At 68.4% G+C, this 105832-nt stretch carries 138 protein-coding genes and 4 tRNA genes (2 of these 142 running past the window's edge); 82 read left to right on the top strand and 60 right to left on the bottom strand.

Annotation, left to right across the window (positions count from 1 at the left end):
• Positions 1–242 carry the 3' end of a hypothetical protein gene (locus IEY12_RS04150; RefSeq protein ID WP_188879383.1) on the top strand. 289 nt of this gene lie to the left of the window's left edge, so the window shows 242 of its 531 coding nt (coding positions 290–531); its start codon lies beyond the left edge, outside the window; it ends in the stop codon at positions 240–242.
• On the opposite strand, the gene IEY12_RS04145 is transcribed toward IEY12_RS04150, so the two are convergent.
• Together IEY12_RS04145 and IEY12_RS04140 are read right to left on the bottom strand one after the other, a co-directional pair.
• Positions 226–891, bottom strand: coding sequence for an ArsR/SmtB family transcription factor (locus IEY12_RS04145; protein ID WP_188879379.1), 666 nt, complete (start codon positions 889–891; stop codon positions 226–228). The two genes, IEY12_RS04150 and IEY12_RS04145, sit on opposite strands and share 17 nt — an antisense overlap.
• Before the next feature lie 89 nt (positions 892–980).
• On the bottom strand, positions 981–1889 hold the full coding sequence (locus tag IEY12_RS04140) for a hypothetical protein (RefSeq protein WP_188879375.1): 909 nt from the start codon (positions 1887–1889) through the stop codon (positions 981–983).
• A gap of 149 nt (positions 1890–2038) precedes the next feature.
• On the opposite strand from IEY12_RS04140, the gene IEY12_RS04135 reads away from it, so the two are divergent.
• The 6 genes from IEY12_RS04135 to IEY12_RS04110 all read left to right on the top strand — a co-directional run bounded on the left by IEY12_RS04135 (position 2039) and on the right by IEY12_RS04110 (position 8045).
• A complete protein-coding gene (locus IEY12_RS04135) occupies positions 2039–2374 on the top strand; it encodes a DUF5802 family protein (protein ID WP_123075324.1) in 336 nt (111 codons plus the stop codon).
• A gap of 86 nt (positions 2375–2460) precedes the next feature.
• Positions 2461–3375, top strand: coding sequence for a Vms1/Ankzf1 family peptidyl-tRNA hydrolase (locus IEY12_RS04130; protein ID WP_188879371.1), 915 nt, complete (start codon positions 2461–2463; stop codon positions 3373–3375).
• 90 nt (positions 3376–3465) lie between these two features.
• The gene (locus IEY12_RS04125; protein ID WP_188879354.1) at positions 3466–4479 is read left to right on the top strand and encodes an N-acetyltransferase DgcN family protein; all 1014 of its coding nucleotides are present in this window, start codon (positions 3466–3468) and stop codon (positions 4477–4479) included.
• Positions 4476–5543 carry a dipeptide epimerase gene (locus IEY12_RS04120; RefSeq protein ID WP_188879353.1) on the top strand — a complete coding sequence of 356 codons (1068 nt, stop codon included), beginning with the start codon at positions 4476–4478 and terminating at the stop codon, positions 5541–5543. The genes IEY12_RS04125 and IEY12_RS04120 overlap by 4 nt, the downstream gene beginning before the upstream one ends.
• 66 nt (positions 5544–5609) lie before the next feature.
• Positions 5610–7541, top strand: a complete 1932-nt coding sequence (gene thrS, locus IEY12_RS04115; protein WP_188879351.1) for a threonine--tRNA ligase — start codon at positions 5610–5612, stop codon at positions 7539–7541.
• Positions 7542–7547: 6 nt separating this feature from the next.
• On the top strand, positions 7548–8045 hold the full coding sequence (locus tag IEY12_RS04110; protein ID WP_188879349.1) for an HPP family protein: 498 nt from the start codon (positions 7548–7550) through the stop codon (positions 8043–8045).
• A gap of 22 nt (positions 8046–8067) precedes the next feature.
• Here the strand turns inward: IEY12_RS04110 and IEY12_RS04105 are convergent, their stop codons facing one another.
• Together IEY12_RS04105 and IEY12_RS04100 are read right to left on the bottom strand one after the other, a co-directional pair.
• On the bottom strand, positions 8068–9147 hold the full coding sequence (locus tag IEY12_RS04105) for a DUF7972 family membrane protein (protein ID WP_188879347.1): 1080 nt from the start codon (positions 9145–9147) through the stop codon (positions 8068–8070).
• Between the two features lie 41 nt (positions 9148–9188).
• Positions 9189–10034: a PspA/IM30 family protein gene (locus IEY12_RS04100; RefSeq protein ID WP_188879344.1), complete on the bottom strand. Its 846-nt coding sequence runs from the start codon at positions 10032–10034 to the stop codon at positions 9189–9191.
• Between the two features lie 54 nt (positions 10035–10088).
• Between IEY12_RS04100 and IEY12_RS04095 the strand changes: the two genes are divergently transcribed.
• Complete coding sequence (locus IEY12_RS04095; protein WP_188879338.1) at positions 10089–10730, top strand: alpha/beta hydrolase; 642 nt, start codon at positions 10089–10091, stop codon at positions 10728–10730.
• Here the strand turns inward: IEY12_RS04095 and IEY12_RS04090 are convergent.
• A complete protein-coding gene (locus IEY12_RS04090; RefSeq protein ID WP_188880351.1) occupies positions 10720–11724 on the bottom strand; it encodes an alcohol dehydrogenase in 1005 nt (334 codons plus the stop codon). The two genes, IEY12_RS04095 and IEY12_RS04090, sit on opposite strands and share 11 nt — an antisense overlap.
• 176 nt (positions 11725–11900) lie before the next feature.
• Here IEY12_RS04090 and IEY12_RS04085 point away from each other — a divergent pair, with 176 nt between their 5' ends.
• The 5 genes from IEY12_RS04085 (at position 11901) to IEY12_RS04065 (ending at position 15666) form a co-directional block, all read left to right on the top strand.
• Positions 11901–13547 (top strand): CTP synthase, encoded by a 1647-nt coding sequence (locus IEY12_RS04085; RefSeq protein ID WP_188879336.1) that lies wholly within the window; start codon positions 11901–11903, stop codon positions 13545–13547.
• Positions 13547–14464, top strand: a complete 918-nt coding sequence (gene guaA / locus IEY12_RS04080) for a glutamine-hydrolyzing GMP synthase (RefSeq protein WP_188879328.1) — start codon at positions 13547–13549, stop codon at positions 14462–14464. The genes IEY12_RS04085 and guaA overlap by 1 nt, the downstream gene beginning before the upstream one ends.
• A gap of 225 nt (positions 14465–14689) precedes the next feature.
• A complete protein-coding gene (locus IEY12_RS04075; protein ID WP_188879326.1) occupies positions 14690–15004 on the top strand; it encodes a cupin domain-containing protein in 315 nt (104 codons plus the stop codon).
• A 102-nt stretch (positions 15005–15106) separates the two neighbouring features.
• Positions 15107–15433 (top strand): DUF7126 family protein, encoded by a 327-nt coding sequence (locus IEY12_RS04070; protein WP_188879320.1) that lies wholly within the window; start codon positions 15107–15109, stop codon positions 15431–15433.
• Complete coding sequence (locus IEY12_RS04065; RefSeq protein ID WP_188879303.1) at positions 15433–15666, top strand: hypothetical protein; 234 nt, start codon at positions 15433–15435, stop codon at positions 15664–15666. Before IEY12_RS04070 ends, IEY12_RS04065 begins: the two co-directional genes overlap by 1 nt.
• Here IEY12_RS04065 and IEY12_RS04060 read toward each other — a convergent pair.
• Genes IEY12_RS04060 through IEY12_RS04050 form a run of 3 tightly spaced genes read right to left on the bottom strand, consistent with a single transcriptional unit; the run spans position 15656 to position 17553 of the window.
• Positions 15656–15925 carry a hypothetical protein gene (locus IEY12_RS04060; RefSeq protein ID WP_229870905.1) on the bottom strand — a complete coding sequence of 90 codons (270 nt, stop codon included), beginning with the start codon at positions 15923–15925 and terminating at the stop codon, positions 15656–15658. The genes IEY12_RS04065 and IEY12_RS04060 overlap by 11 nt on opposite strands.
• Positions 15926–15955: 30 nt before the next feature.
• Entirely contained in the window at positions 15956–16735 is a 780-nt protein-coding gene (locus IEY12_RS04055; RefSeq protein ID WP_188879299.1) for a 5-formyltetrahydrofolate cyclo-ligase, read from the bottom strand.
• The gene (locus IEY12_RS04050) at positions 16732–17553 is read right to left on the bottom strand and encodes a MogA/MoaB family molybdenum cofactor biosynthesis protein (RefSeq protein ID WP_188879297.1); all 822 of its coding nucleotides are present in this window, start codon (positions 17551–17553) and stop codon (positions 16732–16734) included. The genes IEY12_RS04055 and IEY12_RS04050 overlap by 4 nt, the downstream gene beginning before the upstream one ends.
• Positions 17554–17642: 89 nt before the next feature.
• Here IEY12_RS04050 and IEY12_RS04045 point away from each other — a divergent pair, with 89 nt between their 5' ends.
• Entirely contained in the window at positions 17643–17897 is a 255-nt protein-coding gene (locus tag IEY12_RS04045; protein WP_188879295.1) for a DUF7977 family protein, read from the top strand.
• Here IEY12_RS04045 and IEY12_RS04040 read toward each other — a convergent pair.
• Complete coding sequence (locus IEY12_RS04040; RefSeq protein ID WP_188879293.1) at positions 17894–18553, bottom strand: SDR family NAD(P)-dependent oxidoreductase; 660 nt, start codon at positions 18551–18553, stop codon at positions 17894–17896. The two genes, IEY12_RS04045 and IEY12_RS04040, sit on opposite strands and share 4 nt — an antisense overlap.
• A gap of 215 nt (positions 18554–18768) precedes the next feature.
• Entirely contained in the window at positions 18769–19392 is a 624-nt protein-coding gene (locus IEY12_RS04035) for an isopentenyl-diphosphate Delta-isomerase (protein ID WP_188879291.1), read from the bottom strand.
• A gap of 100 nt (positions 19393–19492) precedes the next feature.
• Here IEY12_RS04035 and IEY12_RS04030 point away from each other — a divergent pair, with 100 nt between their 5' ends.
• A complete protein-coding gene (locus IEY12_RS04030; protein WP_188879289.1) occupies positions 19493–20563 on the top strand; it encodes an alcohol dehydrogenase catalytic domain-containing protein in 1071 nt (356 codons plus the stop codon).
• A 36-nt stretch (positions 20564–20599) separates the two neighbouring features.
• Entirely contained in the window at positions 20600–21409 is an 810-nt protein-coding gene (locus IEY12_RS04025; protein WP_188879285.1) for a hypothetical protein, read from the top strand.
• On the opposite strand, the gene IEY12_RS04020 is transcribed toward IEY12_RS04025, so the two are convergent.
• From IEY12_RS04020 to IEY12_RS04005, 4 genes are read right to left on the bottom strand one after another with little or no spacing between them, the layout of a single operon-like run.
• On the bottom strand, positions 21406–22371 hold the full coding sequence (locus tag IEY12_RS04020; protein ID WP_229870904.1) for an amino acid ABC transporter permease: 966 nt from the start codon (positions 22369–22371) through the stop codon (positions 21406–21408). The two genes, IEY12_RS04025 and IEY12_RS04020, sit on opposite strands and share 4 nt — an antisense overlap.
• Positions 22372–23133, bottom strand: coding sequence for an amino acid ABC transporter ATP-binding protein (locus IEY12_RS04015; RefSeq protein WP_188879283.1), 762 nt, complete (start codon positions 23131–23133; stop codon positions 22372–22374).
• Positions 23130–23816, bottom strand: a complete 687-nt coding sequence (locus IEY12_RS04010) for an amino acid ABC transporter permease (protein ID WP_123075372.1) — start codon at positions 23814–23816, stop codon at positions 23130–23132. Before IEY12_RS04010 ends, IEY12_RS04015 begins: the two co-directional genes overlap by 4 nt.
• Positions 23817–23820: 4 nt before the next feature.
• Positions 23821–24669, bottom strand: a complete 849-nt coding sequence (locus tag IEY12_RS04005) for a transporter substrate-binding domain-containing protein (protein WP_188879281.1) — start codon at positions 24667–24669, stop codon at positions 23821–23823.
• A 156-nt stretch (positions 24670–24825) separates the two neighbouring features.
• Between IEY12_RS04005 and IEY12_RS04000 the strand changes: the two genes are divergently transcribed.
• Positions 24826–27090: an NADP-dependent malic enzyme gene (locus IEY12_RS04000; protein ID WP_188879275.1), complete on the top strand. Its 2265-nt coding sequence runs from the start codon at positions 24826–24828 to the stop codon at positions 27088–27090.
• Positions 27087–27482, top strand: coding sequence for a VOC family protein (locus tag IEY12_RS03995; RefSeq protein ID WP_188879272.1), 396 nt, complete (start codon positions 27087–27089; stop codon positions 27480–27482). The genes IEY12_RS04000 and IEY12_RS03995 overlap by 4 nt, the downstream gene beginning before the upstream one ends.
• Before the next feature lie 6 nt (positions 27483–27488).
• Here IEY12_RS03995 and IEY12_RS03990 read toward each other — a convergent pair whose 3' ends face one another.
• Together IEY12_RS03990 and IEY12_RS03985 are read right to left on the bottom strand one after the other, a co-directional pair.
• Entirely contained in the window at positions 27489–28793 is a 1305-nt protein-coding gene (locus tag IEY12_RS03990; RefSeq protein ID WP_188879269.1) for a hypothetical protein, read from the bottom strand.
• Between the two features lie 83 nt (positions 28794–28876).
• On the bottom strand, positions 28877–29497 hold the full coding sequence (locus tag IEY12_RS03985) for a ribonuclease H family protein (protein WP_188879251.1): 621 nt from the start codon (positions 29495–29497) through the stop codon (positions 28877–28879).
• An 89-nt stretch (positions 29498–29586) separates the two neighbouring features.
• Here IEY12_RS03985 and IEY12_RS03980 point away from each other — a divergent pair, with 89 nt between their 5' ends.
• Positions 29587–30090 carry a CBS domain-containing protein gene (locus IEY12_RS03980; protein ID WP_188879233.1) on the top strand — a complete coding sequence of 168 codons (504 nt, stop codon included), beginning with the start codon at positions 29587–29589 and terminating at the stop codon, positions 30088–30090.
• 120 nt (positions 30091–30210) lie between these two features.
• On the top strand, positions 30211–31149 hold the full coding sequence (locus tag IEY12_RS03975) for a DMT family transporter (protein ID WP_188879217.1): 939 nt from the start codon (positions 30211–30213) through the stop codon (positions 31147–31149).
• A 15-nt stretch (positions 31150–31164) separates the two neighbouring features.
• Here the strand turns inward: IEY12_RS03975 and IEY12_RS03970 are convergent, their stop codons facing one another.
• Entirely contained in the window at positions 31165–31413 is a 249-nt protein-coding gene (locus IEY12_RS03970) for a DUF8028 family protein (RefSeq protein ID WP_229870902.1), read from the bottom strand.
• Between the two features lie 293 nt (positions 31414–31706).
• Between IEY12_RS03970 and IEY12_RS03965 the strand changes: the two genes are divergently transcribed.
• Positions 31707–32132 carry a hypothetical protein gene (locus IEY12_RS03965; RefSeq protein ID WP_188879215.1) on the top strand — a complete coding sequence of 142 codons (426 nt, stop codon included), beginning with the start codon at positions 31707–31709 and terminating at the stop codon, positions 32130–32132.
• Positions 32133–32177: 45 nt separating this feature from the next.
• Here the strand turns inward: IEY12_RS03965 and IEY12_RS03960 are convergent.
• Positions 32178–32330: transfer RNA gene (locus IEY12_RS03960), tRNA-Met, on the bottom strand.
• A 115-nt stretch (positions 32331–32445) separates the two neighbouring features.
• Between IEY12_RS03960 and IEY12_RS03955 the strand changes: the two genes are divergently transcribed.
• On the top strand, positions 32446–33399 hold the full coding sequence (locus IEY12_RS03955; RefSeq protein WP_188879213.1) for a DUF7115 domain-containing protein: 954 nt from the start codon (positions 32446–32448) through the stop codon (positions 33397–33399).
• On the opposite strand, the gene IEY12_RS15975 is transcribed toward IEY12_RS03955, so the two are convergent.
• On the bottom strand, positions 33383–33973 hold the full coding sequence (locus IEY12_RS15975) for a DUF5830 family protein (protein WP_425433158.1): 591 nt from the start codon (positions 33971–33973) through the stop codon (positions 33383–33385). The two genes, IEY12_RS03955 and IEY12_RS15975, sit on opposite strands and share 17 nt — an antisense overlap.
• Before the next feature lie 83 nt (positions 33974–34056).
• Between IEY12_RS15975 and IEY12_RS03945 the strand changes: the two genes are divergently transcribed.
• Positions 34057–34698, top strand: a complete 642-nt coding sequence (locus tag IEY12_RS03945) for a TVP38/TMEM64 family protein (protein ID WP_188879203.1) — start codon at positions 34057–34059, stop codon at positions 34696–34698.
• A gap of 12 nt (positions 34699–34710) precedes the next feature.
• Here IEY12_RS03945 and IEY12_RS03940 read toward each other — a convergent pair whose 3' ends face one another.
• The 3 genes from IEY12_RS03940 to IEY12_RS03930 all read right to left on the bottom strand — a co-directional run bounded on the left by IEY12_RS03940 (position 34711) and on the right by IEY12_RS03930 (position 39500).
• On the bottom strand, positions 34711–36006 hold the full coding sequence (locus tag IEY12_RS03940; RefSeq protein ID WP_188879201.1) for a PQQ-dependent sugar dehydrogenase: 1296 nt from the start codon (positions 36004–36006) through the stop codon (positions 34711–34713).
• Positions 36007–36048: 42 nt separating this feature from the next.
• A complete protein-coding gene (locus IEY12_RS15970; RefSeq protein WP_188879198.1) occupies positions 36049–36231 on the bottom strand; it encodes an HVO_2523 family zinc finger protein in 183 nt (60 codons plus the stop codon).
• Between the two features lie 86 nt (positions 36232–36317).
• Positions 36318–39500: an adenosylcobalamin-dependent ribonucleoside-diphosphate reductase gene (locus IEY12_RS03930; protein ID WP_188879194.1), complete on the bottom strand. Its 3183-nt coding sequence runs from the start codon at positions 39498–39500 to the stop codon at positions 36318–36320.
• Positions 39501–39857: 357 nt separating this feature from the next.
• Here IEY12_RS03930 and IEY12_RS03925 point away from each other — a divergent pair, with 357 nt between their 5' ends.
• The gene (locus IEY12_RS03925; protein ID WP_188879186.1) at positions 39858–40055 is read left to right on the top strand and encodes a DUF8029 family protein; all 198 of its coding nucleotides are present in this window, start codon (positions 39858–39860) and stop codon (positions 40053–40055) included.
• On the opposite strand, the gene trpG is transcribed toward IEY12_RS03925, so the two are convergent.
• From trpG to trpD, 4 genes are read right to left on the bottom strand one after another with little or no spacing between them, the layout of a single operon-like run.
• Entirely contained in the window at positions 40052–40633 is a 582-nt protein-coding gene (trpG, locus tag IEY12_RS03920; RefSeq protein WP_188879181.1) for an anthranilate synthase component II, read from the bottom strand. The two genes, IEY12_RS03925 and trpG, sit on opposite strands and share 4 nt — an antisense overlap.
• The gene (gene trpE / locus IEY12_RS03915; RefSeq protein ID WP_188879177.1) at positions 40630–42225 is read right to left on the bottom strand and encodes an anthranilate synthase component I; all 1596 of its coding nucleotides are present in this window, start codon (positions 42223–42225) and stop codon (positions 40630–40632) included. Before trpE ends, trpG begins: the two co-directional genes overlap by 4 nt.
• On the bottom strand, positions 42225–42896 hold the full coding sequence (locus tag IEY12_RS03910; protein WP_188879169.1) for a phosphoribosylanthranilate isomerase: 672 nt from the start codon (positions 42894–42896) through the stop codon (positions 42225–42227). The genes trpE and IEY12_RS03910 overlap by 1 nt, the downstream gene beginning before the upstream one ends.
• Positions 42893–43900: an anthranilate phosphoribosyltransferase gene (gene trpD, locus IEY12_RS03905; protein WP_188879167.1), complete on the bottom strand. Its 1008-nt coding sequence runs from the start codon at positions 43898–43900 to the stop codon at positions 42893–42895. The genes IEY12_RS03910 and trpD overlap by 4 nt, the downstream gene beginning before the upstream one ends.
• A 170-nt stretch (positions 43901–44070) precedes the next feature.
• Here trpD and IEY12_RS03900 point away from each other — a divergent pair.
• Positions 44071–44145, top strand: a tRNA-Val gene (locus tag IEY12_RS03900).
• 178 nt (positions 44146–44323) lie between these two features.
• On the opposite strand, the gene IEY12_RS15840 is transcribed toward IEY12_RS03900, so the two are convergent.
• A complete protein-coding gene (locus IEY12_RS15840; protein ID WP_268245997.1) occupies positions 44324–44428 on the bottom strand; it encodes a zinc ribbon domain-containing protein in 105 nt (34 codons plus the stop codon).
• Positions 44429–44564: 136 nt separating this feature from the next.
• On the opposite strand from IEY12_RS15840, the gene IEY12_RS03895 reads away from it, so the two are divergent.
• Positions 44565–45722 carry a CBS domain-containing protein gene (locus IEY12_RS03895; protein ID WP_188879155.1) on the top strand — a complete coding sequence of 386 codons (1158 nt, stop codon included), beginning with the start codon at positions 44565–44567 and terminating at the stop codon, positions 45720–45722.
• A gap of 48 nt (positions 45723–45770) precedes the next feature.
• On the opposite strand, the gene radB is transcribed toward IEY12_RS03895, so the two are convergent.
• Positions 45771–46469: a DNA repair and recombination protein RadB gene (gene radB / locus IEY12_RS03890; RefSeq protein WP_188879143.1), complete on the bottom strand. Its 699-nt coding sequence runs from the start codon at positions 46467–46469 to the stop codon at positions 45771–45773.
• A gap of 83 nt (positions 46470–46552) precedes the next feature.
• Between radB and IEY12_RS03885 the strand changes: the two genes are divergently transcribed.
• The gene (locus IEY12_RS03885; RefSeq protein ID WP_188879141.1) at positions 46553–47278 is read left to right on the top strand and encodes a hypothetical protein; all 726 of its coding nucleotides are present in this window, start codon (positions 46553–46555) and stop codon (positions 47276–47278) included.
• Here the strand turns inward: IEY12_RS03885 and larC are convergent, their stop codons facing one another.
• On the bottom strand, positions 47279–48649 hold the full coding sequence (larC, locus tag IEY12_RS03880; protein WP_188879134.1) for a nickel pincer cofactor biosynthesis protein LarC: 1371 nt from the start codon (positions 48647–48649) through the stop codon (positions 47279–47281).
• A 183-nt stretch (positions 48650–48832) separates the two neighbouring features.
• Here larC and IEY12_RS03875 point away from each other — a divergent pair, with 183 nt between their 5' ends.
• Entirely contained in the window at positions 48833–51058 is a 2226-nt protein-coding gene (locus tag IEY12_RS03875; RefSeq protein WP_188879128.1) for a CDC48 family AAA ATPase, read from the top strand.
• 132 nt (positions 51059–51190) lie between these two features.
• Here IEY12_RS03875 and IEY12_RS03870 read toward each other — a convergent pair whose 3' ends face one another.
• Positions 51191–51565, bottom strand: coding sequence for a 30S ribosomal protein S8e (locus IEY12_RS03870; protein ID WP_188879127.1), 375 nt, complete (start codon positions 51563–51565; stop codon positions 51191–51193).
• Positions 51566–51652: 87 nt separating this feature from the next.
• Between IEY12_RS03870 and IEY12_RS03865 the strand changes: the two genes are divergently transcribed.
• From IEY12_RS03865 to pyrF, 3 genes are read left to right on the top strand one after another with little or no spacing between them, the layout of a single operon-like run.
• Entirely contained in the window at positions 51653–52093 is a 441-nt protein-coding gene (locus IEY12_RS03865; RefSeq protein ID WP_188879121.1) for a DUF2240 family protein, read from the top strand.
• Complete coding sequence (locus IEY12_RS03860; RefSeq protein ID WP_188879118.1) at positions 52094–52492, top strand: DUF7993 family protein; 399 nt, start codon at positions 52094–52096, stop codon at positions 52490–52492. It abuts the gene before it with no gap.
• Positions 52493–52534: 42 nt separating this feature from the next.
• Positions 52535–53335, top strand: coding sequence for an orotidine-5'-phosphate decarboxylase (pyrF, locus tag IEY12_RS03855; RefSeq protein WP_188879116.1), 801 nt, complete (start codon positions 52535–52537; stop codon positions 53333–53335).
• On the opposite strand, the gene IEY12_RS03850 is transcribed toward pyrF, so the two are convergent.
• Positions 53332–53526 carry a hypothetical protein gene (locus IEY12_RS03850; protein ID WP_188879113.1) on the bottom strand — a complete coding sequence of 65 codons (195 nt, stop codon included), beginning with the start codon at positions 53524–53526 and terminating at the stop codon, positions 53332–53334. The two genes, pyrF and IEY12_RS03850, sit on opposite strands and share 4 nt — an antisense overlap.
• A 190-nt stretch (positions 53527–53716) precedes the next feature.
• Here IEY12_RS03850 and IEY12_RS03845 point away from each other — a divergent pair, with 190 nt between their 5' ends.
• A complete protein-coding gene (locus IEY12_RS03845; RefSeq protein ID WP_188879111.1) occupies positions 53717–55102 on the top strand; it encodes a GTPBP1 family GTP-binding protein in 1386 nt (461 codons plus the stop codon).
• Between the two features lie 3 nt (positions 55103–55105).
• On the opposite strand, the gene IEY12_RS03840 is transcribed toward IEY12_RS03845, so the two are convergent.
• The 4 genes from IEY12_RS03840 to IEY12_RS03825 form a co-directional block, all read right to left on the bottom strand.
• Positions 55106–55558, bottom strand: coding sequence for a double winged helix-containing putative transcriptional regulator (locus IEY12_RS03840; RefSeq protein ID WP_188879106.1), 453 nt, complete (start codon positions 55556–55558; stop codon positions 55106–55108).
• Positions 55555–56490 (bottom strand): methenyltetrahydromethanopterin cyclohydrolase, encoded by a 936-nt coding sequence (mch, locus tag IEY12_RS03835; RefSeq protein ID WP_188879104.1) that lies wholly within the window; start codon positions 56488–56490, stop codon positions 55555–55557. The genes IEY12_RS03840 and mch overlap by 4 nt, the downstream gene beginning before the upstream one ends.
• 124 nt (positions 56491–56614) lie before the next feature.
• Positions 56615–56929 carry an MTH1187 family thiamine-binding protein gene (locus tag IEY12_RS03830; RefSeq protein WP_188879100.1) on the bottom strand — a complete coding sequence of 105 codons (315 nt, stop codon included), beginning with the start codon at positions 56927–56929 and terminating at the stop codon, positions 56615–56617.
• A 152-nt stretch (positions 56930–57081) separates the two neighbouring features.
• Positions 57082–57152, bottom strand: a tRNA-Gly gene (locus IEY12_RS03825).
• A gap of 214 nt (positions 57153–57366) precedes the next feature.
• On the opposite strand from IEY12_RS03825, the gene IEY12_RS03820 reads away from it, so the two are divergent.
• The 32 genes from IEY12_RS03820 (at position 57367) to IEY12_RS03665 (ending at position 77232) form a co-directional block, all read left to right on the top strand.
• Positions 57367–58218 carry a putative RNA uridine N3 methyltransferase gene (locus IEY12_RS03820; protein ID WP_188879098.1) on the top strand — a complete coding sequence of 284 codons (852 nt, stop codon included), beginning with the start codon at positions 57367–57369 and terminating at the stop codon, positions 58216–58218.
• 4 nt (positions 58219–58222) lie between these two features.
• Positions 58223–59236 carry a 50S ribosomal protein L3 gene (locus tag IEY12_RS03815; RefSeq protein WP_188879096.1) on the top strand — a complete coding sequence of 338 codons (1014 nt, stop codon included), beginning with the start codon at positions 58223–58225 and terminating at the stop codon, positions 59234–59236.
• Positions 59237–59239: 3 nt separating this feature from the next.
• Positions 59240–59992 carry a 50S ribosomal protein L4 gene (gene rpl4p / locus IEY12_RS03810; RefSeq protein ID WP_188879094.1) on the top strand — a complete coding sequence of 251 codons (753 nt, stop codon included), beginning with the start codon at positions 59240–59242 and terminating at the stop codon, positions 59990–59992.
• Positions 59989–60240 carry a 50S ribosomal protein L23 gene (locus tag IEY12_RS03805; protein ID WP_123075444.1) on the top strand — a complete coding sequence of 84 codons (252 nt, stop codon included), beginning with the start codon at positions 59989–59991 and terminating at the stop codon, positions 60238–60240. Before rpl4p ends, IEY12_RS03805 begins: the two co-directional genes overlap by 4 nt.
• 2 nt (positions 60241–60242) lie before the next feature.
• Positions 60243–60962, top strand: coding sequence for a 50S ribosomal protein L2 (locus IEY12_RS03800; protein ID WP_123075446.1), 720 nt, complete (start codon positions 60243–60245; stop codon positions 60960–60962).
• A 3-nt stretch (positions 60963–60965) separates the two neighbouring features.
• Positions 60966–61388 carry a 30S ribosomal protein S19 gene (locus IEY12_RS03795; protein WP_123075448.1) on the top strand — a complete coding sequence of 141 codons (423 nt, stop codon included), beginning with the start codon at positions 60966–60968 and terminating at the stop codon, positions 61386–61388.
• A 3-nt stretch (positions 61389–61391) separates the two neighbouring features.
• On the top strand, positions 61392–61850 hold the full coding sequence (locus IEY12_RS03790; protein WP_123075450.1) for a 50S ribosomal protein L22: 459 nt from the start codon (positions 61392–61394) through the stop codon (positions 61848–61850).
• 1 nt (position 61851) lies between these two features.
• On the top strand, positions 61852–62835 hold the full coding sequence (locus tag IEY12_RS03785) for a 30S ribosomal protein S3 (protein ID WP_188879089.1): 984 nt from the start codon (positions 61852–61854) through the stop codon (positions 62833–62835).
• Positions 62835–63044: a 50S ribosomal protein L29 gene (rpmC, locus tag IEY12_RS03780; protein WP_123075454.1), complete on the top strand. Its 210-nt coding sequence runs from the start codon at positions 62835–62837 to the stop codon at positions 63042–63044. Before IEY12_RS03785 ends, rpmC begins: the two co-directional genes overlap by 1 nt.
• Positions 63045–63049: 5 nt before the next feature.
• Positions 63050–63412, top strand: coding sequence for a ribonuclease P protein component 1 (locus IEY12_RS03775; RefSeq protein WP_188879086.1), 363 nt, complete (start codon positions 63050–63052; stop codon positions 63410–63412).
• Positions 63403–63729, top strand: coding sequence for a 30S ribosomal protein S17 (locus tag IEY12_RS03770; protein WP_123075458.1), 327 nt, complete (start codon positions 63403–63405; stop codon positions 63727–63729). The genes IEY12_RS03775 and IEY12_RS03770 overlap by 10 nt, the downstream gene beginning before the upstream one ends.
• Entirely contained in the window at positions 63729–64127 is a 399-nt protein-coding gene (locus tag IEY12_RS03765; RefSeq protein WP_188879084.1) for a 50S ribosomal protein L14, read from the top strand. The genes IEY12_RS03770 and IEY12_RS03765 overlap by 1 nt, the downstream gene beginning before the upstream one ends.
• Before the next feature lies 1 nt (position 64128).
• Positions 64129–64485: a 50S ribosomal protein L24 gene (rplX, locus tag IEY12_RS03760; protein ID WP_188879071.1), complete on the top strand. Its 357-nt coding sequence runs from the start codon at positions 64129–64131 to the stop codon at positions 64483–64485.
• Entirely contained in the window at positions 64482–65192 is a 711-nt protein-coding gene (locus IEY12_RS03755; RefSeq protein WP_188879069.1) for a 30S ribosomal protein S4e, read from the top strand. The genes rplX and IEY12_RS03755 overlap by 4 nt, the downstream gene beginning before the upstream one ends.
• Positions 65189–65707, top strand: coding sequence for a 50S ribosomal protein L5 (locus IEY12_RS03750; RefSeq protein WP_188879066.1), 519 nt, complete (start codon positions 65189–65191; stop codon positions 65705–65707). The genes IEY12_RS03755 and IEY12_RS03750 overlap by 4 nt, the downstream gene beginning before the upstream one ends.
• Positions 65704–65862 carry a 30S ribosomal protein S14 gene (locus IEY12_RS03745; protein WP_123075468.1) on the top strand — a complete coding sequence of 53 codons (159 nt, stop codon included), beginning with the start codon at positions 65704–65706 and terminating at the stop codon, positions 65860–65862. The genes IEY12_RS03750 and IEY12_RS03745 overlap by 4 nt, the downstream gene beginning before the upstream one ends.
• Before the next feature lie 3 nt (positions 65863–65865).
• Complete coding sequence (locus tag IEY12_RS03740; protein ID WP_188879060.1) at positions 65866–66258, top strand: 30S ribosomal protein S8; 393 nt, start codon at positions 65866–65868, stop codon at positions 66256–66258.
• Positions 66259–66260: 2 nt separating this feature from the next.
• A complete protein-coding gene (locus tag IEY12_RS03735; RefSeq protein WP_188879053.1) occupies positions 66261–66797 on the top strand; it encodes a 50S ribosomal protein L6 in 537 nt (178 codons plus the stop codon).
• A 3-nt stretch (positions 66798–66800) separates the two neighbouring features.
• The gene (locus IEY12_RS03730) at positions 66801–67514 is read left to right on the top strand and encodes a 50S ribosomal protein L32e (protein WP_188879051.1); all 714 of its coding nucleotides are present in this window, start codon (positions 66801–66803) and stop codon (positions 67512–67514) included.
• Positions 67511–67960 (top strand): 50S ribosomal protein L19e, encoded by a 450-nt coding sequence (locus IEY12_RS03725; RefSeq protein ID WP_188879049.1) that lies wholly within the window; start codon positions 67511–67513, stop codon positions 67958–67960. Before IEY12_RS03730 ends, IEY12_RS03725 begins: the two co-directional genes overlap by 4 nt.
• On the top strand, positions 67960–68511 hold the full coding sequence (locus IEY12_RS03720; protein ID WP_188879045.1) for a 50S ribosomal protein L18: 552 nt from the start codon (positions 67960–67962) through the stop codon (positions 68509–68511). Before IEY12_RS03725 ends, IEY12_RS03720 begins: the two co-directional genes overlap by 1 nt.
• A gap of 3 nt (positions 68512–68514) precedes the next feature.
• Positions 68515–69153 (top strand): 30S ribosomal protein S5, encoded by a 639-nt coding sequence (locus IEY12_RS03715; RefSeq protein ID WP_188879043.1) that lies wholly within the window; start codon positions 68515–68517, stop codon positions 69151–69153.
• Positions 69153–69617 carry a 50S ribosomal protein L30 gene (gene rpmD, locus IEY12_RS03710; RefSeq protein WP_188879041.1) on the top strand — a complete coding sequence of 155 codons (465 nt, stop codon included), beginning with the start codon at positions 69153–69155 and terminating at the stop codon, positions 69615–69617. Before IEY12_RS03715 ends, rpmD begins: the two co-directional genes overlap by 1 nt.
• 2 nt (positions 69618–69619) lie before the next feature.
• Positions 69620–70111, top strand: coding sequence for an uL15m family ribosomal protein (locus IEY12_RS03705; protein WP_188879039.1), 492 nt, complete (start codon positions 69620–69622; stop codon positions 70109–70111).
• Positions 70112–70114: 3 nt separating this feature from the next.
• The gene (gene secY, locus IEY12_RS03700) at positions 70115–71569 is read left to right on the top strand and encodes a preprotein translocase subunit SecY (RefSeq protein ID WP_188879037.1); all 1455 of its coding nucleotides are present in this window, start codon (positions 70115–70117) and stop codon (positions 71567–71569) included.
• A gap of 123 nt (positions 71570–71692) precedes the next feature.
• Complete coding sequence (locus IEY12_RS03695) at positions 71693–72328, top strand: adenylate kinase (RefSeq protein WP_188879035.1); 636 nt, start codon at positions 71693–71695, stop codon at positions 72326–72328.
• A gap of 35 nt (positions 72329–72363) precedes the next feature.
• On the top strand, positions 72364–73275 hold the full coding sequence (locus IEY12_RS03690) for a DUF106 domain-containing protein (RefSeq protein WP_188879027.1): 912 nt from the start codon (positions 72364–72366) through the stop codon (positions 73273–73275).
• Between the two features lie 69 nt (positions 73276–73344).
• On the top strand, positions 73345–73923 hold the full coding sequence (gene cmk / locus IEY12_RS03685) for a (d)CMP kinase (protein WP_188879025.1): 579 nt from the start codon (positions 73345–73347) through the stop codon (positions 73921–73923).
• The gene (locus tag IEY12_RS03680) at positions 73923–74798 is read left to right on the top strand and encodes an RNA-guided pseudouridylation complex pseudouridine synthase subunit Cbf5 (protein ID WP_188879022.1); all 876 of its coding nucleotides are present in this window, start codon (positions 73923–73925) and stop codon (positions 74796–74798) included. Before cmk ends, IEY12_RS03680 begins: the two co-directional genes overlap by 1 nt.
• 86 nt (positions 74799–74884) lie before the next feature.
• Positions 74885–74957, top strand: a tRNA-Pro gene (locus IEY12_RS03675).
• A gap of 122 nt (positions 74958–75079) precedes the next feature.
• A complete protein-coding gene (locus tag IEY12_RS03670; protein WP_188879020.1) occupies positions 75080–75217 on the top strand; it encodes a hypothetical protein in 138 nt (45 codons plus the stop codon).
• The gene (locus tag IEY12_RS03665; RefSeq protein ID WP_188879018.1) at positions 75214–77232 is read left to right on the top strand and encodes a helix-turn-helix transcriptional regulator; all 2019 of its coding nucleotides are present in this window, start codon (positions 75214–75216) and stop codon (positions 77230–77232) included. Before IEY12_RS03670 ends, IEY12_RS03665 begins: the two co-directional genes overlap by 4 nt.
• A 356-nt stretch (positions 77233–77588) precedes the next feature.
• On the opposite strand, the gene IEY12_RS03660 is transcribed toward IEY12_RS03665, so the two are convergent.
• The 16 genes from IEY12_RS03660 to IEY12_RS03585 form a co-directional block, all read right to left on the bottom strand.
• Positions 77589–77987, bottom strand: a complete 399-nt coding sequence (locus tag IEY12_RS03660; RefSeq protein ID WP_188879016.1) for a helix-hairpin-helix domain-containing protein — start codon at positions 77985–77987, stop codon at positions 77589–77591.
• Positions 77988–78275, bottom strand: coding sequence for a hypothetical protein (locus IEY12_RS03655; RefSeq protein WP_188879014.1), 288 nt, complete (start codon positions 78273–78275; stop codon positions 77988–77990). It abuts the gene before it with no gap.
• Positions 78272–78595, bottom strand: a complete 324-nt coding sequence (locus IEY12_RS03650) for a hypothetical protein (RefSeq protein ID WP_188879011.1) — start codon at positions 78593–78595, stop codon at positions 78272–78274. Before IEY12_RS03650 ends, IEY12_RS03655 begins: the two co-directional genes overlap by 4 nt.
• Positions 78596–78785: 190 nt before the next feature.
• On the bottom strand, positions 78786–80138 hold the full coding sequence (locus IEY12_RS03645; protein ID WP_188879009.1) for a P-loop NTPase family protein: 1353 nt from the start codon (positions 80136–80138) through the stop codon (positions 78786–78788).
• Between the two features lie 2 nt (positions 80139–80140).
• Complete coding sequence (locus IEY12_RS03640; RefSeq protein WP_188879005.1) at positions 80141–80944, bottom strand: hypothetical protein; 804 nt, start codon at positions 80942–80944, stop codon at positions 80141–80143.
• Positions 80937–82643 carry a hypothetical protein gene (locus IEY12_RS03635; protein WP_188878999.1) on the bottom strand — a complete coding sequence of 569 codons (1707 nt, stop codon included), beginning with the start codon at positions 82641–82643 and terminating at the stop codon, positions 80937–80939. Before IEY12_RS03635 ends, IEY12_RS03640 begins: the two co-directional genes overlap by 8 nt.
• Positions 82644–82862: a hypothetical protein gene (locus tag IEY12_RS03630; protein WP_188878997.1), complete on the bottom strand. Its 219-nt coding sequence runs from the start codon at positions 82860–82862 to the stop codon at positions 82644–82646.
• Entirely contained in the window at positions 82859–85792 is a 2934-nt protein-coding gene (locus IEY12_RS03625; RefSeq protein ID WP_188878995.1) for a serine-rich family protein, read from the bottom strand. Before IEY12_RS03625 ends, IEY12_RS03630 begins: the two co-directional genes overlap by 4 nt.
• An 82-nt stretch (positions 85793–85874) precedes the next feature.
• Complete coding sequence (locus IEY12_RS03620; RefSeq protein ID WP_188878993.1) at positions 85875–86288, bottom strand: hypothetical protein; 414 nt, start codon at positions 86286–86288, stop codon at positions 85875–85877.
• Between the two features lie 55 nt (positions 86289–86343).
• Positions 86344–86634 (bottom strand): hypothetical protein, encoded by a 291-nt coding sequence (locus IEY12_RS03615; protein WP_188878988.1) that lies wholly within the window; start codon positions 86632–86634, stop codon positions 86344–86346.
• On the bottom strand, positions 86631–87152 hold the full coding sequence (locus IEY12_RS03610; protein ID WP_188878986.1) for a hypothetical protein: 522 nt from the start codon (positions 87150–87152) through the stop codon (positions 86631–86633). Before IEY12_RS03610 ends, IEY12_RS03615 begins: the two co-directional genes overlap by 4 nt.
• Positions 87145–87576, bottom strand: a complete 432-nt coding sequence (locus tag IEY12_RS03605) for a hypothetical protein (protein WP_188878978.1) — start codon at positions 87574–87576, stop codon at positions 87145–87147. The genes IEY12_RS03610 and IEY12_RS03605 overlap by 8 nt, the downstream gene beginning before the upstream one ends.
• A gap of 40 nt (positions 87577–87616) precedes the next feature.
• On the bottom strand, positions 87617–88057 hold the full coding sequence (locus tag IEY12_RS03600; protein ID WP_188878973.1) for a hypothetical protein: 441 nt from the start codon (positions 88055–88057) through the stop codon (positions 87617–87619).
• A gap of 6 nt (positions 88058–88063) precedes the next feature.
• Positions 88064–89503: a hypothetical protein gene (locus IEY12_RS03595; RefSeq protein WP_188878970.1), complete on the bottom strand. Its 1440-nt coding sequence runs from the start codon at positions 89501–89503 to the stop codon at positions 88064–88066.
• The gene (locus IEY12_RS03590; protein ID WP_188878965.1) at positions 89500–89757 is read right to left on the bottom strand and encodes a hypothetical protein; all 258 of its coding nucleotides are present in this window, start codon (positions 89755–89757) and stop codon (positions 89500–89502) included. The genes IEY12_RS03595 and IEY12_RS03590 overlap by 4 nt, the downstream gene beginning before the upstream one ends.
• A complete protein-coding gene (locus tag IEY12_RS03585) occupies positions 89750–90181 on the bottom strand; it encodes a hypothetical protein (protein WP_188878962.1) in 432 nt (143 codons plus the stop codon). Before IEY12_RS03585 ends, IEY12_RS03590 begins: the two co-directional genes overlap by 8 nt.
• Before the next feature lie 401 nt (positions 90182–90582).
• Here IEY12_RS03585 and IEY12_RS03580 point away from each other — a divergent pair, with 401 nt between their 5' ends.
• Entirely contained in the window at positions 90583–90858 is a 276-nt protein-coding gene (locus IEY12_RS03580) for a DUF8053 family protein (protein WP_188878958.1), read from the top strand.
• A gap of 8 nt (positions 90859–90866) precedes the next feature.
• Here the strand turns inward: IEY12_RS03580 and IEY12_RS03575 are convergent, their stop codons facing one another.
• The gene (locus IEY12_RS03575; RefSeq protein ID WP_188878954.1) at positions 90867–91490 is read right to left on the bottom strand and encodes a tyrosine-type recombinase/integrase; all 624 of its coding nucleotides are present in this window, start codon (positions 91488–91490) and stop codon (positions 90867–90869) included.
• 131 nt (positions 91491–91621) lie between these two features.
• On the opposite strand from IEY12_RS03575, the gene IEY12_RS03570 reads away from it, so the two are divergent.
• From IEY12_RS03570 to IEY12_RS03560, 3 genes are all read left to right on the top strand, one after another.
• Positions 91622–92623 carry a Cdc6/Cdc18 family protein gene (locus tag IEY12_RS03570; RefSeq protein WP_188878951.1) on the top strand — a complete coding sequence of 334 codons (1002 nt, stop codon included), beginning with the start codon at positions 91622–91624 and terminating at the stop codon, positions 92621–92623.
• A 53-nt stretch (positions 92624–92676) separates the two neighbouring features.
• Positions 92677–94266 carry a hypothetical protein gene (locus IEY12_RS03565; RefSeq protein ID WP_188878949.1) on the top strand — a complete coding sequence of 530 codons (1590 nt, stop codon included), beginning with the start codon at positions 92677–92679 and terminating at the stop codon, positions 94264–94266.
• Between the two features lie 152 nt (positions 94267–94418).
• The gene (locus IEY12_RS03560; protein WP_188878947.1) at positions 94419–94658 is read left to right on the top strand and encodes a hypothetical protein; all 240 of its coding nucleotides are present in this window, start codon (positions 94419–94421) and stop codon (positions 94656–94658) included.
• 5 nt (positions 94659–94663) lie between these two features.
• On the opposite strand, the gene IEY12_RS03555 is transcribed toward IEY12_RS03560, so the two are convergent.
• From IEY12_RS03555 to IEY12_RS03540, 5 genes are all read right to left on the bottom strand, one after another.
• Complete coding sequence (locus IEY12_RS03555) at positions 94664–94906, bottom strand: type II toxin-antitoxin system HicA family toxin (RefSeq protein WP_188876846.1); 243 nt, start codon at positions 94904–94906, stop codon at positions 94664–94666.
• The gene (locus tag IEY12_RS03550; RefSeq protein ID WP_188876847.1) at positions 94907–95170 is read right to left on the bottom strand and encodes a type II toxin-antitoxin system HicB family antitoxin; all 264 of its coding nucleotides are present in this window, start codon (positions 95168–95170) and stop codon (positions 94907–94909) included.
• An 83-nt stretch (positions 95171–95253) separates the two neighbouring features.
• Complete coding sequence (locus IEY12_RS15835) at positions 95254–95376, bottom strand: hypothetical protein (protein ID WP_268245996.1); 123 nt, start codon at positions 95374–95376, stop codon at positions 95254–95256.
• 222 nt (positions 95377–95598) lie between these two features.
• Positions 95599–96228: a hypothetical protein gene (locus tag IEY12_RS03545; protein ID WP_188878935.1), complete on the bottom strand. Its 630-nt coding sequence runs from the start codon at positions 96226–96228 to the stop codon at positions 95599–95601.
• Positions 96225–96482 carry a helix-turn-helix domain-containing protein gene (locus IEY12_RS03540; RefSeq protein WP_188878933.1) on the bottom strand — a complete coding sequence of 86 codons (258 nt, stop codon included), beginning with the start codon at positions 96480–96482 and terminating at the stop codon, positions 96225–96227. Before IEY12_RS03540 ends, IEY12_RS03545 begins: the two co-directional genes overlap by 4 nt.
• 332 nt (positions 96483–96814) lie before the next feature.
• Here IEY12_RS03540 and IEY12_RS03535 point away from each other — a divergent pair, with 332 nt between their 5' ends.
• Positions 96815–97090, top strand: a complete 276-nt coding sequence (locus IEY12_RS03535; RefSeq protein WP_188878931.1) for a hypothetical protein — start codon at positions 96815–96817, stop codon at positions 97088–97090.
• A gap of 2 nt (positions 97091–97092) precedes the next feature.
• Here the strand turns inward: IEY12_RS03535 and IEY12_RS03530 are convergent, their stop codons facing one another.
• Positions 97093–97356: a hypothetical protein gene (locus IEY12_RS03530; RefSeq protein WP_188878929.1), complete on the bottom strand. Its 264-nt coding sequence runs from the start codon at positions 97354–97356 to the stop codon at positions 97093–97095.
• Between the two features lie 99 nt (positions 97357–97455).
• On the opposite strand from IEY12_RS03530, the gene IEY12_RS03525 reads away from it, so the two are divergent.
• Genes IEY12_RS03525 through IEY12_RS15830 form a run of 4 tightly spaced genes read left to right on the top strand, consistent with a single transcriptional unit; the run spans position 97456 to position 98520 of the window.
• Complete coding sequence (locus tag IEY12_RS03525) at positions 97456–97803, top strand: hypothetical protein (RefSeq protein WP_188878924.1); 348 nt, start codon at positions 97456–97458, stop codon at positions 97801–97803.
• Entirely contained in the window at positions 97800–98150 is a 351-nt protein-coding gene (locus IEY12_RS03520; protein WP_188878922.1) for a hypothetical protein, read from the top strand. Before IEY12_RS03525 ends, IEY12_RS03520 begins: the two co-directional genes overlap by 4 nt.
• A complete protein-coding gene (locus IEY12_RS03515) occupies positions 98147–98395 on the top strand; it encodes a hypothetical protein (RefSeq protein ID WP_188878920.1) in 249 nt (82 codons plus the stop codon). The genes IEY12_RS03520 and IEY12_RS03515 overlap by 4 nt, the downstream gene beginning before the upstream one ends.
• On the top strand, positions 98392–98520 hold the full coding sequence (locus tag IEY12_RS15830; protein WP_268245995.1) for a hypothetical protein: 129 nt from the start codon (positions 98392–98394) through the stop codon (positions 98518–98520). Before IEY12_RS03515 ends, IEY12_RS15830 begins: the two co-directional genes overlap by 4 nt.
• On the opposite strand, the gene IEY12_RS03510 is transcribed toward IEY12_RS15830, so the two are convergent.
• A complete protein-coding gene (locus IEY12_RS03510) occupies positions 98510–98701 on the bottom strand; it encodes a hypothetical protein (protein ID WP_188878914.1) in 192 nt (63 codons plus the stop codon). The genes IEY12_RS15830 and IEY12_RS03510 overlap by 11 nt on opposite strands.
• A 40-nt stretch (positions 98702–98741) precedes the next feature.
• Here IEY12_RS03510 and IEY12_RS03505 point away from each other — a divergent pair, with 40 nt between their 5' ends.
• The 9 genes from IEY12_RS03505 to IEY12_RS03465 all read left to right on the top strand — a co-directional run bounded on the left by IEY12_RS03505 (position 98742) and on the right by IEY12_RS03465 (position 104643).
• The gene (locus IEY12_RS03505) at positions 98742–99233 is read left to right on the top strand and encodes a hypothetical protein (protein ID WP_188878912.1); all 492 of its coding nucleotides are present in this window, start codon (positions 98742–98744) and stop codon (positions 99231–99233) included.
• Entirely contained in the window at positions 99226–99414 is a 189-nt protein-coding gene (locus IEY12_RS03500; RefSeq protein ID WP_188878909.1) for a hypothetical protein, read from the top strand. Before IEY12_RS03505 ends, IEY12_RS03500 begins: the two co-directional genes overlap by 8 nt.
• Positions 99411–100319: a deazapurine DNA modification protein DpdA family protein gene (locus tag IEY12_RS03495; protein ID WP_188878907.1), complete on the top strand. Its 909-nt coding sequence runs from the start codon at positions 99411–99413 to the stop codon at positions 100317–100319. Before IEY12_RS03500 ends, IEY12_RS03495 begins: the two co-directional genes overlap by 4 nt.
• Complete coding sequence (locus IEY12_RS03490; RefSeq protein WP_229870898.1) at positions 100316–101497, top strand: tyrosine-type recombinase/integrase; 1182 nt, start codon at positions 100316–100318, stop codon at positions 101495–101497. Before IEY12_RS03495 ends, IEY12_RS03490 begins: the two co-directional genes overlap by 4 nt.
• 183 nt (positions 101498–101680) lie before the next feature.
• Positions 101681–101920, top strand: a complete 240-nt coding sequence (locus tag IEY12_RS03485) for a hypothetical protein (protein WP_188878905.1) — start codon at positions 101681–101683, stop codon at positions 101918–101920.
• Positions 101917–102189 carry a hypothetical protein gene (locus IEY12_RS03480; protein ID WP_188878902.1) on the top strand — a complete coding sequence of 91 codons (273 nt, stop codon included), beginning with the start codon at positions 101917–101919 and terminating at the stop codon, positions 102187–102189. Before IEY12_RS03485 ends, IEY12_RS03480 begins: the two co-directional genes overlap by 4 nt.
• Positions 102186–102455 (top strand): hypothetical protein, encoded by a 270-nt coding sequence (locus IEY12_RS03475; RefSeq protein WP_188878899.1) that lies wholly within the window; start codon positions 102186–102188, stop codon positions 102453–102455. Before IEY12_RS03480 ends, IEY12_RS03475 begins: the two co-directional genes overlap by 4 nt.
• Positions 102452–102949 (top strand): DUF488 domain-containing protein, encoded by a 498-nt coding sequence (locus tag IEY12_RS03470; RefSeq protein ID WP_188878884.1) that lies wholly within the window; start codon positions 102452–102454, stop codon positions 102947–102949. Before IEY12_RS03475 ends, IEY12_RS03470 begins: the two co-directional genes overlap by 4 nt.
• Entirely contained in the window at positions 102946–104643 is a 1698-nt protein-coding gene (locus IEY12_RS03465) for a DUF7845 domain-containing protein (RefSeq protein WP_188878882.1), read from the top strand. The genes IEY12_RS03470 and IEY12_RS03465 overlap by 4 nt, the downstream gene beginning before the upstream one ends.
• 288 nt (positions 104644–104931) lie before the next feature.
• Here the strand turns inward: IEY12_RS03465 and IEY12_RS03460 are convergent, their stop codons facing one another.
• Positions 104932–105832: the 3' portion of a restriction endonuclease gene (locus IEY12_RS03460; RefSeq protein WP_188878876.1), read on the bottom strand. Its footprint extends 230 nt past the window's final position; 901 of the gene's 1131 nt are visible here — the last part of the coding sequence; its start codon lies beyond the right edge, outside the window; the stop codon is at positions 104932–104934.

The following is a 105832-nucleotide window of genomic DNA, read 5'->3' as shown; positions in this document are numbered from 1 at the left end:
TCCTCGGTGCGGGGTTCGGCCGCCGCGCCTACCTCGAAGTCGCGCTCGCGTCCGGCCTCGCGACGGTCGCTGCGCTCCTCGTCGGCGTGCTCTCCGCCGGGTTCTTCCCGCTCGCCGCCGACTTCCTCGCGCGCCACGGCGTCGCGTTCGCGCTCGGCGCGGGCGCCCTTGGCGTCGCCGTCGGCGCTCTGGGGTACTACTTCGGGCGCGACCTGCGCGCCGGGTTCACGCGGAGCCTGTGAGCGACCACGAGCCGCCCTCGCGCTCGAGCACGTCGCGCTCCGCGAGCGCGGCGAGCGCGCCCTCCACGACGTCCTCCGGCGCGTCGACGCGCTGGGCGATGGCCGCCGGGTCGCCCGCGCCGCCCGCGACGGCCGCGACCACCTCCGCGTAGAGGCCCTCGCGACCGTCCGCCGCGAGCTCCTCGGCGAGGTCCTCGCGTGCGTCGGCGAGTCGGCCCTGTACCCACCGCTGGGCGAGCGAAAGCTCGCGCTCCAAGGCTTCGAGCTCCGCGAGCTCGTCCGCGAGCGCGTTCACGTCGCCGTCGCCGCCGTCGAGGTCCACGCCGTCGATGGAGAGGTAATGACAGCGCGTCAGGTCGAGGTCGGGGCTCGCCGGGTACGCGGACTTCGCGCCGAAGCCGTGCCGGGAGACGGTGACTTCGAGGCGGAGGTTGCGCGCGATGTGGAAGTACTTCCGTCGCTTCTCGTCGGTTCGGCTCTCGACGAGACCCGCCTCCTCGAGTTTGCGGAGGTGGTCGATGACCGCCTTCGGGGAGACCCCGAGGTACTCACTGATCTCGGTGACGTAACAGGGTTTACGCGCGAGCAACCGCAGGATGCGTCGTCGGTTCTCGTTCCCGAGAATGTCGAGGAGTGCCCCGGAATCCATGCCACTACGCGGTAGTTGTCGTCGCGCGCTCAAAAGGGTAGCGCAGTCCCCGTCGCCCGCGCAGGGTGCCGAAACCCCTCGCTGACACCTCACGCGACGGTTCCGACCGTATTCGCCGCGTGGGTCCCCGTCGGCGGCCCGCCGCCGTTCGAGCTCGGTCCACCGTTCGCTTCGCCACCGGACTGCCCGCCGCCCCGTGACGCGTCGTCGCCACTCCCGGAGCCGTTGCCGGGCGACCCGGCGCCCGACGCGGGCGCACCCGCACCCGCGTCGCCGCTTCGACCGGGCGCGTCGCCGCTCGCGTTCTCACTCCGGCCGGGCGCGTCGATACCGTCGCCACCCGCACCGCCCGACGCGTTCCGACCGGGCGCATCCGCGAGCCCGGGCGGTACGCTCCAGCCGACGTCGCTACCGGCGCTCCGGTTCGCGGGCGGACCCGCCCACGGCGGGGCGTTCTCGCCCGCGTCGCGCACTGCGGCGGCGGTCGACCGCTGGAGGGCGGCCAGCCCGCTCGGCGTGGCGTTCGCCGACTCGGCCACCGCCGCGGTGTCGTTTACGGACGCGGCGAGCGCGGCGATGCGGCTGTTCACCGCCGCGAGTCGGGCCTGTCGCGCGACGGCGGAGCCGGCCGTCTCGTTCGCGAGCGCCGCGCGCCGCTCGCGGAGCGATTCGAGGCGCTCACGGAGCGTGTCGACGCGCTCATCGAGGCGCGGCGCGCTCGCGTCGCTCCCGTCGCCGGCGCGCCAGACGCCCTGCTCGACGGCGCCCTCGGCGCTCGCCGACGCCGACGCCATGAAGCTCGAGAGCGACGCCCCGAACCGCGCCGTCTCGTTCGCGCCCGTGGCGTTCGCGCTCGTCGTGTTCGTGTCCGTGGCGTTCACGCCCCCGTCAGTCGTCTGCTCGGCCCGCGCGTCCGTGCCCGCAGGGTCGGCGACGCCCGCCGCCGCCGGCGCCGTGCACACGAGGAGGACGAGCAGACAGGCCACCGCGCGTCTCATCGCCCGATACTATCGCACTCACGCGTAAAAACCCGAAGGACCGTTCGAGCCGTTCACGCCCGTTCGAACGCTTCGCCCGCCACTCTCGCGCCATCCGGGGGCGAAACGGGCGGTGCGCTTATCACTCTCCGTGTGTATTGTTACCATGTATGTTCGAGGTGTTCTCGTCCGGCTACTACCTCGGGCGGCTCTACGTCGAACCGTCCGACGGCGACACCGCCGCGCTCCAGCGGCGCCAACACGAGCGCGTCAACGCGCAACTCTACGCCGACGACGGCGTCGCGCGCACCGACTACCCGCTCGTCATGAAGGTCGGCACCCGTCACTATCGCGTCGAGGGCGACGCCGACGTCCCCGCCGACACCCTCGTCGTCCCGCGCGAGACGCTCGAGGAGGCGGGTATCGACAACCCGCCCGCCCTCTCGGAGGTCCTGCTCGCGCGCTCCGGCCACGCCCGCCGGCTCTACGAGACCGGCGCCGTCTGAGCGCCGCGCTGGACGCCACGGGTTTCGCCACGCCCGACCCCACGGAGACCACAACCCCTAAGCGGTGTGCGGGCCGGGTTCCGGGCATGCTGGACCGACTCCTCGGCCGCGCGAGCCTGAAGGCGCGCATCGCCGACCTGGAGGACGAGACCGAGAGCCTCCGGAAGCAACTCGAGGCGGAGAGCGAGCGCCGCCGCGACGCCGTCGCCGCACGCAACGAGGCCGAGGAGGTTGTCAACCGCCTCGAGGACCGCATCGAGGAGCTCGAGGACCGCGTCGAGCGCGCCGAGAGCGGGACGGAGACGGTCCTCGACTACCGGCGCGAGCGCACGCTCCGCGGCGACGGCCTCGAGCGCGTCCTCCGGCGCCTCGAGACGCTCGAGGCCGGTGCGGAGGGCGCACTCACCGCGATGGTGCCCGACGAGCACGCGATTCCCGACGCCGTCACCGAGACGCTCGGGGACCGCACGCCGCTCGTCGAGCGCGCCGCGCCCTGCCTCGTCTACGCCGACGACGCCGGCGTCGTCGCCTGCACGCTCGACCCGCCCGTCGCCCCCGACGCCTTCCGGGACTGGTCCGACGGCTTCCGCGTCGAGCGCGACTGGTTCGACCCGACCGGCCGCTACGCGCTCGCGCTCGTCCGCGCCGACCTGTTCGCCGCCGGCGTCTACGACGCCACGGGGGAGTCCGTCGAGCGCGTCGCCTACCGCGGCTTCGAGAGCGACGTGAAGGGCGCGCACTCGAAGGGGGGGTTCTCCCAGTCGCGCTTCGAGCGCCGCCGCGAGAGCCAGATCGATGAGCACCTCGACGCCGCCCGCGACGCGCTCGCCGAACTCGAGGCCGAGCACGGCTACGACGCGCTCTACGTCACCGGCCAGACGACGCTCCTCGGCGAGTTCGACGCCGACGCGACCGCCCCGTCCGACGCCTCCGGCTCGCCCCGCGACGCGCTCACGAGCGCCGCCGACGACTTCTGGTCCGTGCCGTTCCACGCGCTCTGAGCGGGCGCGAAAACCGCACGACGGCACGGACGCGAGTGTCCGAGCACGCGACGCGACGGGCTTAACACCGCCCGCGACGACCGATTCGGTATGCGAATCGCCATTCTCGCCCACGAACGGTTCCCGGACGGCGCGAAGACCGCGACCGGCGTCCTCCGCTACGGCCAGCACGACGTCGTCGCCGTCCTCGACCGCGAGCACGACGGTGCGAACGCGAGCGCCCTCCGCCGCGACCTCCCCGAGACGCCCATAGTCGCCTCCTTCAGCGACCTCGACGAACCCGTCGACGCCCTCCTCATCGGCATCTCGCCCATCGGCGGCGGCTTCGACGAGACGTGGCGCCCCGACGTCCGGGCCGCCCTCCGGGCCGGCTGTGACGTCATCTCCGGGCTCCACTACTTCCTCGAGGACGACAGCGAGTTCCGGAGCCTCGCCGAGGAGAACGGCTGCGAGCTCTGGGACGTCCGCCGACCTCCGAGCGACCTCGGCGTCGCGGACGGCGTCGCCGACGAGGTCGAGGCCACCGTCGTCGCGACCGTCGGGACGGACTGCGGCGTCGGGAAGATGACGACGACGCTGGAACTCGTCGAGCGCGCCCGCGAGCGCGGCCACGACGTCGCCTTCGTCCCCACCGGCCAGACCGGTATCATGATCGAGGGGTGGGGCTACCCCATCGACCGTACCATCTCCGACTTCACCGCCGGCGCCGTCGAGGAGATGATCCTCGAACGCGGGAACGACCACGACTACCTCTTCGTCGAGGGGCAGGCGAGCATCGTCCACCCCGCGTACTCGGGCGTCACCGCGGGCATCCTCCACGGCTCGCAGGCCGACGACCTCGTCCTCTGTCACGCGGCGGGTCGCGAGAACTTCCACGGTTTCAGTCAGGCCCTCCCGCCGGTTCCCGAGTTCGTGGACCTCTACGAGTCGATGGCCGCGCCCGTCGGCGGCGGCGAGGTCGTCGCGGGCGCGCTGAACACGAGCACCGTCGCGGACGACGACGAGGCCGCTGCCGCCGTCGAGGCGTACGCGGACGCGCTCGGCCGGCCGGCCGCCGACCCGGTTCGCGAGGGCCCGGACGCCATCCTCGACGCGATCCTGTGAGCCTCACCACCGCGTTCGAGCGCCGCGACCTCCCGCTCGAACACGAGTTCGCCATCGCGCGCGAGTCCGCCGCGGTCGCGGAGACCGTCGTCGTCCGCATCGAGGACGAGGCGGGCGTCACGGGTGTCGGCGCGGCCGCGCCGTCCGCGCACTACGGCGAGACCGTCGCCACCGTCGAGGCCGTCCTCCCCGACCTCCTCGGCGTCGTTGAGGCCGTCGGCGACCCGACGAACCTCCAGCGTATCGAGGCCGAGATGGAGCGCGTCGTCCGCGCGAACCCGGCCGCCCGCGCCGCCGTCAGCATCGCGTGCCACGACTACGCCGCCAAACGCGCCGGGATGCCCCTCTATCGCTACTGGGGGCTCGACCCCGCGCGCACCGTCGCGTCCTCCTTCACCATCGGCCTCGACACGACCGAGCGGATGCGCGCGAAGACCCGCGACGCCGTCGCGGCGGGCTACGACGTCCTGAAGGTGAAGCTCGGCACCGAGCGCGACCGCGAGATCGTCGAGGCCGTCCGCGACGCCGCGCCGGACGCCACCGTCCGCGTGGACGCGAACGAGGCGTGGACGCCCCGCGAGGCCGTCGCGAACACCGAGTGGCTCGCCGCCCTCGACGTCGAGTTCCTCGAACAGCCCGTCCCCGCGGAGAACCCCGACGGGATGCGCTTCGTCCGCGAGCACGGCGCGCTCCCCGTGGCCGCCGACGAGTCCTGCGTGACGCTCGCCGACGTCCCCGAGGTCGCCGACATCGCGGACATCGCGAACGTGAAGCTGATGAAGTGCGGCGGCCCCCGCGAGGCCCGGCGGCTCTTCGCCGCCGCCCGCGCGCACGGCCTCGAGGTGATGCTCGGCTGTATGGTGGAGTCGAACGCCGCCATCGCCGCCGCCCACCACCTCGTTCCGCTCGTCGACTACGCGGACCTCGACGGCTCGCTCCTCCTCGCCGACGACCCCTACGACGGCGTGCCGATGCCCGGGGGAGACATCGACCTCGCGGCCGTCGACCGCGCGGGAACGGGCGCACGACGCGCCGACGCCGGCGATTCGGCGAACGACGCGTAGGCGCCGCCGTCGCGCGCTATCGGCGGACGGACACGCTTATGTGGGCCGTTGGCCGTATCACGCCCCATGAGCGACATCACGGTCACCCTCCCCGACGGCTCGGAACTCGACGCCGAGTCCGGGGAGACGGTCGAGGACATCGCGTACCGAATCGGCGAAGGCCTCGGCCGCGACACCGTCGCCGGCGTCGTCGACGGCGACCTCGTCTCGAAGGAGGACCCCCTCACGGAGGACTGCCGCATCGAGATCGTGACGGACTCCTCAGAGGAGTACGTCGACGTCCTCCGGCACACCGCCGCGCACGTCTTCGCACAGGCCCTCCAGCGCCTCCACCCGGAGGTCCAGCTCACCATCGGCCCGTACACGGACGAGGGCTTCTACTACGACGTCTACGGCGTCGATCTCGACGAGGACGACCTCGCGGAGATCCAAGACGAGGCCGAGGCCATCATCGAGGAGGACCTCGACGTCGAGCGCGTCACGATGGACCGCGAGGACGCCCGCGAGTTCTACGCGGACAACCGGTTCAAGCGCGAGATTCTCGACGAGGAGGCCGCCGGCGAGGACCCCATCTCCTTCTACCGGCAGGGGGAGTTCCAGGACCTCTGTAAGGGCCCGCACGTCGAGTCCACGGGCGAGATCGGCGGCTTCGAGCTCCTCGACATCTCGGCGTCCTACTGGCGCGGCGACGAGGACGAGGAGACGCTCACCCGCGTCTACGGCACCGCGTTCGCCACCGAGGACGAACTCGAGGAGTACCTCGAGATGCGCGCCGAGGCCGAAGAGCGCGACCACCGCAAGATTGCCCGAGAGCTCGACCTCTTCAGCATCCCCGAGCACTCCCCGGGCTGTGCGCACTACCACCCGAACGGGATGGCGATCCGCCGCGAACTCGAGGAGTACGTCCGCGAGCAGAACGACGAACTCGGCTTCGAGGAGGTCCGCACGCCCGAACTGAACAAGGCCGAGCTCTGGAAGCCCACCGGCCACTACGACACGTTCACGGAGAACGGCGAGATGTTCGCGTGGGAGCAGGACGACACCGAGTACGGCCTGAAGCCGATGAACTGCGCGAACCACGCGCACATCTACGACTCGAACACCCACTCCTACCGGGACCTCCCCCTGCGCTTCAGCGAGTTCGGGAACGTCTACCGCAACGAGCAGTCCGGCGAGCTCTCCGGGCTCCTCCGGGTGCGCGGGCTGACGCAGGACGACGGCCACGCCTTCGTCCGCCCCGACCAGATACAGGGCGAGATCCTCGACATCCTCCAGAGCATCGAGGAGATCTACGGCCACTTCGGCCTCGACGTCCTCTACAAGCTCGAGACGCGCGGCGAGGACGCGATGGGCTCCGAAGCCATCTGGGAGCAGGCGACGGACGCGCTCGTCGACGCGCTCCGCGAGGAAGACCTCGACTACGACGTCGAGGAGGGAGAAGCCGCCTTCTACGGCCCGAAGATCGGCATCGACGCCCGCGACGCCCTCGGGCGCGAGTGGACCATCGGCACCGTACAGGTGGACTTCAACATCCCGCGCAATCTCGATTTGACGTACGTCGGCGAGGACAACGAGGAGCACCATCCGGTGATGATTCACCGCGCGCTCCTCGGCTCCTTCGAGCGCTTCATGGGCGTCATCATCGAGCACTTCAACGGGAAGTTCCCGACGTGGATCGCGCCCGAGCAGGTCCGCGTCCTGCCGATCAGCGACGACAACCTCGACTACGCCCGCGAGGTCGCGAACGAGCTCGGCGACTACCGCGTCGAGGTCGAGGACCGCTCGTGGACCATCGGGAAGAAGATTCAGCAGACCCACGAGGACCGCGTCCCCTATATGGTCATCGTCGGGGGCGACGAGGAGGACGCGGGGACGATCTCGGTGCGCGACCGGAAGGAGCGCGAGGCGAACGACGTCTCCCGGAGCGAGTTCCGCGAGCACCTCGAACGCGAGGTCGAGCAGAAACACCTCGAGCCGACCTTCCTCGCCGGCCAGTAAGGGAGAATGGACGAGAGCCGCGGCGTCGCGCTCTCCGTCTCGCTCGCGTGGCTCCTCGGCCCGCTCGCGCTGCTCGCGTGGGCCACCGGTCTGCCGTTCCTGTTGCCGAGTCTCGGGCCGTCCGCGTACGTGCTCGCCACGCGCGTCCGGCCGTGGCGCGACGTCTCCCGCGAGGTCGCGCTCGGGCAGACGGTCGGCGTGGTCGTCGCCTACCTCGCGGTGCGCGCGCTCGTCGGGCCGCTCACCGGGGTGGCGCTCCTCCCGCACACGGTCGCGGGCCTCCGGCAGGTCGCGGCGGTCGTCCTCGCGGTCGTCGCGGCGACGCTCGCGATGAGCGCCCTGGACGCGCGCCACGCGCCGGCCTACGCGACGGTGCTCATCTTCGCGCTCGGCATCCCCGCGCGGGCGCTCGACGTCCTCGTCTTCCTCGGCGGCGTGGCGGTCCTCATCGCGCTCGACGCGCTCCGGATTCGCGGCGCCACATTCGCCGCGCGCGGCCGGTGAGGGCGCGCGCGGCGCCGGCGCGTCACTCCTCGTCGTCGACGCCCGCGTGCTCCCCGCTCGTCGCCTCCGTCTCCCCCCAGTCGAGGCTCCGCGAGCGGTCCGTCTCGCGGAGGATGAACGGACCGATGGAGAGCGTCCGCTTCGTCACCGTCACGATGCGGAGGATGTAGGAGAGCAGGACCGCGAACGGGAGGAGGATGACCACCACCGTGAGCGCCGCCACGAGGAGCGCGAGCCACCCCTGTGCGACGTCGCTCGGGTCGAAGAACAACACCGACCCCACGGCGACCGCGAGCGCCGGGACGGACGCGTAGAGCACCGTCCGCGAGAGGTCCGCGAGCTCCCACTGGAAGTAGAGCGTCTTGAAGTGCTCGCGCGCCGGCCCGAACAGTTCGAGGGCGTCGATGAGCTCGTCGAACGCCGCGCGCGCGTCGTCGGTGAGCGCCGCGTCGTTCTCCGCGCGGATGCGTCGCGCCGCGTAGATCTTCCACGAGTAGTTGTAGTTCAGCGCCGAGAACACCACGTCGAACTCGCCGAACTGCGAGCCCTCGAGGTTCTCCGTCACCGACTCCGCGTTCCCCGCGAGGTTCTCGACGTACGTCTCGACCTGCTCGCTCAACTCGTCGTCGTCGATGCCCGCGACCGCGTCCTCGACCGCCTGCGCGCGCCGCTTCGTCAGCTTCACGAGCGAGCGGAGGAACGCCGAGGGCTGGGCCGGGCTCACCGGCTCGCGGATCACCTCCTCGACGTCCTCGCGGAACGCCATCGCGCCCTCCATGCGCTCGCGCTGGTCGCCCACCGGCCCCTGCTCTTGGGAGAGGACGAGTTGGCTCAGCGTCAACACGAGCGTCACGCCCGTTATCGTGGAGCCGACGAGCGCCTGATAGAGCGTCTCCAGCGGGTCGCCCCGTGTCAGCAGCGTCTTCACGGGTGTCGGATGCAGGAGGCCCGCCGCGACGACCGCGACGAACACCGACCCGAGGAGCAGGCCCGCGACCAGCCGGCGGTCCGCGTCCAACAGCAGCCAGAACTTCCGGCTGTTCTCCGGCACCCGCTCGCGCATCGTGTCGTCCGGCTCGGCGCCCCCGTCTCCCCCAGACATGGTGTCGAACGGCGTGCCGCCGCGTCAATAGCGTGGCGGCTCTACGACGTCTCGTCCGCGTCCGCCTCCTCCTCGCGCAGCTCCTCGAGCTCCGCCTCCACCGCCGCCTCGTCGACGTCCGCCTCGACGGCCTCCTCGGCCTCCGCCTCGTCCGCGCTCGCCTCGCTCGCCGTCTCCGAGCGCTTCGACGACTGCCCGGACTCCGAGCGCAGCGTCTCCAGTTCGGCTTCGACCTCGCGGTTCGACCGCCCCTGCGAGAGCTCGCGGTCGATCGCGTCCTCGTCGCTGAGCTGGTCCTCGAGGACGCCCCGGTCGGTGAGCTCGTCCATCGCCGCCGCGCGCGCCTCCATGTCGTCCGTGCGCTCCTCCGCGCGCTCGATGGCGCGCCCGACGTCCGCCATCTCGTCGCCGACGCCGGTCATCGCCTCGGAGACGCGCGTCTGCGCTTCGGCCGCCTCGTAGCGCGCCTTCATCGTCTCCTTCTTCGTGCGGAAGCGCTCGATGCGGTCCTGGAGCTGGCCCTTCTTCTCCTCCAGGTCGTGCTGGGTGGACTCGAGGGAGGCGATCTGCTCCTCCATCTCCTCGATCTGGTCGAGCTTCTGCTGTTTCTTCTCGAGGGCGCGTCGCGCCAAGTCCTCGCGGTCCTGCCGCATCGCCTCGCGCGCCTGCTCGTTGTGCTTCTCGACGTTCTTCTCGAGGCGCTCGCGCTGGACTTCGAGGCGTTTCTTCTGCGCGACGAGGTCGGCGAGGCCGCGCTCGACGTCCTTCAGCTCGTCACGCATCTGCTCGTAGGAGTAGTCGAGCGTCTCCGTCGGGTCCTCCGCCCGGTTCAGGAGGGCGTTGAACTTCGACCGGAGGACGTAGGAGGCCCGCGAGAGTAGTCCCATATCTCGACCCAAGTGGTTCGAGGGTTAAAGTTCTCCCCCGACCGAGTGGTGCGTATGCGACGGGAGACGGTGCTGGTTCCGGGTGCGCGGCGCGTCGAGGCGACGCTCGACGCACCCGACGACGCCGACGAGGGGGACGCGGGCGACCGCGTCCGCGCCTGCGTCGTCGCGTGCCCGCCACACCCCGAGGCAGGCGGCAGCCGTAGCGACCGGCGCCTCACCGCGGTGAGCGACGCCCTGACCGAGCGCGGCGTCGCCTGCCTCCGCCTCGACTACGGCGCGTGGGACGGGGGTCACGGCGAGCGCGAGGACGTCCGCAACGCCCTCCGGTGGGCGAGCGAGCGCGACGCGTCCGTGGGGCTCTTCGGCTACAGCTTCGGCGCCGGTATCGCCGCGCTCGCCGCCGCCGACGTCGAGGTCGCGGTGGGCGCGCTCGCGCTCCTCGCGCCCGACGACGCGGTCGGTGACGGCCTGTACGCGGCGCGCGCCGTCCGCGACCTCGACGCGTCGCTTCCGGTTCACGCGGCCTACGGCGAGCGCGACGAGCGCGCGGACTGGCGGCCGGTCGTCGACGCCGTCCGCGAACGCGGGGGTGCCGTCGAGGCGCTCGATGCCGCCCACGCCCTCCTCGGGCGGCGGGCGACGACGGCGGCCGACGCCATCGCGGCGTTCTTCGACCGCGAACTCAGGGCGTGAGGACCGCGCGGAACCGCACGTCGCTCTCCAGCATGCGCTCGTAAGCCTCGCCCGCGTCCGCGAGGTCGAACGTCTCGATCTCCGGCGTCACGTCGCGGAGCGCGCTGAACTCGAGGGTGTCCTGCGAGTCGCGCGCCGTCCCCGACGCCCACCCGGAGACCGACCCGCGTACGCCGACGAGCGCGCCGACGTTCACGTCGACCGGCTCGGCCGGGATGCCGACGGCGAGCACCTCGCCGTCCGTCCCGAGGCCGCCGACCACCGACTCGATGGCCGCGCTCGAGGGCGCGGTGGCGAGCACGACCTTCGCGCCGCCGAGTCGCTGGAGCGCCTCCGCCGGCTCCTCGGCCTCCGTGTCGACGTAGTGGTCGGCGCCGAACTCGCGGGCCTGCGTCTCCTTCGCCGTGCCGCGCGAGAGCGCGACGACCTCGAAGCCCGCTGCGGCGGCGTACTGGATACCCAGATGGCCGAGGCCGCCGACGCCCTGCACCGCGACGAGGTCGCCGGGTCGGGCGTCGCTGTTGCGCAGCGCGTTGAACGTCGTGATGCCCGCGCAGAGGAGCGGCGCGGCGTCCGCCGCGTCGAGCGCGTCCGGGACGGCCGCGAGCGCCTCGTGGGGCGCGACCGTGTACTCGGCGTAGCCCCCGTCGAAGTCGATGCCGGTGACCTCGGCGTTCTCGCAGTTGATGAAGTCGCCGCGACGGCAGGCGTCGCAGGTGAAGCAGTGGCCGCCGTGCCAGCCGACGCCGACGCGGTCGCCCGCCTCCCACTCGGTGACGTCGTCGCCGACGGCGTCGACGCGCCCGACGACCTCGTGGCCGGGAACCCGGGGGTACTCGATGCGGGGGTAGACCCCCTCCTTCGTCATCTCGTCGCTGTGACAGACCCCGCAGGCCTCCACGTCGATTCGGACCTCTTCGGGGCCGGGTTCGGGGATCGGTTTCTCGACGGTCTCGAACTCGGCGCCCGCCTCCGGGACCTCGACCGCGCGCATCGTGTCGGACATACGTGAGGGGTCGGGCGGGCCGCTGTTAGTGTTGGGGCTACGGGCACTCCGGGCCGGCTTCGCTGGACGAACGTCCGGCCGTCGCGCCTCGACGTGTCGTGCCAGCGTCCCGCACGCGCGTGGCGCTCCGAAACCGTTTTCATCGTTTCGTCCGGAGACGCAGTATGCCGCAGGAGACCGGATACGACCCCGATCTGGGGAACAAGTTCGTCTTCGTCACCGGCGGCGTGATGTCCGGCCTCGGGAAGGGCATCACCGCCGCGAGCCTCGGTCGCCTCCTCACGAACGCGGGCTTCGACGTCACCGCCGTCAAAGTCGACCCGTACCTCAACGTGGACGCGGGCACCATGAACCCCTACCAGCACGGCGAGGTGTACGTGTTGAAGGACGGTGGCGAGGTCGACCTCGACCTCGGGAACTACGAGCGCTTCCTCGACGTCGACATGACCTCCGACCACAACGTCACGACCGGGAAGGTCTATCAGGAGGTCATCGAGCGCGAGCGCGCCGGCGACTACCTCGGGAAGACCGTACAGGTCATCCCGCACGTCACCGACGACATCAAGCGCCGCATCCGCGAGGCCGCTCGCGGCACCGACGTCTGCATCGTCGAGATCGGCGGGACCGTCGGCGACATCGAGGGGATGCCCTACCTCGAGGCTCTCCGGCAGTTCAGCCACGAGCAGGACGAGGAGGACCTCCTCTTCACGCACGTCACGCTCGTCCCCGACTCGAAGAACGGCGAGCAGAAGACGAAGCCCACCCAGCACTCCGTGAAGGAACTCCGGAGTATCGGCCTCCAGCCGGACATCCTCGTCGGGCGCAACCCCGAGAAGCTCGCGGACGACGTCCGCGAGAAGATCGCGCTCTTCTGTGACGTCCCCACCGAGGCCGTCTTCTCCAACCCCGACGTCGAGGACATCTACCACGTCCCGCTCGTCCTCGAGGACGAGGGGCTCGACGAGCACGTCATGGAGCGCCTCGGCATCGCCGAGGACGCCATCGCGCCCGCCGAGCGCTCGACGGAGTGGCGCGACATCGTCACCCGCGACACGCAGGTCGAAGTCGACATCGCCCTCGTGGGGAAGTACGCCCTCGAGGACGCCTACATCAGCATCCACGAGGCGCTCAAGCACGCCGGCCTCCAGCGACAGGTCGACGTGAACGTCCACTGGGTGGACGCCGACGAGATGACGGACACCCACGAGGAGCGCCTGCGTGAGGCCGACGGCGTCGTCGTCCCCGGCGGCTTCGGCGCGCGCGGCACCGCCGGGAAGCTCGAGGCGGTCCGCTACGCCCGCGAGAACGGCGTCCCCTTCCTCGGTCTCTGTCTCGGCTTCCAGCTCGCCGTCGTCGAGCACGCCCGCAACGTCGTCGGTCTCGAGGGCGCGCACTCCGCCGAAATCGACCAGGACACCCCCCACCCCGTCATCGACCTCCTGCCCGAGCAGTACGACCTCGAGGACCTCGGCGGGACGATGCGCCTCGGCGCGCACGTCACCGAGATCGACGAGGGAACGCTCGCCGAGGACGTCTACGGCGGCACCGAGTGCACGGAGCGCCACCGCCACCGCTACGAGGTCAACCCCGAGTACATCGAGCGCCTCACCGAGGACGGCCTCACCTTCAGCGGGCACGCCGGCAACCGCATGGAGATCGTCGAGCGCGAGGACCACCCCTACTTCCTCGGGACGCAGTTCCACCCCGAGTTCCGCTCGCGGCCCAGCCGAGCGAGTCCGCCGTTCGTCGGCCTCCTCGACGCCGTCATCGAGCGTGCCGACGTCGCCGTCGAACAGGAGGTGACGAACTGATGGTGGACGTCGAGTCGTTCGTCGCCGACGCGAAAGACGAGATCAGCGAGGAGCTCGGCGACAGCACGGCCATCATTGCGCTCTCCGGCGGCGTCGACTCCTCGACGGCGGCCGCGCTCGCCTACGAGGCCGTCGGCGAGCAGCTCGTCCCCGTCTACGTCGACACCGGCCTCATGCGCGAGGGCGAGACCGAGGAGATCGAGGAGGTCTTCGGCTACATGGAGCGCCTGCGCGTCGTCGACGCCTCCGACAGGTACTTCGAGAAACTCGAGGGCGTCACCGACCCCGAGGAGAAACGCCACGTCATCGGCGAGCAGTTCATCCGGGAGTTCGAGACCGTCGCGAACGAGGTCGACGCCGACTACCTCGTGCAGGGCACCATCTACCCCGACCGCATCGAGAGCGAGGGGAACATCAAGAGCCACCACAACGTCGGCGGCCTCCCCGACGTCGTCGACTTCGACGGCCTCATCGAACCCCTCCGCGACCTCTACAAGGACGAGGTCCGGGCGGTCGCGCGTCACCTCGGCCTCGAGGAAGTGATCAGCGAGCGGATGCCCTTCCCCGGTCCCGGCCTCGCCGTCCGCGTCGTCGGCGAAGTCACCCCCGAGAAGGTGCGCGTCGCCCGCGAGGCGACCGCCATCGTCGAGGACGAACTCGAGGAGTACGACCCGTGGCAGGCGTTCGCCGCCGTCCTCGGCCGCGCGACGGGCGTGAAGGGCGACAACCGCGTCCACGGCCACGTCGTCGCCGTCCGCTCCGTCGAGAGCCGCGACGGCATGACGGCGCGCGCCCAAGAACTCGACTGGGAGACCCTCCAGCGCCTCCAGAGCCGGATCACCGGCACCGTCGAGGACTGTTCGCGCGTCGTCTACGACGTCACCCACAAGCCGCCGGCGACCATCGAGTACGAGTAAGCACCGTCTTTTCGCTCGTCGGGCTTCCACGGACCTCCGGCCTGGTCCGGGACGCCGAGGCCGTCTCGTCATCACGAGACGGAAAAGCCGTTTCGAACGACTGCGGGACTCACTCCTCGCACAAACACGCTCCGCGCTCGCGGTCGGCACGGTTCGGGTTCCGCCACCACGTCCGCTATCGCATCCGCCGCCACGTCTTTCTTTTCGCCCCGCGACGACGACCGTATGGACTGCTACGACGACGTCGACACCGACGCCGCCGACGGCGAAGTCGTCACGACCGAACTCCACTACTCGCCCGACGTGCTCGTGAAGGCGTTCGCGCTCGGACCCGGCGCGGCGGTCGAGCCCCACGAGCACCCCGAGCAGACGAACGTCTTCCACGTCCTCGAGGGAGACCTCGTCGTCGTCGCGGACGGCGAGCCGGAGCGCGTCGGTGCGCCCGCCGTCGTCCCCTTCGAGCGCGGCGTCCCGCACGGCGCGCGCAACGAGAGCGACGAGACCGCGGTGTTCACCGCGACGATGGGGCCGATGGAGTGAGGCGGGCCCCTCACGGACGGCTACGTCGTCCGCGGCCGCCGCGAGTGAACGCCCGCACCGCGTACTCGCCACCTTCTTAGGCGCTCGCACCCACCGCCACGTATGAACGTCATCATCGTCGGCCCGGACCGCGGCCTCGGCGCCGCGCTCGAAGCGCGCGGCGCGACCGTCACCCGTCTCGAGGGCGTCGCGTCCGGCGAGCGCCTCCGCGAGGTCGGCATCGAGACGGCCGACCTCCTCGTCGTCACCGACGTCAGCGAAGCCACCGCGATTCCCGTCTCGCTCGAACTGAACGACGACCTCAAGACCGTCGTCTACGCCGAGGACTCCGTGCCCGAGTTCGTGCGCGGGAACCTCGACTTCGCCGTCCACCCGGACGTCCTCCCCGTCGAGGCCGTCGCCGAAGAACTCGCCCCGACCGCCGAGTGATGCCGTCGCTCCCGCGCCCACCCGTCCCTCTCCCGACGCCGTCCGGTCCGCGAGCGCTCCTCGCGCGCCTCCGGCCGTCCCGCGGGAGCGTGGACCTCGCGCTCGCCTGTGGCGCGCTCGGGACGGGGGTCGGCGTCGTGCTCGCGGGCTCGTACGCCGCCGCGGACGCCGTCCTGCCGCTCGCGTTGCTCTCGGGCGCGCTCGACGGCGTCCGCGAATCGCTCACTCCCTGAAGGAGTCGAGCGGCACCGCGATGGGGCGCGCGGCCTCCTCGGGCGAGCCGTTCACGTCCGCCGCGTACGGGCTGACGTGCTCCCAGCACGCGAACGTCGACACGCGCCCCGCCTCGTAGAGGTAGAAGTCGGCGCTCGCGGGACAGACCGAACAGGTCGGTTCGCCCTCGCAGGCGTCCAGCGCCCGGTCGCGGACGGCGCGCGCGGCGGCGTCCGGTCCCTCGGCGCCGTCACCGCCCGTCCCGTCACCCGGGGGCATACCACGCGATTCGTCGCCCGCCCGGATAAACTATCTCCCCGAATCGAGTTCGCCCAAGACCGGTATCTCCTCGCGCTCGGCCTCGCTCACGGCGTCCCAGTCCACGCCGTCGGGCCGGTCGTACGGCGTCTCCGTTTCGACCACGCGCTCGGGCGTCACGACGAGGTCCATGGGGACGTCGTGGTCGGCGACCGGCCACGTCGCCGCCTCGAACACCTGCACCTCGTGGACGGTCGTCGCGACGGTCGTCGCCGCGTCGCTCGCGGGTTCCCCGCCACCGCTCGCCGCTCGGTGGGCGCTCCCGGGAGTCGGCCCCACCAGCCCGAGGTCGGTGAGTATCGCGAACTCGAAGTCGCTGAACCCCTCGCCCTTCCCGACGCGCGCGCCGTCCTCGCTCACCGCGACGCTCCCGGAGAGCACGAGGTCGACGTGCCCGAGCGCCTCCGGGCGGACGGCCTCCGCGTACTCCTCGACGTTCGAGAGCGCGGGCGCGCGGTCGTACTCCTCGGAGTCGATGCGCGCGGGGTCGAGTTCGAGGAAGCACTCCGGGTCGCGCAGGCGCGGCACCGCCATGTAGAGCGTCTTCCCGTCGTGGAGCGCGCGCCGACGCGCCGGCAACTGTGGCGCGTCCGGGTTCGCCTTCACGGCGTCCGCGTCGCGCCACGCCGCCGTCTCCGCGAGGCGCTCGGCGGCCTCGCGCGCCCCGTCGAAGTTCGGGATGCGGCCGTGGGGCGGGAACGGGAAGCGCGCGAGGCCTTCCTCATCGAGCGCGTCCCAGACGCCCTCGCGGACGTCGTCCTTCGACGTCACGGCGCGTCCTCCCCCTCGCTCCCCTCGTCGCTCGCACCCTCGTCATCGGCCGTCTCGTCTCCCGCGCCGTCCTCGCCGGTCGCCGCGTCCGCATCCGCCGGGCCGTCGGCGCGCTCGTGCTCGGGACGTGTCGCGAGCCCGACGAGGTGGGCGATCTCGGGCAGAATCACCTCCGAGACGCCGAGGCGGACGGCGCTCTCGCTCCCCGGGAGGCAGAAGATCGGCACGCCGCTCGCGACGCCCGCCTCCGCGCGCGTCCCGACGATACGCGTCCCGATCTCCTCGTAGGAGAGCCGGCGGAAGAGCTCGCCGAACCCGGGGAGGCGCTTGTCGCAGAGCGGCCGCACCGCCTCGACGGTGACGTCGTCCGGCGTCACGCCCGTCCCGCCGGTCGTCACGATCGCGTCGACGTCGTCCTGTCGGGCGACGCGGTCGACGACGCCCTGCACGCGGTCGTAGTCGTCCGGGACGACGTCGCGCGACACCACCTCGTGGCCGCCCTCGTCGAGCAGGGAGAGTATCGCGTCCCCGCTCGGGTCGTCGTCCTCGCTCCGGGAGGAGGAGACGGTCACGACGCCGAACGCCACCGTCTCGACGTCGTGCGCGTGGTGGTCGTGCCCGTCCGCCCCGTGCTCGTGGCTCGCGTCGTCCGCGTCGGCTCCCGATTCGCCGTGGCCCGACCCGTCGCGACCGGATTCGCCCTGTCCCCCCTCACCGGCGTGCTCGTCCGCGCCGCCCGCCGTGTCGGCGTCTCCCTCGTCGGCGTCCGCCTCGTCGTCGCCGGCGAGTCGGCTGTCGCGGGACTGGAAGTCGACCATATCCGTGGTGGCGTCGCCACCCGCAAAGCCGTTGTCACCGCGCCCGACGACCGGCAAGGCTATGGGGGCGCCGCCGATACGCACCGGTGATGGCGTCAGACGCCGCGGACACGTACGTCCACGAACCGGCGAACCCCGACAGCGACGCCGACGGCCTCTCGGAACGCCAGTCGTGGATACTCGTCGGCGTCGTCGCGTTCGCCGGCATCGTCGCGCCGGCCGTCGTCTACGCGTGGCCGCCCGCCTTCCTCGGCTTCGAGAACGCCTACATGGCCGCCGCGATGGTGCCCGCGCTGATTCTCGCCGTCGCCGCGCTCTGGTCCGTGCAGGCCTCGCGCACTTAGACGCGCTCGTCCGGGCCGACGAACGCCTCGCCCATCGGGCCGCCGCCCGCGAGTCGCGCGAGCCACAGCGCCGTCTCCGCCACCCGCTCGTCGTCGCCCTCGGGGCCGTACGCCGTGTTCGCCAACAACCCCCGGGAGCCGTATTCGGCGTCGAGGTACGCCGTGAACGCCTCGAGGCCCGCCTTCGACACCTGATAGCCCGGCGCTCCCGACCCGACGGCGGGGCCGAGCGCGCTCCCGACGTTCACGACGCGGGGCGCGCGCTGCTGGAGCAACAGCGGGAGGGCGTGCTTCGCGAGCACCATCGGTCCGCGAACGTTCGTCGCGAGCGCCCGGTCGAGTCGGGTCGCGTCCTCCGTCACGACGGTGTCCCGCCCCTCGTCGGGGCGGCCGAACTCCGCCGCGTTCACGAGCACGTCGAGGCGCTCCGTCTCGGCGTAGATGCCGTCCACAACCGCCTCGACGTCGCCCTCCTGTGTGACGTCGAGGAGGACGTGCTCACAGCCCTCGGGGACGTCGTCGCTCATCGACTCCGTCGCCGCGTACACGGTCGCCTCGCGCGCCGCCAACCCCGCCGCCACCGCGCGCCCCACGTCGGTCGTGGCGCCGGTGACGAGCGCGACCTGTCCCGTGAGGGCGTCCTGCGTCTCGGTCATACGCCGACGACGTGCCGCGCACCCAAGAGACTCGCGGACGCGCGGCGTCGAGCTATCGCGCTCGCGTTCGTCGCGGCTCCGCAGGAACCGCGTCATTCGCGCTTCCCGCCGGTCAGCGCTCGCCTTTTCGTGGTTCCTCGCTCGCGCTCGGCGCGACGGTTACTCGCGGGTCGTCCCTCCCCGCTCGTTTCTCCGTGGTTCCTACGGAACCACGGTCACTCCCGAGGGCCGCCGGCGTCCGGGTCCGCGTCGCCCGTGAGGTCGCGGCGAAGCGCGATGTCGAACCACGGGCAGAAGCGCAGCTGGCGGTAGTGGCGCGGGTTCTCCCAGAGGTCCTCGTAGTCCGCCCAGAGCACGCCGCCGACCTCGGCCTCGTCCGGGTCGAGCGTCGTGTCGTGGAGCGTCGCCTGCAGGACCGCGCAGACCTCCCACTCGACGCCCTCGTCGAGGTAGTGGCGCTTGTACTCGAAGCGGTCGGTGACCTCGAGGTCGTCGTACTGGTCGGGCGTCACGCCGAGCTCCTCCTCGAGGCGCTCCTCCGTCGCCTCGACCTGCGACTGGCCCTCGACGGGGTGGGAGGCGACGGTGCCGTCCCAGTGGGTGTCCCAGAGGCGCTTGCGCGCGGCGCGCTGCGCGAGGAGGACGCGCCCGTCCTCGTCGAAGAGCACGCAGGTGAACGCCCGGTGGCGGACGCCGTCGCCCGTGTGGGCGTCGAGGCGATTGACCAGCCCCTCGGGCTCGTCCGCGTTGTTCACCGCGATGACGTCTTGGCGCGCGTTCTCGACTTCCTCCGCCGTTCGGACGTACTCGCCCTCGCTCCCGGCGTCTGCGTCGCTCATGGGCCATGGGAGGGCGAGGCGCTACAAATGGCTTCGGACTTCCGTCCTCTCGGCGGGGACGAAGGCGACGCTTTTCCCGTCCGCGCGCGCACCACCACGCATGAAGGCCGCCGTCTTGCGCGAGTACGACGCCCCGCTCGCCATCGAGGACGTCCCCGAACCGACGCCGCCCGAGCACGGCGTCGTCGTCGACGTCGAGGCCTGCGGGGTCTGCCGGAGCGATTGGCACGCCTGGAAGGGCCACGGCGAGTGGGCGGACGACGCGGTCGAGCGCGGGCAGGTGCTCGGCCACGAACCCGCGGGCACGATCAGCGCCGTCGGTGAGCGCGTCACCGAGTGGGCGGTCGGGGACCGGGTCGCCGTCCCGTTCTCACTCGGCGACGGCACCTGCGAGCACTGCGTGACCGGGCACGGGAACCGCTGCTCCGACGGGTACGCGCTCGGCTTCGAGCCCTCGGTGCCGGGCGCGTTCGCCGAACGGGTCGCCGTCCCGCACGCCGACTACAACCTCGCCGCGCTCCCGGACGCGCTCTCCGCCCGGGACGCCGCCGCGCTCGGCTGTCGCTACGCCACCGCGTTCAACGGTCTCGTCGAGCGCGCGTCGGTCGGCCCGGGCGACCGGGTCGCCGTCCACGGCTGCGGCGGCGTCGGCCTGTCCGCCGTCCAGATCGCGGCGGCGCGCGGCGCGACCGTCGTCGCGGTCGACGTGCGCGAGGAACCGCTGGCGCTCGCCGCCGACCTCGGCGCGGCCGAACTCGTGGACGCGAGCGAAGACGGCGGACCCGCGAGTGCGGACGCGGCCGTTCGCGAGGTGACCGACGGCGGCGCGCACGTCTCCGTGGACGCCCTCGGGCGCGCGGAGACCTGTCGGAACTCCGCCCGCTCGCTCCGGCGGGGCGGCACGCACGTCCAAATCGGCCTCACGACGGACGCCGAGGCGGGCGAGGTGGCGCTCCCGACGGACGCGATGACGCGCGACGAACTCGACTGGGTGGGCGCGCGCGGCCTCAGCCCCACGGCGTATCCCGCGCTCCTCCGGTTCGTCGCCGGCGCGGCCGTCGACCCGGGCGCGCTCGTCACCCGCGAGGTGTCGCTCGACGCCGTGCCCGCCCGCCTCGCCGCGATGGACGACTACGGGACGGCGGGCGTCGAAGTCGTTACCGAGTTCTGAGAAACCTTCATCACGCTGACCGGTGTCCGTGCGCGTATGCCCGCTCGTCGGACCGTCGTCGCCGTCGTCGCCGTCGCCCTCGTCGTGTTCGCGGCCGTCGTCGGCGGCGCCGTCGTCCTCTTCTGGAACTTCACGCAGCCCGTCGAGGAGTCGTACACGCACGAGTACGAGTACCGCGCGAGCGTCACGCCGAACGCGACGCTCACGAACGCGACCCTCTACCTCCCCGTGCCCGCCGAGGCGAACGAGACGCGCGTCGGCGCGGCGGTCGTCGACCCCGGGAGCGTCCCGAACGCCAGCGTCACGCGCGACGCGAACCTCTCCTACGCGGTCGTCGACACCTCGGCGGGCCCGATGCTCGCCGTCACCGCCGCCCGCATCCCCGCGAAGACGCGCACCGTCTCCGACCCGACGCCGCTCCCGACCGGTGACGGTCCGACGACGACTGCCGACCCCGCCCCCGTGCCCGGAAACCACAGCGTCACCGACCCCTACACGGTGGTCGTGACGCTCCGCACGAACCACACCATCGACACGCGCTCGCCCGTCGGCGACGAACCGGTGCTCGTCCCGCGGCGGAACGCCGTCGAGGTGTCCTGCGACGACCCCGGCGCCGGCGACGCCACCTGCCGGCACGTCGAGAGCGCCGTCTACGCCGACTACGACGCGCCGGCGAACGCCAGCGTCGAGGTGTTCGTCTCGTTCACCGGCTCGAACTGGTGGTTCGCCGGCGGCTGGACGGGCAACGAGTACCACCAGTACGGGAGCGTCGAGCTGACCGGCTCGCACGACGGGTGGACGGCGGTGAACGTCACCGAGCGCGTCGGCTTCGGGACGTATCGCTAGCGCCCGGCGTCGCTGCTGCCGACGCCCGGAATCGCGACCTCGGCCTCCACTCTCGACATCGCGTAGGACGCGGTGACGACGAGCACGAGGTAGAAGACGGCCGCGAGGACGTAGGCGTTCGTGTACGCGAACGTCTCAGAGCCGATCGCGTCCGCCTGCGTGAAGATCTCCGGGACGGTGATGAACGTCGCGAGCGAGCTGTACTTGATGAGGTAGACGAGCTCGTTCGTCCACGACGGGATCGCGTACCGGAGCGCCTGCGGGAGGACGACGTGGCGGATGCCGCCGAGCTTGTCGAGGCCGACGGCGCGCGCCGCCGTCAGTTGGCCGGGGTCGACGCTCTCCACCGAGCCCCGGATGTACTCCGCCTGATAGGCCGAGGAGTTGATGACGAAGCCGATGATGGCGATCCAGACGGCCTGCGCGGGGACGATGCCCTGCCCGACGCCCGGCACCTCGCGGATGAACTTCGAGAGGAACGGCGCGCCGTAGTAGAGCAAGAAGAGCTGTGCGACGAGCGGCGTCCCGCGAATGAGCTCGATGTAGACGAGCGCGACGTACTTCGTGACGCGGCCGTAGACGCGCGCCGCCGCGAGCGGCACCGCGATGACGAGCCCGACGAGGGTGCTGATGACCGTCAGGACGACGGTGAGCCACGCCGCGACGGCGAGCTGCGGACCGTGCTGGCTCGCGAACCCGACCATCCCGACGGCCCAGCCGACGAAGTCGAAGCCGGTCGCGACGAGCGGGACGCCGTCCGCGACGGTGCCGAGCGTCGCGCCGAGCGACTCGGTCGCCGTGGCGAACGACTGCGGGACCAGCGGCTCCGTCGGCCCGACGACGACGCCGCCGAGCCACGAGTTCAGCCACCGGAAGCAGAGCCAGAGCCAGATCGCGCCGCCGATGGCGTACGTGAGGCCGCGCTCCAGGTCGGCGTGACGGCGCTCGCGTGCTGCGGACATCTACGACTCCGACCCGCCGCCGTGGAGGTCGGTGAGCCGGCGGAGGAACTGCTCGGTGCGTTCGTGTTGCGGGTCCGTGAACAGCTGCTCGGGGTCGCCGTGTTCGACGAGGCGGCCGTCCTCGAGGAACATGATGTCCGTCGCGACCTGCCGGGCGAACCCCATCTCGTGGGTGACGCAGAGCATCGTCATCCCCTCGTCGGCGAGCTCGCGCATCACGCCGAGGACCTCGCCGATGAGCTCGGGGTCGAGCGCGGACGTCGGCTCGTCGAAGAGCATGAGCTTCGGGTCCATCGCGAGCGCGCGAGCGATGCCGACGCGCTGTTTCTGCCCGCCGGAGAGCTCCGCCGGGTAGGAGTCGGCTTGGTCGGCGAGGCCGACGCGTTCGAGCTCGTCGAGCGCGCGCTCGTTCGCGTCCGCCTTCGACTTCCCGAGGACGCGACGCGGGCCGAGCGCGACGTTCTCCCGCGCGGTGAGGTGCGCGAAGAGGTTGAAGTCCTGGAAGACCATCCCGACCTGCCGGCGCAGCTCGTCGACGTCCATCGCCATGACGTCCTCGCCGTCGAGGCTGATCGTTCCGCCCTCGAACTCGGTGAGGCGGTTCACGCACCGGAGGAGCGTGGACTTCCCCGAGCCGCTCGGGCCGATGAGCACCTGCACGTCCTGTGCGTCCATCGTGAAGTCGATGCCGTCGAGGACGCGCTCGTCGCCGTAGCTCTTCTGGAGGTCCTCGGCGGTGAGGAGGTGGTCGGTCTCGCTCACTGTGAGGCACCCCCGCCGGGGACGCCGAAGGCGTCGTCCACGTAGTCGAGGACTCGGTTCCCGACCAGCGTCAACACGAGGTAGACGGCGGCCGCCGTCACGAACAACTCGGGCGTCGCGGTCGTCTGCTGCGGGATGAGGTTGTACATCTGGTAGAATATCTCCGTGTAGCTGATCGCGAACGCGATGCTGGTGTCCTTGAGGACGATCGTGTACTCGTTCTGGAAGCCGGGGACGAAGCGTCGGAGCCCCTGCGGGATCATCACGTGCCGGATGGCGCCGAGCTTCGAGAGGCCGACGGCGCGCGCGGCCTCCATCTGGCCGCGGTCGATGGACTGGAGCGCGCCCCGGAACACCTGCGCCTGATAGGCGGCGCTCCGGACGCCGAGCGCGGCCGTCGCGGCGACGAACGCCGGCGAGAGCCCGAGCCCGAAGTACGTGATGAACATGATGACGAGGATCGGCGTCCCGCGAACGGCGACGCCGGCCTTCCGGGCGAGCCACGCACTCCGCCGCCCGCCGTACACTTCGAGCACGCCGAGCGGGACGCCGACGAGGAATCCCGCGAGGAGCGCGGCCCCGGTGAGCTGGACGGCGGGCCAGACGCCCCGGAGGAGCGTGCCGAGGTTCTGCCAGACGTACGTCCAGTCGGACGTGGCGAGCGGCAGCGCGGCGGCGGTCATGGAGTTACTCGCTCGTCGTCGTGGTACCGCCGGAGGCGAACCACTTCTTGGTCAGGTCGGCGTACGTGCCGTTGTCTCGGACGGCCTCGAGGCCGCCGTTGAGCGCGGACTCGAGGTCGCCGTCGTTCTGGCGGACGCCGAAGCCGTACTGCTCGCCGGTGTCGACGGTCGCGGAGACGACGACGTCGCGGCTGTCGACGAACGTCTCGGCGACCGGCGTGTCGATGACGACGGCGTCGATGTTGCCGTTCTCGAGGTCGGAGACCGCGAGCGGGTATTTCGGGTAGGCGTTGTAGTTCGACTCCGCGAGCGTCCCCTCGTCGATGAGGTCCTGAATGAGGCCCTCGCCGGTCGTCCCGGACTGCGCGCCGACCTTGTGGCCGGCGAGGTCCTCGAGCGACTGCGGCTGGAAGCTCGACCCTTCGCGGACGAGGAGCGCCTGATTCGCGTCCCAGTAGGGGTTCGTGAACCCGATGGATTCCTTGCGCTTCTCGGTGATCGTCATCCCGGCGGCGATGGTGTCGATCTTGTCCGTGGTCAGCGCCTGGATGAGCGAGCCGAACTCGTACTGCTCCCAGCCCTGCAGGGTGTAGCCGTCCGCCTGCTCGACGACGGCCTCGAGGAGGTCGATGTCGAAGCCGACGAGCTCGCCGTCCTGTATCATCTCGAACGGCTGGAAGCCGGGCGCGGTGCCGGCGACGATCCGCGTCTGCTGCGTGCCGGACGTCGTGCTTCCGGTCGTCGTGCTCCCGGTCGTCGTACTGCCGTCGCCACCGCCGTTCGACGTACAGCCGGCGAGCGTGAGCGCCGCGCCGCTCGCGCCGAGTGCCTTGAGGTAACTCCGTCTGTCCATATCCACGCAATCGGCCGGGGTCTACATAAATTGCGGCAACTCCGGCGCCGAGTCGTTCGACGGCCGACACACACCAGACACGGAATTCGACGAACAACGAACCACCGTCTCGACGCAGTCCATAGGTTTTTGGCCCGCCGCGTCGCCGTAGTGGACATGGGATTGGACGAAGACGCGCTCGAGTACCACGAGCGCGAACCCCCGGGAAAGCTGGAGATAGCGACGACGAAACCGACGAACACGCAGCGCGACCTCTCGCTGGCGTACTCGCCCGGCGTCGCCGCGCCCTGCCGCGAAATCGACGCCGACCCCGAGAAGGCCTACCGCTATACGGCGAAGGGGAACCTGGTGGGGGTGGTGTCGAACGGGTCGGCGGTGCTCGGCCTCGGCGACATCGGCGCACAGGCCTCCAAACCCGTCATGGAGGGGAAGGGCGTGCTGTTCAAGCGCTTCGCCGACATCGACGTCTTCGACATCGAACTCGACCAGAACGACGTCGACGCCTTCGTCGAGTCGGTGGCGGCGATGGAGCCGACCTTCGGCGGCGTCAACCTCGAGGACATCAAGGCCCCCGAGTGCTTCGAAATCGAGCAGGGCCTCCGCGAGCGCATGGACGTCCCCGTCTTCCACGACGACCAGCACGGCACCGCCATCATCTCCGGCGCCGGCCTCATCAACGCCCTCGATGTCGTCGGGAAGGACATCGGTGACGTCGACATCACCATCTCCGGCGCGGGCGCCTCGGCCATCGCCTCCGCGAAGTTCTACGTCTCCCTCGGCGCGTCGAAGGAGAACATCACGATGTGCGACTCCACGGGCGTCCTCACCGAGGAGCGCGCCCGGAACGGCGACCTCAACGAGTACAAGGCCGAGTTCGCCCGCGACGTCCCCGAGAGCAGCCTCGCGGACGCGATGACGGACGCGGACGTCTTCATCGGCCTCTCCGCGCCCGACATCGTCTCCCCGGAGATGGTGCGCTCGATGGCCGACGACCCCATCATCTTCGCGATGGCGAACCCGGACCCGGAGATCGGCTACGAGGCGGCGAAGAACGCCCGCGACGACACCGTCATCATGGGCACCGGGCGCTCCGACCACCCGAATCAGGTGAACAACGTGCTGGGGTTCCCGTTCATCTTCCGCGGCGCGCTCGACGTTCGCGCCACCGGCATCAACGAGGAGATGAAGGTCGCGTGCGCGAAGGCGCTCGCGGAACTCGCCCGCGAGGACGTGCCCGACCAAGTGGTGAAGGCCTACGGCGACCAACCCCTCCAGTTCGGCCCCGAGTACATCATCCCGAAGCCCGTCGACCCGCGCGTCCTCTTCGAGGTCGCGCCCGCCGTCGCCGAGGCCGCCATCGACTCCGGCGTCGCCCGGAAGGACATCGACCTTGAGGCGTACCGCGAGCGCCTCGAGGCCCGCCTCGGCAAGAGCCGGGAGATGATGCGCGTCGTCCTCAACAAGGCGAAGAGCGACCCGAAGCGCGTCGCCCTCGGCGAGGGCGACGACGAGAAGATGATTCGCGCCGCCTCACAGATGGTCGAGGAGGGCGTCGCCGAACCCGTCCTCATCGGGGACGCGGACACCATCCACGCCACCATCGACGACCTCGGCCTCGCCTTCGACCCCGACATCGTCGACCCCGAGGAGGCCGACTACGACGAGTACGCCGAGCGCCTCTACGACCTCCGCAAGCGCAAGGGCGTCACGGAGAGCGAGGCCGCCGAGCTCGTCCGCCGCGACCCGAACTACCTCGGGAGCGTCATGGTCGAGAAGGGCGACGCGGACGCCCTCCTCACCGGCCTCACCCACCACTACCCGTCGGCGCTCCGCCCGCCCCTCGAAGTCATCGGCACCGCGCCGGACGCCGAGCACGTCGCCGGCGTCTACATGCTGACGTTCAAGAACCGCGTCATCTTCTGCGCGGACACCACGGTGAACACCGACCCCGACGAGGAGGTGCTCGCCGAGATCGCCGAGCACGTCGCCGCGCTCGCCCGGCGCTTCAACGTCGAGCCGCGCGTCGCGATGCTCTCCTACTCGAACTTCGGGAGCGTCGAGACCGAGGGCACGCAGAAGGTCGCGGCGGCTGCCGAACGCCTCCGCGATGACCCGACGGTGGACTTCCAGGTGGACGGCGAGATGCAGGCCGACACCGCCGTCGTCGAGGAGATCGTCGAGGACACCTACGACTTCACGGAGCTCGACGGGCCCGCGAACTGCCTCGTCTTCCCCAACCTGGAGGCCGGGAACATCGGCTACAAGCTCCTCCAGCGTCTCGGCGGCGCCGAAGCCATCGGGCCGATGCTCACCGGGATGGACGAGCCGGTCCACGTTATCCAGCGCGGCGACGAGGTCAAGGACATCGTGAACCTCGCGGGCGTCGCCGTCGTCGACGCGCAGGAGGAGGACGACGAATGAGCGACGACACCGGTGCCGACGCCACCTTCCTCCACACCTGCCTGAACGTCGCGGACGCCGAGCGCGCGGTCGCGTGGTACACCGAGCAACTCGGTTTCGAGGCGTCGTGGGGCTTCGAGGCCGGCGACACGACGAACCGCTACGTCGCCGACGAGGCCGGCGTCGAACTCCAGTTCTCCGAGACGGCGGGCGTCACGCCCGACGAGTCCGGTGACCGCTGGGACCACCTCGCCGTGAAGGTCGACGACGTCGACGCCGCCTTCGACGACATCGACCACCACGGCGTCGTTCAGGAACCCGAGAACAACGACACAGCGGGCGCGCGCACTGCGTTCGTCGAAGACCCGGACGGCCACGTCATCGAACTCGTCGGCCCGCTCGCCGAGGAGTAACGCCCGCTACGCGCTCTCGACTCGCGCGAGGAGTCCCGGGAGCGCCGCCGCGTATCCGGCCGCGTGCCGGAAGAACGCGAAGCAGACGGCGCGGGCGCTCGCGCGGCTGTCCATCACGTCCGCGTCGAGGTAGCCCTCGCCGGCCGCGACGAGCCGCGCGGGCTCCCCGGCGAGCCACGTGCCGAGCGCGCCGTCCCGGTCCGCGAGCGCCCCGACGCGTCGAACGACCCGCCGCTTCGCCTCGAAGAGCGCGGCGGGCGCGACGCCGTCCCGGACCGTCGACACGTCCGCCGCCACGGCGTGCTCGTAGCCCGCGAGGTTCGCCGCCGCCCGGAGCGCCGCGAGAGCGCCGAGCGCGTGCCAGCCGTGCTCGGCCGCGGTCCGCGCGAGATGCGCCTGCTCTGCGACCGCACCGCGCGGGTTGTCGAGGCGGCGGTAGTACGCCGCCACCGCCGGGTCGTCGTACCGGTCGGCGAGCGCCCGTGGGCGCCCGCGTGGCGGCGCGTCCGACTCGATGCGCGACAGGAACGCGTCCCGGCGCTCGTCGAGGGCGCCGACGACGGGCGTCGCCCCATCGGACAGCCCGCGTCGGTACTCCCGAGCGTAGTGGCGGCCGGCCGTCGCGTGCATCCGCGCCTTCGCGGCCTGCCGATAGTGGGTCCCGACTCGCTCCGCTCGGCCCGCCCGCGACGCCGGGGGGTCGCGGTCCGTCTCGCCGTCGTGCTGATCGACCGCCAGCCACGCGAACCGGAGGGCGCGCTCCGCCCACCCGACCTGCGCGAGATAGTCGCGGGTCTCGTCGGCGCGTCGCGGCGTCTCCGCGCCCGCGTTCGTCAGCGACGCCCGCGCGTCCCGAGCGCGCTCGCGGGCGCCAGCCGGGTCGTCGAGTCCGAACCAGCCCCGCAGGTAGCCGAGCGCGAACCCCGCGTACGACACGCGACTCCGCGCGAACCCGTAGTCCATCGACGCCGGCGCGTCCGCGCTCTCCGCGAGGAACTCCCGGACCGACGGGACGCCCGCGCCGACCCGTACGCTGACGTCCTCGGGAAGCGCGTCGCCGTCGTCGGCGCGCGCGTAGAGCGGTTCCGCCGCCGTCACGAGGCCGTCGAGGTGCGCGCGGAGCGCGAGCACCTGCGCGTCCGTCGGCTCGTTCGGCCGGGGCGTCGCGGGCATCGAGAGGTGCGCGCGACGGACCGACGTCACGCCGTCCGTCGGTCCGGCGGGGAGCGATGCGCACCCCGCGACGGCCGCGACGCTCGCCGCGCCGATACCCGCGAGTAGCCGCCGGCGCGAAAATCGTGTGGAGGGCATCGTCGAATCCGAGGTACGCCGACGACCAAAATAGTTGTCCACGCGCGAGACGCCCGCGCCCGCCCTGTCGTCGCCCGAGTCCCTCAGTCCCCGGCGTGTCGGTTCGCGCGGCTCGGCGGCGGGATCTGGGGCTCGTCCGCCTCGACGTCGGGGAGCGTACACTTCGCGGGCTCGTCGTTGACGTGCCCGTACTGCTCGGGGGCGTTCGCGAGGGCGTGCGCGGGGTTCTCCCCGCTCGGGAGCTCGGCGGCGCGGAGCTTCCCGAAGCCGGCGATGCGCGCGCGGATGCCGCGCCAGTGGTTCGCGGCGCCGCTCGGGACGGTGACGTCCCGGAGCGGGCGATAATCGGGGCCGCGCGCGGCGAGGACGGCGAGGTTGACGTCCGCCGCGAGGTCGCTGTGGTCGACGAGGACGCCGACGTTCGCGTCCGCCGGCGCGCGGTGCGCGAGGACGTCGAGACCGAGGTGGAGCGCGCGGTACTCCGCGACGTTGTTGTCGGGCGCGGCGTCCGGGAGCGCGAGGCGCGCGACGCGCTCGCCGCTCCGCGTCTCGACGACGACACCGAGGCCGCCCCCATCGGGGGCGAACGACCCGTCCGTCGCGACGTAGTAATCGCGTCGGTGCGTGTGGGGGTAGTGTGCGATATGCGGGGTCGGTGAGTCGTCGAACAGCTCACGCAGCCGGTGGCGGCCCACGGTGGCCATACTCGTGGGTACCTGACGCTCGGACTTAAACCGTGCGCCGATTCGGGCCGTCCCACAACTACTACTACGGTCTCCGCCGACTGGTCACTATGGGACTCACCGCACGCGAGCTGATGACGACGGACGTCGAGACCGTCGCGCCCGACGACGAGATCGGCGAGGTGCTCACGAAGCTCTCCCGACGCGACTTCACGGGCTTCCCCGTCGTCGAGGGGAGCGAACTCGTCGGCATCGTCACCGAGCACGACCTCGTCGACATCTTCCAGCCGAGCGACCGCACGCTCTACGTCCCGTTCGGCTTCCCGCCCTTCCTCGAGAGCCTGACGTACGCCCTCGACCTCTCGTGGGACGAACTCGACGTCGAACTCGACCTCGCGAAGAACGCCGGGAAGCCGATCCGCGAGGTGATGACGACGGACGTCCGGACGGTCACGCCCGAGGCGACCCTCGACGACGTGCTCGGCGTGCTCGCCGATGAGGAGGAGGACGTCAATCGCATCCCCGTCGTCGAGGACGGGCACCTCGTCGGGATCGTCACCAGACAGGACGTCCTGCGCGCCGTCCACCGCGAGCGGACGGGCGACGCGGCGTAACGCGCTCGACGCGGCATCCATCGTGGGACGCGGCGGACGGTCGAGTGGCGCGCGACGCGGGGCCCACCGCGAGCGAGCGCTTATCGAAACGTTGAGTGGCGGCGGAGCCATCGTTCCGCCGTGTCCCGATATCGGACCCTCCTGCTCTTCTGCGTGCTCGCCCTCGCGTGGGGGTCGGCGTTCGTCGCGATCAAGGCCGGCCTCGCGTTCTTCGACCCCGTCTTCTTCGCGGCGCTGCGCTACGACGTCGCCGCCGTCCTGATGCTCGCGTACGCGTGGTACGCGACCGACCGGTGGCGCCCCGAGACGCGCGCGGACTGGCTCGCGGTCGCCGTCGGTGCCGTCCTCCTCATCGCCGCCTACCACGCCTTCCTCTTCGTCGGCGAGGACCTCCCCGGCGTCACCTCCGCGTCCGCCGCCGTCGTCGTCAGCCTCAGTCCCGTGCTCACGACGGCGTTCAGTCGCTCGCTCCTCCCGAGCACGCGCCTCTCCGCGCTCGGCGTGCTCGGCCTCCTCCTCGGCCTCGTCGGCGTCGCCGTCCTCGTCGTCCCGCCCGAGGTGTTCGCGAGCGGCGACCTCTCCGCCGTCGTCGGGTCGAACGCGCTCGGCCCCCTCCTCGTCTTCTGCGCCGCCGCGTCGTTCGCGCTCGGCAGCGTCCTCACCGAACGCATCGACGCCGGCCTCCCCGCCGAGACGATGGAGGCGTGGTCGATGCTCTTCGGCGCGCTCCTCATGAACGCCGCGAGCGTCGCGCTCGGCGAATCACAGCGGATTCCGCTCACCGTCGAGAGCGTCGGCGCACTCCTCTACCTCTCCGTCGTCGCGAGCGCGCTCGGCTTCCTCCTCTACTTCGACCTACACGAGCGCCTCGGCTCCATCGAGATCAACCTCGTCTCCTACGTCGCGCCCGTCGTCGCCGCCGTCGTCGGCTGGCTCCTACTCGGCGAGTCGCTCGACGCGACGACGGCCGTCGGCTTCCTCGTCATCTTCGCCGGCTTCTGCCTGCTGAAGCGGGCGGCGCTGCTCGCGGAACTCCGGCGCGTCGGCGTGCTCGACTAGCGAGAAGAAAAACCGTCACTCGGCGTGGTAGCCGCGCCCGGCGACGAGCGCGACGACGTGGAGGGCGACGAGGAGCGCGAACGCGTACTGCGTTCCGGTCGACTGGAGGCCGCTGAACACGAGCGGGACGTAGAGGAACGGGAGGACGACGGCGCTCCAGAAGCCGATGGCTTCGAGGGGCCGACGGAGGAGGGCGAGCCCGTCGGTGTGGCTGTGGAGGCTATCCAACGGGAGTTCGTGGAGGGGGTGGTTCTGACTCGACATGGGCGGGGTGACCTCATCGGATACCACGGCCCCCATCCGGATATATGGGGTCGATCCTTCCGTTCGTTTCACGCCGCTCACGCCCGTACCGCTGGCCACGCCGGACGTTTCACGGCCGATTCAGAGACTGTTAGACGTTTCAAAGGCGCATCTAAGACCGCTATCGCGTATCGAACTATCGTTCGTGTACGTCGGCGATGCATCGCTACGCGACGGCGCCGTCGAGCGCGGCGTGCGCGCTCACCACCCGCGGGGCCAGTAGCGGTTTCAGGGGGCCGGGCGAACGCCGAGGTATGACCGATGGCCTCACCACGCCGCCGAACTGGACGCGCGACGACCCCGAGTGGGAGGAGGACGCCGGCCGGAAGTACGACCCGCGCGCCGTCGTCGAGTACGAACACCTCGACCAGCACCTCCGCGTCGTCCTCGCACCCGCACGCGTTCCCGAGAGCGTCGCCGAGGACGGACGCGGCTACCGCGTCGACGTCCGGTACGGGACCGCCGAGACCGGCCTCGACACCGACGAGCTCGCGGCCGTTCCGTCGCTCGCGGACGCCCACGACGTCGCCGAGGACTTCATGCGCCTCTACACCGAGTTCGGCGCGGGCGGCGACCGCACGGACCGCATCGTCGAGGACATCGCGCGCGCGAAAGACCGGACGTGGCAGGACGCCAACGATGCTGTGACCGGCAACGTCCACGACCCCGTCCGCGCGTAGTCGAACGCCACGCACTGCTACGTGGGTCCGTAAAAGGTAGCAGAATGCCCGGGGAGGGGTTCGAACCCTCGGCCTCCGCATGTCCCAGGTTCGAGGCTCGGCGGGCCTCGGGGGACACGCACAGCCTCCGAATGGCTGCCGCACCGAATCTCTGAACCCTATGAGTGCGGCGCTATGACCAGACTAAGCCACCCGGGCTCATCCCCGGCTAAGCGGAGGCCCCGTATTAAAGTTCTCTTTCGGTCCCGGGGTGCGCCAACACGGGACACGACCTCGGCGTCGGGTTTATGTCCGGCCGGCAGTAGGACGCCGTATGGACGTACCCGACGCCGTCACGGACGCCCTCGGCGACGAGTCAGTCGCCGCGCGCGTCCCGCTTCGCGGGGACGACGTGCTCCTCGTCACGCCGACACGAACGCTCGTCTACCGCGCCGACGGCCTCCTCAGCAACGAATCCGTCACCGCCTACGACCACGACGCCGAGCGCGTCATCGCCTCGGAGGGCCGCCGGACGGCGACCATCACGCTCGACTACGGCCTCGACGGCGAGTCCTCCTTCGACGTCCCGTCGCGCGCGCTCGACGACGTCCTCCACCCCGTCCTCGCCGGCGTTCTGAACGCCGGCGGCGTCACCGACTCGGGCGAGCGCGTCGTCCGGACGTACCGCTTCAGCGAGCTCACGCTCGTCGTCACGAGCGAGCGCCTCGTCCGCCACGTCGGCGGCGCCGTCTGGGACGGCGACTACGAGGTCATCCCCTACGCGGACGTCACGGACGTCACCGCCGAGGAGGGGTCGGTCGCCAGCCAACTCGTCCTCGAGACGACGGGGCGCACACAGCGCATCAAAGTGCCCGACGAGCGCTTCCGCGACGTCCGCGAAACCGTCGAAACCGCGCTCTTCGAGGCGCACGGCGTCGCCGACTACGACGCGTTCCGCCGCGCCGTCGCGCCCGACGAGGACGACGCACCCGAAACGACGGACGACTCGGACGCCGACCCCGCGCTCGCGTTCGACCCCGACGACGCGGGCGCGTCCGCGAGCGACGCGCTCGACGCCGCGACCGACCCCGGGCCGGACGTCGACTTCGACGCGCTCGAAGCCGACCTCGAAGAGCTCCGGGACGCGCTCGCCGACCAGCGCGAGCGCGCGGACGCACAGCGCGACGCCATCGAGCGCCAACGCGCCGCCCTCGACGCCCAACTCGACCTGCTCGACGAGCAGGCCGAGCGCGTCGACGACCTCCTCGAGACTATTCGCGACCGGTGACCTTCCGGATGCACGACGAGCCGAACGGCCCGACTTCGCCCGCGTCGAGGTCGATGAAGTAGCCCTCGGAGAGCCCGGTACCACAGCGCCGACAGGAGAACTCGCCCTCCTTCGTGATGACGTCCGCGCCGAAGCGCACGTAGCCGCCGCCCTGCGGGCGGACGGTCGCGCCGTCGCGCTCGACGAGGCCGCGCTCCTCGGCGGCATCGATGATCTCGCTGACGATGCGCGGATGCGTCGACACCGTCTCCACGCGGTCCATCAGCTCCGCCATCGACAGCTCGTCGTCCTCGATGCGCTCGACGAGCGCGACGCCGAGCTCGACCGGATCGGGGTCCTCGGCCGTCCCGTCCACGGACTCTGGGGACTCGGGCCCGCCGTCGCCGCCCGACTCGTCTTCCTCGTCGGGGTCGGCGCCATCGGTGTCGTCCTCACGTCGTGTCCGTTCGGTGTCGCTCTCGCGAAAGCGCGGGTCGTCGAGCGTCGCGTCCGCACGGTGCTGGCGTTCGGTGTCGTCCTCGCGGCGTGGCCGCTCGGTGTCATCCTCGCGCGCTCCCGGTTCCTCCTCGCTCACTACGCGCCAGTGCGCCCTCCGACGACATAGCGCCTGCGGTCGGAGAAGAAGACCTATCCTCGCCGACGGCCTACGCTCGCGGAGTGAGTCGCCTCCCCCGCGCGCGACACGCCGCCGCCGTCTGCGGTCTCGTCGCGCTCGTCGCGCTCGCCCTCCTCGCCTCCCCGTCGGCGGTCCTCGGGCACGTCCGCGCGCTCCTCGCGAGCCCGTGGTTCCCGCTCGTCCTCCTCGCGCTCTACCTCGCCCGGCCGTTCCTCGCGTGGCCCATCACCGTCCTCTCCGCGCTCTGTGGCTACCAGTACGGCTTCCTCGTCGGCCTCCCGCTCGCGCTCTGTGGCGCCGTCGCGACCAGCCTGCTACCCTACTACGCCGCCCGCTCCCTCCCGCCCGACTGGCCGCTCGTCGGCCGGTTCCGCGACGGGAGCGCGCGCTTCTTCGACGCCGCCGGGGGCCTTCGCGGCGTCGTCGCCGCGCGCCTCGCGCCGACGCCCGCCGAAGCCATCTCCGGCGCGGCCGGCGCCGCCCGCGTCCCCGTCGGCGTGTTCGCCCTCGGCACCGCCATCGGCGAACTCCCGTGGACCGTCGCCGCCGTCGCGGTCGGCGTCGGCCTCGACTCGTTCACCGCTACCGCCGTCCACTTCGACCCGCGTCTCGCCGTCGCCATCGCCGCGCTCGGCGTCGCGCTCCTCGCCGGCCCCGCTTACGCGGTGTGGCGCCGGCGGTAGCTCGACGGGGGACTACTCGGCGGCGAGTCGGACGACGCTCCCGGACGACCCCGAGACGGTCCCCGTCTCGTTCGTGCAGACGAGCAGTTCGCCCTCCGCGTCCTTCCCGAACGCGGTGACGTAGCCCCCGAGGCCGTCTACCGGCGCGACGCGCGTCGGCCACGACTCGCCCTTGGGCGTCGCGACGAACACGCGCCCGTCCGCCTGCCAGTCCGCGAAGACGTACGCGCCGCGCAGGCCGTCGAGCGCCTCGCCGCGATAGACGTGGCCGCCGACCACCGCGATGCCCGCGACGCCGTCGCCGCGATGCGGGTACTCGATCACGGGGTCGCGAAGGCGCGTTCCGTCCGGCGTCTCGCTCGGGCACGACTCCGGCGGCTCCGAGGGCGCGGCCGCCGCGAAGCAGTGGCGCCCCTCGCGGACGTTCCACCCGTAGTTCCCGCCGCGTTCGACCAGGTTCACCTCCTCGTAGCGGTTCTGCCCGACGTCCGCGACGAGCAACCCGACCTCGTCGAAACTCAGCCGCCACGGGTTCCGGAAGCCCCACGCGTACTGCTCGGGATACGCGGCGTCCGCGAGCGGGTTGCTCTCGGGGATGCCGTACGGTCGCTCGCCCTCCGTCGCGTCGACGTCGATACGGAGGACGCTCCCGAGGCGGTTCGTCGCCGTGTCCTGCCCGTTTCCGCCCGCGTTCGCCTCGTACCAGTCCGAAACGTGCCCGCGTCCCGTGTCGTTCGCGCCGCCGCCGTCGCCGACGCCGACGTAGAGGTAGCCGTCGGAGCCGAACGCGAGCGCGCCGCCGTTGTGGTTCGACTGTGGCTCCGGGATTTCGAGGAGGACGCGCTCGCTCGCCGGGTCGAAGACGCCGTCCGTCCAGTCGAACGCCGCGAGGACGGACGTGTGGTCGTAGCCGTCCGGCGTCCCCTCGCGTCGCGGCGCGCTGTAGTAGGCGTACGCTTCCTCGGTATCCGGGAAGTCGGGGTGGAGCGCGACCCCGAGGAGGCCGCGCTCGTCGTAGCCCGAGACGTTTACCGTGGCGGTCCGGAGGTCGAGCACGCGCTCGCGTCCGCCCGCCCCGAGGCGATAGAGCACGCCCACTTGGTCCGCGACGAGCGTCTCCCCGCCGCCGACGGCGACGTCGACCGGTGAGACGAACCCCGACGCGACCGGTTCGACGCCGAGCGACGTGCTCCCGGCCCCGCCGGTCGCCGTCGTGGTCGACCCGTCCGATGGCGCGCTACATCCCGCGAGCGCGCCGAGGCCGAGCGCGCCACCGGCACGGAGGAGCGCGCGGCGTGAGTACTCCATACCGGGAGCGTCGGCGCGCGAGCGGAAATAGCTACGTGCGGCTCAGAAGACGAACGGATCCGAACAGTCCACGACGACACCGTGCGTCGGGCAGACGTACTTGCAGTGGCGCTTGTACATCGGCCGCTCGCACAGCGGGCACGGCCGGCCGCCGCGCTCGCCGTCGCTTCCAGCAGCGTCGGCGTCGCCAGCGTCCGCGCCGGGTTCGCCGTCGGCGTCGCTCATAGTCGGACACTCACGGCTCGCGCGTATGAGCGTTGCGCGTCGCGAGAAGAACGCAGAGGGAGAGAGACGTGGTGTGTGTCGCTACGCTACGAGCACTCGGACCAACCGCAGGACTGGCAGGTCTTGCAGCCCTCGGAGTAGTAGAGGTCCATCGCACCGCAGTCCGGGCACTCGGGGCTCTCGCCGGCCGCGAGGAGGTCCGAGGTCGCGTCGTCACCGGACGCGCCGTTCGGCTGGCCGTCGCCCTCGCCGGGCGCGGCGACGTCCCCGCCGACGTCGACGTTCGGGTTGGCGGCGTCGCCGACGTCGACGCCGGCGCCGTCCGTCTCGACGGCCTCCGTCTCGGCGTCTTCGACGTCCTCGTCGGTGAGCTCGGTGAGGTTCTGCTGTTTGGGCACCTGCTTGTCGATCTCGCCGTCGAGGTAGCGGCGCATCGCCGTGCCGATGGCGTCCGGGATGGAGTTGATCTGCTCGCCCTTGTCCCAGGCGACCTTCGGGGAGCGGATGCCCTGCAGCTCGCTCGCGATCTCCTCGGGGTCGACGCCGGCGCGCAGCGCCGTCGACACCGTCTTCGCGAGCGACTCCGTGAAGGAGGCCGTGAAGCCACCGGAGTTGCCGATGTTCGCGAAGAGCTCGAACGGCCGGCCGTTCTCGTCCTCGTTGATGTTCACGTAGAGCTTCCCGTAGCCCGTGTCGATGCGCTGAGTGACGCCGTAGAGGACGTCCGGGCGCGGGCGCTTCTGCGCGCCGGAGGGCGCGACGTCGATGTCGACGAGCTCGTCGGCGTCCTCGCCGACGGCGTCGCGGACCGACTCGTTCTCGAGGAAGCCCTCGAGGTCGCCGAACGTCTCCTGGATGCTCTCCAGCATCGCCTCGGCGGCCTCGTCCTCCTCCATGTCGGAGAACTCCGAGTTCTCCGCGCGCGTCGTGAGCACCTGCTTGTTCCGGGTACCGTCGCGGTAGACGGTGACGCCCTTCCCGCCGTGCTCGTAGATGTACTCGTAGACCTCGCGCATGTCCTCGACGGACGCGTCGTTCGGGAAGTTGCAGGTCTTCGAGATGGCGGAGTCGACGCCGTCCTGACACGCGCACTGGACGGCCGCGTGCTGCTTCCCGGAGAGGTCGGCGGTGACGACGAAGAGTTCGCCGATGGCGTTCGGGACCGTCGTGAGGCCGGTGACGCCGTCGAACTCGTTGCTCGCCATCTGCTCTTGCGCTTCTTCCTTCACGGCCTCGACGTCGATGTCGTTGGCCTCGAGGGTGCGCAGGAAGTAGTCGTCGAACTCGACGAGCATCTCGTCGCCCTGCACGTCGTCGGAGACGTTCTTGTAGTAGGCGACGTTGTAGATGGGCTCACAGCCACCCGTGGTGTTGCCGACCATGCTCGTGGTGCCGGTCGGCGCGATGGTGGTCGTGTTGTGGTTGCGGATGGGGTAGCCGTCCGCCCACTCCGCCGCGCTCTCGCCGGTGTGGTGCTCGAACCACTCGGCGTACTCCGTCGGGTTCGCGTACTTCGACTTGTCCCACTCGTCGAAGGAGCCGCGCTCCTCCGCGAGCTCGTGCGAGGCCGTCTTCGAGCCGTGGTTGATGTGCTGCATCACCTGGCTCGCGACCTCGTTCGCGGGCTCGTCGCCGTACGGCATCCCGAGCTGGACGTAGAGCTGCGCGAGGCCCATGATGCCGAGGCCGATCTTGCGCATCTCGGCGACCTTCTCCTCGATCTCCGGCACGGGGAAGTCCGACATCGTGACGACATTCTCGAGGAACCGTGTGCCGGTCTCGATGCGGTAGTCGAACTCCTCCATGTCGAGGGCCTCGTCGAGGAAGCGACTGATGCCCTCCTCGAGCGTGTCGTACTCGTGCTCCTCGCTCCAGACGCGCCAGTCGGGCGCGTCCTCGGCGACGACCGTCGAGAGGTTGATGTGCCCGAGGTTACAGGCCTCGTACTCCTCGAGGGGCTGCTCGCCACAGGGGTTCGTCGCGAGCATCCGGTGGTCGGGGTGCTCCTCGACGTCGAAGGAGTGCTCGTCGTTCGCGCGCTCGAGGTAGATGACGCCGGGTTCGCCGTTCTCGTGGGCGCCCTCGACGATGCGCTCCCAGAGGAGCTCTGCGGGGATGGAGAACTCCTCGCCGACCTCGACGTGCTCCGCGAGGTCGTAGCGCTCGTACATCTCCTTCGTCTCCTCGGTGGCGATGTGGGGCTCGCCCGTCCGCGGGTTCGTGAAGGTGTACTCCTCGCCGTTCTGGAGGGCCTCCATGAAGCCGTTCGTGACGCCGACGGAGATGTTGAAGTTCGAGAGGTGGCCCTCGACGGCGTTCCGCAGGTGCTTGGGGACCTTGCCGTCCTCGTCGATGAGCTCGCGGGCCTCCTCGAGGGCCTCGCTGAACGTCGTGTACGTGTAGTCGTCGGGGTCGTTCAGCTTCAGGCAGTGCGCGAGGGAGACGTCCTTGTTCTTCGCGTGGATGAACTCGATGACGTCCGGGTGGCTGATGCGCATGACGCCCATCTGTGCGCCGCGCCGCGCCCCGCCCTGGGCGATGGTCTCGCACATCTGGTCGAACGTCCGCATGAACGTGATGGGGCCGGAGGCGATGCCGCCGGTGGAGCCGACGGGGTCGCCGAACGGCCGGAGCTGCCAGAAGGCGTAGCCCATCCCGCCACCGCTCTGGAAGACCTCCGCCGCTTCCTTCGCGGTCTGGTGGATGTCGGTGAGGTCGTCGGCGGGGGAGTCGACGAAGCAGGCGGAGAGCTGCTGGAGCTCGTCGCCGGCGTTCATCAGGGTGGGGGAGTTCGGCATGAACGCGAGGCGGCTCATCAGCGACTCGAAGCGCTCCGCGGTGTCCTCGACGTGCGCGCGGACCTCGTCGGGGAGCTCGGGGACGATGGTGTCGTAGGCGAACTTGTTGACGTTCTCCTCGTCGAGCTCGATCTCGACGTCGTCCTCGGCCGTCGTGCCCTCGCCGAAGACCTCGGCGGCGAGTTCGTCGCGGCGCGGGTGGTCGGGCTTCAGCTGGTCGGGGGAGACGAGGACCTCGACGCCCTGGTTCTCCGCCTCGTAGACGGCCTCCGCGAGCGCGATGTTCTTCGCGACGCGCTCGAAGAGGTCCTCCTGGTCCTCGATCAGCTCGCCGTCGGCGTTCTGTCGGAGGTAGCGCGCCGGCAGGATGTTGTTGTAGGCGTTCGCGGTCATGCGCTCCTCGAGCGTGTCGCCGTCGACGCGCTTGATCGGGAGCGTGATCTCGTCCGCGCTCAGGTCGTGCGAACTCATGCGGCGGCCCTCCGTGCTGTCGGTGACGTACAAGTGGGTTTCAGGGTCATGGATGATGGGTGGAAAGGGTCGTTCGGAGACGACCAATCGTTACTGGCGGGTCGGTCATAGTACTTCCGTTCACGGCGACAGGGCCGTGAACTAGTGTCTATCACACCGACCACGCGGGTGCTACGTCACTACTCTCGCGGGGGCAATAACGTCTCGCAAAGCGACCTGAAAGTGGACGGTGAAACGAGCGTGACGCCGTGCCGGATGTCGGTTTTCAGTTTCGCGACTCGGTCGCCGACCCGACACGCCGAGGTCGACCGGCCGGCCGCCGCCACGACTATGCCCGTCGCCCGCGACGCTCTCCGTATGTCCCACACGGCATCCGCACTCCCGCTCGCGTTCGGTATCCCCGGCGGCCAACTCGGCACGCTCCTCGTCGCGCTCATCGCGGCGCTCGTCGTCGTGCTCGTCGGGAAGTTCGTCCTGAACGTCGCGTGGAAACTCCTCGTGCTCGCCGTCGTCGTCATCGGCGCGCTCTGGGTCGTGACGACGGTTCTGGCCTAGACGGTCTCGAGGAAGTTCGAGACGACGTCGTGGCCGACTCCGGTGAGGACGCTCTCCGGGTGGAACTGCACGCACTCGATGGGATGCTCGCGGTGGCGAATCCCCATCGGGAGCGTCTCGCCGTCGTGCTCCGTCGTCGCCGTGACCTCGAAGCAGTCCGGGATCGTCGTGCAGATGAGGGAGTGATAGCGCCCCGCCTGGAAGCCCTGCTCGAGGCCGCGGTAGACGCCCGCGCCGTCGTGCTCGATCGGGTAGGCCTTCCCGTGGATGGGCTCGGGCGCGTGCCCGACCGCCCCGCCGTACTCGTAGGCCGCCGCCTCCATCCCGAGACAGACGCCGAGCGTCGGCACCTCGTGGCTGAGGCCCGTGAGGACGGCCGCCGTGACGCCGACGTCGCGCGCGTTCTTCGGGTGGCCGGGGCCGGGCGAGATGACGAGCGCGTCCGGCTCCTCCGCCTCGATCTCCGCGACCGACGCCGTGTTCTTCAGCACCGCCGTCTCCACGCCCGGGTGCTCGCTCACGTACTCCACGAGGTTGTACGTGAACGAGTCGAAGTTGTCGACGAAGACGACCTTCATCGCTCCACCTCCGCGTCTCCGTCCGCATCGGCCGGTCGCGTGATCTCGTCGAGCGCGTCGAGGACGCCGCCCATCTTCTTCTCCGTCTCCTCGTACTCGCTCGTCGGGTCGGAGTCCACGACGACGCCCGCGCCCGCCCGGACGCGAACGACGTCCGCGCCCGCATCACCCGCGCCGTGATGGGCGGTCGCGGTGCGGATGCAGATCGCAACGTCCGCGTCGCCCGTCCACGAGACGTACCCCACCCCGCCGCCGTAGATCCCTCGCGGTGTGCGCTCGAGCTCGTCGATGAGCTCCATCGCGCGCACCTTTGGCGCGCCCGAGAGCGTCCCCGCCGGGAACGACGCGCGAATCGCGTCGAAGGCGTCCATCTCCTCGCGCAGGCGGCCCGTCACAGTCGACTCGATGTGCTGGACGTGGCTGTACTTGAGGACGCGCATGAACTCCGGGACCCTGACGGACCCCGCCTCGCTCACCCGGCGGACGTCGTTGCGCGCGAGGTCGACGAGCATCGTGTGCTCCGCGCGCTCCTTCTCATCCGCGAGCATCTCGCCGGCGAGTCGGCGGTCCTCCACGGGGCTCGTTCCCCGCGGGCACGTGCCCGCGATGGGGTTGTTGAGGACTTCGCGGCCGTGGACGCTCACGAGCGTCTCCGGGCTCGCACCGACGACCGTCCGCTCGTCGTGCTTCAGGACGTACATGTACGGCGAGGGGTTGATCTCGCGCAGCGCCGCGTAGAGCCCGAGCGGGTCGAGGTCGCCCTCGAGTTCGCGCGTGCGCGAGATGACGCCCTGATAGATCTCGCCGTCGAGCACCGCGTCCTTCGCGCGCTCGACCGCGTCCTCGTATTCGTCCTGCGGGCCGGCGTGTGTCGCCGTCCGCTCGAAGCCACCGGTGTCGGGGTCGCTCGCGTCCGCGAGTGCGTCCTCGACGCGCTCGGCCTCCGCGACGAGGTCGTCGTAGACCGCGCCGGCGTCGTCCGCGTCGGGGTCGACGACGGGCGTGCAGACGAGCGAGAGCGTCCCCGTCGCGCGGTCGAAGCGCAGGACGGCCGTGTTCAGGAGGAACTCCGCGTCCGGCAGGGCGGTCTCCGGGCGCTCGACGCCGACCTCCTCGAGCCAGAGGTCGTAGACGGCGTCGTAGGCGACGAACCCCACGAGCCCGCCGTCGAGGAGCTGGCGCTCGCTCTCCGGGAAGCCCCGCCGTTCGACCGACGGGAGCGACCCGCGCAGCTGGTCGAGGACGTCGCCGCCGCCCGGCGCCACCGAGCGGGCGGCGCGGGTGTCCGAGAGGCGCTCCACGCTCGCTCCCTCGGGCGTCGCGCGCACCACCGCATCCGGGTCGTAGCCGACGAAGGAGTAGCGCGCGTGGCGCTCGCCCGCCGCGTCGCGGGGTCGGAACGCCCCGCCGGGGTCGGAGGCCGCCGTCTTCTCGGCGGACTCGAGGAGGAAGGCGTAGTCGCCGTCCGCGAGCGCCGCGTACGCCGCGAGCGGCGAGACGTCCGCGTCCAGCGTGGCTTCGGCGTAGACGACGCCGGGGCCGTCGCCGGCCGCGCGCTCGACGAACGCCTCGCGCGTCACGTCGAACCCCATCAGGGCGACACCTCCGGTTCGTCGTCGGCGCCGTCGAACGCGCGCGTCGCGTTCGCGACGAACGACCGCACGGCGTCGTGGTCCTTCACGCCGCCCTCGGACTCGACGCCGGACGCGACGTCCACCGCGTACGGCTCCACCGTCCGCACCGCCTCCGCGACGTTCGCGGGGGTGAGGCCGCCCGCGAGGACGACCGGGGCGTCGAGCTCGGCGGCGAGGTCGCGCGTCACCGTCCAGTCGTGGGTCCGACCCGTGCCGCCCGCACCGGACGCGTCCGTCGAGTCCACGAGGAGGGCGTCCGCGACGCCGTCGTAGTCGCGCGCCGCCTCGGGGTCGTCCGCGTCCACGGTTTTCACCACGCGCGCGTCCAGCACGCTCGCGAGGCTCGCCACTCGCTCTGCGGGGAGGTCGCCGTGCAGTTGGACGGCGTCCGTCCCCACGGCGTCGTGGAGCGTCGGCACCGCCTCCGGGTCGGCCATCGTCACGAGCACCGTCGAGACGAACGGCGGCGCGGCCGCGACGAGGTCGGCCGCGCGCTCGACCGACACCTCGCGCGGCGTCTCCACCGGCACGTCCACGATGAACCCGAGGGCGTCAGCGCCCGCCTCGACGGCGGCGGCGACGTCCTCGGCGCTCGTCAGGCCGCAGACCTTCGTTCGCGTCGCCGTCATCGCTCGCCTTCTGGGCCGCAGAGGTCGGCGAGCTTCGCGGCGGCCGCGCCGGAGTCGATGGCGTCGCGGGCGGCCTCGACGCCGGCTTCGAGCGACTCGGCCTCGCCGGCGACGTAGACGGCCGCGCCCGCGTTCGCGAGGATGACGTCGCGCTTCGCGCCGGTCACCTCCCCCTCGACGATGCCGCGTAAGTCGGCGGCGTTCGCCTCGGGCGTGCCGCCCGCGATGGCGTCGATGGGCGAGCGCTCCAGACCGAGGTCGTCGGGGGTGAGCGTGTACTCCTCGACATCGTCGCCGTGGACTTCCGCGACGACCGTCTCGCCGTGGACCGCGATCTCGTCGAGGCCGCTCCCGTGCACGACGAGGGCGTCCCCGGCGGGCATCTCCGTGAGCGCCTCCGCGATGACGGGGACGAGGTCGGGGTCGTAGACGCCGAGGACCTGTGCGTCCGCGCCCGCCGGGTTCGTGAGCGGCCCGAGGACGTTGAAGATGGTGCGCATCCCGAGCTCGCGGCGCGGGCCGATGACGGCCTTCATCGCGGGGTGGAACGCGGGGGCGTGCATGTACCCGATGCCGAACTCCTCGATGTGGGACTCGACGGCCTCGGGCGTGGTGTCGAGGTCGACGCCGACCTCTTCGAGGACGTCTGAGCTGCCCGAGGAGGAGGAGACGGAGTAGTTGCCGTGCTTGGCGACGGGGACGTCGGCGGCGGCGACGACGATGGCGGACGTCGTGGAGACGTTGATCGTGTTGTAGTCGTCGCCGCCCGTCCCGCAGGTGTCGACGAGCGGGCTCCGGTCGGGGTCGATGGTGATGGCGGCCTCCCGCATCCCCTGCGCGAAGCCCGCGATCTCGGCCTCGGTCTCGCCCTTCGCGCGGAGCGCGGCGAGCAGCGCGCCGATCTGTGCCTCCGTCGCGCTCTCGAAGACGGCGGTGGCGGCCTCGCGTGCTTCGGCGACCGTCAAGTCCTCTCCCTCGGTGACGCGTTCGATGTAGTCCTGCATGGTGGGGCACCGGTGTACGAATTCGGCTTATGATGTACAAGTCTGTACACCACTATAAGCCTGTCGCGGGCTCCCCGAGTGGGAATAGTTCACGGGGAAACACCCGGTTCGAAACCTTCAACTATACCCCCGGACTACGAAGAGATGCGTTCGGAGGAGCGCGCCACCGAGGGTTGGTGGTCTAGTCAGGCTATGACACCTCCTTGACATGGAGGAGGCCGGCGGTTCAAATCCGCCCCAACCCACTTCTACGATCTCACACCGGAGAGCCACCGGTGAATCGTTTCGCGGGTGACCGGGTGAGAACCGAGACGACGAGCGGTGCGTCCCCAGCGAGCGCCTCCCCCGCACATCCGCGCGGCGTGGCGCACACCGGCATACGTTGGTGAGTGGGGCGTCCCCCGCGCTCGGTTTCGACTCCCCTTACGCGTCGAGGTCGGCCCCGCAGTCGGGGCACGTCTCGTCGACGTGCGTCAGCGGTGCGTCGCACGCCGGACAGAATTCACGATAGCAGACACGTTCGCCCATGAGTATTAATACCACGTATGAGTGCAAATGCCTTGTGGCGGTCTGTACGCCTACTGAGCGGTCGAATATCCCGATTCTCACTCGGACTGTCCCTGCAATAATCTTTTAGACCCTACCCGGCCAACGTTCGAGGTACATGGACATCTCCGATATCGCGACTCAGGACTACGTCGAGGTCGACGCCGAGGAACGCCTCGGGAAAGTCCGCTCGCTCTTCGAGGAGTCGAACCCGAAGGGCGTCATCGTCACCCGCGCCGGCGGCGCCGAGTACGTCGGCGTCATCACGCAGAAGCAACTCCTCAGCTCCCACATCGAGGAGAACACGCGTGCGGCCTCCATCGCGAACCCCGAGGGGAACGCCCCCAAGCTCACGCGGACCGAGGACGTTCGGGACGCCGCCCGGAAGCTCGTCGAAGGCGGCTCGAAGGTCGCACCCGTCTTCGAGGCCGACCAGCTCTGGGGCGTCCTCACCGAGGACGACCTCCTCGAGGCCGTCATCGACAATCTCGACGCGCTCACCGTCTCCGACATCTACACCGAGGACGTCATCACCGTCGGCGAGGACGACAACGTCGGCGTCGTCATCAACCGCCTGCGCGAGCGCGGCGTCTCCCGACTGCCCGTCCTCGACGACGACGGCGACCTCACCGGCGTCGTCACCACGTACGACCTCGTCGAGTTCGTCACGCGCGACATCGAGAAGACGACGCGGGGCGACCGACGCGGCGAGATCGAGCGCATGCTCGACCTCCCCGTCTACGACGTGATGTCGAGCCCCGTCCAGACGACGACGCCCGAGACGGACGTCGAGGACGCCGTCCGCGTCATGCTCGAGAACGACTACGCGGGCCTCATCGTCACGCCCGCCGGTGACGCCACGACGGTCGTCGGCGTCATCACGAAGACCGACGTGCTCCGTGCGCTCTCCTACACCGAGGAGGAGCACATGGACGTCCAGATCACGAACATCGACCTCCTCGACACCATCTCCCGCGAGGACGTCCGCGACGGCATCGAGAAGGTCGCCGGCAAGTACTCGAAGATGACCGTCCAGCACGCGCACGTCCGCTTCCACGAGCACAAGGAGCGCCTGCGCGGCACGCCGCTCATCCAGTGCCAGATCCGCCTGCGCACCAACAAGGGCCAGGCCGCCGGCACCGGCGAGGGCTACGGCGCGGACAACGCCTTCTACATGGCGCTCGACACGCTCGAGCGGAACGTCCTCGAGAAGAAGGGCATCCAGTCCGACGAGGAGTACCAGGGTCAGCTCCTCCGCAAACTCGGCGAACTCTAAGTCGGTCCTCGACCGTTCCCGCTTTTTCGACGCGGTTCGGACACTTCGCTAGACGCCCGTGCCGTCGCCCGCCGCCTCGATGCCCGCGTCCGTGATCGAGAAGCGCGCGCGCTCCCCGGTCGGCTTCGCGCGGTGCTTCTCGAGGACCGCGCGCCGGGCGTCGCCCCGGAAGCGCTCCAAGCGGACGACCGTCGCCGTCCAGTGCTCGAGCGTCTGCCCGCCGAGCGGTCGCGTCCGCTCGGCCTCCGGGTCCGTGTACACCTGGTTCGTCACGAGCACCGCGAGGTCGTGTCGCCGCGCCAGCGAGAGGAGGTGCGTCACCTGTCTGGCGACGTCGCGGAGCGCCTCGCCGTCCTCGCCGCCCTCTTCGGTTCGCCGCAGACGGTAGAACCCCGTCGCGGAGTCGAGGACGATGAGGTCCGCGCGCTCCGCGAACCCCTCGGTGTCCTTCACGGCCTCGGCCTGCTCGTCGAAGTCGTACGCTTCGCTGACGACGATGCGCTCGGCGGCCCGGTCGGGGTCGTCCGCGACGGCCGAGAGCACCTGCTGGAAGCGCTCGGCCGAGAGCCCCTCCGTATCCACGTAGACGACGGTCATGCCCGCGGCGGCGGCGTGCGCGGCCGTCGAGAGCGCGACGTTCGTCTTCCCCGCGCCCGGCGGCCCGTACACCTGCGTGACCGCGCCGCGCTCGACGCCGCCGCCGAGGAGCGCGTCCAGCGGCGCACACCCCGTCGTCAGTGGTTCCATCGCTCGCTCGTAGTGTGGCTCGCCGGAAAAACACCCCGGTACCCCGGTAGGCTTTTTCCGCTCCGCTGTGCGACTACGGGACAGTGATCGTCGTCGCCACCGCGGACTTCGAAGTGTACCACGAGGTCGTCGGCGAACTCCGCGACCGTGGGGCCGCCTTCACCACCGTCGAACCCGGGGGTGCCCTCCCGGAGGACGCGGACGTGGTCATCGCCGGACCCGACGACGACCTCTCGGTCGCCGTCGACGTCGTCGTCGCCGACCCCGGGAACCCGCGCGCCGCCGTCGAGGAAGCCCTCACGCTCCTGCGGGGGCACGGCGGCCGCACCGTCGTCGGCGTCGACCCCGGGCCGCGTCCCGGCATCGCCGTCCTCTCGGGCGACCTCGTCGTCGCCGTCTTCCACGTCCCCGTCGAGGACGCGGCGGCCGTCGTCCGCGAGGAAGTCGCGGACGACCCCGACCCGCTCGTTCGCGTCGGCGACGGCGCCCGGATTCACGGCGCGCGCATCATCGACGGCCTCGACGACGTCACCGTCGAGCTCGTCGACGAGACCGGCACCACACCGTATCTCGGGCGCGGCGCGCGCGGGATGGACGACGTGCTCGCCGCCGTCAACATCGCGCGCTTGGAGGGCGAGGTCGTCGGCGAGCGCACCGTCGAACCGACGGCGGGCGAACTCGACGTCATCAAGCAGCGCTCGCGGGAGCGCTCCGCGCAGAACCGCACCATCACCGAGGAGCTCGCGCGCCGAGTGGCGACGGGCGAACTCACGCTCGACGAAGCGCTCGAGCGCCACCGCGAGGGGTAGCTACCGCACGGCCTCGACGGCGCGACGCATCACTTCCCGAACCGGGAGGCCGGTCTCCCGCGCGACCGCGTGCGCGTCGTCGTACTCCGCGCTGTAGTCGTACACCTCGCCGTCGGCGTCGCTCGCGACCTTCACCGACACCGCGTACGCCTCGCCGTCGACCTCCAGCTCCGCCGTCTCGAAGGCGCGCTCGGCGATCCAGCGGTGGCGCGCGCCCGACTCGCGGATCCCGAGCGTTCCCGTCTCCTCGGCGAGGCGGCGCGCGACGCGCGAGGCGTCCGCCGGCTTCGTCACCACCTTCACGAGGTGGCCGGGCCGGGACTTCTTCATCGTCACCGGCAGCACGGAGACGTCGCGTGCGCCCGCGTCGGCGAGCGTCTCCTGCAGCCCGCCCAGCACTTCTGGCGTCGCGTCGTCGAGGTTCGTCTCCAGCACCACGACGTCGTCGCGGACGAGGCCGCTCTCGTCGGCGTGTCCCGCGTGTGCTCCGTCTTCCGCACGCGTACCCGCGTCCGCCGCCTCCGCGCCGAGCGCCGCCCGCAGGACGTTCGGGCGGTTCGGGAGGTCCTTCGCCCCCGCGCCGTAGCCCGACGCGTCGACCCGCATCGCCGGCGTCTCGTCCACGCCCTCGGCGAGATGCGCGAGCAGCGCCGCCCCCGTTGGCGTGAGGAGTTCGGTGTCGGCGGGACCCCCGACGAGGCGCCAGTCCGCGCGCTCGGCGAGTTCGACGACGGCGGGCGCGGGCACCGGGTAGACGCCGTGGCTCATCTCGACCTCGCCACCACCGGCGAAGACGGGCGTCGTCACGACGCGCTCCGGGTCGAGGTCGGCGAGGAGGAGGCAGACCCCGACGACGTCCGCGATGGCGTCGTCCGCGCCGACCTCGTGGAAGTGGGTCGCCTCGAGGTCCGTACCGTGGACGGCGGCCTCCGCGCGCCCGAGCAACTCGAACGTCGCGAGCGCGTCCGCCTCGACGGGTTCGGGCAGTCCCATCGCCTCGACGACCGCGACGACCTCCGGATAGCTCCGGTTCGGCCCGTGCCCCTCGGCGTCGTCGTGGTCGTGGTGAGCGTGGCCGCGGTCGGCTTCGCCGTCGTGTGAGTGGTGGTGCTCCTCGGCGTCGCCGTGCGTGTGGCCGTGGCCCCCGTCGTCGTGGACGCGTGGCCGTCGGTCCTCCGACGCCTCCCCGTGGCGCACCGTCACCTTCGTCGCGCGGACGCCGCGCCTCGTCACCGTCCGGACGTCGTACGTCACGTCGAGGGCGTCCTCGACGGGCGCGAGGACGGCGGGGTCGGCGCCGACGGCGACGAGCGCGCCGAGCAGCATGTCGCCGCTCGCGCCCGTCCGGCCGTCGAAAGCGAGCGTGGTCATGGTTCGAGGAGGGGGCGCGGCGGCGAAAAACGTGGCCATCCGAGCGCCATCGACACCGGCCGGAATCCGTTCGAGCGTCAGCGATATGTACGAGGGTGTGATACTGTGACACATAGTCCTCGCCGTCGGGGGAAGTGCTTTCCCGCGCCGGCGAGAATCTCCCCCCATCGGACATAAGAGACAATGAACGAAGTCCAACTCGAGGTCGCGAAAGCGTACCCGAACGACTCGGGGCGCGGCATCGCGCGCCTCGACCCCGACACGCTGCTGCACCTGAAGCTCAGCCCGGGAGACATCATCGAGATCGAGGGCGCCGAGACCACCGCCGCGAAGGTCTGGCGTGCCGACCGGCAGGACTGGAACACCGACACCGTCCGCATCGACGGCTTCACCCGCCAGAACGCCGACGTCGGTATCGGCGAACGCGTCACCATCCGGAAGGCCGACGCCGAGAAGGCCGACTCGCTCGTCCTCGCGCCCCCCGAGGAGGCGTCCGTCCAGTTCGGCAGCGACGCCGCCGGCATGGTCAAGCGCCAGATCCTCAAGCGTCCCGTCGTCTCGCGCGACATCGTCCCCGTGATGTCCTCCACGAACCACCCGTTCATGCGCTCGCCGGGACAGGCCATCCCGCTCATCGCCGTCGAGACCGAGCCCGAGGGCGTCGTCCTCATCACCGAGGACACCGACGTCGAGCTGCGCGAGGAGCCCATCAGCGGCTTCGAACGCACCGGCGGCGGCATCACCTACGAGGACATCGGCGGCCTCCAGAACGAGATCCAGCGCGTCCGGGAGATGGTCGAACTCCCGATGAAGCACCCGCAGATCTTCCAGAAGCTCGGCATCGAGCCGCCACAGGGCGTGCTCCTCCACGGCCCGCCCGGCACCGGGAAGACCCTGCTCGCGAAGGCCGTCGCGAACGAGACGTCGGCGAGTTTCTTCTCCATCGCTGGCCCCGAGATCATCTCCAAGTACTACGGCGAATCCGAACAGCAACTCCGGGAGATCTTCGAGGACGCGAAGGACGACTCGCCCTCCATAATCTTCATCGACGAGCTCGACTCCATCGCGCCCAAGCGCGAGGACGTCACCGGCGAGGTCGAACGCCGCGTCGTCGCCCAGCTCCTCACGATGATGGACGGCCTCGAAGGTCGCGGCCAAGTCATCGTCATCGCCGCCACGAACCGCGTGGACGCCGTCGACCCCGCGCTCCGGCGGCCGGGTCGCTTCGACCGCGAGATCGAGATCGGCGTCCCCGACGAGGTGGGTCGCGAGGAGATCCTCAAGATCCACACGCGCGGCATGCCGCTCTCCGACGACGTCAACCTCAGTCACCTCGCCGAGGAGACCCACGGCTTCGTCGGCGCGGACATCGAGAGCCTCAGCAAGGAGGCCGCGATGCGCGCGCTCCGGCGCTACCTCCCCGAGATCGACCTCGACGAGGAGGACATCCCGCCGAGCCTCATCGACCGGATGATCGTCAAGCGCCAGGACTTCCGCGGCGCGCTCGGCGAAGTCGAGCCCTCCGCGATGCGCGAGGTGCTCGTCGAACTCCCGAAGATGTCGTGGGACGACGTCGGCGGGCTCACCGACGCGAAGAAGAACGTCCAGGAGTCCGTCGAGTGGCCGCTCAACTCGCCGGAGAAGTTCGAACGCATGGGCATCGACCCGCCGAACGGCGTCCTCCTCTACGGGCCGCCCGGCACCGGGAAGACGCTCATGGCGAAAGCTGTCGCCAACGAGACGAACGCCAACTTCATCTCCGTGAAGGGCCCACAGCTCCTCTCGAAGTGGGTCGGCGAGTCCGAGAAGGCCATCCGCCAGACCTTCCGCAAGGCCCGGCAGGTCAGCCCCACCGTCGTCTTCTTCGACGAACTCGACTCGCTGGCCCCGGGTCGCGGGCAGGACGTCGGGAACAACGTCTCCGAGCGCGTCGTCAACCAGCTCCTCACCGAGCTCGACGGGCTCGAGGAGATGGGCGAGGTGATGGTCATCGGCGCGACGAACCGCCCCGACATCATCGACCCAGCGCTCATCCGCTCCGGCCGCTTCGACCGCATGGTCATGGTCGGCCAGCCCGACGTCGAGGGCCGCGCGCGCATCCTCGAGATCCACACCGAGGACATCCCGCTCGCGCCCGACGTCAGCCTCCGCGAGCTCGCCGAGATCACCGATGGCTACGTCGGTAGCGACATCGCGTCCATCGCCCGCGAAGCCGCCATCGAGGCGCTCCGCGAGGACGACTCGGCCGAGGAAGTCGAGATGCGCCACTTCCGCAAGGCCATGGAGAACGTCCGGCCCACCATCACCGACGACCTCCTCGACTACTACGCGGACGTCGAAGAGCAGTTCAAGGGCGGGAACTCGCCCGGCCAGGGCCGCAGAGAGGGCGGCCACATCGGCTTCCAGTAGAGCCGTTTGCTGCGCTCGGCGCGGTCACCGCTTCAACGAGACCCCTCCTCTCTCCTTCGATGCTCGTCGCCTCGAACGCTTCGCTGGAGGCGTCGCTACGCGATGGGAGAACGGCAGAAACGCGGTCGTGGGTTACTCGTCGACGACGACGGCGTTGACCTGCCCGTTCTGGCCGGGGCGGGAGGTGACGCGCGCGCGGCCGGCGTCCGTCTCGATGACGGCGCCCTTCGTGATGATGTTCCGGCGGGCGTAGTTCGGGTTCGCGTCGTTCTCGACGACGTCCTCGATGGTGACGCGCGTCGTCTCGCCGTCCTCGGTGACGTTCGCGACGTCCGTGGAGAGCGCGCGGACCTTCTTGCCCGCACCGCGGGAGTCGACGACGCGGAAGCGGGGCTCGTCGAGCGTCGTCTCCGTCGGGGAGCGACCGAGTTCGTGCTTCTTCTTCTTCGAGTGGGGGCGAGTTCGCGCACCCGTCTTCGTGCGCTTGGAGCGGCCCTGGTTCTGCATACCGGGAAATGGCGTCGTTACGTACTAAAACCGTTCGGTCCGACGGGAACCCGTCGTCTTTAGGCGGCGCGCCACCTCCCGGTGACCATGAGCCTCCGCGTCGCCGTCGGCGCGCCCTTCGTCTCCGAGGGACGCGACCGGTTGGGCGAGCACGAGTTCGTCGTCGCCCTCTCGCTCGATCGGGACTGGATGAGCCCCGATCAGGCGAAACGCCTCATCGACGTCGCCACCGGCGAGGGCCTCCTCACGCGTGAGGACGGCGACCTCGTCGCGACCTTCGACACCGAGGCCGTCACCGTCCCCGAGGAGTTCACGCCCGACGAATCGCTCTTCCGCGAGCGCTCGGCCTTCGAGACGGCGCTCGACGCGCTCGTCGCCGACGGTGCCGAGCGACAGGACGCCGTCGCCGCCGTGAACGCGCTCCAGCGGGACCTCGGTGTCACCGCCGACGTCGCCGCCGTCCTCCACGCGCGCCGCGAGGGTCTCACCGTCGACGACGCCGCCGCGAAGGCCGCGGAGGACCTCTGAATGGTCGAGCGCGAGCTCTCCGACGGCGTCCGCATCGCCCAACTCCTCGCCTCCGAACTCACCGGTCGCGAGCTCGGGCCGTTCGCCGACGTGACGGTGACGGACGCCGACCCGGACGTCGAGGCGACGCCCGAGGGCGCGCGCGCCTACGCCGTCACGCGCGGCGATGAGCGCGTCGCCACCGTGTTCGTCCAGCCGGAGCGCGCCCGCGTCGAACTGTTCGTCGGGCTGGACGCCGCGACGCGCGCCGCCGACGACGCCGGTCTCCGCGCGCGCCCCCGTGCCGCGACGCCGCCCGCGCTCCTCGTCTTCGTCGAGAACGGTGCGCACGCAAAGCGCGTCCTCGACGTCTTCGAGGCCGCGCTCGCCGGTCGGGGGACGGACCCGAACGGCGCGTAGCGGAACAGTACGTTTAGGCGGACGCCCGACGCATCCGGGAGTATGGGTTTCTTCGACGACCTCGCCGCGCGCATCGAGGCGCGGGACACGATGGTCTGCGTCGGTCTCGACCCCGATACGGACCGCCTCCCCGACGACGTCCGCGACGCCGAGTTGCCGCGCTGGCAGTTCAACCGCCGCATCATCGACGCCACCCACGAGTACGCCGCCTGCTACAAGCCGAACGCCGCCTTCTACGAGGGCCCGGACGGGTGGCGCGCGCTCAACGAGACCATCGCGTACGCGCACGGGAAGGACGTTCCCGTCATCCTCGACGCGAAGCGCGGCGACATCGGGAACACCGCCCGCCAGTACGCGACGGCGCTCGACCGCGCGGACGCCATCACGGTCAACCCCTACATGGGTCGGGACAGCCTCCAACCGTTCCTCTCGCGCGAGGAGAAGGGCGTCTTCGTCCTCTGTCGCACCTCGAACCCCGGCGGGAAGGACTTCCAGAACCTCGAACTCGCCTCGTACGAGGAGTACCTCTACGAGCACGTCGCGCGCCGCATCGCGGAGTGGGACGAGCACGGGAACGTCGGCCTCGTCGTCGGCGCGACGCGCCCCGACGAACTCGAACGAGTACGCGAAATCGCGCCCGATCTCCCGTTCCTCGTGCCGGGCGTCGGCGCACAGGGCGGCGACGTCGAGGCCGCCGTCGAGCACGGCCGGACGGCCGACGGCGTCGGCGTCGTCAACTCCACGCGCGGCATCATCTTCGCGGGCGAGGACACCGAGCACTGGGACCGCGCCGCCGGCGAGGCCGCCAAGCGCCTGCGCGACCGCCTCAACGAGTACCGCTAACGCGGCCCCGTGAACCCGGGCCCCTCGTCGTCCCTAGTGACACCGCTCGACCGCCGCTGTTCCGCCGCGCACTCCGTGCAGACGCCGAGCTCCGCGTCGTAGTGCTCCCGGCACACGACGGCCCCACAGCGGTCGCACGCGGACCGCGCCTCGGCGGACTCACAGAGCTGGCAGAGACCGGTGACACTCATCGGTTTTCCGGAGAGCGCGCTGACACATCAATGCCCGGGTCGACCGCGTGGACGCCGCCGCTCCCCGCTCGTGGGCGAGACGGCGCTCCCGTCGAAAACGCCGCCGAGGGCGCCCCTCCGGACGTCTCGTGAGGCCTCCGGAGCCCTCACCCGAGGAAGGCTTTTGGTAGACGGTCCCTAACACAGTCCCATGAGCGTCGACCGGTCCGTCCTGCATCGCGCGCTCGAGCGCGGCGAGCAGGAGGGCGGCAACGTCGAGTTCAAGGAACGCCTCAGCCGCGACGTCCACCTCGCCGACGGGCGCCTCGAGAGCCTCGCCGCACAACTGCGCCACCGCGTCCTCTCGGGCGACGGCGAAGCCCAGTACGTCGTCGGCGTCACCGACGACGGCGGCATCGCCGGCGTCGACGCCGACGTCTTCTCCGAGACGCTTGACGTCCTCAGCCTCCTCGCCGAGGAAGCCGGCGCCCACATCGACGACGTCCAGACGTGGGGGACCGACGGCGAGGGACTGGTCGGCGTCGCCACCGTTCGGGACGGCGGCACGCTCACCGCCGACGACGACCACATCATCGTCGGCACCGCCGGCCACGTCGACCACGGCAAATCCACGCTCGTCGGCTCGCTCGTCACCGGCCGCGCCGACGACGGCGACGGCGACACCCGCGGCTTCCTCGACGTCCAGCCCCACGAGGTCGAACGCGGCCTCTCGGCCGACCTCTCCTACGGCGTCTACGGCTTCGACGGCGACGGCCCCGTCCGCGTCGAGAACCCACACCGCAAGCACGAGCGCGCCGCCGTCGTCGAGGAAGCCGACCGCGTCAACGAGGTCGAACGCGAGGTCGAACGCCTCCTCCGCACGACCGGGCGCGCCCCGCTCCCGGTCGCACGCCACGGCGTCGACGCCGCCGTCGAAGAGACCGACGACGCCGTCGTCCCGATCGTCCGCACCAGCGCCGTCGACGAGGCCGGCCTCGACGTCCTCGACGAACTCTTCGCGCGCCTCCCGAAGACCGCCGCCGCTGGTGGCGACTTCCGCCTCTACGTCGACCGCTCCTACAAGGTCACCGGGGTCGGCGCCGTCGCCTCCGGCACCATCGAGTCCGGCACCGTCGAAGCCGGCGACGAACTCCTCCTCGGCCCGTTCGGCGACGGCTCCTTCCGCGAGGTCGAAGTCCGCAGCATCGAGATGCACTACCACCGCGTCGACCGCGCCGAAGCCGGCCGCATCGTCGGCATCGCGCTCAAGGGCGTCCGCGAGAGCGAGGTCGAGCGCGGCATGGCGCTCCTCCCCCGCGACGCCGACCCGACGCCCGTCCGGGCCTTCGAGGCCGACGTCATGGTGCTCAACCACCCCACAAGGATCGACGCCGGCTACGAGCCCGTCGTCCACCTCGAAACTGCGAGCGAGGCCGCGCGATTCCACCCCGAGGGCGGCCAACTCCTCCCCGGCGACACCGGCACCGCTCGAATCGAGTTCAAGTTCCGGCCCTACGTCGTCGAGGAGGGCCAGCGCTTCGTCTTCCGCGAAGGCTCCAGCAAGGGCGTCGGTACCGTCACCGAGATCCTCGACTGAGCGCTACGCCCGCACGTAACCGCCGTCGCGCTCGGCCGCGAGCCCGAACAGCACCGCCCAGTCGAGCAACCGACCGACCGAGCCTTTCTCGCGCACGCGAGCGGGCACGCGCGACGCCACGTCCGCCGCCGGCAGGGGCGCGTCCGCGTCGAGCGCGGTCACGACCTCGCGCGCGCCGTGGACGTTCTCGAGGAACGCCTCGCCGAGCGCGTCGCGCTCGACGGGCGCGTCCGTCCGCGCGTACGTCCCGCCCGACTCGCGCGCGAGACCGAGCGCGCGCAGGAAGACGAGCCACTCCGCCGCCGTCTGTCGATCCGGGACCGTGACGTCGGCGTCCGCCCCGAGGACGAGCGCACAGCAGTCGGCGCCCGCGTCGGGCTCCCGGGGAAGGGCCGCCCGGAGAGCCGCGAGCGCGGAGAGCGCGTCCGGAGCCGGCGGAACGGCCGTCCACCTCACACGCCGAACGACTCCGCGAGCACCGCCTCGTCGGTCTCACCGAGCGCGTACGTCGGGCCGCCCACGACGTTTACGGTTACTGACGCCGGGCCGAAGACGCCCGCCGCCACCTCGGAGAAGTCCCACTCGACGTCGTCGAAGACGCCGCCGAGCGGCCGGCCGTGCTCCTCGCCCGCCGTCGACGGCACCGCCTCGAACGCCTCCGCGTCGTCCTCCGCGACCGTGAGGGAGACCTCGCCGCCGTACGCGAGCGCGTCCATCTGGCGCGCGATAGCCGTCTCCTCCTCGCCGGCGACCGGCGCGACCGGCGCGCGAGAGGTCGCCGACAGCACCGACTGAGGATCGTAGCCCGCCTCGAAGAGCCGGAAGACGGCCATCTCCGCCGCACGCGCCGCCGCCGAGACGCTCCCCGCAATCGAGCCCGCCGCATAGACCGGGAGGTAGACGCCCTCCGTGTTCACCTCCGCGCGCTCGGCGACCACCTGTGCGACGCGCTCGTCCGGGAGGACGTCGGACTCCAGCGTGAGCGCCGTCAGGTCGAAGGCGTCCGTGTAGCCGAGTTCGCGGAACTCCGCCTCCTCGGCGACGAGCGCGCGCGCCGGCCCCGAGCCCAGCCCCTCGAAGCCGTCGACGGAGACCTCCCAGCCCGCCTTCTGCGAGCAGAGCAACGCGAGGTCCGGCCGGTCGCACGCCAACTCGACGAACGTGAACGGCGCGTCCGCGACCGTGTCCATCCCGGTCTGGACCGTCGCCAGCCCCGCCGTCTGTAGCTCCGCGAGCAGGAGCCCCGCCTCGATACCCCCGGTGTGCTCCACGCCGAAGTCCAGTACCGTCGCGCCGTTCTCCAGGTCGAACGCGCCGATGTCGAGTTCCCCCGCGAACTCGAGGGCCTCGTCCGCGAGCTCGACCGCCATCCGATTGATGCTCTCCATACCGACGGATTCGGCCGTCTCTCGGTAAAGGGTTTGCAGTTCCGTCCTTTCCAGCGAGTCGGAGTCGAGCACAGGAACCGGCCGCTCTCGCATTGATCGCTCTCGGCAGCCCCCCGCGACGGTCTCAGTCTCGCTGTCGCTCGGCGGGCCGGCCGAGCTCGTGCTCGACGCGCTCGACCTTCTCGCGCGCCGACGACGTGGACGTCCGCTTGTCGTCGATCTTCAGGAACGTGCTCACCCGGTCGCCCGGCACGGCGTTGTGCGCCGCACCGACGGCGTCGAGGAGCGTATCGACGTCCCCGGCCTCGATGACGGTCCCCATCGGGTTCGTCTCGTAGGACACCTCGAAGTCGTCGAGCGCCTCGACGGCGCGCGCGACGTCCTCGGCCATGCTTCCCTCGCGAACCGGTGCGACGCTCAGAAGTGCGACGACGGTCATGCACGAGTCCAGCGCGCCCGCCCGCATAGCAGTACCGACTACGCGCGTACGCGCGAGAAGAACTACGCCTCTTTCCCTGGACCCGGATATCGGACCAACCACGAACGACGGCGCCGTCGCTCGAAGAGGCGTAATGAACGAGAGGATGGAAGTGCACTAGCTGGGATTTGAACCCAGGTTGTGACCATGGCAAGGTCACGTGATACCGCTACACTACTAGTGCGCGTCTGCATCCTATCGAAGTGGCCGGGTATAAAAAAGACTTTCGAACCGGAGTCGCGCCCTCGGCCGGTTCCCACGGTCCGGAGTGACACGCGAACGACGCCGAGAGAGCCGTGAGAGCGCTTCACGGGGGCGTGAACGAAACAACACCCTTTTTACCGCGCCGTCGGTAGAACGTCTACAGTCTCGTGACGAGACGTGGACGCGACTAAGGCATGACACGCACCGTACTCGTGCCGTCGTCCATCTGCCGGGAAGCCGAGGACAAACGCGAGGCAACTCGCAAACTCGGCTACGTGGCCCGCGCGGCCGCGATATACCGGGCCGACCGCCTCGTGGTCTTTCCGGACCGCGACGGCGAGCGGCGATGGGGCGTCGGGTTCGTCGAAACGGTGTTGCGGTACGCCGCGACGCCACCGTACCTCCGAAAGGAGGCCTTCGACACCCGCGACGAACTGGAGTACGCCGGTGTCCTGCCTCCGCTCCGCCTCTCGTCATGGACCGGCTCCGAATCGAGCGGTTCGGGGTCGAATCGAGAAGGGATCGTGACCCAGGTCGGACCTGAAGGGCGCGTTCGGGTCAATTGCGGAATGCAACACCCGGTCTCTCTCCACCTCCCCGGCGATATGGAGGTCTCGGAGGGGGAACGCGTGACCATCAGGATATCTTCGCGACGACCGCTTCGGGCGAAGATCACCGAGGACGCCCCACCGGGCTTCCAGGTCTTCACCCGAGCAATCGGGGACGAACTCGACCGTCCGGACGCCGGGTTCCGGGTCGCCACCTCACGTTTCGGGGTGCCAGTCGGCACCGCGAACGTGGGCGACCTCGCCCAGCGCGTCCACGAGGACGGACTGACCGTGGCGTTCGGCTCGCCCGAACGCGGGCTTCCGCCTATGCTCGGCCTCGACGCCGAGACGGTCAGCGAGTTCGACCCCGCGACATCCACCGGCGCTCCCGGGGGGTTCGACGTCTGGCTCAACACCATCCCGAACCAGGGTAGCGGGGTTGTGCGAACTGAAGAAGCGATGTTCGCCTCCCTCGCGTGCCTGACGCTCACGGAGTGATACGATGCCACAACCAAACCGACCACGCAAAGGCTCTCTGGGGTTCGGACCCCGCAAGCGCGCGACGAGTGAAGTCCCGCGCTTCAACAGCTGGCCCGACGACGACGGCCAGCCGGGACTCCAGGGTTTCGCCGGGTACAAGGCAGGCATGACTCACGTCGTGATGGTGGACGACAAGTCCAACTCCCCCACCGAGGGCATGGAGCAGTCCGTCCCCGTCACCGTCGTCGAAACACCCCCGATGCGCGCCGCCGCAGTGCGGGCGTACGAGGACACCCCGTACGGCAAGAAGCCGATCACGGAAGTCTGGTCCGAGGACCTCGACGCGGACCTCGACCGGACCCTCGACGTCCCCGCTGAGGCCGCGCGCGGTGACTACGGCGCCATCGAGGAGCTCGTGGCGAACGGTGAGGTGGACGACCTCCGCGTCGTCACCCACACCGCTCCCGCGAGCCTCAGCGGCGTCCCGAAGAAGAAGCCCGACGTCATGGAGACGCGCGTCGGCGGCGGCTCGCTCGACGAGCGCGCCGACTTCGCGCTCGAACTCCTCGCCGACGGTGGCGAGCACGAGTTCGGCGACGTCTTCCGCGCCGGCGAGTTCCTCGACGCCTCCGGCGTCACCAAGGGCAAGGGCACCCAGGGCCCGGTCAAGCGCTGGGGCGTCCAGAAGCGCAAGGGCAAGCACAAGCGCCAGGGCTGGGTTCGCCGCATCGGCAACCTCGGCCCGTGGAACCCGAGCCGCGTTCGCTCGACCGTTCCCCAGCAGGGCCAGACCGGCTACCACCAGCGCACCGAACTCAACAAGCGCCTCGTCGACTTCGGCGAGGGCGAGGACGTCGACGCCGAGGGTGGCTTCCCGAACTACGGCGAAGTCTCCGGCCAGTACGCCCTCATCAAGGGCTCGCTGCCCGGCCCCGAGAAGCGCCTCCTGCGCTTCCGGCCGGCCATCCGCCCGAACGAATCGCCGCGCCTCGATCCCGAGGTGCGCTACGTGAGTACCGCGTCGAACCAGGGCTAAATCATGCAGGCAACAGTCCGTGGCCTCGACGGCGACGACTCCGGCTCGACTGACCTCCCGGAGGTCTTCGAGACGGAGTACCGCCCCGACCTCATCCGTCGGGCGGTCCTCGCCGCTCAGGCCAACCGAAAACAGAAGTACGGCGCTGACGAGTACGCGGGTCTGCGCACCCCCGCCGAATCCATGGGTAGCGGCCGCGGCATGGCCCACGTCCCCCGCACGAACGGACGTGGCGCCCGCGTGCCTCAGACCGTGGGCGGTCGGAAGGCGCACCCGCCGAAAGCAGAGAAAGACCAGGGGCAGACGGTCAACAAGAAGGAGCGCAAGCTCGCCGTCCGGTCCGCCATCGCGGCGACCACTGACCCCGAGCTCGTCGACGAGCGCGGCCACGAGTTCGACGACGACCTCGAACTCCCGCTCGTCGTCTCCGACGACTTCGCGGACCTCGTGAAGACGAAGGAGGTCGTCTCCTTCCTCAAGGCCGTCGGCGCGCACGCCGACGTCGAGCGCGCGGACGACGGCAAGACCGTCCGCGCCGGACAGGGCAAGCTCCGCGGCCGCAAGTACCGCGAGCCCACGTCCGTCCTCTTCGTCACTTCCAGCGAGACCGGTCCGTCGAAGGCCGCCCGCAACCTCGCGGGCGTCGATGTCGCGACCGCCGCCGAAGTGAACGCGGAGGACCTCGCGCCCGGCACGCACGCCGGTCGACTCACCGTCTGGACCGAGAGCGCACTCGATGAGGTGGCCGAGCGATGAGCGTCATCGAGTACCCGCTCGTCACCGAGAAGGCGATGAACGACATGGACTTCGGTAACAAGCTCCAGTTCGTCGTCGACATCGACGCGACGAAGACCGACGTCCGCGAGGAAGTCGCCTCGCAGTACGACGTCACCGTCGAGTCCGTGAACACGCAGGTGACGATGGACGGCACGAAGAAAGCCATCGTCGCGCTCTCCGAGGAGGACGACGCCCAAGACGTCGCCTCCCGCATCGGGGTGTTCTGAACATGGGACGCAGGATTCAAGGACAGCGACGCGGTCGCGGGACCAGTACGTTCCGCGCCCCCTCGCACCGATACAAGGCGGAACTGTCACACAAGAAGCCCGAGGGCGACGTTCTCTCCGGCGAGGTCATCGACATCGAGCACGACCCCGCACGGAGCGCTCCCGTCGCGCGCGTCGAGTTCGACGACGGCGACCAGCGCCTCGTCCTCGCCGCCGAGGGCGTCGGCGTCGGCGACACGCTCGAGGTCGGCATCTCGGCGTCCGTCGAGCCCGGCAACACGCTCCCGCTCGCGGAGATCCCGGAAGGGGTCCCCGTCAGCAACGTCGAGCGCCAGCCCGGCGACGGCGGCGTGTTCGCTCGCGCCTCCGGCGTGAACGCGGACCTCATCACGCACGAGCGCGACGCCGCGGTCGTGCAGCTCCCGAGCGGTGAGGTCAAGCGCCTCTCGCCGGACTGCCGCGCCACCGTCGGCGTCGTCGCCGGTGGCGGCCGCACCGAGAAGCCCTTCGTGAAGGCCGGCAACAAGCACCACAAGATGAAGGCGCGTGGCACGAAGTGGCCGCGCGTCCGTGGTGTCGCGATGAACGCCGTCGACCACCCCTTCGGTGGCGGTGGCCGCCAGCACCCCGGTCGCCCGAAGAGTGTCTCGAAGAACGCGCCGCCCGGACGGAAGGTCGGGGACATCGGCTCCCGACGCACCGGTCGCGGAGGCAACAAGTAACCCATGAGTACGGAATACCGAACCGGCCGCGAGGGTGAGTTCACCTACCGCGGCTACGACCTCGACGAACTCCAGGAAATGGACCTGGAGGACGTCGCGGAACTGCTCCCCGCTCGACAGCGGCGAACCATCACCCGTGGGCTCTCCGAGGAGCACCAGAAGGTCCTCGAGAAGGCGCGCGAGCGCGACGCCGAGGAAACGGCGAACAACCCGATCCGCACGCACCTGCGCGACATGCCGGTGCTTCCCGAGTTCGTCGGCCTGACCTTCGCCGTCTACGACGGCCAGGAGTTCGGGCGCGTCGAAGTGCAGCCGGAGATGATCGGCCACTACCTCGGCGAGTTCGAGCTGACGCGTAGCTCGGTCGAACACGGGCAGGCGGGTATCGGCGCGACCCGCTCCTCGAAGTTCGTGCCGCTCAAGTAAACCATGGGAATCAGTTACAGCGTCGACGCCGACCCGGAGACCACCGCGAAGGGGATGCTCCGCGAGCGGCCGATCAGCCTGAAGCACAGCAAGGCCATCGCCCGCGAGATCAAGGGCGAGACGGTCGCGGACGCCGAGGAGTACCTCGAAGCGGTTCTGAACGAGGAGCGCTCGGTGCCGTTCAAACAGCACAACACGGGCGTCGGTCACCGCTCGGACATCGACGGCTGGGACGCCGGTCGCTACCCCGAGAAGGCGACGAAGGACTTCCAGAAGCTCCTGACGAACGTCTCGAACAACGCCGAACAGCAGGGCTTCGAGCCCGAGAGCATGGTCATCGCGCACGTCGCCGCCCACAAGGTCGGCGAATCCCAGGGCCGCAAGCCCCGCGCGATGGGCCGTGCGACCGCGTGGAACACCCCGCAGGTGGACGTCGAACTCATCATCGAGGAGGAAGAATAACATGGCAGACGAACTCGAATTCATCGAGGAGGGGCTTCAGCGCTCCCAGATCGACGAGTTCTTCTCGGAGGAACTCGCCCGAGCCGGCTACGGCGGCATGGACGTCGCACACACGCCGATGGGCACCCAGATCGTCCTGAAGGCCGAGAAGCCCGGGATGGTCATCGGGAAGGGCGGGAAGAACATCCGGAAGATCACGACGCAGCTCGAGGAGCGCTTCGACCTGGACGACCCGCAGATCGACGTCCAGGAAGTCGAGGAGCCCGACCTGAACGCACAGATCGTCGCGGACCGACTCGCGAACGCGCTCGAACGCGGCTGGTACTTCCGCAAGGCCGGTCACACGACCATCGACCGCATCATGGACGCCGGCGCCCTCGGCGCCGAGATCGTCCTCAGCGGGAAGGTCACCGGCAACCGTGGCCGCGTCGAGAAGTTCAACCGCGGCTACATCAAGCACAACGGCGAGCCCGCCGAGGAGATCGTCGACCACGGTCAGGGTGTCGCGGTCATGAAGCTCGGCACCATCGGCGTGAACGTCAAGATCATCCCGCCGGGCGCGGAACTGCCCGACGACTTCGAGATCGACGAGGACGCCGACATCGAGGACCTCATCGTCGAAGAGGAGGACCTCGAAGGCGAAGGCGTCGAGGAACTCCTCGAAGGCGAACCCGAGGAGAGCGAACTCGGCGGCCCCGAGGGCGAAGCCCCGGGTGAGGACGCCCTCACCGAGGCCGACGACGACGCCGCCGAGGAGGAGATCCTCGAAGAGGCAGTCGAGTCCGAGGAAGGCGCGAGCTCCACGTCGCCGCCCGACTCCGAGGAGTCCGTCGAGGAGGCCCTCGACGAGCTCGAGGAGGAGGTCGTCGACACCGACGAGTTCGACGAGGTCGACGCCGACATCGAAGAGGAAGCCGACGAGCTCCTCGAGGAGATGGAGGAAGCCGACGAGTCCGAGTCCGACGACGAGGAGGGTGAGGAATAATGGCGATCCTCTACACTCAGGAGATCCGCGACATGACGCCCGCAGAGCGTGAGGCCGAACTCGAAGAGCTCGAGACCGAGCTCCTCAACGAGAAGGCCGTCAAGGCGGCCGGCGGGGCACCCGAGAACCCGGGCCGCATCGGCGAACTGCGCCGCACGGTCGCACGCATCAAGACGATTCAGCGAGAAGAGGGCGACCTCGAGGAGTAACCGGAATGGCGCTGACACCCGAGACGCTCCCACGACACGAACTCGTCGGCCTGCACGTGCGGGTCGTCGAGTCAGCTGACCCCTCACAGGTCGGTATAGCGGGTCGCGTCGTCTCTGAGACGACGAACACCATCGTGGTTGACACTGTCTCGGGAAGCAAGCGCGTTCCGAAAGCGGGAAGAACGTTCGAGTTCCGACTGATAGATGAAGCCGCGGCCGACCGCAAGGCGGCCGGGACCGCGTCCGAACCCGACTCGTGCGGCGGCACGTCGGGCGAGGACGCGGCCTACGTTACGGTGGATGGCGATATACTGCTCTCACGACCCGCATTACGCTCCGAAAACGGAGTCGAATCACAATGGCGATAGGACTGAACGTAGACGAGCCCGAAGGCGACTGCGGCGACGATGACTGCCCGTTCCACGGGAGTCTGTCCACTCGAGGACAGGTCATCGAAGGCGAAGTCGCTTCTACGGCCATGGAAAAGACCGTCGTCGTCGAACGCGAATACGACGTATTCGTCCCGAAGTACGACCGCTATATGAAGCGGCGTTCTCGGGTTCCGGCACACGCGCCGGAGTGCTTCGACATCGCAGAAGGCGACACGGTTCGCATCGCAGAGACACGACCGCTCTCGAAGACCAAATCCCACGTGGTCGTCGAGCTCACGGAGGGTGAGAACTGATGGAGGCTATCAAAGCAGACATCACGCCCGGACTCGAGAAGGGTTCCCTCATCACGTGTGCCGACAACACCGGCGCGCGCGAGCTCAAGGTCACGTCCGTCTCCGGCTATCAGGGGACGCACAACCGACACCCGAAGGCGGGCGTCGGTGACAAGATCACCGTCTCGGTGACCAAGGGGACGCCCGAGATGCGCCGACAGGTGCTGGAGGCCGTCGTGGTCCGCCAGCGGAAGCCCATTCGGCGCCCCGACGGCACGCGCGTGAAGTTCGAGGACAACGCCGCAGTCATCATCGATGACCTCGGCGAGCCTCGCGGGACCGAAATCAAGGGTCCCATCACGCGAGAGGTCGCGGAGCGGTACGGCAGCATCGCGAGCACCGCGACGATGATCGTATAACATGAGCGAACAACCACACAAACAGCGCACCCGCACGGAGAACGCACCGCTGCACAAGCGGCAGAAGCAGGTTCGTGCCCACCTCGCGGAGGACCTCCGCGAGGAGTACGACCAGCGCCGCGTCCGCGTGAACGCGGGCGACACGGTCGAGGTCATGCGCGGCGACGACGCCGGCGAAGAGGCGGAGGTCACCGACGTCGACCTCTCCGACGCCGCCGTCTACGTCGACGGTGTGACCGTCGAGGCCGCTGACGGCGAGGAGGTCCCCCGGGCGCTCGACGCCTCGAACCTCCGCGTCACCGAGCTCGACCTCTCCGACGACGTGCGCGAAACCCGACTGGAGGGTGACAACGAATGAGCAACCACCAGAAACGACTCTCCGTTCCGAAGTCGTGGCCGGTCGAGCGGAAGACCGCCACGTTCACGGCGAAGGCTGGTGCCGGCCCGCACGGTGAGGCCGGCGTCCCGCTCGTCGTCGTGCTCCGGGACGTCCTCGAGTACGTCGACACCACGAAGGAAGCGAAGTACGCCGCCCACCACGACGGCGTCCTCGTCAACGGCGACACCGTCCGCGACGTGACGCTCCCCATCGGGATGTTCGACATCCTCGGGTTCCCCGAGCGCGAAGAGTACTACCGCGTCTTCCCCGACGAGGGGGGACGCCTCGCCCTGACCGAGATCCCGGCCGCCGACGCGGACGGCAAGCTCGCGAAGGTCGTCGACAAGACGCTCGTCTCCGGCGGCGACGTGCAGCTCAACCTGCACAACGGCCACAACATCGTCGTCGAGGAGGACGAGTACAACGGCAACGACAGCATCGTCGTCGACCTCGAGAACGACGACGTGCTCGCGCACTTCCCGTACGAGGAGGGCGCGCTCGTCACCGCCGTCTCCGGCCAGCACGCCGGCGAGGTCGGTGAGGTCACGGACATCACCGTCTCGCCCGGCAGCGCCGACAACACGGTCACGGTCGAGACCGACGACGGCGCCTTCGAGACCGTCGAGAACTACGTCTTCGTCATCGACGAGCAGTTCGTCGGCGACGAGGAGGGTGATGACGAATGAGCGAGGCCGAGTTCCACGAGATGCGCGAGCCCACCATCGAGAAGGTCGTCGTCCACATGGGCGTCGGTCAGGGTGGCCGCGAACTCCAGAACGCCGAGGAGATCCTCGAGGCGATCACCGGACAGGAGTCCGTCCGCACGACCGCGAAGCGGACGGAGCCCGAGTTCGGGATCCGTCAGGGTGACCCGATCGGTGCGAAGGTCACGCTCCGTCACGAGGCCGCTCGGGACTTCCTCGAGCGCGCCCTCGACGCCGTCTCCCTCAGCCGTAATCAGTTCGACCAGACCGGGAACGTGAGCTTCGGTATCGAAGAGCACACGGACTTCCCGAGTCAGGAGTACGACCCGAACATCGGGATCTTCGGGCTGGACGTCACGGTCAACCTCGTCCGCCCCGGCTACCGCGTCACCAAGCGTGACAAGCGGAGCCAGCAGATCCCCTCGAACCATCGCCTCAACGCTGACGACGCCGTCTCGTTCCTCGAGGCGAACTTCGACGTGGAGGTCACGCAATGAGCGAAGCAGAGCACGAGCACGAAGAGACTGGCCAGACCCACGAGTGTCGACGCTGTGGCCGCAGTCAGGGCCTCGTCGGCAAGTACGACGTGTGGCTGTGTCGCCAGTGCTTCCGAGAGATCGCCCGACCGATGGGCTTCAAGAAGTACAGCTAAACCATGACAGGGAAAGACCCGCTCTCCGACGCACTCTCCGGCATCGACAACGCCGAGAGCGTCGGGCATCTCACCCACACGGTATCGACCGCCTCCAACACCATCGGGTCCGTCCTCGAGGTCTTCTACGACCGCGGGTACATCGACGGCTTCGAGTTCGTCGACGACGGCAAAGGTGGCCAGTTCGAGGTCGAACTGAAGGGTGCCATCAACGAGTGCGGCCCCGTGAAGCCCCGCTATTCGGCGGGCGTTGAGGACTTCGAGCAGTGGGAGAAGCGATTCCTCCCCGCTCGGGACTACGGGACGCTCATCGTGACGACCAGCCACGGCATCATGAGTCACTACGAGGCCCGCGACGCGGGCATCGGTGGCCAGGTCATCGCCTACGTCTACTAACAATGACGCGAATAGAACTCGAAATCCCCGGAGACGTCGACGCGGAAGTCGACCACCTGGAGCTGACCGTCGAGGGGCCTAACGGCTCCGTCACGCGGCGGCTCTGGTACCCGGACGTGCGCGTGTCCGTCGAGGACGGCGCCGTCGTCATCGAATCGGAGAACGAGGACGCCAAGACGAACGCGACGGTCGGGACGTTCGAGAGCCACGTCGAGAACATGTTCCACGGCGTGACCGAGGGATGGGAGTACCGGATGCAAGTCCACTACTCTCACTTCCCGATGCAGGTCAACGTGGAGGATGAGGAAGTGGTCATCGAGAACTTCCTCGGCGAGAAGGCGCCCCGTCGCGCGCAGATCCGCGGCGACACGGACGTGCAGGTCGACGGCGAAGAGCTGACCCTCTCGGGCTCCGACAAGGAGTCCGTCGGGCAGACCGCCGCCGACATCGAGCAACTCACCCGTGTCACCGACAAGGACACGCGCGTCTTCCAGGACGGCGTCTACATCGTCGAGAAGCCCGAGAAGGGAGGTGCCTGATAGATGGCAGACGACGAACCACAGGAACTCGAAGACATCAGCGGCGTCGGCCCGAGCAAGGCCGAGGCGCTCCGCGAGGCCGGCTACGAGACGGTCGAGGACGTGAAGGCAGCGAGCCAGAGCGACCTCGCCGACGTGGACGGCGTCGGGAACGCGCTCGCGGCCCGTATCAAGGCCGACGTCGGCGGTCTCGAGGTCTCCGAGGAGACCGAGGCCGAACTCGAAGAGGAAGCGTCCGAGGCCGAAGCGGCCGAGGAAGAGGCGGAAGCGGTGGAGACGGAGCTCCGCCCGCGCGGCCACGCCGACAAGACGCCGGAGCTCGACGAGGAGTCCGAACGCCTCCTCGACAAGCGCCGGCGCGAAGGCAAGCCGCAGTTCAACCGCCAGGACTACCACAAGAAGAAGCGGACCCCGACCTCGTGGCGCAAGCCCCGCGGTCAGCTCTCGAAGCAGCGACGGGGCATCAAGGGCAAGGGCCCGAAGGTCGAGGCCGGCTTCCGGACGCCGAAAGCGGTGCGCGGGAAGCACCCGAGCGGCTTCGAGGAGGTCCGCGTGCACAACGCGGACGACCTCGACGGCGTCGATCCTGACACGGAAGCGGTCCGCATCGCCTCGAAGGTCGGCGCGCGCAAGCGCGAGACCATCGAGGACCAGGCCGAGGAGGCGGGCATCCGCGTCCTCAACCCGACCTACGTCGAAGTGGAGGTCGAAGAATGACTGACCTGAGTGCACAGAAGCGACTCGCGGCCGACGTCCTCGACGTCGGGAAGAACCGCGTCTGGTTCGACCCCGCCGCCCAGGAGGAGATCGCGGACGCCATCACGCGTGAGGACATCCGTGACCTCGTCCAGCAGGGCACCATTCAGGCGGAAGCCAAGCAGGGCAACTCGCGTGGCCGCGCCCGGGAACGGGACGCGAAGCGCGCGTACGGCCACCGCAAGGGGCCGGGCAAGCGCCGCGGTAAGGCGGGCGCCCGCCAGAACAAGAAGGACGAGTGGAAGAGCAGCATCCGCGCACAGCGCCAGGAGCTCCGTGAGCTTCGGGACAGCGGTGAACTCACGCCATCCCAGTACCGTGACCTCTACAACATGGCGAAGGGTGGCGAGTTCGACAGCGTTCGCCGGATGCACAACTACATCGAAGACCAATACGGTGAGCAATAATGGCTAGCGGACCACGATACAAGGTTCCGATGCGCCGCCGCCGCGAGGTCCGGACGGACTACCATCAGAGGTTGCGCCTCCTCAAGTCGGGCAAGCCCCGGCTTGTCGCTCGAAAGAGCAACAACAACGTCACGGCGCAGCTGGTCGCGACCGGTCCCCACGGCGACGAGACGCTCGCGAGTGCACAGGCGACCGACCTCGAAGAGTACGGCTGGGACGCGCCCACGGGGAACCTCCCGTCGGCCTACCTGACCGGCTACCTCGCGGGACTTCGCGCCCGTGAGGTCGACCTCGACGAGGCCGTGCTGGACATCGGGCTGAACGCCGCGACCAAGGGGTCGAAGGTGTTCGCCATCCAGGAGGGCGTCATCGACGCCGGCCTGGACGTCCCGCACAACGAGTCCGTCTTCGCGGACTGGTCGCGCACGCGCGGCGAGCACATCGCGGACTACGCAGAACAGCTCGACGAGCCGCTCTACAGCGGTGACTTCGACGCAACCGAACTCCCCGAGCACTTCGACGACGTGCTCGAATCCATCCAGGAGGACTAACGAATGAGCTACAACGACAGCTGGCAGCCCCAGACGCGACTCGGCCGCCTCGTTCAGGACGGCGAGATCGAGTCGATGTCGGAGGCGCTGAACTCCGGACTCCCGCTGAAGGAGCCCGAGATCGTCGACAACCTCCTTCCGGGGCTCGACGACGAGGTACTGGACATCAACATGGTCCAGCGGATGACGGACTCCGGCCGCCGGGTGAAGTTCCGGTGTGTCGTCGCGGTCGGTAACCGCGACGGCTTCGTCGGCTACGCCGAGGGTCGCGACGACCAGGTCGGCGGTGCCATCCAGAAGGCCATCGAGGTCGCGAAGCTGAACATCATCGACGTCTCCCGTGGCTGTGGGTCGTGGGAGTGTGGCTGTGGGCGTCCGCACACGGTCGCACTGAAGACGACCGGCAAGGCCGGGAGCGTCTCCGTCGACCTGATCCCCGCGCCGCGCGGCCTCGGCCTCGCGGGCGGTGAGACGGTCCGGAACGTCCTCGAACTCGCCGGTATCGAGGACGTCTGGACGAAGTCCGCCGGGAAGACCCGGACGACCGTGAACTTCGCGAAGGCGACGTTCAACGCGCTCCAGAACACGGCGGAAGCCCGCATTCCCGAGCGCACGCGCGAGAAGCGCGAGGTGATCGAGTGATGCAGGCGATCGTTCAGCTCCGCGGTGAGGTCGACATGCGCGAGACCGTCGAGGACACGCTCTCGATGCTCAATCTCCACCGCGTCAACCACGCGACGTTCGTTCCGGAGACGGACACGTACTCCGGAATGATCGCGAAGGTGAACGACTACGTCGCCTACGGCGAGCCGTCGCTCGAGACGGTCAAGGCGCTCGTCGCGAAGCGCGCCGAGCCCCTCGAGGGCGACGCCGACGTCGACGACGAGTGGGTCGAGGAGAACACCGACTACGACGACGTCGACGACCTCGCTCACGCGCTGTACAACGAGAAGACGACGCTCCGCGAGGAGGGTCTCTCTCCGGTGCTGCGCCTGCACCCGCCGCGCGGCGGTCATCAGGGCATCAAGCAGCCCCAGTCGCAGGGTGGACAGCTCGGCAAGCAGACGACCGAGCAGGTCGACGAGCTCCTCGAGAGGATGCGATAACCATGACGAGTAAGAAACGACGCCAGCGCGGTTCGCGCACGCACGGCGGTGGGTCGCACAAGAACCGGCGCGGCGCCGGTCACCGTGGTGGGCGCGGCCGCGCCGGCCGCGACAAGCACGAGTTCCACAACTACGAGCCGATCGGCAAAAGCGGCTTCAAGCGTCCGGAGAAGTCGCAGCTCGACGTCGCGGAGATCACCGTCCGCGAGCTCGACGAGGACATCGCGCTCCACGTCGAGTCGGGTGTCGCCGAGGAGACCGAGAACGGCTACCGGGTGGACGTCCGCGACGTCGTCGAGGACGGCCACGAGGTCGACGCCGTGAAGGTCCTCGGCTCCGGTCAGGTCTACAACCAGCTCGAAGTCGTCGCCGACGCGTTCAGCGAGTCCGCCGTCGACCTCATCGAGGGCGAGGGCGGTGACGCGCTCCTCACCGAGCGCGGCGAGGAGCTCGCGAGCGAAGAGGACGACGAAGCCGAAGAGAACGAGGACTAACCCATGGGCTGGAAGGAAGCTGCCGAGCCGTACCTCACTCGGATGCCGACCGTCTCGCGCCCGGAGGGCCACGTGCCCTTCAAGCGCAAGCTGGCGTGGACGGGCTTCATCCTGGTGGTGTACTTCTTCCTGACGAACGTCTCGATCTGGGGGCTCGGCGCAGGGGCGTCCGACCTGTACGGACAGTTCCGTAGCCTGCTCGCCGGCGGCCAGGGGTCGCTACTCCAGTTGGGTATCGGCCCCATCGTCACGGCGAGTATCGTCCTCCAGTTGCTCGGCGGAGCGAACCTGCTCGGGTTGGACACCAACGACCCGCGCGATCAGGCGATCTATCAGGGCCTCCAGAAGTTCCTGGTGCTCGTGATGATCTGCCTGACCGGGCTGCCGCTGGTGTTCCTCGGCGGCTTCCTGCCTGCCGACACCGCGCTCGCCGCCTCACTCGGGGTCGGAACCCTCGGTGTGAAGTGGCTGATCTTCGCCCAGATCTTCATCGGTGGCGTCCTCATCCTCTACATGGACGAGGTCGTCTCGAAGTGGGGCGTCGGCTCCGGTATCGGGCTGTTCATCATCGCGGGGGTTTCACAGAGCCTCGTCGGTGGACTGCTCTACTGGGGCGGCGGCACGGGCGAGATGGGCGTCTTCCCGTACTGGATCAACGTCCTGCTCGGGAACATCTCGGGCGTCACGCTCAGCTCCGTGGTGTTCAACTCGACGGTCGGCCTGCTCCCGATCTTCACGACGCTCCTGATCTACGCGATCGTCGTGTACGCGGAGTCGGTCCGCGTCGAGATCCCGCTCAGCCACGCTCGAGTGAAGGGCGCTCGCGGTCGCTTCCCGGTGAAGCTCATCTACGCGAGCGTCCTGCCGATGATCCTGGTACGCGCCCTACAGGCGAACATCCAGTTCGTCGGTCGGATCCTCAAGAGCTGGCTCGGCACCGGGATGCCCACGTGGCTCGGCCAGTACACGACCGACATGCAGGTCACCGGTGGCCTGTTCTACTACCTCGCCCCCATTCACAGTCCCTCGGATTGGATGTGGTGGACGAGCGGGGCGTCGGGCGCTGAGCCGTGGCAGATCCTGCTCCGGGTCTCCGCCGACCTGACCTTCATGGTCATCGGCGGTGCCATCTTCGCGATCTTCTGGGTGGAGACCGCGGACATGGGGCCGGAGTCGACCGCGAAGCAGATCCAGAACTCGGGGATGCAGATTCCCGGGTTCCGACAGAACGTCGGGGTCATCGAGAAGGTCATGGAGCGCTACATCCCGCAGGTCACCGTCATCGGTGGCGCGCTCGTCGGCCTGCTCGCCGTCCTCGCGAACATGATGGGCACCATCGGTGGCGTCTCCGGCACCGGGCTGCTGCTGACGATCTCCATCACGTACAAGTTGTACGAGGAGATCGCCGAGGAGCAGCTCATGGAGATGCATCCGATGATGCGCCAGATGTTCAACTAGCGGCTCGCTGTTCACCCATCTTCCTCGTTCTTTCGACCCGTTGAGCGACGGCGTCGGTGGTCGCAGCGTCGACGTCGAGCGCGTTTCCGCAGACATTTATCCCGGGAGGATGAACGGGTTGCTATGAGCGACCCGCGCATTCTCATTCTCGGCGCACCGGGCGCTGGGAAGGGGACGCAGTCGAAGCGGCTCTGTGAGGCGTACGGCATCGAGCACATCACGACCGGGGATGCACTCCGCGCGAACAAGCAGATGGAGACGGAGTACGGGACGCCGGCGGAGTACATGGACGCGGGCGAACTCGTCCCGGACCCGCTCGTGAACGAGATCGTCGCGGCGGCGCTCGAGGACGCCGATGGGTTCGTCCTCGACGGCTATCCGCGCAACGAGAGTCAGGTCGAGTACTTGGAGGACGCGACGGAACTCGACGTGGTTCTCTACCTCGACGTCAGCGAGGAGGAACTCGTTCGCCGGCTGACCGGCCGTCGTGTCTGTCCGGACTGCGGTGCGTCCTATCACGTCGAGTTCAACGCGCCCGAGGAAACGGGGGTCTGCGACGAGTGCGGTGCGGAGCTCGTCCAGCGCGACGACGACACGGAGGAGACGGTCCGTGAGCGCCTGAAGACGTACGAGGAGAACACGGAGGACGTCATCGAGCACTACCGAAGCACCGACGAGTTCGTCGAGGTCGACGGTGAGCAGACCCCGGACGAGGTCTGGGCGGACGTGAAGGCCGCCGTCGATTCGCGCACGGAGTAAAAGGTTGATGAACGCTCCTCTCGGAGGTACGTAGCATGGCACGGACTGCGGAGAAAGTACGCGAGCTCGTCTCGGAGGACCCCGAGATGCGCGCGTCCCTCACGGCGCTCCTCGAACACGAGGACGAGGCCGTCGAGTGGCGCGACGTCAAGGGCGAGCTGACGAGCGGTCAGTGGGGACGCCTCATCGAGAAAGGCATCCTCACCGAGGCCGGCGATGGCTTCCGCGTCGACGACCCTGAGGCCGTTCGCGAGGGATTGTCGGACGAGGACGAGTCGCCGACGGCATCGACGTCTCCGTCGGCGTCCGCGTCGACGGACTCCGACGATGAGGGGTCGTCGTGGACGACCTACGACAAGCTCGCTGGCGTGGTCGCGGTCGCGATGATGGCCGGCTACTACTACCACCCGATCCGGCGGATCGTCGGTGGCGTCGTCGACGTGGTCCTCGGCCCGATCGACGCGATGCTGCCGTTCTTCGTCGTCATCATGATCCTCGCGACGTTCACGGGGTTCTACACGTCCATCATTCAGGCGAACCTGATGGACTTCGAGAAGATGTCGATGTACCAGGAGCAGATGCAGGAGATCCAGGACCGCCAGAAGGCCGCGAAGGAGCGCGGTGACGAGGAGGCCCTAGAGCGCATCCGGGAGGAGCAGATGGAGGCGATGGGCGATCAGCTCGGGATGTTCAAGATGCAGTTCCGGCCGATGGTCTGGATCATGCTCCTCACGATCCCGGTCTTCCTCTGGATGTACTGGAAGCTCCTGACGAACGGGGTGACGGGCGCCGAGGCGTCCTTCGTCATGCCGCTCGTCGGACAGATCCACCTCCTGGACCGCATCGCGGGGTTCATGCCGGCGTGGATCGTCTGGTACTTCCTCTGCTCGATGGGGTTCAGCCAGGTCGTCCGCAAGGGCCTGGGCATCCAGACGACGCCGACCTGAGGGTGTAACTCCGTCGCACGCGGCGACGCGTCCCAAAAGCGTCTTTTTCGCTCCCACCGTGGGAGACATATGTTGATCACCATCTCCGGGCCGCCGGGGAGCGGGAAGAGTACGGTCGCGGCGTTCCTCGCGGCCGAGCTCGGCTACGAGCACGTGAGCGGCGGCGACATCTTCCGCGCGCTCGCGGACGAGCGCGGGTACACGCTCGCGGAGTTCAACGAACTCGCCGAGGAGGACGAGAGCGTGGACCGGGACTTGGACGCGCAGCTCCGGGAGACGGCGCGCGACCGCGACGACCTCGTCTTGGAGTCGCGTCTCGCCGGCTGGATGGCGGGCGAGCACGCGGACTTGAAGTTCTGGTTGGACGCGTCGCTCGACGTTCGCGCACGGCGCATCGCCGACCGCGAGGGGAAGGCGGTCGACGTGGCGCGACGCGAGACGGCGGAGCGCGAGCGCTCGGAGAAACGGCGGTATCGGGAGTACTACGGCATCGACTTCGACGATCGCTCCATCTACGACCTCGCGGTGAACACGGCGCGCTGGGGGGAGGCGACGGTTCCGCGCCTCGTCCTCGATGCCGTGGAGTCCTACGAGTCCGCGCGGGACGAGGGTGAGACGCCGGTCGAAGGCGTGCGGTACGAGTTCTGATGCTCCGCGAAGCGCCGGACGAGCGCGACGTCGACGCGCTCCGGTCGTTCGGAGTGGTGAATCTGGACAAACCCCCGGGTCCGTCCGCCCACCAGGTCTCGGCGTGGATCCGGGACATGATCGGCGTCGAGAAGGCCGCACACGCCGGCACGCTCGACCCGAAGGTGACCGGCTGTCTCCCCGTGCTGACGGGGACGGCGACGCGACTCGCCCCGGCGCTCTTGGAGGGCGCGAAGGAGTACGTCGCCGTCCTCGAGCTGCACGCGAGCGCACCGACGGACTACGCGTCCGTGCTCGCGGAGTTCGAGGGGCGCCTCTACCAGAAGCCGCCGCGAAAGAGCGCGGTGGCGCGCCGACTCCGCGTCCGGGAAGTGTACGCACTCGAGGCGCTGGAGGTGAGCGACGACCGCCGGCAGATCCTCCTCCGGATCCGCTGTGAGAGCGGGACGTACGTCCGAAAGCTCTGTCACGACCTCGGCCTCGCGCTCGGAACGGGCGCGCACATGGGCCACCTCCGGCGGACGGCGACGGGGCCGTTCGCGGACGGCGACCTCGTCTCCCTTCAGGACCTCGCGGACGCGCTCGCGGAGTGGCGCGAGCGCGAGGCCGACGACTGGCTTCGAGCGACCCTTGCACCCGCCGAACGCGCCCTCACGCACTTGCCGTCGGTGACGATTGCGCCGTCGGCGGCGCGCGAAGTCGCCGAGGGCGCGCCCGTGTTCGCGCCGGGCGTCATCGACGCCGAGGACGCCGAGACCGGCACGCTCGTCGCGTGCTACACGCCGAACGAGGCGGTTGTCTGCCTCGGCCGTCTCGTCGGTGACCCCGACGCCGAACGCGGGGAAGTCGTCTCGCTCGAACGCGTCCTCGTGTAGCCCGCCACGCGACCCCCCGATAGGACCTCCCCCTCGCGTCCCCGAAACGAAGGCCTTAATGCTGGCACCCTCGTCTTCCCGAGTGCGGGGCCGTGGGGTAGCTTGGTATCCTCGGCGGATGGGGTCCGTCGGACTTGAGTTCAAATCTCAACGGTCCCACTTCTCACACTCCTGCATCGGGACACCACCCGGTTCAGGACTTCACTCGACAAATTACTACTTAACCAGAAGTGCATACAACCCCCTCTTTCAAGTAGGGCTGTTTTCGGGGGTGATGCTGCGTGAGCTTCGATCGTGACGCGCCCGCGTGTCACTGCGACACCTGGAAGGACGCGCGCCACCGACGTGATCGACGCGACGGCGCGACCGTCCTCATCTGCGATACCTGTGGCGACGTCCTCACGGAGGGATCGACATGACGCGTCGCCCCGGACGCGACCAGCACGACTTCGGCGACTTCGACGAGCCTGCCGACGCCGCCGACCTCGACGGCGATGATGCGCTCGCTCTCTTCGACGACGGCGTCCTCGACGGCGACCAGCACGCTCCCGACCTGGAGGACAGCGACAACGAGGACATCAGCGACCTCTCCCTCGAGGAGATCGACGGACGCTGTTGTCGGTTCTGCCAGGAGACGTTCGACCGTCGTTCCGAGGACGGTCGCCATCGCTGCGACGGACGCCACGATCTCGACGAACTCCTTCACGAGCAGCAGACCACGACCTACCAGAAGACTGCGCCCCACGAGTTCCAGGCGTACTTCTACTACGGTCAGCACAGGAGCACGCCGGGCCGGAAGCCGTTCAGCGCGTTCTACGCGATCCGGGGAGCGATGCTCGGAGACAACGGCCGTCTCGACGAGCTCCCGCTCGGGAAGGATCTTGACCCGAGCGACCATCCCGACCTTCCGCGCTTCCAGTTCCAGGGCGAGACCTGGAGGCTCTCGCGACTCACCTACCAGAAGGGGAACATCGAGCCGCACGAAAACATGGACTTCGACTCGACGTACGAGTTCTACATCTCCGTGTGTGCCGAGGACGGCCTCGAGGAGAAGAAGGCCAGTCTCCACATCACGCCCGCGTGGAGCGGGATGACGTCGAAGTCCGGGAAGTCGATTCCTGTTCCGAGAGACTTCGAGGGCCTGAGCGTCGACGTGCAGGGTTCGAACCTTGAGCCGGACGCCTATCCGAAGCTCGTGAACCGCGTCGTCGACGAGATCGTCGATACCGAGACCGGCGGTCGGATGCATCGATACGTCGCGCCGAAGCTCGTCCACCCGGACAGCCGCATCACCCAGTTCGAGCGCTACGTCCGCATCGACCGGCAGAAGAGCAAACAGGTCGTCGGCTGGGAAGGCGCGCTCAAACGTCTCATGGAGTTCGCCGGCCGCGAGGGCCAGAAGCTCGTCTACTACCGCGACGACACCGACATCGAGGGGCACCTCCATCGCGTCGAAGTCGACAACCGCGCAGCGGGAAAGCTCATCTCCGGGCACTCGCTCGGCAAGAAGTTCAAGCACTATCACCCTCGAACCGTCAACGACGACGAAGACAGCCCGCTCTACCATCCGAAGATCGGCGTCGCTCTCGACAGCAAGAAGTCGGGGGGCTCGATCACCTGGAGCGACCGCGACCGACTCGACCGCGAACTCGACGAGGCGCTCATCAACCTCCTTCACTGGTCCGACCTCCCGACCGGCCCGCACCCGTGGATCTTCGTCGAGGACGAGTACTTCGAGGTCGGCGCCGAGGACCGGAACATCGCGACCCATCCCGACCCGACGCCCGAACTCCGCGCCGAGCAGGAGCATCTCGTCACGCGCGTCTTCTCCCCCGACGCGATGGGTGACCGCGAGCTCGACGTCCTGGAGGTCCTCACTGACGGCGGCGAAGACCAACACTACAGCGAGGTCGCCGACTCGGCGGACATCTCCACCCGCACGCTCTGGCGCGCCCTCGAACGCCTCGAGGGAATCGTCGAGAGCGACAACGGGAACCTGAAGTTCGTCACCAACCACCTGAAGAAGTCCGTCCACCAGGCCGTCGACTCGCTTCGGTCAGCCGTGGAGACCACCGGCCGGAAGATCGCGAACCAGCTGTCCGCCGCGAACCTCGACGCCGACAGCGCTCTCGCGAAGTGGATGAACCGCTACGGCGTCTCCTTCGCCGACGCCGCCGAGGACGACCTCGAGATCGACCTCGGCGCCACGCGCTACAGCCGGAAGGAGGTCGCCGCCCTCCTCCGCGCTGGCCACAAGGCGTGGATCCGCGCCGGCCTCGGAACCGAGCGCTTCGAGACCGCGAACCTCCGCTGGATCAACGAGAACGGCGAGCGACAGACTGAGACGAGTCGGATCGTCCGAGTCGTCGGTAGCGAGCTTCGCTATCTTGGCGAGCCGGAACACCTCCTGTCCTCGAGCACGGTCCTCGGCTGACCGGCTCCGACCCAGTGGCAACACTATCCAGCGCTCTTCTTCCGATCGTTTTCTGAGCCGGCGTAGCGGGCTGCTTCCCCGATTCTACAGCCGTTTCGGACGCTCGCGAAGATCTCCCTCGCGCGCGCCGAATCACTCGGACACGCGACACCTTCGGCGTCGAGCACGCTCGACGAGGTCGCGGACCTCGCGGGGCTGCGACACGGGGTGTCGGCACCCCCTTAGGAAGTGTCCCTAAAGAGACGGGCAAAAAATACCCGCTACGCCGCAGCACCGCACCGTGAAACACACGAAACACTTGCAGGTGCACCTCCGATTTCATCGTTCCACCACTGCGCTGCCGAGCCAGCCACGAGCTATAGACGCTCGCGAATCGCTCGCGCACGCTCCTCACCGACGTTCGGCACCCTCTCCAGCTCCTCGCGCGACGCCGCACGCAACTCATCCTCGTCAGCGAACGCTTCCGCGAGTGACCACGCCGTCTTCGGCCCGACCCCCGACACCGCCTCCACCGAGCGCTGTAACTGTTCGGCGCGCGGATCGACGATTACCGACAGCCGCCGCTCCAACTCATCCAGCGTGATCTCTCCTTCTATGTACGCCAGCTTCACCGCGTCCTCCGTCCGTGGGTCCTCGAGGTCGATATCGCCAAGCCATACGCGCACCCGGAGCGGCAGGCGCGACCGATAGCGGTCCACGAGCCACATGACGGCCCAGACGACGCAGAACACCGGCCCGAGCAGTCCGAGATCCATCTACATCCAGTTTCCGAAGAACGCTCGCCCGAACTCCCACGCTGCGCCCGCCAGCGCCGACGTCGCGTGCCAGAGCGGCTCGACCGCCACCGACAGATTCACGCCCGGAATCAGGCCCGCATACGCGACCGCGCCCACGAGCACCAGGAAGCCCACGAAGCGCGCCCACGTCGCCACCGTCGCCCCGATCGCGAGCAAGTGCCGGCCGTGGAACAGCGTCACCGCGACCGACGCCACCACCACGATCGATCCCGGCACACCGAGCGCGTGCAAGAGCTCGCTGATCATGCCGATCCCTCACTGAACGCGATTCCTTCCGCCGACCGATGCGCTCCCGTTCGCTCGGCGACCCGAGCACGACGTCGCGCTCGACTCCGCGCCACACGCTCCGCCTCGAGCTCATCGAGCAGTTCCCGACTCTCCGTACTGAGGTCGCCAACCTCCTCGAGATCGAACGAGTAGACGTCCGCGATCAGCGGGAGTTCTTCGATCCGGATGCCATCTATCTCTAAGAGCATATCACCGCCGCGACCGTCGTACTCCACGAGACGAACGTCACGGTCGCTACGGACTGCCTCCCGGACGTACGAGTCGAACAAGTCGCTCACGCGCGCTCACCTCCACGACCGTCGCACGTACGCGGGGGTACCCCCACGCCTGCGATCCAACTACGCGCGCGTGTGGGACCGCCGGCCGCCCGGCGCGCGCGGCCGCCGCAACCGCGCCCGAACCGAAGCCGACCCCTCCCGACCGATCTCGAAACCCTGAGAGCGCGATTTTTCTTTTTTCGGCCCATATTCAGGCACCCCCAGCCGCATCCTGCCAGCGCTCGAAGTCGATCGAGACCTCCGCGTCGAGACGCGCCTGCCCCTTCATGTTCGGCCACTTGATCTCCGCGAAGTGCGGCGACTTCCAGATCACCGCCTGCCCAGCGTCCATCGAACTCGTCAGGTCCGCAGTCATCGGGCACTCACGATCACCAGGAAGCTTCCGCCCGATCGGCGGCGCGTTCCCGCTCATCGTCACGCGCCACCGGATCTTCTGCCGGGGGAACTTGTTGATCTCCGAGAGCGCGTGTGCCTGATAGCCGAAGCTCACGCCCTTCTTCCGCGCGTCAGCGTACTTGTCGCGGAACCACTTCACCTTCTGATAGTGCTGGTGGACGTCCTTCGCCGCGTCCGGGTCGAGGAGGTTCCCCGCCTCGTCGAGGTTGATGAACGTCGGATGCGTGTAGACGTCGCCGCTGATCCGGTGCGCCACGAACGCGAACCACCACTGATCGGCGTCGGTCGGCTCATCCGGCCCGTCCTCGTTGCGCGGCGTCACCTGCTCGAAGTTGATGTAGTTGAACTTCGAGACGTCCTCGCACCCGCGATGCAGTGGGTCCGGGAACACGACGTAGAACTGCCCCGGCATCAGCTGCGTCATCAGATCATGGATCGAGTCGTAGTAGATCACGTCTCGCGCGATCTCCTCGACGTCGACGGTGAACGACCCGACCGTCGTGTCCCTCGGCACGACCCGGACTGATGTTCCCAGTCCCTCCGGGATCGCCAGCGTCGCGTACGGCGCGAACGCCAGCCACTCCGTCCGCTCGTTCGTCCCCGACTCGTCGACTGACTCCGCCCAGATGAACGTCTCGTTGTTCACCTGCATCCGCCACATCGCGTTCGAGAGCGCGAGCGTCGTCTTCCCACCCCCCGGCTCGCCGTGCATGAACATGTCCGTCCCGCCCTCGCTCCGGACCTCGGAGACACGGCGCGGATCGTCACACACCCACTCGATCAGCTTCGCACGGTACCGGCCGTATCGTTCGAGCGCCTCGTGCGACGGGTTCGGATCACGGAAGTCGTAGTCGACCTCTCCGGCCAGCTGGCGCATCAGCTCGAGGTCGCGACTATCCGTATAGAGGATGTTGTCGACGAACGCGCGAGGGAACTGCGCGACTGGTGCGCCCGCGCGATCCGCCTTCGCGAGATACTTGTGCAGCGGCGGCACCGAGAAGTGCTTGTGGATCACCTCGCCGTCGTCGTGGTTCTGTGCCGTGATGTCTCCGAGCGCCTGCCGCGACTTCTCCCACGGCTCCGTGATCTTGCGGAGCTGTTCTCGAATCTCTGCCTCCGAACTCGCCTGTTGCTTTATGACACTCATAGTTACCACGAGGGTGCTTCCGCTGGCCCCGAGTCGTCGCCGCCGTCGGGCTCCTCTGCCGTCCGATTCGTCAGGTCGCGTACGCCGCGATTGAACGCCGGGAGCAACCACTTCGCCGCGAACATCTCCCGAAACCGCTCGTACTCCTCACCGGGATCCGTCAGCGCGCGCACCGTCGAGGACTCCCGATAGCACTTCGGCACGAACGCGCCCGTACCGAGATCCGGATCGACCGGCTCACCACGCGTCGCCGACGTGAGGTAGTCCCCCCAGTCGAGGATCTGCCGCCGATCCTCGAGGCCACCGAGAAGCATCCCGAGCGTGTCCGCCTGCACGTCATCGAGCTCGGAGAGCGCTGGCCGCATCGCGAACGACTGACTCGCCGGGTCGTACCCCACGTCGCTACTTCCGTCGTCCTCGCTGTCACCGATGTACTCGCCAGCATCCTTCCTGATCGAGCGGAACGCGCGCACGCTCACCGTGCCGAGGACGTCCGCCGCCCATCGCTCGCGGAGACCACGCGCCACCTCGTCGTCGAGATCGCGCGTTCGCGCACCCGACCGGAGGAACGCCGCGAGCAACACGCCCTCCTGCGCGTTGTTGTCCGGTTTGAAGCTCCGCGCGAGCTGCCGATACCGATCCTGTGGAACCTGCCCGAGCGTCCGGACTGCCACGCGTTGGCCCCACCGAATCACCGCACGGCGCGACGTGAAGCCCTCGAGGAGCTGGTCACGCTCCGCCGAGAGTTGCGTGACGACCTGCACCTCCGCTGGCCGCCGCGACCGCGTGCCGTCGTGCTCAGTCATCACTCGACGCCCCCACACGGTCGATTAGATCCTCGTCGTCCTCACGCGGCGCCTCTGACTCAGATTTCTCGCCGTCGCTACCGTCCGCGTCGGTGCTCTCATCGCGGAACGTCCGCTCGACGAACGTCTCGTCGCGGTCCCGCTCCCACGACATCTTCTCCTTCTCTTGGCCGGCGAGCGCGCTCCACGCGAACTGCTCGGCCTCCCGGAGCTTCGACGCGTCTTGGTAGCCGAGGTGGAGAACGAGCATCGACGCGAGAACCGGCCGCAGAGCCGCCGGAGCCGGTTCCACATGTACGTGCGTGTCTGTCCCCGTCACCGCAAACTTCCAGGCGAGGACCGGAACAGCGACGAGCAGGACCGCCCACGCAGTCGGCCCGTACTGCTGGGCGGCCTGCCACGCGATCACGCCACCGGCACCGAGGAGCGCAGCCGGCCAGACGAGATCCTTCCAGGACTCGACTTCCGGCGTCTTCAGTTCGAGCCCGGGCGGCTCGTACTCGATCAGCGTCGTCGCTTCTGGATCCACGATGAAGACCTCGCCCCACGGGCTCTCCGTGAGCGAGAAGCGCGTCTTCAGCTCGTCGGCGTTCTCGATCCGCGCACGACCGCCCTTGAGTCGGGCGAGGAACGCGAACCAGCCGTTCCGAACGATGCTCAGCCCGTCCTGGCCTTCGTCAAGGACGCGGAACGACTGCATCTTCCCGAACGGCATATCCTCGCTGAACGACAGCTGCTTGTCCGAGTTCCCCGCGCCGATCGCCGGGAGCTTCGTCTTCGTGAACGCCTCGACTGACTCGATATGCGGCTGCCAGAACAGCTTCGTCTCGCTCCGGCCAGAGTGCGTCGCGAGCATATAGCCGACGTACACGACGGCGACGTAGAGCCCCAGCACGACCGGGAGCGTCACGATCACCTCCGCCGCGTAGTAGTACGCACCGAACATGATCAGAGCCGTCGCGATCGTTGCCACGAGCGCGTAGTAACCGAACCCGTGCCCCGGCGGCTCTCCCGCCTTCTCAATCGCAGTCTTGACCTTTCGGCCGCCGACCCACCCGAACGCGAGCGCCGGGAGGATCACGAAGCCGGCCGCGAGGATCAAGAAGTCACTCCACGTGTCCGCGTCGATGGGCTGCGTGAACGCCACCGACCGGTGCGAGAACGTCCATCGCGCCGTCTCTGGGGCGGAATCGAGCCACATCGTCACTCGCGTCGACTCGTCGTGCTGCGGGAGCGCGATCTCCCCGAGCGACTTCCCGGGCTCGAGCGTCACCGTCCGATGCACGACGCTCACGTTCTCCGCCACGGCCTCCGTCGTCGTCGCGTTCCCACGCGATACGCTGCGCGTCCCCTGCTCCCAGAAGACGAGCGTCACGTCCACCGAGCGTGGCTCAGACGTCGCCGTGTACGTCCGCAGATACAGCGTGTCCGTTTGCAACTGGCCGTCGAGCATCTTCCCGCTCGACGCCTTCGTCACGTCCTTCCACGGCTGATTCACCGGCCGATGCTCCAACCAGTACAGTCGGTTCTCCGATGGAACGATACGCATCGACGGCTGTGAGTAGTGCTGGCCGTCCTCCTTCAGCTCCTCTATCGTGTACTGCGAGTCGTTCGACGACGTCTCCTGCGCCATCGCGACGCCGCCAACCGTCGTCACGAGGAGCGCGACCACAGCCAACACCGCGAGCGTACGGCGCATCTATCGCTCACCCCGCATGACGACGTAGCTCGCAGCCAACCCGGAGACGATCGGTGTCGCGGCGAGATACGTCGACGCAGGGATCACGATCCCGACCGCGTCGAGCATCCCGCCGACGACACCTGTCAGGGCCGCCCATCCGACCGCAGCGACGGCGAACGCGATGACGAACACGACCGCTCGCCCGACTCCGTCCGCGACCGATCCGAGGACGCTCACTTGTCGTCACCTCCACGGAAGACGAACCGCTGCACCTTGTTCGGACTCTGATACGCCTGTACGAGCTTGTACGCGAGAGCCAGCCCGCCGACCGCGAGGACGATACTCACCTGCTGGTTCAGGAGCTCGCCGAACAGGTCGACACCCATCCAGACGAGCCCGATCACCACGGAGATACCCGCTATCGCGCCCCAGACGAGCATCGACCGATCACCGAGCCGGCCGAGCGCGACGTAGCTCGCGAGCGGTGCGCCGACGGTGAACAGCGCCGGAACCGTCCCCGACGGAACCGAGATCACGCCCGTCGCGATGAGTCCGACACCCACAACGGCCGCGAGAACACCGACCGCTCCCGGATGCCGGCGTCCCCACCGCGCCGAACTCGTTGCCGTGGACGCGACGAGGGACAGTGGTCCACTCGAGCGACTTCTTGCCGGATCCGAGTCAGAGAACCGCCGCTGAACGAGCCAGAGGACGATCAGCGCGACGACCCCGGTGAGGATCACCAGCGGCGTCGAGAGCGCGTCCCAGACGCCGGTCGTCGTGCTCGATGGCACGGGCCCCATGAGTCCCGTCTCACCCGAGTCCGACGGCTGCGACGCTCCGTCGCTCCCGGTGACGAACTCGAGCACTCCCGCGTCGTCGGCCCCGCTCAGCGTCAGCGGCGAGTTCGCCGTCCCCGAATCGAGCACGACGTCCCGTGTTTGCGAGTACAGCGAGTACGTCGTGTCGTCCTGTGCATCGAGGAACGTGTAGCGGATCGTGTCGCCTTCGTGCGCGCTCCCGGAGACCTCGAACTGCGGCGTCGTCTGTGCCGGCTCGTCGACGCGCACCGCGACGTCCCCCGCTGCCGTCTCCGGCTCCGCAACCACCGGGATCGTCGACACGCGGAACGTGTCCGAGGCACCGACCGACGGCATCACGAGCGACTGCGACCCGCCGGACGTGACGACAGCGCGCTCATCTGCATCCCACGACTCGTCGTACGTGTAGTGGATCCGTGGTGGCGTGTCCGGACTCGGCGTGCCTGTCGAGATCGCGAAGTCACCACTCCCACGCGTGAGAACCGCAACTTCGGAGTCGAGTCGCTCACCACGCGTCGTCGGCTCCGTCACCTTGATCGACCCGCCAGAGACGTGCACGCGCGTTCCCGTCGTGCGCACGCTCACGCTCGTCCCCGCTGTGATGTCTCCACCGACGACACCGTCGAGGTCGACCGTGAGGTCGTTCCCGTCAGCACTGAGTGCGTAGTCACTCGTCGAGACCGGCGACCATTCCGAGCCGTTCACACTCGCTTCGATAGAGCGGATCCCGACGACCTCGTTCGCAAACGGGATCGTCGCCGACGCACTCCCGCGATCTCCCGCGAACGTATGCGAGATGTTGTACCGCTCCGACCACTTCTCGCCATCGTACGTCGTTGAGATTCGGTCGGTTGCATCATGCGTGAGGGTAACGTCTGCTTGCATTTCCGGGGCGTCTGCGGAGAGACTCCCGTCACCCATCGTCACGTTGAGGCGGTTCGTCCCCTCGCGGAGGTCGCTCTTCGCGAGCGTCGCCGAGACCGTCTCACCATCAGCGAGCGTTCCAGAGTGCACCGTCGTCGCGTTGCCGTTTAGCTCCACACTGGCATTGGCGGTCTGCGTGCGCTCTTCGTAGGAGATCGACCCGTCGACGCTACCGCTCCCCGACCACGAGAGGTCCGTCGTCGACGTCGAGATATCGAGCGAGTAGGTCCCCGGAGACGTCACCGTTGCCGAATCGCCCGTCTCAGAGTCAGACACAGCTAGACTGAGATCCTCCTCGACCGAGACCGAGATGGCCTCCCCGTCCGAGTCGTGGTCAGTCACAGTCATCGCGTCGAAGTCCGAACTCGAGGAGCGGACCTCCAACCCGATTGTCAACGTGTTAACTCCACTAATCGACGGGTCGATAGACTCCTCCTTATATACCGTGTCCCACGGTGCGTCCTGCCGAGAGTACTCTTGGACCAACTCGCCATCCGAGAAGACGCTGCTGCCCACGTCGCCGCCCGCGACGTACACGGCAGCATCGGCATCCCAGCCAACCGAGCCCGAGAGCGTCCACTCGACGTTAACTCCCGAGATCGGCCGCGAGTCGGAGTCGATTGGGACCGTGAACGTCGTCTGTGAGCTTGTCGACCGCTCTGAGCTATCCGCATAATCGACAGACGACGTCGGAGTGACGTCCGTCACATTAACCGTCGCAGGACTCACAGACGTCCCCGCGACAGACAGATTCGTCGTCGACCCATCCGACGCACTACTCACACTCTTAACATCTGTCTCCGTGTTCTGAACGCCCGTCACATTCACCACAGGCGCGCTCACGGCGTCTGTCGAGGACAGCGACCACGACGCGGACGTCCCGTCTGTCGCGGGGGTCGCGTTGATCGACACCTCCCCGGTGAACGAGACGACGTTGCTCGAGAACTCTGGAACGGTGAAGACGAGCCACCCGTCCCGATACGTCGCGGAGCGCTGCCACTTGCTGCCGTCGTCGTGGACTCCATACACCGCCTCCGGGAGGTAACCCAGCGACTGCCGCAGCACCGTTGCCTCGATGCCGACCTCACGACCAGCGTGATGCTGACTGTCGCTGAGCACGAGTGCCATCCCGTCCCCCGAGACACGCACCGAGTCACTCCCGACGACATCGTCCGCGTTCTCGGCCGTTGTGAGCGTCACGTCGAGCGACTGCGCGTACTCGCTCGCGTACACCTGTCCCTGGAGATCCGACGCGTCGACCGGGAGACTCTCTCCGGCAGGAACGTCCGCGTCGATATTCCCGTCCGGGACGCCGGTCATCCCCGACGGCGCCCCTCCAGCGGCTACTGCGCCGCCGACGAACGGGACGACGAGCGATCCAACGACGAGAACGACGAGAGCGAGAGCACTGATTCGTTTCATGAGCATCCCCCAGAACCGGAGGCGAATCCGCGGGAGACCGCCCGCGGACCGTTAGCGGTCGATCCCTCGCGTCGCCGCCGCATCAGGAGCCCTCCCCCGCGCTTCCGTAGCGCAGGATCAGCGCGATCGCCGTCACGAAGATGAAGACGAACCCCATCGTCTCCACGTCGAACGGAATCAGGCCTTTCAGGCCAGCGAACGTCGCCATCCCGAAGATCAGGTGCCCGATCAGCACCGGCGCACCTCCGAGGACGGCGTTCAGCTCTCCGGCGAACTGGAGCATCTCCGCCGCGACCGACGCGCCGAGGCCGGCAAGCCCGACGACGGCGAGACGCGACCCCTTCGCCGCGCCCTTGACCGTTCGCTGGGCACGCTCTCCCGTCCGGGTCGCAGCGTCCTCCAGCTCGCGATCCTCGCGCAGGTAGTCCCACACGAAGCTCGCCGCGACGAACGTCGCCAGAACGCCGAGGGCCGCCCAGACGACCATCGACGGCACTACCGTCCACCTCCATTCACCGCCCGATACAGCCGCCGTACCGATTGCTCTCCGTTCATAGTCTCCTCTCGAACTCGTCGATCACGCGATCTCCCAGCTTCACGAGGTACACCGCGCCGCTCACGAGCGCAACGCCGATAGCGACCGGCTGGAAGCCGGCCAGCGACGGCAGATTCGGGACGATCGAGAACGCCGTCAGCGACGTCGCCGTGAAGATCGTTCCCGCTTGCGCCCAGACCGCCGCGAAGACGGCCGTGATCACCGTCGGCTTCACCGCGATGCCGACGACGCCGAGCGCGCCAGCGACCACGCTCGCCGGGTGCGTGAGTGTCTTTTTCCAGTTCATAGCTTTCCGAGTAGTGTGCTCAGCGGGCCGCCGACGACCGGCACCGCCTCGAGGCCGGCGCGCAGCAACGGCACCCCGATCCGCACGGCCGCGACCGCGAGCACCACGAACACGACCGTCAGTACGAGCCCGCCGAGCGGGCCGGACCCCTGCGGCACGACCGATCCGATGATCGACGCGACTGCCTCGAGGGCCACCCGAACCGTCGAGCCGACCGCGTCGCCGAACAGTCCCGCGAGCGCGACCGGCAGGTCCGCGAGCCCGAGAACCTCTCCCGGCGCCGCGAACGTCGACGGCTCAGACCCGAGAAAGACGAGCTGGATCGCGTCAAAGATCGGACGCAGCAGCCACCCGAGACCGGCGATGAACGAGCCGATGATGAACTTCCGAAGGAACCCAGCTGGGTTCTTCGCGAAGTCCTTCAGCGTGCCTGCGTTGTCCGTGAGCCACGACGGCAGCACGTTACCGCCATCGCTCTCGTTCCCGCCGTTCGGGGTGACGTCTCCCGGATCAACCATCCTGGATCACCCGGTAGCCGCGCACCGCGACCCACATCGCGACGATCAGGATCGCGGCGTTCAGCGGGAGACCGAATATCCCGGCATCGAGCGGAGTCCACACGGCCTCCGCCTCCGAGACGAGCGTCGACCCGATCGAACCGACGCCGGCCGACAGGCCATCGGTCACCGGCGACACGAGCGCGCCGACCGCGTCACCGAGCGCCAGCGGGAGGTTGATCACGCCGGCCCAGAGCTGGTAGAGCAGGCCGCCGATCACCGCGCCGCCGAGATCGCTCCACGAACCCGAGGCCAAGATGCTCTTCAGCGTTCGCGCGATCCCGTTCGCACCGCCCGGGAGGCGCGCCTCAACGCCGTCATCGTACGGGTCACCGCCGCCTTCGTCGCCGCCACCGGACCCGTACGTGTACGAGCTATCCGCCATCGGCGGCCCTCCTGGTCGATCTGCGATCTCGGCTCATCTGTCAGTCCTCCGCGTCGACCTCTTCGTCGACACCGACGAACGGAATCACGTCCACCGTGAGGCCCGGAATCGGGACGTCCGTGGTGTCCTGCTGGTTGATGTACTGGATCACGATCCAGAACGAAGCGAGCACGATCAACACGGCGACGATCAACCCGAAGATCCCGAACTGGCGCGCGCCTTCTGCGGACGCCGAGGCTCCCGCGATGACGATGCCGAACGGCTCGAGGAAGAACGCATTCACCGACGCCGCCATCAGATCGGTGAGCAGCTCCACCGGCGTCAGCAGGAGCTGGAGCATCGACTGCATGCCCGTGATTCCCGCGCCGGCGAGTGCGAGCAGCCATCCCCCGACGCCGCGCTTCGCGAGGTTCGTCAGCGACGTCCCACGAGCGCGATCGAGGTAGTACTCCGCTCCGCTCAGCTCATCGCTCGATGACACAGGGAGTCACCCCCGTGCCCAGCGGACGCCGAGCAGCCCGAGGAGCGCCGACACGGCCATCCCCGGGAGCGAGATCAGGAAGCTCACGATGCCACCGGACCCGCCCGTCGGACCCATGATACCGCCGACGCTCTGGATCCCGGACTTCTCGGACGACGTCACGAGGTAGCGCCAGTGCACGTCGCTGGTCTGCCCCGGCTGGATCGTCGAGTCGATGACGACCGTGTCGCCGGCGTTCCCGAGTGACGAGATAGACGCGTACGACGCGTCCGTGAAGTCCACGTCACCCGCACCCTCGGCGTACTCGGCCGTCTGGTAGCGCGACTCCGGAAGCGCCTGCTCCGCAACGAGATCGAGGTTCGAGTAGCCCAGGTCGTACGCGGACCGGAGCGACATCCGGTAGTAGAGGTCCACCGTGACGTCGAAGCTCGGGTAGCTCTCGGCGTTCGAGAACGTGACGTTCACGTCCGCGCTCGGCAGTGACTCCGCGCTCTGGACGAAGTCGACCGTCAGCCCGTGCAGCGTCGCGTCGCCGAAGACGTCCCCGAGCGTGTCGAGTGACGTCACCGAGATCGCGCCCGGTGTCTTGTGCTCGGTGATCGTCTCCGTCTCGAGCTCGTCGTCGTCGTCCGTGTCTGCGAGCCGCTCACCGAGAACGTACGTCCCGGTCTTGTCGAGGTTCAGGCCCGTCCACGTGATGTCCGCGCTCCCGGACGTCGCGACGACCTCGACGCTCTCGATGTCGTCGAACGTCCCGTCACTCCCGGACGCCGTCACCGTGTCCATCTGGCCGAGCTGGCGCTGGAAGACGAACCCGTCGCCCGTCTCGCCAGCCATCCAGTCCTCGCCACTCGAGCGCGACGCGTTGATCTCCGCGACCTTCATGTCGCCGTCCGTGTCGTTCACACGGAGTTCCACCGTCGCGTCACTCGACAGCGAGTTCACGTCGAACGCCGCGAAGAGCGTCTTCTTCGCCTCGTCCGAGGTGATCGAGAAGTTCGAGTACGTCGCCGAGTCACCCGACGCGAGCGACATCTCCACCGCGTCGACATCGGACGCCGGCTGCGTGTTCGTGACGCTCGCGCCCGACGTCGACCACTCCGACGCCTCAAGCGCGCTCACGTTCTCCTTCGCGTGCGGGAACGCCCCGAAGTCCGACACGACCGCACGCGTCGGCAGATACGAGTACGGGTTGTCCGCACTCTCGTTCACCGAGCCGGGGAACTCCACGACCTCACCGCTGTCGTCCTCGTACTGGAGCCCCGACCAGTCCATCTGGTACGTCGCGATCGTCACGTCACCGCGATAGTGCTGGGACTGCGTCGCGTCCGCGTCGTAGTTGACCGCCGAGTTGGCCGCCGAGACGGCTCCAACGCCGACGCTCAACACCATGAGCGCCGCCAGAAAGAGCCCGAAGCCACGACCGCCACCGATGTTCAGTTTCATTCCGCGATGCCTCCGTCGTCCGCGTGTGTGTCCGTCATGTCTGTCTGAGCTTCTGGGACTCCGCTCGCTGCGGGACTCGATTCGCGGATCCGCGATACCGACACGCCAGCGGCGAACACGGTCGGCATGACGACGCCGAGCGCGCCAGCGATCAGCACCGAGTCGAAGAGGAAGACGCCGATCAGCGTCGCGCTCACGACTGCTGCCGCGAGGAGGATCGACGCTGCGACCAGCTCCGCGCGAGCGTCACTCATCGTCGGCCTCCACGGCCGTCCCCGACCACTTCGACCGAGCGCCGACGTACGCCGCTGCGCCGCCGAGAACGAGCAGGAGTAGGCCGGCCATGAACTCGCTCCCCGAGCTCGGGAGAAGCGTGCCGCCACCGACGAGACCGAAGACGCCGGCCGCGAGGGCGACAGCCGCGTGGTCTTCGCGAAGCGCCCAGCCGCGCGACTTGATGCGGCGCGCGCCGTACTCTGACCACAACTCGCCACCGTCGGTGGATAGCTCCCCATCCGGAGAGCTGAACGACACCTCCGTATCCGCAGGTACACGAACGTGAGGTGCACTCTCGTAGTCGAGATCGATGCGAACTGCGCCATCCAGCTCGGGCGCATCGAGGACCGTCACCTGCCCGTCCTGACGAACGGATACCTCACCGCTGTCAGCGCCAGTCATGGACCTCCTCCTTCTGCTGGAGTTCCGTCTCTCGCCGGTCACGGGCGACGTCTTCGAGTCGAGCGCGCCGAGCCTGCGCCTCGTCGACGTGATCGGTCACGGCATCCCTCCGACGAGTGCGCTCACTGCGTCGTCGAGTCGCGCGACGTCACGCACCTCGACGGTCGTCGCGACAGACCGGTCGCTAAGCGATGCCTCCAAAAACGAGTGCGAACCGTCCGGCGAGGACGGCCGTTGGTGTCTGGTCGCCATGATTGGCACTCCGTCGCCGTCGCGACGGACGCCTACATCCACACGTCAGACCCTCAAACACCCCCGCAGAACACACACCACGCACATACCGCGTGTCCACAACGTGTGCACGAGGAACGCTTTACTAGCTCGCTGACGACATGACGACTATGCAGTCCCTACAAGTGCACAACAAGAGCGGGCAGGTCACGCTCCCGAAATCAGATCTCCGTCGAGACGGCATCATCGAGGACGACTTTCCCTCGGGATTCGAGCAGCAATGTGTCGTCGACCGACTCGGGCGTGGCCAGTTCTTGGTGCGGCTCGTCAACGTCAACGGAGAGGGGGACGTTCCCGATCTCCTCGAGGCCGATGCCGTCCAGCGAGCCGCCATGCAACTGCTTTTAGACGACGACCACCACCGCGTCGAACTCGAACTCGACTGAGTCCTCGGTCAGATGGTCTCGAAGTGATCGTACTCTCTTTCTGTAGTGAGAATCGTGGCGTGCCGAAGCCGGTTTCGGACGTCGTAGAGCGTGTTGTCCCGCCCGTCCCGGAGCATCCGCCATGCTACACTGTGTCGGAGCGTGTGTGCCGTCACGTCGCTCGGATCACCTCGGCCAGCGTACGAGTGCGGCCGAATGTCGGCACGCTCGGCAAGACGCTTCACGACGTCGTTGATGGCCTTCCCGGTGAGGCGGTCACTCTTGCGACTCGGAAAGAGTGCGGGACTGTCGTCGTCGCGTGACTGGAGGTAGATGCGGAGGGTCCGAACGGTTCGGAGGTCGCCGCTCGGGTCGAGGGCGAACGTCGCGGCGCTCGGCGTGTTGTCGTTTGGGTAGTCCTTCTGGATGCTCGCCGGGATACGTAACTGCTCATCGTCGAGGTCGAGCATATCGCGATTCACCTGCGCGAGTTCGGCGCGGCGGAGGCCGGTATCGTAGAGTGTGGTGACGATGGCGTCGTCGCGGGTACCGTGGCGGCCTTCGTGTGCAGCGTCACGCATGGCTTCGACCTGCTCGGGCTTCAGCCAACACTTCTGAATGTTCGAGTTTGCAGGGGTGGCGGTCGGAGGCATGGGTAGTATATAAACAGACTCGGCCGCGTAGGGCTTCAATGTTCGCTTCTATTAGTAGAGTCGAACATTCGGCAATCCACTTTCACTCCACTCTGCGAGCTTTCATATCCTATCGCAAACTCGAAGCGAGTATGATCACCAACCTCCGAGCACTGGAGGATGCCTACGTCCCGCGTGACCTGCATCATCGGGAGGGGCAGATCAACCAGATGACCGCCGCGCTCGAACCCCTGGTCGGCGGTCATGCTGGTGAGGACCTGTTCGTCTTCGGTCCGAGTGGCGCCGGGAAAACGACGACGACGCGCTACGTACTCCGACAACTCGACCGCGAGGCGTCGATTCGTTGGGGTTACGTGAACTGCATCAGCGACTCCGGGAAGTCCGCCGTTCTCCACCGGCTTCTTCGCGACGCCGAGCTCGGCCACGATCTCCGACAGGACGGCACTGCGCCGAGTCGCTTCCTGAATCGACTCCGCGACCTGGACGAGCAGTTCGTCGCCATCCTCGACGAGGTTGACGTCCTCGCCGATCACGATGTCCTCATGTCCCTCTACGAAATTCCGAACGTCACGCTCGTCTTGGTCACGCTCGACGAGGACGACTTCTTCGCCCGCCTCGACGGTCGCCTCCAGAGTCGTCTACGGGGAGCGTGCCGCGTGGAGTTGCGGCCGTACGGCCACGACGAGATGGTCGACATTCTGCGCTCGCGCGTGAAAGCCGCACTCCGCCCCGGTATGGTCCGCGACGACGTCCTCGACCACATCGCCGACATCGCGACCGGCGACGCACGCTACGGGATCGCGCTCCTCCGGCGGGCCGCCCGCCACGTCGAGACGAATGATGGCCGCTACATCACCGTCGACGTCGTCGATGGCGTCGTCGGTGAGGCCCGCGACGTGATCAACGAGCAGCGCGTCGCCGAACTCTCCACCGAGAAACGCATCCTCTTCGAACTCATCGCACAGTCCGGCCGGATCTCAGCCAGTGACCTCCGAGCTCGCTACAAGCAGCAGCGCTCGGATCCAGTCGCGAGTCGGACCCGTCGGAAGTATCTGCGTGCCCTCGAGGAGCACTACGGTCTCATCGCGTCGAGCGGGACGGGCCGTGGCAAGGTCTTCTACTCGAACATCTGAGCGGCACGGAACTGTTCCCATAGGTACAAGTGCGCGATGATCTATTCAGGGATATGGTACGTTTCAGGGCGGTCTTACTCGTCACACTCATCGGTGCGATGGTGTTGACTGCCGGCTGTAGCGGTGTTCTCGACTCCGGGCCGTCGGTCTCGAACACACAGACTCAGCTGACCGAGTACGGACCAGCTATCGAGTTCAACTACTCCGTCAGCGACTACTCACAGGTCCTCCTCCAGCGGCCAGACGGTGAGGTCGTGACCGACGACACTATCGAGCCGAACCAGAGTTCGAGCGCACTCCTGATGGGTGATCCGCAACCGGGGACGTACAAGCTCATCGTGCAGCAGGGTGGCGAGACCGTGGTGACGAAGGAGGTCACTTTCGACGGGCCAAACGCGCACGTCCGCGAGGTGAACGCGAACTGGTCCGGAAGCGTCCTCCACGACGTCTCCGTGACCATCGAGAATACTGGCGACCTTCCGTTCTACGTCAAAAGCGGGACAGTCAGCGTGCGCGATGCCTCGGTGAACGGTTCTCTCTACGAGTGGATTCCCGCAAACACCACCGAGACTGTGACAGTCTCGCCATCGTTCGGTGCGCTCGTCGTTGAGGAGTCCGGCGACGTCCGTGGACAGGTTTCGATTCGAGCCGCCAACGAGACGTTCACCGACACCTTCGCGAAGTCCTTCGAGGGGCCGAATCTGAAGGTCGTCAATACCTCCTCGCAGTGGAACGGCGACACGCTGACTCACGTAACTGCGACCGTCAAGAACACCGGCGACATGGGCACGACGGCGACCGCCGCCGTCTACCATGGTGAAGAACAGCGCGCCATCGATGGGTTCGGAACACGGATCGCCGCTGGAGAAACGGTCCAGTACGATATCTCCTCGTTCAGCTACATCTACAGGGCGACGTCCGGTGGTGACGTCGATCTCTCGCTCGTCGTGAACTCTTCTGCCGGATTCACGACGACGCCGCTCTCGCACTCTGTCACCGGTGCGGACGTCACGATCACCTCGCTGACTCCGAACTGGCAGAACGGTGTACTCCAGAACCTCAAGTTCACCGCGACGAACGAAGGCGACGTCGAGAGTGAGTTCACCGCGTACATCACCGTCGGTGGCGAGGAGATCGCGTCGCCGACTTACCGTATCGGAGGTGGCGAGACGGCGACGTTCTCCTACGGCGACGGCCTCTCGTCGGGTTACGGGCCGATCTACACGGTCACATCCGGTGGCGATGTCGACGTTACTGTCTCAGTGAGTACGCCCGGGTCCACCGGGACGAGCGAGAAAACCGCCTCGGCGTCCTTCGAGGACGTGTCCGCATCCATCAACGCGGACGCGACCTTCTACGAGCAGATGAACGGGAACGACTACGAACTCTCGTCCCTCGATGTCGACATCCAGAATACCGGAGGTCTCCCCGTCAGCTACGACTCCATCGAGATCGAGGTTGACGGCGCGACGCGCTCCGAGTCCCTGTACTCGACGCAGTCCATCGCTAGCGGGTCGAGCGCGACCGAGTACCTGTCCTTCACCGACGCTATCGTCGTCTCCGACGGAAGCCACGATGTCACGATTCGACTGAAGAACGGCGGCGAAACCGTTCTCAGCGATACCGTCACCGTGTCGACGTAGACCCTTCTTCTCTTTCCGGCATACTTCCGGCACGCACTTCCGGCATGGGATAGCGCACCTCTCGCGTCCGTATTCATGCGTTTCGGCCTTCTGCGGCTGTTTCCGGCACGCGCCGCTGTAGCGCCTTATCCATCCCGTGTCTCGCTTCTCCCATGTCCGACGCCGAGCACGGACCACCGACTCGCACCGTCACCGAACACCTACCGTGGGGTCAGTGCATCCGCGCGCATCTCCACGACGAGCACGTCACCGTCCACTGCGACGGCGAACGCTGGGTCTTCGCCATCGACATCGAGACCGCCCGCCTCCTCGAGGCGCGCTCGACGGCCGACGTGCCCAGCTGGATGCGTCGCTTCCTGGAGGAGGTCGGATTCGACGAGGTGGAACTATGACGCGCTCAGCTGTGTTCGTCGATCCACTCGCACCACGCGCGGAAGTCCTCCGCGCCGCACTGCTCGGCGATGGAGCGGAGCGTTCCGGTCGGGATTTCGCCGTGCATCGGCACTGTGACGACGCGGACCTCGTCGCCGTCGGGAGCCTCCCAGCGGAGTTTCAGGTGACTCCCGGTCCGGTCGACCGGTACGTAGTTCATCTCCATCAGCGCCGACGCGACGTCCTTCCCGGTGAAGGTCCCCGCCATCTACCGCATGAACTCGGGGGGCTCTTCGGACTCGCCGCCGACGTCGTCGGGATCGAGGCCGAACTCCTCGAGGTCCTCGTCCGTGACCGGTTCGCCGCCGCCCTCGTGGAGTTCGAGCGCTTCGGCGAGCATCCGCAGTGCCTCCGCCTTCGTGTCGCCGAACGACGCGACGCCCGTCTCCTCGTCGACGGCCGTGATGCTCCCGTCCTCCTCGTGGACGAACTTCACGCCCTCGCCGTTCGTGTCTCGGGACGCACTCGCCATTACCAGACCAGTACGCGAATCTGCCGGATAAGCATTCGGACGTATCTCGATACGACACTACTCCGCCGTGTCGAGAGCGCGTTTCACACGTCCTCGCGGATGTCGCGTACATCACCGACTGGATCGGCGTCGATATCGTCGGCTATTCCGCGGAGACGAGTACCGAGCGGTTTTCGCTCTCCGTGTTCGGGGGTGTCGTCGCTCATCCAATTTCCTCCCCGTCCTCAGCCGGAGGCTGTTGCAAAACGTCGGTTAGCTCTGGTTGTCGTCATCGTGGGCCGGCGTGATGCCGAACCAGCTATAGAACCGGCGAAGCATCGGCCCTCCCTTCTGGCCGCGCTGAGGCTCAAGTTCTCGGCCGGTTTTCTCGGACTTTACCATGACAGAGACAACTATAGGTTGCACCATAATAAGTTGTCGCCACTGTCCTATTCGCCCCAACCATACCGCCTTAAGAGGGGCAGTAAAACGGAAAGCGCAATCACTAGGGTTGTAGCTGCTACGGGCGAGGAGAGGTCAGTTACTGCACGGAGGATCAGGACACCAGCTGAAAGAGACAGCATACCAGATCCAGTAAACAACGAGAACTGCGTCACGTCGAGATACCGGCGGTTCCGGGCTTCTTCCTCTTCGAGGTATTCTGACCACTCGTCGTATCCCTCTAACAGTTCGTGTATCCATTCCCGCTCCGAGTATCCTCTCCGAACTTCATCGCGATACGAGGGCCCGATTCCGTACGGGATATCCGATACGGTGTACGTCCCGATACCCGCGAAGATCGTTACGAGAAGGAAGAGGACTCCCATCACGCCAAAGCCGAGGGCAGATATCCCGAGCTGTGTAATCGCACCGGGTCCTGCAATTCCGAACGCAGAGACGACGAATCCGACCACGATGACGGCCGTCCGAACAGACCGCATCGCCTTATCGTCGATTTCGTCGAAGAGCGCGATCTGGTGGTCCATCACTTGCCGTGACTCCTCCAGCGTGAGCCGGAGCGCCTCGACGTCCGACTCATCACGGCTCTCCTCGTCTACGTCAGGTTCGTCCTTACTCATTCATCGTCGTCCTCAAGCTCCTCGGTCGGGAGATCGCCACGGAGCCACGCGCGGCCGCGATCTGAGAGCTGGTAGAGAGAGCGGTCTTCGTCGTAGTATTCGACGAGGCTGTGGTTGCGGAGCAGTATCAGGTGTTTTCGCACCGTGTTACGGCCCCAGTGGGTGTTCTCTGCGATCACTCCCGGCGTCAGAACGAGCTCGTCGTTCCCCTCATTCTGGAGCGTTTCCAGAATATCGAGGTCAACGCGAGTCATCCATGAGGCGAGATTCAGCCGGGCCAAGATACAATACCGTCTCTCCCGCTCGTAATACTATTTTCCCGTCCTCCTGTTCAGTAACAAAACTGCTCCCCATATCAACAGAGTTGTGGAGAAGAATTAAGTGTCCTGTCCACAGGGTTGTTGATAACGAGGACTCTTCGCGAACCCGTCGCTCGGCGGGTTCCGTTTCACGGCAGCAAAATGCGAACCCGGCGTTGGTGGCGCCGGTTCGCGTGGGCCCTCGTGAATCAGGCACGAAAGCCATGTACGACAACGCTATCGGGGGTCTTGAAGGCCCCGCAGACGACGGCGAATCGAGGCGGTTAGTGACCGACGGCGGCGAGACGACGATGCATCGCGTGCCGGACATCGAGGAGGTTGAGGCGGCGCGCGACGACCTCGAAGCGGTCGACGCCGTGCGGAGCGTCGAGGCCCGACCGAGCGACAGCCCGCGCGGGATTTTCGTCGACTTCCCCGAGTTCAACACCACGGACTGCATCTACCAGGTACGGCAGAAACACGGCCTCTTCATCAGCCGCGTCGACAAGAAGGAGGACGGGAGCTTCGGCGTCTGGCTCCTCTTCACGGAGGGGGCGAAATGACGCTACATTCGATCGACGAGATGGTCGAGGTGGAGGCCATCGAGGAGATCGCGGAGGTCCTCACTCTCACTCGGCGTCGCCGCCGAATATCCCCCACTCCGGAGTCGGTCGGCACGCGTGTAGCAATCCGAGCAGACGGGGATATGGTAGTTGATGGCGGGATACTCGAGCCCGCGTTCGTCGTGGAGGTAGTGCATCCAGTCGTGCGTCACCGAGATTTCGTCCATCGACTCCCGCTCGCCGCAGACCGCACACGTCTCGCTCATACGCCTGAGAGTGCACCCGGCCGCAGTAAAGAACCCTCGGACGAGACACCGTGCCTCGTCACCGACGGCGGCGAGGATGTCGACCGTAGTTGGTTCGAGATGCTGAAGGCGACGGCCGACCGCTTCGAGGAAGAGAACGACGACCTCGAAGCCATCCTCGAGGGCGACATGGGGTTCCATGCGTACTTCGTCGCGAACGGCGAGGATCCGACGCGCGGCACGCACACCGCCGTCTTCCAGGGGATCTACGATGTCATCGAGGAGGTCAGTGTCGACGCCGAGATCGTCGAGATTCGACGCGGCGAGGTGACACCGGAATCAGTTCGCGAGGAAGTACTGGCACAACTCGACGAACACGCCCACTTCTCCCGCGATCTTCGAGAGGCCATCGGCGACCGCGTCGAGAAGCGTGTTCGGAAGAACATGGCCGGAGGTGAGTCGGTGTGAGCGCCGATTCCGAGTCGGGCTCGCCGTTCGACGCGGTGGACCTCGAGACGTCGCGCGTCTACGCGCACTACTCGTCGAACATCGACGCCGGAGTGAGCGAGACGGGCGTCTTCGTCACCTTCGACGTCAACTACCCGACGGTCGAGGCGCTCGGCATCCCCGAGCAGACCGACTACGAGTCGACGACGAAGTGGATCGAGGCGAGCGTCGTCGAGGACGTCGACGGCCTCGACGCGCTCCCCGAAGAGGATGGCCGCGACAGTCCCGCGCCCTGCATCGGGACGCTCCGCTACGCACCCGGGACCGTCGTCGTCGATCTCGACCTGACCAGCGAGGTGGAGCGATGAAGCCCCGCGCGGACCGCATCGAACTCTCCCGCGAGGGGAACGTGCCGGCGTGCCCGCACTGCGGGCGCGCAGGCCTCTCCAAACGCGAGAACGAGCGCGGCGAACACTGGTACTGCCGCGAGTGTGGCGAGCGCGCCAGCGAAGCAGAGTGGCGCCCGCCCAAGAGCACGAGCGCCCCAAGCTCGGGCTCGCTCGCCTCGCGCCTGCTCGCCGCCGACCCCGACGACGTCGGAGGGCAGGCATGACCGCGCCCGACCTGGACGACCTCACCGACGAAGAGCGCGCCCGCCTCGAGCGCGCCGTCCGCGAAACGAACGAAGCGGTCGACGCCGCCCTGCGCGACCGCGCTCGCGAGGAGGCTACTCGATGAGCCCGCGCACGTCGTCCTCAGACAGCAGGATGACGCGCCCGTCGAGCGTCGCGACCATCACGTCCGTTTCGGGCTCGATGTCCGACTCCGCCAGTGCGTCCCCAGGGATCCGGATGTCGACGGCGCCCGAGGACGTCTCACGTGCCTTCCGCGTCCCGTGGAACTCCAACTCGTCACTCATGTATCGCTCTTCGACTGCCAGCAGTTCAACCCTTCCCACCATGATCGGACCCGACACCGCTCAGTACCACTGTAACCGCTGTGACCGTGACTTCGAGACCTTCGACAACCTCCTCGACCATCCGGGCTGCGGCGAGGCCTCGCCCGACGAGGACGACGACTCCGGCGGCGACGCGCCACGCTTGGTCGCCGACGGTGGCGAGGAGTACGAGCCGGAGCAGGCGACGCTGCGCGACGGCGAGTCGCGCGACGACGACGTGCACGCGCGCCGGAACGCCGAGCAGCTGGCGATGCGCGACGACGGAGACGACCAGATGGACGCCGACGTGGTGAAGCTCACGCAGGCGCAGGTCGACGATCTCGCCGACGACGGCGTCGCGTGGCTCACGACGGACGACCGCGTTCTCGTGCTCGGCCGCGAAGACCGCTACCCCGAGGTGCTCGAAGCGGTCGCGGACGGCGCTGGCGAGGACGAAGTCGTCCTCGAGCGCATCCGAGACGCATCCGGAACGGAGGGCCGTAACGATGACTGACGACGCCGAACGCCCGAACGGCTGTTGGACGTGCGGCCGGGAGACCGCTGAGGATCCGGATGCTCCCGAGCCGTTCGAGACGACGTGGACGCGCGAGAAGGAGACGGACGACGCGATCGTCTGGGAGTGCGACCATTGTCGCCATGTCAAGGTAATCGAGCAGGAGGTGAGCGACTCGTGACCGAGGACGAGATCGTTAAGCAGGACAGCGACATCGAACGCCCGACGTTCTTCGCTGGCGCGGCGAGCGGTCAACAGAGATCGGCGCTCCGCCGTCTCGACCCGGACGCCGTGATGATCTCCCACGCAACGGCGAATAACGTGCCGTGGGAAGGGGACTACGAACTGTTCGTCGATTCCGGCGGCTACCACCATATGCAGGCTGGAGCGGGCGAGTACGCAGAAAGCGACGAGGAGTACCTCAGGTACCTACTTAAACACAGGCCCGATTTATATGCACTCCGAGACTATCCCTGCGAGCCCGACTTACTTCGCTCCCTCGGCCGGACCGTCGAAGAACAGCAAGAGCGTACGCTCGAACATCACATCCGGCTCTACGACAAAGTAGACGGCCACTCACTCGCCGATAATGCGGTTTCCGTCGTTCAGGGGTGGACACGAGAGCAGTACCTCGACCACTTAGACGCGCTCCGCGACCACGGCGTCATGACCGATTATCTCGCGATTGGCAGCGTCTGCCGACGCAACGCCGACGAAGACATAGCCGACGTGGTGCTCGCAGTTCGAGACGCTATCCCGGCGTCCGTGAAACTCCACGCTTTCGGCGTCAAAGGCTCAGTTCTCCGGTTCCGTGAGGTAGTCGATGCACTCGACAGCGTGGATTCTGCGGCCTACGATTGGGCCGAGAGTCGCGTCCCAAAGACGCGCTCGGACGGCGAATCATTCTCGTGGCGTGACTCCGCTCGCTCCTATCTCAACTGGCGACACGATCTCCTCCGAACGATGGGGTCCGAGTCGCTGCACGACGACCGGAGCACCCAAACGACACTCGTCGCGACGGACGGTGGGAATTGTTCAGCAGGTTCGGACACCGAACGATCTGCGGACATGGAGGGGTCCGAGTGAGTGAGAACGATGGCGCGGACGCGGCGGATGTCATCGAGCGCCTCGACGAGCTCGAGGCACGCCTCGACCCGGAGGCCGACCTCGAACCGATGTCTCCGGAAGCTGCTCGCGAAGAGTGGCTCGCGCGCCTCGACGACCGCTCGGACTCGACGATTCGCTCCTACCGTGATCGGACGGTTCATTTCCTCCGGTTCTGCGCGGCGCACGATATCGAGAACCTGAACGACCTGACGACACGGCACATGAAGGCCTACGAGTCGGGGCGTATCTCGGACGGCCTCGACGTGAGCACGCGGAAGAACGAGTGGGGGACACTCCAGCGTTTCCTCGAGTACTGCGAGGATCTCGACGCCGTCACCTCGGACGTCCCGGACGCTCTCGATGTTCCGAGTCCGACGAAGGAGGAGCGCATCAACACGGAGAAACTCCCGATCGAGCGCGCGGAGACCATCCTCGAAAACCTGAAGCGCTATCGGTACGCGACCCGCGAGCACGTCACTTTCCTGCTGTTCTGGCGGACGACGATGCGGCTCGGCGCGCTCCATTCACTCGACGTCCAGGACGTCTACCTGGAGGAGGCCGACCTCAAGCGACTGCGCCGTGACTACGAGGAGGAGGGCTACGCGCCGAGCGTCGTCGAGAAGATGCTCGAGCGTGCGGAGACCCCGTTCGTCTTCCCTCGGAATCGGCCCGCAACCGGCACGCGATTGAAGAACGGCGTCGAGGGCGAGCGTGTCATCAACCTCGCTGACGAGGTCGGCGAGATCGTCGCCGACTACCTACGCGTGAACCGCGCGGACATCGAGGACGAGCACGGTCGCTCGCCGCTTCTCTCCTCACAGAAGGGCGATGGTCGACTCTCGAAGTCGGCGATTCGGAACTGGATGTACGTGCTCACGCAGCCGTGCGAGTTCGGCGACGAGTGTCCACACGACCGCGATCCGGAGACGTGCGAGGCGCGCGAGCACGGCTACGGGAACAAGTGCCCGTCCGCGCGGAGTCCGCATAAGATCCGAACGGGCTCGTTCACGTGGCACCGTGATCGCGGCTGGCCGCGTCGCGACCTGGAGGCGAAAGCGAACACGACGGAGATCGACGTCTACGACCAACCCGAGCATCTGACGCGCGCCGCCGGGCGCCGTGACCTACTCGACCGACTCGACGAGGACGACGAATGACGCCCACTTCATCACCGACGCGACTCTCCGGAGTATCGCTCAGTCGCGAAGCGCGCACCTCAACGGTCCCACTTTCACTTTCGTTGCTTCTACACAAGTAGACGTAGAAGCGCCAGCGTTCCATTTTGCACGTTCTGAACCGAAACCTCAACCTCTAGCTACGCGTAATTTGGGGGTTTCGCGATGACGCGCGAGTTCGTTCGTGCGTCTCGTCTCCGCGCCGACGGCTACGGCCCGCAGGCACAGCGAGAAGGCTACTGGGCGTCGCTCGCGGAACGCGCACCGAAGGGCGACGCGTGCGAGGTGTGTGGCGCAGACGGCGACGGCCACGACGTTCGGCGTGTCTACCTACCCAACCGTCCGGACGCCGAGCGCGTGCCGCTGTGTGCGTCGTGTCGCGACCTGTGGGGTGACGCGCTGTGAGCGTCACCGTCTCGGTCTCCGAGCACGCCCGCGAGAAGTTCCTGAAGCGGGCGGACCGGATCGACCTGACGCCGGCCATCGAGGACGCGTGGCGGCAGGGCCACGAGATTCCGGGCGGTGCGTGGCTACGCGGTGAGCGTGCGCGGTACGACCCGACGACGCGCGTCGTGATGCCCGTCCGCGACGGTGAGGTGAAGACCGCGATCTACGCGCCGAGCGCGAAGCCCGCGATTCAGCGCGCGGTTCGCAACGCGGGGTGGTTGCCGTGACGCCCGCGCGCCTCGAAACCCGGGCGGACGGCTACGAGCGATGGCGCGCGTGGGACCCCGAGCAGAAGCGCGAGCGCTACGTCTACGTTCACCAGCTGCTCGCCATCGCCGACGGCGCGAGCCCGTATCTCGTCTTCTCCGCTGGTGAGTACCACGTTCACCACGAGAGCGGCGTCAAGTACGACAACCGCCCGACGAACCTGTCTGTCGAGAAGTCCGACGACCACGCCCGCACGACCTTCGGACACGAGGGTGGTCGCGCATGACGGTCCACACGACCTACTTCGGCGGTCTCGCCGGCCTCGACGTCGAGACTGACGCCGTCCTCGCGGTTGTTCGCCGTCCCCACGACTTTATCGACGACGTCACCGACCGCAACGTCGCCGCGCTCGCACCGCCCGAGTCGCTCCTCACCGCCTACAAGCGCGTCGAGGACGCCGCCGAGACCGACGGCGAGCCTCTTCCCGCGAAGATAGCCTGGGAGAGTGTGAGCTTCGAGGCGCGGTATCGACGCCGTCTACAGAACTACGCCGGCGCGAACCGCGCGCTGTCGAAGCTCCGAAATCGCCTTCGCGACGGTGAGACACTCACACTCGCGTGCTGGGAGAAGAATCCACAGTGGTGTCACCGGCGCGTCCTCGCCGACGTTCTCGTCGAGCCGCTCGGCGACGTCGCCGTCGAACACCATCCCGAGCCGTTCGTCCCTGAGCCCGAGCCGCGTGACACCTCTCTCACCACCTTCGGAGGTGACGAGGCGTGAAGGCGGTCACGCCGGGGTGGCACGAAGTCGCGGGGAACCTGAACTTCAGCGGGCTCGAAGGTTGGTTCGCGCTGGAATCGGCCTTCGACCCCGAGGAGACGACGCGTGAGTTCACGGAGAGCGGCGAGCGATGGCTCGCGACGCTCTCCTATCAGGAGGGGAACCTCCTGCCGCCGACCGACGGCGAGACACCGGACGGGACGGCGGTGGAGTTCGAGACGATTCGGGAGTGGCGCCTCACCATCAAACGCCACCCGGACGAGGACCCCGTCGCCGAGCCCGCCGTCGAGCGCGAGGGCCGCCAGCGCTTCAGCGCACACGTCCGCCCGCGCTGGCGCCACCAGAAGGCCGAGAAGACCAACGGCGACCTCACCGACATCCCGACGCCGGACTCGCTCGGTGACGGGCTGAACGTCCGCGTCTCCGGGGCGAACATCGACCCGCGACGCTACTTCCCGCTCCTGCGCCACGCCGTCACCGCGTTCGGCGTGAACCCCGCGCACTTCGGCGGCGTGCCCGGAGAGGACGGCTACGGCCCCCACGAGACGAGCAACATCCAGGACGCCGAGCGCTACGTCCGCGTCTACAAGGGCGAGTCCGGCCCCATCCACGGCCGCGACGGCCCGCTCGCGCGCATGGGCCACCTCCTCGAAAACGACCGCACCGGCTACCGGAAGGTCGTGCAGAACGACGACGACGAGCGCGGCCGGAACCGCCCCGGTTACTACCACACCGTGACGCTCGGCCCGAAGCGCGTCGCCGAGGCCTTCCCCGGCCACGAACTCGCCATCGAGTGCAAGCACTACTACGCGCGCGAGGCCGTCGGCACCGACCCACGGAAGCCGACCGCGCACCCGAAACTCGGCGCGTCCTACCAGGTGTCGCGGATGCCCGCCGACTACACGCTTCGGTGGGACGACGAGGGAGTCACCCAGCTCCAGCGCGAGCTCGACCGCGTGGTCTTGTCGGCGCTCGCCGAGGCCGGCCTCGACGTCGCACCGAGCGACCGCGAGGACGACGACGGCGACGGGCCGGGTGGTCGCGGGCCGTTCGTCGAAGACGCCTACTGGACGCCGGAGGTGAGCGAGCGCGGCCCGGACCCGGTACGTCTCGACTTCGCGCGGATTCGCGACGAGCAGGAATCCGTGGTCGTTCGCCACCTCGCCGACGGCGGGTTCTCACCCGTCGAGTGGGAGATCGCGGAGACGCTCGCGAGTGACGGCGGGGAAGTCGCGCCGGCGGACATCGCCGAGGAGAACGACCGACCGCTCGGAAGCGTGTACCGCGCGCTACAGCGCCTCGACGGGTTCCTCAACCGCGCTCGCGAGAAGATCGCCTTCGAGTCCCCCCACGTCGCGGAACTCGTCGTCGACGCGGTGCGCCAGGCGCGTGACGCGGGCCAGCGCGGACTCGCGACGGTCGCGAAGGCGGCAGAAGCGAACCGCCGGGGCGCCGAGGAGTCGGCGAGCGCGTTCGTCGCGTGGGCGGCGAAGCACGACGTCGACGTGACGAACCGCGAGGACGCCCGGATGCGCCTCCGACTCGACGGCGACCTCCCGGCGCGCGAGATTCGCCGACGAATCCAGCGCGGCTACGAGCTGTGGACGGACGCCGGCCGCGACCCCGCCACCTACCGTATGGCCCACATCGACCTCGGGAATCGCGGCTCGGCCGCCAGCTACTGGCTCGGGTAGGCGGCCGGCGGCCAGTGGCAACACTCTCCAGAACCCTTCTTTTCGGTGCTTCCACGTGAGTAACAACGGGTTTCACGAGTGGTGCGTGCGTTCGCCGGCTCGACGAGCACGCCGAGCGCGGTCGCGCCCACCGGGCGCGCTACACCGGGGGTGTCCAATACCCCCTTACGGGTGTGCCTAAGGGCACAAAACCAAGGTACCCCGCGCCTTCGGCGCGGGCACCGCCCCGCGACGCGACAGCCCCGCCCTGCGGGGCGCGCGAAAATCACTATATTCTTGACGAGGAGATTAGACTATCCTCCTAAATCTGCGGTTGAATATTTTTTCGTCGATAATCTCATATAGTGAATTGCCTCGGATTATCGTCTCTAAATCGGATTCGTCGATAACAATTATTGTGAGGTCATCACGTTGATAGTACTGGTTTAGCTCATCTACAGCGTCTTTCCCGCTCTCACCGGAAATCCCATTTGACGCGACAATTATTCCAAGATCGACTTTTGCTGAATCGGCCTTCCCCTTGAAATCACGAACTGTATCTGCACCTACAGACCTCTGCCAGTTCTTACATTCTACAAGAATATATCTTCCAAAGTCATCAAACAGTGTTCCTCCCGAAGGCGGCTGATATTCCAGAATCAAATCTATTTCTGCGGACGAGGTTCGAACGTTCTGCCCTCTAATCTGTATGAATGGGAACCCATCGAAAATAGAGTGGGATAACCTTTCTAATGAGTTCCCCTTCTCGATGGGTGACTCTGCAGACCGAACCGCCTCTAACTCATTCCAGAACTTCTGTAGATCTAGCGAATAATGGTCAGTCTCGATTGAGATTTTGAGGTCACTATTTGTTCGTCGAAATTCCGTCTTGTGAAATATCTCTAACCTATCTTCCCTTGACTCCTCCTCGCTTTGAGGCAGGCTTTCTGGAGCACGCAAGTCACCAAATATCTCCCGTACGGCTTCAGCAGTCAGATCCTCAAAAGAAAATCCTCTAAAATCAAACCCATTATAATACGCGATACGGTGGTTTGAGATCAATACAGAATACTGTGCGTCCGTCTGGTCAGAGATCTCTTCTAAGGTTTGTTTATCAATATGTGCTTGATATCCCCTATGTCCTGGCCAACTAAACGATTCTTCCTCACCATGAGAAAAATTAAAATTAGTCGATATAGTCATCCATATT

Origin of the sequence: Halarchaeum grantii, from assembly GCF_014647455.2 — an archaeon.
Taxonomy (GTDB): Archaea; Halobacteriota; Halobacteria; order Halobacteriales; family Halobacteriaceae; genus Halarchaeum; species Halarchaeum grantii.
The sequence above is the reverse complement of the archived record's forward strand: the minus strand, read 5'-3'. Positions and strand labels throughout refer to the sequence as shown.

Coding starts and splice junctions, on each gene's coding strand:
- IEY12_RS04145 (WP_188879379.1), bottom strand. CDS start 891: ATGGATTCCGGGGCACTCCTCGACATTCTCGGGAACGAGAACCGACGA.
- IEY12_RS04140 (WP_188879375.1), bottom strand. CDS start 1,889: ATGAGACGCGCGGTGGCCTGTCTGCTCGTCCTCCTCGTGTGCACGGCG.
- IEY12_RS04135 (WP_123075324.1), top strand. CDS start 2,039: ATGTTCGAGGTGTTCTCGTCCGGCTACTACCTCGGGCGGCTCTACGTC.
- IEY12_RS04130 (WP_188879371.1), top strand. CDS start 2,461: ATGCTGGACCGACTCCTCGGCCGCGCGAGCCTGAAGGCGCGCATCGCC.
- IEY12_RS04125 (WP_188879354.1), top strand. CDS start 3,466: ATGCGAATCGCCATTCTCGCCCACGAACGGTTCCCGGACGGCGCGAAG.
- thrS (WP_188879351.1), top strand. CDS start 5,610: ATGAGCGACATCACGGTCACCCTCCCCGACGGCTCGGAACTCGACGCC.
- IEY12_RS04110 (WP_188879349.1), top strand. CDS start 7,548: ATGGACGAGAGCCGCGGCGTCGCGCTCTCCGTCTCGCTCGCGTGGCTC.
- IEY12_RS04105 (WP_188879347.1), bottom strand. CDS start 9,147: ATGTCTGGGGGAGACGGGGGCGCCGAGCCGGACGACACGATGCGCGAG.
- IEY12_RS04100 (WP_188879344.1), bottom strand. CDS start 10,034: ATGGGACTACTCTCGCGGGCCTCCTACGTCCTCCGGTCGAAGTTCAAC.
- IEY12_RS04095 (WP_188879338.1), top strand. CDS start 10,089: ATGCGACGGGAGACGGTGCTGGTTCCGGGTGCGCGGCGCGTCGAGGCG.
- IEY12_RS04090 (WP_188880351.1), bottom strand. CDS start 11,724: ATGCGCGCGGTCGAGGTCCCGGAGGCGGGCGCCGAGTTCGAGACCGTC.
- IEY12_RS04085 (WP_188879336.1), top strand. CDS start 11,901: ATGCCGCAGGAGACCGGATACGACCCCGATCTGGGGAACAAGTTCGTC.
- guaA (WP_188879328.1), top strand. CDS start 13,547: ATGGTGGACGTCGAGTCGTTCGTCGCCGACGCGAAAGACGAGATCAGC.
- IEY12_RS04075 (WP_188879326.1), top strand. CDS start 14,690: ATGGACTGCTACGACGACGTCGACACCGACGCCGCCGACGGCGAAGTC.
- IEY12_RS04070 (WP_188879320.1), top strand. CDS start 15,107: ATGAACGTCATCATCGTCGGCCCGGACCGCGGCCTCGGCGCCGCGCTC.
- IEY12_RS04065 (WP_188879303.1), top strand. CDS start 15,433: ATGCCGTCGCTCCCGCGCCCACCCGTCCCTCTCCCGACGCCGTCCGGT.
- IEY12_RS04060 (WP_229870905.1), bottom strand. CDS start 15,925: ATGCCCCCGGGTGACGGGACGGGCGGTGACGGCGCCGAGGGACCGGAC.
- IEY12_RS04050 (WP_188879297.1), bottom strand. CDS start 17,553: ATGGTCGACTTCCAGTCCCGCGACAGCCGACTCGCCGGCGACGACGAG.
- IEY12_RS04045 (WP_188879295.1), top strand. CDS start 17,643: ATGGCGTCAGACGCCGCGGACACGTACGTCCACGAACCGGCGAACCCC.
- IEY12_RS04040 (WP_188879293.1), bottom strand. CDS start 18,553: ATGACCGAGACGCAGGACGCCCTCACGGGACAGGTCGCGCTCGTCACC.
- IEY12_RS04035 (WP_188879291.1), bottom strand. CDS start 19,392: ATGAGCGACGCAGACGCCGGGAGCGAGGGCGAGTACGTCCGAACGGCG.
- IEY12_RS04030 (WP_188879289.1), top strand. CDS start 19,493: ATGAAGGCCGCCGTCTTGCGCGAGTACGACGCCCCGCTCGCCATCGAG.
- IEY12_RS04025 (WP_188879285.1), top strand. CDS start 20,600: ATGCCCGCTCGTCGGACCGTCGTCGCCGTCGTCGCCGTCGCCCTCGTC.
- IEY12_RS04020 (WP_229870904.1), bottom strand. CDS start 22,371: ATGTCCGCAGCACGCGAGCGCCGTCACGCCGACCTGGAGCGCGGCCTC.
- IEY12_RS04010 (WP_123075372.1), bottom strand. CDS start 23,816: ATGACCGCCGCCGCGCTGCCGCTCGCCACGTCCGACTGGACGTACGTC.
- IEY12_RS04005 (WP_188879281.1), bottom strand. CDS start 24,669: ATGGACAGACGGAGTTACCTCAAGGCACTCGGCGCGAGCGGCGCGGCG.
- IEY12_RS04000 (WP_188879275.1), top strand. CDS start 24,826: ATGGGATTGGACGAAGACGCGCTCGAGTACCACGAGCGCGAACCCCCG.
- IEY12_RS03995 (WP_188879272.1), top strand. CDS start 27,087: ATGAGCGACGACACCGGTGCCGACGCCACCTTCCTCCACACCTGCCTG.
- IEY12_RS03990 (WP_188879269.1), bottom strand. CDS start 28,793: ATGCCCTCCACACGATTTTCGCGCCGGCGGCTACTCGCGGGTATCGGC.
- IEY12_RS03985 (WP_188879251.1), bottom strand. CDS start 29,497: ATGGCCACCGTGGGCCGCCACCGGCTGCGTGAGCTGTTCGACGACTCA.
- IEY12_RS03980 (WP_188879233.1), top strand. CDS start 29,587: ATGGGACTCACCGCACGCGAGCTGATGACGACGGACGTCGAGACCGTC.
- IEY12_RS03970 (WP_229870902.1), bottom strand. CDS start 31,413: ATGTCGAGTCAGAACCACCCCCTCCACGAACTCCCGTTGGATAGCCTC.
- IEY12_RS03965 (WP_188879215.1), top strand. CDS start 31,707: ATGACCGATGGCCTCACCACGCCGCCGAACTGGACGCGCGACGACCCC.
- IEY12_RS03955 (WP_188879213.1), top strand. CDS start 32,446: ATGGACGTACCCGACGCCGTCACGGACGCCCTCGGCGACGAGTCAGTC.
- IEY12_RS03940 (WP_188879201.1), bottom strand. CDS start 36,006: ATGGAGTACTCACGCCGCGCGCTCCTCCGTGCCGGTGGCGCGCTCGGC.
- IEY12_RS15970 (WP_188879198.1), bottom strand. CDS start 36,231: ATGAGCGACGCCGACGGCGAACCCGGCGCGGACGCTGGCGACGCCGAC.
- IEY12_RS03930 (WP_188879194.1), bottom strand. CDS start 39,500: ATGAGTTCGCACGACCTGAGCGCGGACGAGATCACGCTCCCGATCAAG.
- IEY12_RS03925 (WP_188879186.1), top strand. CDS start 39,858: ATGTCCCACACGGCATCCGCACTCCCGCTCGCGTTCGGTATCCCCGGC.
- trpG (WP_188879181.1), bottom strand. CDS start 40,633: ATGAAGGTCGTCTTCGTCGACAACTTCGACTCGTTCACGTACAACCTC.
- trpE (WP_188879177.1), bottom strand. CDS start 42,225: ATGGGGTTCGACGTGACGCGCGAGGCGTTCGTCGAGCGCGCGGCCGGC.
- IEY12_RS03910 (WP_188879169.1), bottom strand. CDS start 42,896: ATGACGGCGACGCGAACGAAGGTCTGCGGCCTGACGAGCGCCGAGGAC.
- trpD (WP_188879167.1), bottom strand. CDS start 43,900: ATGCAGGACTACATCGAACGCGTCACCGAGGGAGAGGACTTGACGGTC.
- IEY12_RS15840 (WP_268245997.1), bottom strand. CDS start 44,428: ATGGGCGAACGTGTCTGCTATCGTGAATTCTGTCCGGCGTGCGACGCA.
- IEY12_RS03895 (WP_188879155.1), top strand. CDS start 44,565: ATGGACATCTCCGATATCGCGACTCAGGACTACGTCGAGGTCGACGCC.
- radB (WP_188879143.1), bottom strand. CDS start 46,469: ATGGAACCACTGACGACGGGGTGTGCGCCGCTGGACGCGCTCCTCGGC.
- larC (WP_188879134.1), bottom strand. CDS start 48,649: ATGACCACGCTCGCTTTCGACGGCCGGACGGGCGCGAGCGGCGACATG.
- IEY12_RS03875 (WP_188879128.1), top strand. CDS start 48,833: ATGAACGAAGTCCAACTCGAGGTCGCGAAAGCGTACCCGAACGACTCG.
- IEY12_RS03870 (WP_188879127.1), bottom strand. CDS start 51,565: ATGCAGAACCAGGGCCGCTCCAAGCGCACGAAGACGGGTGCGCGAACT.
- IEY12_RS03865 (WP_188879121.1), top strand. CDS start 51,653: ATGAGCCTCCGCGTCGCCGTCGGCGCGCCCTTCGTCTCCGAGGGACGC.
- IEY12_RS03860 (WP_188879118.1), top strand. CDS start 52,094: ATGGTCGAGCGCGAGCTCTCCGACGGCGTCCGCATCGCCCAACTCCTC.
- pyrF (WP_188879116.1), top strand. CDS start 52,535: ATGGGTTTCTTCGACGACCTCGCCGCGCGCATCGAGGCGCGGGACACG.
- IEY12_RS03850 (WP_188879113.1), bottom strand. CDS start 53,526: ATGAGTGTCACCGGTCTCTGCCAGCTCTGTGAGTCCGCCGAGGCGCGG.
- IEY12_RS03845 (WP_188879111.1), top strand. CDS start 53,717: ATGAGCGTCGACCGGTCCGTCCTGCATCGCGCGCTCGAGCGCGGCGAG.
- mch (WP_188879104.1), bottom strand. CDS start 56,490: ATGGAGAGCATCAATCGGATGGCGGTCGAGCTCGCGGACGAGGCCCTC.
- IEY12_RS03830 (WP_188879100.1), bottom strand. CDS start 56,929: ATGACCGTCGTCGCACTTCTGAGCGTCGCACCGGTTCGCGAGGGAAGC.
- IEY12_RS03820 (WP_188879098.1), top strand. CDS start 57,367: ATGACACGCACCGTACTCGTGCCGTCGTCCATCTGCCGGGAAGCCGAG.
- IEY12_RS03815 (WP_188879096.1), top strand. CDS start 58,223: ATGCCACAACCAAACCGACCACGCAAAGGCTCTCTGGGGTTCGGACCC.
- rpl4p (WP_188879094.1), top strand. CDS start 59,240: ATGCAGGCAACAGTCCGTGGCCTCGACGGCGACGACTCCGGCTCGACT.
- IEY12_RS03805 (WP_123075444.1), top strand. CDS start 59,989: ATGAGCGTCATCGAGTACCCGCTCGTCACCGAGAAGGCGATGAACGAC.
- IEY12_RS03800 (WP_123075446.1), top strand. CDS start 60,243: ATGGGACGCAGGATTCAAGGACAGCGACGCGGTCGCGGGACCAGTACG.
- IEY12_RS03795 (WP_123075448.1), top strand. CDS start 60,966: ATGAGTACGGAATACCGAACCGGCCGCGAGGGTGAGTTCACCTACCGC.
- IEY12_RS03790 (WP_123075450.1), top strand. CDS start 61,392: ATGGGAATCAGTTACAGCGTCGACGCCGACCCGGAGACCACCGCGAAG.
- IEY12_RS03785 (WP_188879089.1), top strand. CDS start 61,852: ATGGCAGACGAACTCGAATTCATCGAGGAGGGGCTTCAGCGCTCCCAG.
- rpmC (WP_123075454.1), top strand. CDS start 62,835: ATGGCGATCCTCTACACTCAGGAGATCCGCGACATGACGCCCGCAGAG.
- IEY12_RS03775 (WP_188879086.1), top strand. CDS start 63,050: ATGGCGCTGACACCCGAGACGCTCCCACGACACGAACTCGTCGGCCTG.
- IEY12_RS03770 (WP_123075458.1), top strand. CDS start 63,403: ATGGCGATAGGACTGAACGTAGACGAGCCCGAAGGCGACTGCGGCGAC.
- IEY12_RS03765 (WP_188879084.1), top strand. CDS start 63,729: ATGGAGGCTATCAAAGCAGACATCACGCCCGGACTCGAGAAGGGTTCC.
- rplX (WP_188879071.1), top strand. CDS start 64,129: ATGAGCGAACAACCACACAAACAGCGCACCCGCACGGAGAACGCACCG.
- IEY12_RS03755 (WP_188879069.1), top strand. CDS start 64,482: ATGAGCAACCACCAGAAACGACTCTCCGTTCCGAAGTCGTGGCCGGTC.
- IEY12_RS03750 (WP_188879066.1), top strand. CDS start 65,189: ATGAGCGAGGCCGAGTTCCACGAGATGCGCGAGCCCACCATCGAGAAG.
- IEY12_RS03745 (WP_123075468.1), top strand. CDS start 65,704: ATGAGCGAAGCAGAGCACGAGCACGAAGAGACTGGCCAGACCCACGAG.
- IEY12_RS03740 (WP_188879060.1), top strand. CDS start 65,866: ATGACAGGGAAAGACCCGCTCTCCGACGCACTCTCCGGCATCGACAAC.
- IEY12_RS03735 (WP_188879053.1), top strand. CDS start 66,261: ATGACGCGAATAGAACTCGAAATCCCCGGAGACGTCGACGCGGAAGTC.
- IEY12_RS03730 (WP_188879051.1), top strand. CDS start 66,801: ATGGCAGACGACGAACCACAGGAACTCGAAGACATCAGCGGCGTCGGC.
- IEY12_RS03725 (WP_188879049.1), top strand. CDS start 67,511: ATGACTGACCTGAGTGCACAGAAGCGACTCGCGGCCGACGTCCTCGAC.
- IEY12_RS03720 (WP_188879045.1), top strand. CDS start 67,960: ATGGCTAGCGGACCACGATACAAGGTTCCGATGCGCCGCCGCCGCGAG.
- IEY12_RS03715 (WP_188879043.1), top strand. CDS start 68,515: ATGAGCTACAACGACAGCTGGCAGCCCCAGACGCGACTCGGCCGCCTC.
- rpmD (WP_188879041.1), top strand. CDS start 69,153: ATGCAGGCGATCGTTCAGCTCCGCGGTGAGGTCGACATGCGCGAGACC.
- IEY12_RS03705 (WP_188879039.1), top strand. CDS start 69,620: ATGACGAGTAAGAAACGACGCCAGCGCGGTTCGCGCACGCACGGCGGT.
- secY (WP_188879037.1), top strand. CDS start 70,115: ATGGGCTGGAAGGAAGCTGCCGAGCCGTACCTCACTCGGATGCCGACC.
- IEY12_RS03695 (WP_188879035.1), top strand. CDS start 71,693: ATGAGCGACCCGCGCATTCTCATTCTCGGCGCACCGGGCGCTGGGAAG.
- IEY12_RS03690 (WP_188879027.1), top strand. CDS start 72,364: ATGGCACGGACTGCGGAGAAAGTACGCGAGCTCGTCTCGGAGGACCCC.
- cmk (WP_188879025.1), top strand. CDS start 73,345: ATGTTGATCACCATCTCCGGGCCGCCGGGGAGCGGGAAGAGTACGGTC.
- IEY12_RS03680 (WP_188879022.1), top strand. CDS start 73,923: ATGCTCCGCGAAGCGCCGGACGAGCGCGACGTCGACGCGCTCCGGTCG.
- IEY12_RS03665 (WP_188879018.1), top strand. CDS start 75,214: ATGACGCGTCGCCCCGGACGCGACCAGCACGACTTCGGCGACTTCGAC.
- IEY12_RS03660 (WP_188879016.1), bottom strand. CDS start 77,987: ATGGATCTCGGACTGCTCGGGCCGGTGTTCTGCGTCGTCTGGGCCGTC.
- IEY12_RS03655 (WP_188879014.1), bottom strand. CDS start 78,275: ATGATCAGCGAGCTCTTGCACGCGCTCGGTGTGCCGGGATCGATCGTG.
- IEY12_RS03645 (WP_188879009.1), bottom strand. CDS start 80,138: ATGAGTGTCATAAAGCAACAGGCGAGTTCGGAGGCAGAGATTCGAGAA.
- IEY12_RS03640 (WP_188879005.1), bottom strand. CDS start 80,944: ATGACTGAGCACGACGGCACGCGGTCGCGGCGGCCAGCGGAGGTGCAG.
- IEY12_RS03635 (WP_188878999.1), bottom strand. CDS start 82,643: ATGCGCCGTACGCTCGCGGTGTTGGCTGTGGTCGCGCTCCTCGTGACG.
- IEY12_RS03625 (WP_188878995.1), bottom strand. CDS start 85,792: ATGAAACGAATCAGTGCTCTCGCTCTCGTCGTTCTCGTCGTTGGATCG.
- IEY12_RS03615 (WP_188878988.1), bottom strand. CDS start 86,634: ATGAACTGGAAAAAGACACTCACGCACCCGGCGAGCGTGGTCGCTGGC.
- IEY12_RS03610 (WP_188878986.1), bottom strand. CDS start 87,152: ATGGTTGATCCGGGAGACGTCACCCCGAACGGCGGGAACGAGAGCGAT.
- IEY12_RS03605 (WP_188878978.1), bottom strand. CDS start 87,576: ATGGCGGATAGCTCGTACACGTACGGGTCCGGTGGCGGCGACGAAGGC.
- IEY12_RS03595 (WP_188878970.1), bottom strand. CDS start 89,503: ATGAAACTGAACATCGGTGGCGGTCGTGGCTTCGGGCTCTTTCTGGCG.
- IEY12_RS03590 (WP_188878965.1), bottom strand. CDS start 89,757: ATGAGTGACGCTCGCGCGGAGCTGGTCGCAGCGTCGATCCTCCTCGCG.
- IEY12_RS03585 (WP_188878962.1), bottom strand. CDS start 90,181: ATGACTGGCGCTGACAGCGGTGAGGTATCCGTTCGTCAGGACGGGCAG.
- IEY12_RS03580 (WP_188878958.1), top strand. CDS start 90,583: ATGCAGTCCCTACAAGTGCACAACAAGAGCGGGCAGGTCACGCTCCCG.
- IEY12_RS03575 (WP_188878954.1), bottom strand. CDS start 91,490: ATGCCTCCGACCGCCACCCCTGCAAACTCGAACATTCAGAAGTGTTGG.
- IEY12_RS03570 (WP_188878951.1), top strand. CDS start 91,622: ATGATCACCAACCTCCGAGCACTGGAGGATGCCTACGTCCCGCGTGAC.
- IEY12_RS03565 (WP_188878949.1), top strand. CDS start 92,677: ATGGTACGTTTCAGGGCGGTCTTACTCGTCACACTCATCGGTGCGATG.
- IEY12_RS03560 (WP_188878947.1), top strand. CDS start 94,419: ATGTCCGACGCCGAGCACGGACCACCGACTCGCACCGTCACCGAACAC.
- IEY12_RS03555 (WP_188876846.1), bottom strand. CDS start 94,906: ATGGCGGGGACCTTCACCGGGAAGGACGTCGCGTCGGCGCTGATGGAG.
- IEY12_RS03550 (WP_188876847.1), bottom strand. CDS start 95,170: ATGGCGAGTGCGTCCCGAGACACGAACGGCGAGGGCGTGAAGTTCGTC.
- IEY12_RS15835 (WP_268245996.1), bottom strand. CDS start 95,376: ATGAGCGACGACACCCCCGAACACGGAGAGCGAAAACCGCTCGGTACT.
- IEY12_RS03545 (WP_188878935.1), bottom strand. CDS start 96,228: ATGAGTAAGGACGAACCTGACGTAGACGAGGAGAGCCGTGATGAGTCG.
- IEY12_RS03540 (WP_188878933.1), bottom strand. CDS start 96,482: ATGACTCGCGTTGACCTCGATATTCTGGAAACGCTCCAGAATGAGGGG.
- IEY12_RS03530 (WP_188878929.1), bottom strand. CDS start 97,356: ATGAGCGAGACGTGTGCGGTCTGCGGCGAGCGGGAGTCGATGGACGAA.
- IEY12_RS03525 (WP_188878924.1), top strand. CDS start 97,456: ATGCTGAAGGCGACGGCCGACCGCTTCGAGGAAGAGAACGACGACCTC.
- IEY12_RS03515 (WP_188878920.1), top strand. CDS start 98,147: ATGAAGCCCCGCGCGGACCGCATCGAACTCTCCCGCGAGGGGAACGTG.
- IEY12_RS15830 (WP_268245995.1), top strand. CDS start 98,392: ATGACCGCGCCCGACCTGGACGACCTCACCGACGAAGAGCGCGCCCGC.
- IEY12_RS03510 (WP_188878914.1), bottom strand. CDS start 98,701: ATGAGTGACGAGTTGGAGTTCCACGGGACGCGGAAGGCACGTGAGACG.
- IEY12_RS03505 (WP_188878912.1), top strand. CDS start 98,742: ATGATCGGACCCGACACCGCTCAGTACCACTGTAACCGCTGTGACCGT.
- IEY12_RS03500 (WP_188878909.1), top strand. CDS start 99,226: ATGACTGACGACGCCGAACGCCCGAACGGCTGTTGGACGTGCGGCCGG.
- IEY12_RS03485 (WP_188878905.1), top strand. CDS start 101,681: ATGACGCGCGAGTTCGTTCGTGCGTCTCGTCTCCGCGCCGACGGCTAC.
- IEY12_RS03470 (WP_188878884.1), top strand. CDS start 102,452: ATGACGGTCCACACGACCTACTTCGGCGGTCTCGCCGGCCTCGACGTC.